The organism is Actinosynnema sp. NPDC091369, assembly GCF_044757065.1.
In the GTDB taxonomy this organism is placed as follows: Bacteria; Actinomycetota; Actinomycetes; order Mycobacteriales; family Pseudonocardiaceae; genus Actinosynnema.
Genome location: NZ_JBIVUG010000001.1, coordinates 1,128,734 through 1,241,206, shown reverse-complemented (window position 1 = coordinate 1,241,206; position 112,473 = coordinate 1,128,734). Strand labels below are relative to the sequence as shown.

Below are 112,473 nucleotides of genomic sequence, written 5' to 3'. Positions count from 1 at the left end.
ACGCTGATCATCGAGCAGCCCTGGGGCGTGCTGCGGCACCTGCTCGGCACCCGGTACCGCACCGACGTCTACGACCAGCGCGGCGCGTTGCTCGCGTCGGTGTCCGAACGCCGGTTCCTCGGGCCGCTGCGGAAGCTGTTGCGCGCCACCGCGTTCTCCGGCCGGACGACGTTCGACCTGGAACTGGCCGACCGCGGCCGGCAGGTGCTGCTGATCCGGAAGGGCTCCGGCAAGCCGCCGACGCGCGTGACGTGGCCGAACGGCGGTGTGGTCGGGTCGGTGCGGCACGAGGGGCACGGCGCGTACGGGCTGCTCGACGCGGCCGGGCAGCGGCTGTGCCTGCTGCACGAGGTGGCGTCGTTCAGCCCGGGTGGGATCGCGAAGCGGGACGGCCGGCGGGTGCGGCGCGACGTGCTGGCCCTGCGGCCGGGCACCCCGGACCCGGTCCGCTCCCTGGCGATCGCCGCCGCCGTGGCCTACGACGTGGTGCGCGGGGTGGGCACGAACCACACCAGCCCGGGCGGGTTCGACTTCCCCACGCTGACCTGAGCCCGACCGCCGCGATCGGGTGGTCGGGCCCCGCGGACGGCTCCGCGGGCCCGACCTCACCACCTACCAGGCGTCCTCGGTGAACTGGTTCGGCTCGTCGTCATCGTCACGACGCCCACCGGCCTTGGGGGTGCCCGCGGAGATCACGTCCTCCGGGTCGTTGCCCTCCTGGATCGCCGTGTACGCACGCTGCAGGTCCGGGACACCGGTTTGCAGAGCGCGCTGCACGCCCTCGTCGTCCACGGCCTTCCCGGTCGCGATGTCCTCCCACGACATCTCGCCCGCGTCGACCCGCCGGGCCAGCTCCTTCAGCTCCTTGGGCGCGCCGGGGCTGTGGGCGAACCGCGAGATCTCGGCGAAGTCGGCCTGCGTCAGCCCGCGGGACCGCAGCTGCACCTGGCTCGCCGCCCGCGCGGTCCGCTCGACGTCCGCCATCCGCTGCTCGACGTCGGCGACCAGCGCGTCCAGCCGCGCCTTGTCGTAGGGGAACGTCACTGCCCGCCACCCCCGCCCGAACCGGAGCCGGAGCCGCCACCGGAACCGCCGCCGCCACCCGAGCTCGCGCCGGCCGGAGCGGGCGCGGGCGCTGTGGGCGGCGGCTGGGTGTAGCGGCCGTGCGCCGCGACACCGGCCTTGCCCAGGCTGTACCCGCCCATCGCGGCCCCGAGCGCGCCGGACTTCGCCGCCGACATGCCGTTGTCGAACTTCTCCTTGCCGTCCTGGTACCCGTCGACCACGTCGAGCAGGTCGCCGACGTCGCGCACGTCCTTCAGCTTGGACAGCGCGGTGCCCATGGCGACGATGCCGTCGATCATGCCCTGGACGCCCTCGATCAGCGTCTGGATGGAGATGATGATCTTGCGGATGGCGTCCACGATCTGGATCGCGTCGTAGACCATCCACACCGCGCGGCCCCAGCCGACGACCGGGATCCACGCCGTCATCGCGGCTTCCATCAGCTTGCCGACCAGCATGTCCAGCAACGTCAGCGCCAAGCCGCAGGCCGTGCGGCAGGTGCTGGCGGTCGAGCGGAACTTGTTGCCGATGATCCGCGCGATCTGCGAGTCCGCCTCGATGGCGATCACCCACATGGTGCCCATGCGCGTCTCGAACGCCTTCGCCGCGTCACCGTCCCAGTGCGACGACAGCTGCTCGGCGCCCGCGTCCACGTTGTGCCGCACGGAGTCCAGCGCCTTCGCGATCCGGTCCCACGCGTTGGCGTTCTCGTCGATCTTCTCGAAGTCGCCGAGCAGCGGCTTGATCAGCGCGTCCAGCAGGTTCTCGCCGGTGACCTTCTCGTAGATCCAGTTGACGCCCTGGATCTTCCAGCCGGCCTTCTCGATGAGCTCCTTGGTCGTCTGCCGACCGGGGCGGTTCTCCGCCGCCGCGCTGAGCGCGACCGACGGGTCCTCGACGTCTGCGTACGCGGTCACCGCCCGCCACCCCCGAGGGACGGGGCCTCGGCGACGGAGTGGAGCTGGGCGAGCACCCGGTCGAGGACGCTCATGACCATCTCTTCGTTCTTCTCGTACATGTCGGCGGCCTTGTTGAGGCCCTCCGCCTCCTTGACCATCATCTGGTTCGCGAAGTCGAGGGTCTCCCCGTACAGGGACGCCACGCCGGTGACGATGGGCTGGAGCAGCGAGAGCAGGCCGGTGAACCCGGAGGTGTCGCCGCCCTTGGAGATCGCGTGGTCCTTGATCGTCATGAAGTGCTGCGCGTTGCGCGTCAGCAACTCGCCGTAGCCGCGGAGCTCCGGCGGCTCCACTCTGAACTGCTCGCCCATCGACGGTTCCTCCCTGTTCCAACTAGTGGAGTGGGACGGACCGGACCGGGTTCAGGTTCCCGGCAGTTCTCAGGTGCGACCCCGTCCGCCCGCGACGCGGGAGGCTATCCGCCTGACCAGCGCGCGCGGAACCAACCGGGCGAACAACGTGATGGCTTTGTACTGCGTGCCCGGCACGGACAGCACCTTGCCCGCGCGCAGGTCGGCGAGGCACTCGTGCACCACCTGGTCGGCGTCGAGGTAGAGCAGGTCGGGTGTCTTGGACATGTCGATCCGCGCCCGCTGGTGGAACTCGGTGCGCACGAAACCCGGGCACAGCGCCAGCACGCGCACGCCCGTGCCCGCCGTGGCCATCGCCATGCCCTCGGAGAACGACGTCACCCACGCCTTGTCCGCGCTGTAGGTCGTGCCGCGGCCGGGCAGGAAGCCCGCGACGCTGGACACGTTGACCACCGCGCCGCGCCCGCGCGCCACCATCCCGGGCAGCGCCGCGCGGGTCAGCCGCAGCACGCTCGTCACGTTCACGTCGAGCTGGGACTGCAGTTCGAGCGGGTCGGCGGTGAAGAACTCGGTCGAGATCGCGAAGCCCGCGTTGTTGACCAGCAGGTCGACCTCGCGCTCGGCGAGGAAGTCGGCGACCTCGGCCCGGCCCGCGTCGGTGGCCAGGTCGGCGGGCAGCACCTCGGCCGTGATGCCGTGGGCGGCGCGCAGCTTGGCCGCCGTCTCCTCCAGGCGCCGCTCGTCGCGGGCGACGAGCACCAGGTCGTGCCCCTCGGCGGCGAGCCTGCGGGCGAACGCGGCGCCGATGCCCGACGACGCGCCCGTCACCAGGGCGGTCGGCGGCGTCACGGCTTGCGCCCGAACTGCGGGCGGTGGACCTCGCCACCGGCGTCGGCCTCGGGGTCGGCCTCGAACGGGTCGATCACGTCGGCGAGCTCGCCGAGGTCGCGCAGCAGCCGTTCCAGCCGGGCGGGGGTCGAGTTGGGCGGCGCGGCGGCGAGCACCCAGTCGTCCTCCAGCCAGACCACGGTGACGTCGCCGCCGATCTCCTCGGCCGCGTCGACCAGGTCGGGGGTGATGAGCTTGCGGGCGGCGGGCAGCTCGCTGACGAACGCGTACCGCGAGCCGACCGGTCCGAGCAGGTCGGGCATCTGGTCGCGCTGGAACGGCACGCTGGGCAGCCACAGCTCGACGACCACCGACAACGCCCGGCGGCAGCGCACGCCGACCAGGACGGAGTTGACCTTGCCGTTGGTCTCGTGGTCGAGCACGTAGACCTGGCGGCGGCCGTCGGCGGTGAAGGTGGAGCCCGCGACGACGTCCTTGGCGACGCCCGCGCCGTAGTAGGCGATCGCGCCGCTCTCCCAGCGGGTGGGCAGCACGTGGTCGGTCTCCTCGAACTGCCAGCCGCGCAACGCCGCCCAGCGGCGACGTTCGCGGTTACGCGCGGTTCGCTGCGCCCGGTCGGTCGCGAGCAGGGCGAACCCCGCGACGCCCGCTACCGCGGCGACGGTGAACCAGACCCACGCCGGTATGCCCACGGTGCGAGAGTAGCGGGCGGCGGTGAACAAACGAAGATCACTTGGGGCGTGGTTCGCGCAAACGGATCAAGCTGTTACCCGGATCGCGGGTCGCACCCGCCGGCGACCGCGACCCGCCGGACGACCACGGGGCCGGACTTATCCACAGGCCACAGCGTTGTCCACAGGCCGGGCCCGGGCACACCCCGGCTGTCGGTCCTCGCCGGCAGAGTAAAAACAGGGGTCCCCCGGTCGGGGACCCCTGCGTAGCCGGTTCGACACGTGGGACTCGACACGCGGGTGCGACACGCGGGGCGTGCCGCCGGCGGCCACCTCCTTGGTCGGACGATGACCGACGGCACCGACGACGACACCGACGACGCGGCGTGCGCCCGGCGAGCCCGGAGGGCCGTCGAGCGCAGGCCGCGCCGCCAGGAGGCCCGTCAGAACCGAGGCCCGTCAGGACCGCGGGCCCGTCAGGACCGGCCGACGATCAGGCCCGAGTGGTCGTCCAGCACCTCGACCTTCACCGTGTCCCCGTCCCGCACCTCGCCCGCCAGCAGCTCCTTCGCCAACTGGTCGCCGATGGACGACTGCACGAGCCGCCGCAGCGGCCGGGCCCCGTACACCGGGTCGAAGCCGTTGAGCGCCAGCCACTCGCGCGCCGCCGGGGTGACCTCCAGGGTCAGCCGCCGCTGCGCCAGCCGCCGCCCGAGCCGGTCCACCTGGATGTCCACGATGGACGTCAGCTCCTCGGTCGCCAGCGAGTGGAACACCACGACGTCGTCCAACCGGTTGAGGAACTCCGGCTTGAAGTGCGTCCGCACGATCGACATCACGGCGTCGTTGCGCTGCGGGTCGTCCAGGGTGGCGTCCGCGATGAAGTGCGACCCGAGGTTCGAGGTCAGCACCAGGATCGTGTTGCGGAAGTCCACCGTGCGGCCCTGACCGTCGGTCAACCGGCCGTCGTCGAGCACCTGGAGCAGCACGTCGAACACGTCCGGGTGAGCCTTCTCGACCTCGTCCAGCAGCACCACCGAGTACGGGCGGCGGCGGACCGACTCGGTGAGCTGGCCGCCCTGGTCGTAGCCGACGTAGCCGGGGGGAGCGCCGACCAGGCGGGCCACCGAGTGCTTCTCGGAGTACTCGCTCATGTCGATGCGGATCATCGCCCGCTCGTCGTCGAACAGGAACTCCGCCAGCGCCTTGGCCAGCTCGGTCTTGCCGACGCCGGTCGGGCCGAGGAACAGGAACGACCCGGTCGGCCGGTCCGGGTCGGCCACGCCCGCGCGGGTGCGCCGGACCGCGTCCGACACGACCCGCACCGCCTCGGCCTGCCCGACCACGCGCCTGGCCAGCTCGTCCTCCATGCGCAGCAGCTTCGCCGTCTCGCCCTCGAGCAGCCGGCCCGCCGGGATGCCCGTCCACGCGGAGACCACGTCGGCCACGTCGTCCGGACCGACCTCCTCCTTCAGCATCACGGCCGCGTCCTGCGTGGTGCGGGTGGCTTCCTCCAGCTCCTTCTCCAACGCCGGGATGCGCCCGTACCGCAGCTCGGCGGCCCGGCCCAGGTCACCGTCCCGCTCGGCCCGCTCCGACTCGCCGCGCAGCTGCTCCAGCTGCTCCTTGAGGTCGCGGACCTTCTCGATCGAGCCCTTCTCGTTCTGCCACCGCGCGGTCAGCCCGGCCAGGTCCTCCCGCTGCTCGGCCAGCTCGGCGCGCAGCGCGGCGAGCCGTTCCACCGAGGCCGGGTCCGACTCCTTGGCCAGCGCCATCTCCTCGATCTCCAGCCGGCGCACCGCGCGCTCGACCTCGTCGATCTCGACCGGGCGCGAGTCGATCTCCATGCGCAGCCGGGACGCGGACTCGTCCACCAGGTCGATGGCCTTGTCCGGGAGGAAGCGGGCGGTGATGTACCGGTCGGACAGGGTGGCGGCGGCGACCAGCGCCGCGTCGGTGATCCGCACGCCGTGGTGCACCTCGTAGCGGTCCTTGAGGCCGCGCAGGATGCCGATCGTGTCCTCGACCGACGGCTCGCCGACGAAGACCTGCTGGAAGCGGCGCTCCAGGGCCGGGTCCTTCTCCACGTGCTCGCGGTACTCGTCCAGGGTGGTCGCGCCGACCATGCGCAGCTCGCCGCGCGCCAGCATCGGCTTGATCATGTTGCCCGCGTCCATGGCGGACTCGCCGGTCGCGCCCGCGCCCACGATCGTGTGCAGCTCGTCGATGAACGTGATGACCTGGCCCGCGGAGTCGGTGATCTCCTTGAGCACGGCCTTGAGCCGCTCCTCGAACTCGCCCCGGTACTTCGCGCCCGCGACCATCGCGCCCAGGTCGAGCGCGACGACCTTCTTGCCGCGCAGGCTCTCGGGCACGTCACCGGCCACGATGCGCTGGGCCAGGCCCTCGACGATGGCGGTCTTGCCGACGCCGGGCTCGCCGATCAGCACCGGGTTGTTCTTCGTGCGGCGCGACAGCACCTGCACCACGCGGCGGATCTCGGTGTTGCGGCCGATGACCGGGTCCAGCTCGCCCTTGCGGGCGCGTTCGGTCAGGTCGACGCCGTACTTCTCCAACGCCTGGTAGGTGCCCTCCGGGTCCGGGCTGGTGACCCGCGCGGAGCCGCGGACCTTGCCGAACGCCTCCTTGAGCCCTTCGGGGTGCGCGCCGTGGCGGCGCAGCAGGTCGGCGACCTGGCCGCCGTGGTGGGCGAGGCCGACCAGCAGGTGCTCGGTCGACACGTACTCGTCACCCATCTCGGTGGCCAGCTCCTGCGCCTTGCCCAGCACGCGGACCGCGTCGCGCGAGAACTGGGGCGCCGACACGGACGACCCGCTGGCCGCGGGCAGCGCCCTGGCCAGCTGCTCCAGCTCCTTGTGCACCTGCTTCGGGTCCGCGCCGACCGCGGACAGCAGGGGCGCGGTGAGGCCGTCGCCCTGGGCCAGGAGCGCGCCGAGGAGGTGGACCGGGCCGACGTCGGGGTTGCCCGCGATGGTCGCCGCCTGCACGGCGGCGGACACGGCCTGTTGCGTCTTCGTGGTCGGGTTGAAAGCGTCCATTCCTCACCTCGGTCGGGTGTTCGTGCGCAGGGGCCGGCGTTCCGCACAGCCATCATCCAGGTCAACGTCAGAAAAGTTGAGCCAGTTCCACTCAACCCAGTGGAAGTCGTGTGGTGTGGGCCACGGTGAGCCCCCCGGAAAAACCCTGGTGCGCCGATCGTCCCCGGCCGAGACGATCAGCGCATGACTTCCCTCGTGCAGCACATCACCGTCGACTGCAAGGACGCCTACGCGCTGGCCGGCTTCTGGAGCCAGGTCACCGGTCAGCCGATCTCCGAGAACGACTTCCCGGGCGACCCCGAAGCGCTGGTCGCGCTGCCCGAAGGGCCGGGGCTGCTGTTCATTCAGGTCCCCGAGCCCAAGTCGGTCAAGAACCGGGTGCACCTCGACCTCAAGCCGGACACCACGCGTGACGCGGAGGTGGAGCGGCTGCTCGGGCTCGGTGCCGCGCTGGTGTCCGACATGCGCCGTCCCGACGGCACGGGGTGGGTCGTGCTGGCCGACCCGGAGGGCAACGAGTTCTGCGTTGAACGCAGCGCAGCGGAGCGCGCCGAGCAGGGCTGACCACCGTCACCCACATGTCGCAGCGGGTTGTCCACACGGGCACCTGAGTTGTCCACAATCCGCAGGTGGGAATCCACAGGCGACTGCGGCCCACCGCACCGGGGCGGTCTGCCGGCCGCCACCAGGGTGAACGTCGGCCGGGAAACCCCGGGCGGGACGCCGCAGTCACGTCGCCGACGTGTCAGGTTGCGCACGTCCGCGGGGGATCGGCCGCCTGACGGTGGGCCGCAAGCGCCGGATTCGGTATATGTGGAAGGGAATGTCCACCCTTTCGCCGCAACTCCGTGCGACCGTACGTAACCGGACTGCACTCGAAGGTGGCATCAAGGAGTCAACCGGCCAGTTGGCGGGTTAGTGTCCCCTCGTCGGGGATGGAAGCTTGACGAGGACGTAGCGCCCTTGCTGGCGCCGCCAGAAACGTGGAGACTGCGCCCGGACCATGACTGCGAACGCCGTGTTGAGCCCCATCCCGAGCCCGCCACACCGCGAACCCCCTCCTGGTGTCACCGCCATGGTGCGGATGATCAGGGAGAGCTTCGCGGTGGTGGAGCCGCGCGCCGAAGAGGTAGCCAAGTTCTTCTACGGCATGCTCTTCAGCCTCGCGCCGGCGACCCGTGAGATGTTCCCCGTGAACATGGAGGTCCAGCGCAGCCGACTGCTGCGCGCCCTGGTCCACGTCGTGCAGATGGTGGACAGACCCGACGACCTCATCCCGTTCCTGCGGCAGCTGGGGCGCGACCACCGCAAGTTCGGCGTGGTGAACGTGCACTACGAGTCCGTCGGCACGGCGCTGCTCGCGGCGGTGAAGAAGTTCGCCGGGCCCGCGTGGACGCCGAAGGTCGAGATGGCCTGGGCCGAGGCGTACACGATCATGGCGCGGGCGATGCAGGAGGCGGCGGCGGCCGACGACGGCCCGGCCTACTGGCACGCGACCGTGCTGGAGCACCAGCGGGTGAGCTGGGACCTGGCGGTCGTGCGGTTGCAGCCGGACCACCCGGTCGGGTACCGGGCGGGGCAGTACGTGAGCGTCGAGACGCCGCAGCGCGCTCGGCTGTGGCGGTACTACTCGCCCGCGAACGCGCCGCGTGACGACGGCATCATCGAGTTCCACATCCGTTCGGTCGAGGGCGGGTGGGTCAGCCGGTCGATCGTCGGGCACACCCAACGGGGTGACGTGTGGCGCATCGGGCCGCCGATGGGGCGGCTGAGCGTCGACCGGAAGTCCGGGCGGGACGTGCTGATGGTCGCCGGCGGGACCGGGGTCGCGCCGATGCACGCGATCATCGACGAGATGGCGCAGTGGGGCGAGAACCCGCGGGTGCACCTGTTCATGGGTGGGCGCAGCCGCGAGGACCTGTACGACCTGGACAACCTGCAGCGGTTCGCGATGACCAACCCGTGGCTGACCGTCGTGCCGGTGCTGGAGTCGGACCCCGGTGCGCGCGGGGTCGAGCAGGGCACGCTGGCCGACGTGGTCACGCGCTACGGGGCGTGGGAGGACCGGGACGTGCTGGTGTGCGGCTCGCCGTCCATGATCCGGGCGACCGTGTCCCGCATGCTGGTCGCCGGCACCCCGCTGGACCGGATCAAGTACGACCCGTTCACCCTGGACTGACCCGCTAACCGAAACTTTCTCACGTTCGCCGATCCCACGTGCGCGTGACGTTCGCCCACGTCACGGCCGCCCGGGCCGCACCGCCCCCAGCACGGCCGCCAGCGTGTCCGGACGGCTGGTCTGCGGGCAGTGGCCGCCGTCGACCTCGATCGCGTCGACCCCGAGCCGTTCGCGCGCCGCCCGCCGCATCCACGACGGCCGCAACGTCCGGTCGTCGCGCGGCAGCACGTAGGTCGACGGCAGGTCCGGCAGCTCGTGCACCTCGCGGTACGTCGCCGCGGGGTAGAACAGGCGCACCGTCCGCAGCCCCGCCCGCACGCCCGCCAGGTCGCAGTCGTGGAACAGGAAGTACGCCGCCACCACCGGGTCCGCGGTGGGCGGCTCGGTGAGGGACCGCCACTCCGGGTTGAACATCTCGCCGGAGTCGACCGCCAGCTCGTCGGCCAGCGACACGGGCCCGGGGATCATCGCGGCCACCCAGACCAGGTGCGACGCGGCGACGGCCCGCGCGATGGCGGGCATTAGCAGGCCCGCGCCGGAGTGGCCCACCAGGACCGGGGCCAGCGCGTCGCCCGCCTGGGCGCGGACGATCGCGGCGTAGTCGACGGCGCGCAGTTCGGGGCGGTCCGTCGGCAGGTCCACGGCGACGGTGCGGTGGCCGCGTTGGCGGAGCAGGTCCTCCACCGGGCGCCACGACGCCGGCGACTGGGTGGTGCCGTGCACGAAGACGTAGTCCACGGCGTCCAGTCTGGCCCGGGTCGGGCCGGACGGCGTGGGCTGTGCGGCGGCAAGGTCGGCCGACCAGTCGAGCCGCGCAGTCGACCGGGGCAGTCAAGCGGTGGCGGACGGGGTGGTGGTCGCGGGGTGCCTCGTTCTAACCGAGGGACGGTAACAGTGTTTCCGTACATTTCCGCGCCATGTTCACCCCATTGGGCGACTCGGTTTCAGCGTCTGGAGTTCGGCTTCCAGACGACCAGCGCGGTCTCGTGGCGCACGGGGACCAGGTCGCGGCGGTACGAGGCGTGCACGGAGGCGGCGGCGTGTTCGGCGGCGGCCATGGCGGAGGCCAGTTGTTCGGTCAGTTCCTGCACCTTGGCGCGCAGGGCGCCGACCTCGTTCTCCAGCTCGATGATCCGCTTGATGCCCGCGAGGTTCACGCCCTCCTCCTGCGAGAGGCGTTGCACCTCGCGCAGCAGCACGATGTCGCGCATCGAGTACCGGCGCCCGCCGCCGGACGTGCGGCCCGGCGACACCAGGCCCAACCGGTCGTAGGCGCGGAGGGTCTGCGCGTGCAGACCCGACAGCTGGGCCGCCACGGAGATGACGAAGAACGGGGTGTCCTCGTCGGTGCCGGGCGGGAACGGGAAGCTCACACCGACCTCTTCTCCAACAGGGCGTTGAGCTCCGCGCGCGGGTCGTGCTTCGCCGTCACCGACGCGTAGTTCTCCAACGCCTCCCTGGCTGCGGCATCCATGTTGTTCGGCACCGCCACGGTCAGCGTGATCAGCAGGTCGCCGACCTGGCCGTCACGCCGGGCGATGCCCTTGCCCTTCGCCCTGAGCACACGGCCGCTGGCCGTGCCCGCGGGCACCTTCAAGGTCACCTTGCCCTCCAGCGTGGGCACGGTCAACGTGGTGCCCAGCGCCAGCTCGGGGAAGGTCACCGGCACGGTCACGGTCAGGTCGTTGCCCGACCGGCCGAAGATCGGGTGCGGGTTGACGTGCACGCGCACGAACAGGTCGCCCGCGGGCCCGTTGTTGCGGCCCGGCTCGCCCTGGCCGGCCAGCCTGATCCGCTGGCCGTCGTCCACGCCCGCCGGGATGCGGATGGTCAGCGTCCGGGTCTTCGTGCTCACGCCGTCGCCCTCGCACTCCGGGCACGGGTCGTCCACGATCCGGCCGGTGCCGCGGCAGTCCGCGCACGGCTCGGAGAACGCGAACGCGCCCTGGCTGCGGGTCACCAGGCCGGCGCCGTTGCAGTTCGGGCAGGTCCGCGGCGACGTGCCGGGACGCGCGCCGGAACCCGCGCACGTGCCGCAGGTCGCCGGGCTGGACAGGCGCATGGGCACGGTCGCGCCCTTGACGGCCTCGGTGAAGTCGATCCGGACGTCGGTCTCGACGTCCTCGCCGCGGCGCGGCCTGGTGGCCGAAGCGGACGTGCCGCCCCGGCGGTTGAACAGGCCGCCGAGCAGGTCGCCGAGCCCGCCCATGCCGCCGGGCTGCGCGCCCTGGCGGCCGAACAGGTCGCCGACGTCGAACCCGCCGCCGCCCGTGCCGAAGCCGCCGGGGAACCCGCCGCCCCCGGAGAAGAGGCGGCGGGCCTCGTCGTACTGCTTGCGCTTCGCGGTGTCCGACAGCACGCCGTACGCCTCGGACACCGCCTTGAACCGCGCCTCGGCCTTGGCGTCACCGGGGTTGGCGTCGGGGTGCAGTTCCCGCGCCAACTTCCGGTACGCCTTCTTGATCTCGTCGGCCGAGGCGTCGGAGGTGACGCCCAGCTCGCGGTAGAAGTCCTTCTCGATCCAGTCGCGAGCGCTCAACGGACGCCGCCCCCTCTCTCAGTCCTGCTGCTCTTCGACCGGCTTGTCGGCGGCCTCGTCGACGACCGGCTGCCCGGCGGCCGGTTCGTGGTCGGTCACGGCGACCAGCGCGGGCCGCAGCACGCGCTCGCCGAACCGGTAGCCGCGGCGGAGCACGGCGGTGACGGTCGGCCCGCTGACGTCCGGCGAGGTGCCGTGCTGCACGGCCTCGTGGACGGACGGGTCGAACTCCTCGCCCTCGTGCCCGAACGGCTCCAGCCCGGTGCCGTGCAGGGCGCCGACCAGCTTGTCGGCCACCGCCTTGAACGCGCCGGTGAGGTCGCCGTGCGCGCCGGCCCGCTCGATGTCGTCGAGCACGCCCAGCAGCTCGCCCGCCACCTGCGCCTTGGCCGTGGTGATCACCAGTTCCCGGTCGCGCTCGACGCGCTTGCGGTAGTTGGCGTACTCCGCGGTCAGCCGCTGGAGGTCGGCGGTCCGCTCGTCGAGCTGGGCCTTCAGCTCGACGGACGGGTCGACGGACACGGCCTGCGCCTCTTCGGGCGCCTCGGGTGCGGCGTGCTTGCCGCCGGTCTCGGGCTCGGCCGGCGCTTCGGCCGACGACGCCTCGGCGTTCTCGTCGGCCGGGGCCTGGCGCACCTCACCCGTCTCCGGGTCGACGCGCCTGCGGTCGCGCACCACCACGTGGGGCTGTTCCTCGGACTGGGTCACTTCTTCTCGTCCTCGTCGACGATCTCCGCGTCCACCACGTCGTCGGCCTTGGGGGCGTCACCGGCGGCCGTGCCACCGGCGGCACCCGCGGCGTCGGCCGTGGGGGCGGAGTTGGCGTACAGGGACTGGCCGATGGCCTGGGACTCCGTGGCGAGCTTCTCCACGGCGGCGCGGATCTTGGCGATGTCCTCGCCCTTGAGCGCCTCGGTGGTCTCGGCGACGGCCGCGGTGACCTTCTCCTTGACCTCGGCCGGGATCTTGTCCTCGTTCTCCTTGAGGACCTTCTCCGTCTGGTAGACCAGCGTCTCGGCCTGGTTGCGGACCTCGGCCTCGTCGCGGCGGCGCTTGTCCTCCTCGGCGTGCGCCTCGGCGTCCTTGATCATCCGCTCGATGTCGTCCTTCGGCAGCGCGGAGCCGCCGGTGATCGTCATCCGCTGCTCCTTGCCCGTGCCCATGTCCTTGGCGGACACGTGCACGATGCCGTTCGCGTCGATGTCGAAGGTGACCTCGATCTGCGGGACGCCGCGCGGGGCCGGGGGCAGGCCGGTCAGCTCGAACATGCCGAGCTTCTTGTTGTCCCGGGCGAACTCGCGCTCGCCCTGGAACACCTGGATCTGCACGGACGGCTGGTTGTCGTCGGCGGTGGTGAAGATCTCGGAGCGCTTGGTCGGGATCGTCGTGTTGCGCTCGATGAGCTTGGTCATCACGCCGCCCTTGGTCTCGATGCCCAAAGACAGCGGGGTGACGTCGAGCAGCAGGACGTCCTTGACCTCGCCCTTCAGCACACCGGCCTGCAGCGCCGCGCCGACCGCGACGACCTCGTCCGGGTTCACGCCCTTGTTCGGCTCACGGCCGCCGGTGAGCTCCTTGACCAGCTCGGCCACCGCGGGCATGCGGGTGGAACCGCCGACCAGCACGACGTGGTCGATGTCGCCGACGCTGATGCCGGCGTCCTTGATCACGTTGTTGAACGGCGCGCGGGTGCGCTCCAGCAGGTCGTTGGTGATGCGCTGGAACTCGGCGCGCGACAGCGTCTCGTCCATGAACAGCGGGTTCTTGTCCGCGTCCACGGTGATGTAGGGCAGGTTGATGGAGGCGTTGTTCGAGCTGGACAGCTCGATCTTGGCCTTCTCGGCGGCCTCGCGGATGCGCTGCAACGCCATCTTGTCCTTGGTCAGGTCGATGCCGTTGCTCTGCTTGAACCGCTCGACCAGCCAGTCCACGATCCGCTGGTCCCAGTCGTCGCCGCCGAGGTGGTTGTCACCGGAGGTCGCCTTGACCTCGACGACGCCCTCGGCGAGCTCCAGCAGCGAGACGTCGAACGTGCCGCCACCGAGGTCGAAGACCAGGATGGTCTGCTCCTTGTCGCCCTTGTCCAGGCCGTAGGCCAGGGCGGCGGAGGTCGGCTCGTTGACGATGCGCAGCACGTTGAGGCCCGCGATCTGGCCGGCCTCCTTGGTGGCCTGCCGCTGGGCGTCCTCGAAGTAGGCGGGGACGGTGATCACCGCGTCGGTGATCTCCTCGCCCAGGTAGGCTTCGGCGTCGCGCTTGAGCTTCATCAGCACGCGCGCGCTGATCTCCTGCGGCGTGTACTGCTTGCCGTCGATGTCGGCGGTCTTCCAGTCCGTGCCGATGTGGCGCTTGACGGACCGGATCGTCCGGTCGACGTTGGTCACCGCCTGGTTCTTGGCGGGCTGACCGGTGAGCACCTCGCCGTTCTTGGCGAAGGCCACGATGGACGGGGTGGTGCGCGACCCCTCGGAGTTGGCGATCACCGTCGGCTCGCCACCCTCGAGAACCGCGACGACGGAGTTGGTCGTCCCCAGGTCGATGCCGACCGCTCGCGCCATTGGATTCCTCCTGGTAGTGCGTCTGTGAGAGCCCCGCGTTGAGCGGTACCGGCTCAAGTTTAGCCGGCCCGGTCGGACTTGAGTCCACCCGGCTCAATCTTTCTGCCTGTCCAACGGACGGGCCGGTCCCGGTGTTCCCGTGAGGGGGTGATCCGGGACACCCGGGCCGCCCCGTGACGCGCGTCGGCCCCGGTCGGGTGACGCACGGGGCGTCACCCGACCGGGGCCGACGAGGGGGGGAGCGCCGCTTGGCTAGGCGGCCGTCCGCACGGTGATGTCGCCGCTGCTCGAGCGCAGGGTGAGCACGTCCGCGGCGTTCGGGTCGCTCTTGACCTTGATGTCCTTGTCGCCGCTGCCGGTGTCCACGTCGATCTTGTAGGCGCCCTCCGGCACGTCCACGGTCACGCTGCCGCTGCCGACCTCGGCCCGCACGGAGTTGACCGCGGTGAGCCGCACGGCGACGTCGCCGGAGGTGCTGTCGATGGTCACCGACCCGCCCATGCCGGTCAGCTTGGAGCTGCCGGAGCCGACCTTGCCGGTGAACTCGCCGCCCACGTCGGACACGGTCAGGTCGCCCGAGCTGTTGTCCACGCGCACCACGCCCGCCACGTCGCGGATCGTCGTGTCGCCGGAGCCGACCTCGACCTCGACGCTCGCGACGCTCTCGAGCCGCACGGAGCCGGACGTGTTCTCGCCGGTGATCCGGACGTCCTTGGACGGGACGGTGACCTCGTAGTCCACCGAGCAGCGGCTGCCGCAGCCGTCCAGGACCAGGGTGGTGCCCTCCACGCGGTGGGACGCGCCGCCGGGCTTCTCGGCGTCCTTGGGGTACTCGACGTGCCGGCGGACCTGGGTCTCGGTGGCGCCTTCCTTGCTGCGCACCACCACGTCGCCCGAGCCGTTCTGCAGCCGCACCTCGGTCACCTGGTCGGTCACCGAGTGCTGGTCGTCGAAGCCGTTCTGCACCAGTCGCACGCACGACGACAGCGCCAGTGCGGCGGCCACCGCCACCCCGGCCACCAACGCGATCCGCTTAACCACCGCTGCCCCCTCGGACGTCAAGGTCTGTCGACGTTCAAGTTAGGCGTACCCGGTGGCCCGTCCCACCAGGAAGACCCCCGACCGGATACGGGGGCTGTCCCTACCCCCGCGGTCAGCGATCCGTCAGCGGGAGTCAGGTCAGGCCAGGGACTCGACGACGGCGCGCAGGGCGGGCGCGGAGCGGGCCGGGTCGACCAGGAAGCGCTGCGAGGCGATGACGTGCGTCTCGGTCATCCGCTCCCACACCAGGCCCTGCACCGGCACCTCGGTGATCACCAGCCGGAACGGCCGCACGTACCGCCCGATCCGGCCCTCGACGCCGCGCACGACCTCGCCGATCGGCAACGCGCCCCGTGACGTCACGTACCGGTGGTCGTACTCGGCCGCCGCCGGGGTCAGCGCCAGCACCGCCGCCCGCAGCGCGGGCCGCACCTGGAGCGACTGGCCGGCCGGGTCAACGGGCGAGCCGCCGGGCAGCTCGGCGCGGGCGTGGTCGAGCACGTCGGCCCACCAGCCGAGCCACTCCTCGGCCGCGCCCGCCCGGTCCACCCCCGGCGGCACGACGACCGGCACCGACGGGTCCAGGCCGGGCAGCTCGGGCACGGTCTCGACCGAGAGCGCGAGCGTGTCCCGGATGAACAGGGCGGTGTTGACCGTCTGATTCGTCCCGTGCGACACCTGCCACGACTCACGACCGGCGAACCTCATGCCACCAGTGTCCCGCGCGAAGGTCATCCGCCGGGCATCAGAAGGGACACGACCGGCTCCAAATCCTCCGCCATTGGGGGGAATTCCGCGATCAGCGCCTGGATCAGCAGCCCGTCGAGGCCCGCGAGGGCCGCCCGGAGCGCCACCGGGTCGCCCGGGCCGGCGACCTCGGCCATGAGCGAGGTCCAGCGCCGCGCGGCCGGGCGCAGCTCCGGGCGGCGTGCCGCCAGCAGGTACAGCTCGTACTCGGCGAGCGTGCGCCCCCGGTGCTCGCCGGCGGCGTCCGCGATGAACCGGGCCACGGCCGCGGGCGTCAGGGGCACCTCGCGGAAGCTCGCGGCCATCCCGTCGGCCGACCAGGTGAGCGTGGCGATCAGCAGGTCGTCCAGGGTCGCGTAGTAGTAAGTGGTCGACGTCGTGGGCACGCCCGCCTCACGGGCCACGGACCGGTGGCTGACGCCCGCCACGCCGTCCCGCTCCACGACCCGCAGCGTGGCTTCCAGGATCGCCCGCCGACGCCGGTCGCCGCGGGCCCGGCGGCCGTCAGGCGGCGGCACCGCTGCCGACCTCGATGGCCACCACGCCCGCGATCACGAGCAGCAGCCCGACCACCATCGTGGCGTTCAGCGGCTCCTCGAAGACCAGCACGCCGATGCTCGCGACCGCAGCGATCCCGAAGGCGCACCAGATCGCGTACGCCACGCCGATCGGCATGCCCAGTTGCAGCACCTTGCTCAGCGCGCCGAACGCGACGAGGTACCCCACGACGACCACGACCGAGGGGATCGGCTTGGAGAAGCCCTCGGACAGCTTGAGGAACACGGTGGCGGTGACCTCGCCGATGATCGCCACGGCCGGCACCAGGTACACGAGCACGGTCCCGCCCTCAGAAAGTTGAACGTTTGTTCCACTAGTCTACCGACCGTATGCGATCTGCCACGTCCAAGTGGTTACCGGCCAGTAATCGGGCGTAGGCTGCCCAGCCAGGAGAACGGACGAGAAAGGCCGCCACCACAATGGGAGCCCTCCAGCTCACCCTCGGCGCCATCGGCGTCGCCGTCAGCGTGTTCGCCTGGGGTCTGTTCGTCGCCGGTGTCATGCGGATGATCAAGATCATCCGCCTCGGCCAGCCCGACGCGACCCGCAACGGGCCGTTCGTGCCACGCCTGCGCACGTTGATCGTGGAGTTCGTCGCGCACACCCGGATGGCCAAGTTCCGCAAGGTCGCGCCCTGGCACTGGATGGTGATGTGGGGCTTCCTGATCGGCTCCGCGGTGCTGTTCGAAGCCTACGGCGAGGTGTTCGACCCCGGCTTCCACTGGCCGGTCATCGGCACCTGGTCGCTGTGGCTGCTGCTGGTCGAGCTGCTCGGCATCGGCACGGTGGTCGGCGGCGTCGCGCTCGCGATCATCCGCCAGCTCAACCACCCGCGCCGCGCCGACCGCGTGTCCCGGTTCGCGGGCTCGGACTTCAAGTCCGCCTACTTCGTCGAAGCGGTCGTGATCATCGAGGGCCTCGGCATCCTCGGCGTGAAGGCGTTCAAGCAGGCATCCGGTCTGGAGGACCCGCCGCTGTGGACGTCGTTCGTCACCGCGCCGCTGGCGAACCTCCTGCCCGCCAGCCCGAACTGGGTCTCGATCATGGCGGTCACCAAGCTGCTGTCCGGCATGGTCTGGCTGATCGTGGTGTCGAAGAACCTCACCATGGGCGTGGCCTGGCACCGGTTCAGCGCGTTCTTCAACATCTACTTCAAGCGCGAGGACGACGGCGGTGTCGCGCTCGGCGCGCTCAAGCCGATGATGAGCGGCGGCAAGGTCCTCGACCTGGAGGAGGCCGACCCCGACAAGGACGTGTTCGGCGTCGGCAAGGTCGAGGACTTCTCCTGGAAGGGCTGGCTGGACTTCAGCACCTGCACCGAGTGCGGCCGCTGCCAGTCCCAGTGCCCCGCGTGGAACACCGGCAAGCCGCTGTCGCCGAAGCTCGTCATCACGCAGCTGCGCGACCACGCGTTCGCCAAGGCCCCGTACCTGCTGGCGGGCGGCTCCCGCGACATGGCGGGCGACGAGGTCGGCCTGGTCGAGGACAAGTACGAGGACTACAAGAAGCGCCTGGAGTCCATCGACGTGCTGGCGATGGCCGAGTCCGAGCGGCCGCTGGTCGGCGGCGCGGACGAGCTGGGCGTGATCGACCCCGAGGTGCTGTGGTCCTGCACCACCTGCGGCGCGTGCGTCGAGCAGTGCCCGGTGGACATCGAGCACGTCGACCACATCGTCGACATGCGCCGCTACCAGGTGCTGATCGAGTCGAACTTCCCGTCCGAGCTCGGCGGCATGTTCAAGAACCTGGAGAACAAGGGCAACCCGTGGGGCCAGAACGCCAAGGACCGCCTGGCGTGGACCGAGGGCCTGGACTTCGAGGTGCCCGTGTTCGACGGCGAGCTGGGTGACGCCGAGTACCTGTTCTGGGTCGGCTGCGCGGGCGCGTTCGAGGACCGGGCCAAGAAGACCACGCGGGCGGTGGCCGAGCTGCTGCACACCGCGGGCGTCAAGTACACCGTGCTCGGGCCGGAGGAGAGCTGCACCGGCGACCCGGCGCGGCGCGCGGGCAACGAGTTCCTGTTCCAGATGCTGGCGCAGCAGAACGTCGAGGTGCTCAACACCGTGTTCGACGGTCGCGAGGCCGGTCAGCGCAAGATCGTCGTGACGTGCGCGCACTGCTTCAACACCCTGGCCAACGAGTACCCGCAGGTCGGCGGCCAGTTCGAGGTCGTGCACCACACGCAGCTGCTCAACCGGCTGGTGCGCGAGCGCAGGCTGGTGCCGGTGGCCGAGGTCGCCGAGGACGTCACCTACCACGACCCGTGCTACCTGGGCCGGCACAACAAGGTCTACGAGGCGCCGCGCGAGCTGGTCGGCGCGTCCGGGGCGACGCTGCGCGAGATGCCGCGCCACGAGGAGCGCTCCATGTGCTGCGGCGCCGGCGGCGCGCGCATGTGGATGGAGGAGCGGATCGGCAAGCGCATCAACCTCGACCGCGTGGACGAGGCGCTGGGCACGGCCCCGTCGAAGATCGCGACGGGCTGCCCGTTCTGCCGCGTGATGCTGACCGACGGCGTGACGGCCCGGCAGAACGAGGGCACGGCGGGCTCGCACGTCGAGGTCGTGGACGTGGCGCAGCTGCTGCTGACGTCCGTGCGCCGGGGCCTGGCCCTGGAACGCGGCGACGTCCCGACGGACGAGACCCCGACCGGCACCCCGCTGCCGGACGAGGACAAGACCGCGTCGAACTAGTCGGGTGTGGACGAACGCCCCCGGTCCTCTTCGGACCGGGGGCGTTCGCCGTGCCGGGGTCAGTCGCGGTCGGTGACGCGGTCGTAGGCGACGTTCAGGGCCCAGCTCGCGAGGGCGACGATGATCGCGCCCCAGAACGCGGGCCAGAAGCCGGTCACGTCGAACGGCAGGCCCAGCTCGCCCGCCAGCCAGCCGGTGAGCCAGAACAGCAGGGCGTTCACCACCAGGCCGATCAAGCCGAGCGTGACCAGGTAGAACAGGCAGCCGAAGAACTTCACCAGCGGCTTGACCACCGCGTTGACCAGACCGAAGAGCAGCGCGACGCCGATCAGCGTGCCGATCTTCGCGGGCGTCGACGCGCCCGCCTCCAGGTCGATGCCCGGGATGAGCGTGGCGACCCAGACCGCCACCGCCGTCAGCAGTACGTGCACCAAAATGCCCATGCCGCAGGCTAACGGCAGCGGTGGTCCGAACGGGTCAGGCGCGACGACGCCTGCGTGCCGCCAAGAAGGTCAGCACGCCGCCGCCGATCAGCAGGCCGCCGACCGCCAGCAGCGGCAGGGGTGCCGCGCCCGTGCGGGCCAACCCGCTGGTGCCGCTGGAAACCTGCACCAGGGCCGGAGCGGTGGTGGTCGTCGTGGCGGTGGTGCTGGTCGGGGGCGTGGTGGTGGTCGGCTGTTCCCCGGTCGTGTACTTCAGCGGCACGATCGCGTGGTTGTCCCCGAGGTTCGTCTCCTTGTGCCCCAAGGCGGAGAACGGCCGGATGAGCAGGTGGAACCGGTCGAACTCCGGCTTGTCCAACCGGTAGGTCAACCGCACGTCCACTGTCTCGCCCACCGCGATCGGGTCGCGCAGGCTGAACTCCTGACCCGGCGTGATCACCCGGACGTGGTCGGCCGCGCCGACGAACTCCGGCGTCGAGCCGAACACCACCATGTCCGGGTTGTCCCGCGCCTCGCCCCGGTTGGTGACCGGCACGACCAGCGTGACGACGTCACCCACCCGGTAGGCGTCCCGCGCGGGCTCCAAGCGCGGCGCGCCGGCCACGAAGTCGGCGTCCAGGTGGGTGTAGCGGACGTCCACGCGCGCCGTCTCACCCGCGCGCACCACGAACGGCTTCTGCCGCGTCTTCGGGTCGATGTCGAACCCGCTCACCGGCTCGGCCAGCTTCAGCTCCGGCGGGAGGTCGGCCACGATCGACATCGGCATCCAGGTGCCCACCGGCACGTCGCGGAACTCGTACTCGCCCTTGACGCCGCGCGTCGCGGGAGCGATGTCGACGATCCCGCCGATCAGCCGCACGGTCGGCGCGCCCGGCACGTCGCCCTCGAAGGTCTGCCGGACGCCGTCGCGGTTGGCGTCGTTGAACGAGAACCCGCGCACCGTCCCGCCGCGCACGCCGAAGTCGAACCTGCCGCCGCCGCTGACGGGGTTGAACGTCGACGGCGTCGTCGCCTCGAAGATGTCGGTGTTGGGTGTCCTGATGGACAGCGGCACGTCGGGCAGGCCCTCGGCCCGGTAACGCCCGTTCGCGTCCGTGCCGTAAGCCTTGATCAAGGACTTGGTGGCGACGTCGAAGACCTCGACACCGCGACCGTCGGCCAGCGGCGGCTCGCCCGCGTCGACCACGCCGTTGGCGTTGCGGTCGAACCACACCAGCCCCTCCAGCGTGACGGTGTTCTCCTCCGCCACCGCGAGCGGGCTCACGAGCGTCGCCACGCCCACGGCCGTGAACAGGGCCGAGAGCCGGCCGATCAGGTTGCGCACCTGGAATTCCCCCCGGAAAAGAAAAACCTCGTCACCTCGACGTCGCAGGAATGATCATGATCGTTTCGTGAGGGCGGCCACAACCGGCGGACCGCGCCCGTCCGGCTTAACGTCGGGGCATGGCAGCCGATCAGTCGAGGGGCGGCGAGAGCACGCTCACCGTCCTGCTCGCCCTGGCCGTGAACTTCGCCATCGCGGTGATGAAGGCGATCGCCGGGGTGATCACCGGGTCGGCGGCGATGCTCGCCGAGGCGGCGCACTCGGTCGCCGACACGATCACCGAGGCCCTGCTGCTGACGGCGCTGCGCCGGTCGGCGCGCCCCGCGGACCGCAGGCACCCGTTCGGGTACGGCAAGGACCGGTACTTCTGGTCGCTGCTCGCCGCCGTGTCGATCTTCGTGTCCGGTGCGGTGTTCGCGTTCTACGAGGGGTTCCGGACCGTGTTCGGCGCGCCGGAGGAGCAGGGCAACCCCGTCGTCGGCTACGTGGTGCTGGCGCTGGCGTTCGCGCTGGAGTCGGTGTCGTGGACGCAGGCCGTGCGGCAGGTGCGGCGGGAGGCGCGGGCCGAGGGGCGGTCGGTGCTCGCGTTCCTGCGCGTGTCGGACGACCCGACGGTGAAGACGGTGTTCCTGGAGGACTCGGCCGCCCTGATCGGGTTGCTGCTCGCGTTCGGCGGGCTGGGGCTGCACCACCTGACCGGGTCGTCGGTGTGGGACGGCGTGGCGTCGTTGGCGATCGGCGTGCTGCTCGCGCTCGCCGCGTACACGTTGGCGTCCACCAACCGGGGGCTGCTGATCGGCAGGCAGGCCGACCCGGTGCTGGTGCGGGCGGTGTGGACGCAGCTGCGGGAGGCGCCCGAGGTCGAGCAGGTGGTGGACCTGCTGACGATGGCCGTCGGCACCGACCGGGTGCTGGTCTGCGCGCGGCTCGACTTCGACGACGCGCTGGGCGCGGCCGACCTGGAACGGGCGTGCGTGCGGATCGACGCCGAGCTGCGCGCCGCGCACGCCGAGCTGGACGAGGTGTTCCTGGAACCCGTGCCGCGGACCGACCCCGAGCTGAGGTCGCGGGTGCTGGCCCGGTACGGGGACCTGAAGCTCTAGCGCTTGGTGTCCGTGCGGTGGAAGTTCAGGTAGGCGCGCGACGGCGTCGGACCGCGCTGGCCCTGGTAGCGGGACCCCGCCTGGGTCGAGCCGTACGGGAACTCGGCCGAGCTGCTCAGCCGGAACAGGCACAGCTGGCCGATCTTCATGCCCGGCCAGAGCGTGATGGGCAGGTTGGCCACGTTGGACAGCTCCAGCGTGATGTGGCCGGAGAACCCGGGGTCGATGAAGCCCGCCGTCGAGTGCGTGAGCAGGCCGAGGCGGCCGAGCGACGACTTGCCCTCCAGCCGTCCCGCCAGGTCGTCGGGCAGGGTGACCAGCTCGAACGTCGAGCCGAGCACGAACTCGCCGGGGTGCAGCACGAACGGCTCGTCGTCGGCCGGCTCGACCAGCGACGTCAGGTCGTCCTGCTGCATCGCGGGGTCGATGTGCGTGTACCGGGTGTTGTTGAAGACGCGGAAGAACCGGTCCAGCCGGACGTCGATGCTGGACGGCTGCACCATGACGTCGTCGAACGGCTCCAGCACCAACCGGCCGGACTCGACCTCTTTGCGCAGATCACGGTCACTCAGCAGCACGGGCACAGCCTAGGTGACGCCCTGCCCACCCCCGCGCCCACCGCCTTTGTGTATGATCGGTGCCGCACCCCGCGGGTGTAGTTCATTGGTAGAACGACAGCTTCCCAAGCTGTAGAGGCGGGTTCGATTCCCGTCACCCGCTCAGCAGCACGAAGGCCCAGGTCAGCGCCGGTTCAGCCGGATGACCTGGGCCTTCGTCGCTTTCAGGCCGAGTGCTCCTCGTGGCCAGGAGGCGCCTTCCGACCCCCATCTGTCATATGGTTGTTCGTGGACTTCCCCGCACGAGCGGGGGCGATCCGTACTGGTGTCCGGCCTCGTCGAGACGTGTCTTCCCCGCGCGAGCGGGGGTGGTCTGCTCGGTAGGCTCGCGACCACAGGTCGACGGATCTTCCTCGCGCGTGGGGACGGGCTCGCCACAGCAGCGCCTCGGAGGCACACCATGACCAGTGCACGCCGCCTGGACGGCTACACGTTGGAGGATTGGGAGCGCCTTGAGCCTGTGGAGGGCCACCGCGTCGAACTGGTCGAAGGGCGGTTCGTGGTGAGCGCCGCTCCTGCAGTGACGCACCAACGCATCGCCGACCGACTTTGCCGTTTGCTGGACGACGTGGTCGCCGACGGCGGCATGGAGGCCGTGACTGCGGTCGGCGTGCGCATCGCACCGGGGTTGGGCTACATCCCGGACGTGGTCGTGTGCACGGAACTGGTGGAGACCACCACGGTCGATGTCGAACTGGTCGCCCTCGCGATCGAGGTGGTCAGCCCGTCCACCGCGCGCCGCGATCGGTTGGAGAAACCCGCCGCGTTCGCCGCAGCAGGAGTCCCCGCCTTCTGGCGAGTCGAGATCGGGCGCGAAGGTGGACCGATCATCTACTGCTACCGGTTGGACCAAGGCGTGTACGCGGAGGTTTCGACGCTCCAAGCCGGCACTCGCGGCACCGTCGACGTCCCCGGCGGCAGGACCGTCACCCTCGATCCCGCCGATCTGATCGGCTCCCGGCGCCCCAGGCCGTGATCGGGACCTGTTACCACCGGGGCGAGTCCCGGGATGACTCCGTGCGACTTCCGTGCAACAAGTATCGGTCAACAGCAGGCCCAGGTCACGTCGACCTGGGCCTACGGCCGTTCCGAGCCCGCGCGGTCAGTGCAGGCGGGTGGTCCAGGTGGCCAGGTTGGTCAGGGACGTGCGCAGATCGGCGAGCAGTTCGAGGGCGTGGGTGTGGGCTGCCGCGCGTTCCGGTGGGGTGACCGGGCGGTGGCCCAGGGCTCGCCAGACCATCCAGGCCGCGCCGCGCAGGTAGACGCGCAGCAGGCCCGCGAACGAGGTCGGTGACGCCGGGGGACGCTTGCCGCCGGCCTCCTCGTAGGACGTGATCACCCGGTCGAAGGCGGCGTGGTCCTCGCCCAGCCGGCTGAAGTAGACGGCGGCACGGGTCAGTTCCCACTCCGCGTACTCCGGTCCCGCGCCGTCCCAGTCCAGCAGCAGCGGGCCGTGCTGGGTCTCCAGGACGTTGTCCGGCTTCACGTCCCGGTGCGTGCGGACCGGGGTGAGGTCGGCCGGGGCGGTGGCGATGGTCCACGCCTCGGCGATGTCCGGCAGGTAGGCGCGGACGGCGGCGGTGAAGTCGCCGGGTGACGCGTCCAGCCACTCGCGCCACTCCTCGACCGGGTGCGGTGGCCAGTCCCGGACCTGGTCGGTGGACAGCAGGTGCAGCGACGCCAGGGTGGCGCCGACCCACGGCGTCACGTCCCCGGTCGGCGGGCGGCCGTCGTGCCACTCGTGCACCAGGTAGCTCTCGAGCTCGTCGCCCGCCCGCACGTCGGCCAGGAGCGGTGCGACGGGGTCGAGCGGGTGGACGGGGCGTGGCATGGGGAAGCCGCGCTCGTACGCCGCGAGCTGGACCTCCGCCGCCTCCAGGTAGTCGCGCAGCCACCAGTCCTCGCGCGACCGGTTCAGGCGCTTGACCGCCCACGTGCCCCGCGACGTGCGCAGCCGCCACACGAGGTGGGAACGCCCGCCGGAGACCGGTGTCCACGGCTCGACCACGTCACCGAGACCGAACGCCGCCGCCACCGCCGCCTGCCACTCCACACCACCGGACGCTAGGGCACCGACCCGTGAAGTCAGGAACCGTTTTCGGGCGATCGCCAGGCCCGCTCGTAGCGCTCCTGGTCGCGCGCCGTCCGCTCCTTGCGCACCGCCGCCGCCGCACCCGCCGGGTAGCCGTACTTCGTCATCCGGTGGTCGGTGCTCTCGATGGCGTACGACACGCCGAAGTACACGCCGACCACCAGCCCCAGCGACCCGCACGCGATCGCCAGCGGCAACGGCGAGCCCAGGCCCAGCACCAGGGCCAGCGTGATGACCACCGTCAACGGCAGGACCTGGAGGAACATCCGCACGCCGAACCACGCCAGCCACGTCGGCTTGGTCGCCTCCCGGAACACCCACTCCCGGTGCCGCATGGGCAGCCGGCCGCCGAGCAGGTACCACACCCGCAGCGGCGCGGACGGCCCCTTCACGACCGCTCCGTCGCGGCGATCACCCTGGTCAGCACGGCGTGCAGGTCGCGGAGCTCGTCCAGCGACATGCCGAGCCGCTCCACCACCGCGGGCGGGATGGCCAGCGCCTGCTCGCGCAGCGCCGCGCCCTCCTCGGTCAGCGTCACGGCGAGCTGGCGCTCGTCGGCCGCGTCCCGCGACCGGGTCACGTACCCGATCGCCTCCAGCCGCTTGAGCAGCGGCGACAACGTCGCGGGCTCCAACGCGAGCAACCGGCTCAGCTCCTTCACCGACAACGGCGCACGACCCCACAGGGCCAGCATCACCAGGTACTGCGGGTGGGTGAGCCCCATGGGCTCCAGCAGCGGCCGGTAGACGGCGACCACGTTCCTGGACGCGATGGACAGCGCGAAGCAGACCTGCCGTTCCAGGGCCAGCGGGTCCTCGACGCTTTGTGCACTAATCATTAGCACCCACACTATCCCGCTCGGGGTGACCGGCGCACCGCGACGACGACCACACCGGACCTCACGGCAGGGCCCGCCGCGCGGCGGTGATCAGGTGGGACGACGCGCCCAGCACCGACTCCTCCTGCTCCACCTCGCGCAACGCCCACATCAGGTAGTCCAGCAGGGCCGGGTCGGCGAAGGCGGCGTCCAGGTCGGCGTTGGACCGCAGCCAGGCCGCGCCCTCCAGCGCGAACGTGCCGACCACGTCCAGCCCGGCCTCCCGCGCCTCCTCGGCCGCCTCCCGCGGGTGGTGCAGGTACGCGGTGGTGAACCACGGCGTTCCGGCCGGCGGCCGGTGCTCCCCGGTTCGCAGCCCGTGCGCCACCAGGTCCCGGTAGCGCGGGTCGAGCACGAAGTCCTCGCGCAGCCCGTCGAGCAGCGCCGCGAAACGCCCGATCACGGCGCCGAGCACGAGCCCGCCCGGCCGCACCACGCGCAGCGCCTCGCGCCACGCCCGCAGCCGGTCGTCCCGGTCGGTCAGGTGGTAGAGCGGCCCGAACAGCAGCACCACGTCGAACGGCCCGTCGACCGGCAGGTCGCGGGCGTCGCCCACGACTGCGGTCACGCCCGGCAGCGCGCCGGCCACCTCGACGTGCGACGGCATGGCGTCCACCAGGACCACCTCGTGCCCGTCCTCCGCGAGCCACCCCGCGTGCACACCGGTCGCCCCGCCGACGTCCAGCACGCGGCTGCGCTCACCGACGAACCGCCGCACGACGTCCTGCGTGCGCAGGAACTCCAGCCGCCCGTTGCCGCCGACGCGCAACCGCTCGTCCTCGAAGCCGAGCGCGTAGAACTCCCTGATCTCCTCGTCCATCTTCCGACGGTATGACCAGGGGCAATCGGTTTACCGGACCCACGACACCACTGTGCGGGCGCACGACGGCGCCCGCACAGTGGAGATGACCCATCGCCCCAGGAGGGTGATCAGGCGCGCGTGGGCACCTTCTCCTCGTCGGGGTCGGTGCGCAGCGACTCGACCAGCGCGTCCCGCTCGGCCGACGGCTCCGGCTTGATCAGCAGGCCGACCACCAGGTACAGCACCAGCGACACCAGCAGCGGCCAGGACACGATCACCGCCTGGGTGACGAACTCGACCTTGTTCTGCTGCATCACGTACAGCACGGCCCACGTGCCGAGCCCGCCGATCACCGAGCTCGTCGCGGCGGTCGGGCCGACCTTCTTGAACCACGGCAGCATGCCGAGCATCAACGGGATCGCGATCGGGCCCATCGTGGCCGCCACCAGGGCGATCACCACCTTGAGCACGAAGCCCTTGGTGTCCGCGGTCAACGCGATCGTCATGCTCAGCCCGATGAACAGGAACGTGGTGACGCGGGCCAGTTGCAGCTGGGCCGCTTCACCCAGCCGCGTCACGCCCTTCCACAGCTTGGGCAGCATGTCCCGGGTGATGACCGCGGAGATCACGTTGGCGTCCGACGACACCATCGCCATGGTGTGCGAGAAGAAGCCCGCCAGCACCAGGCCGACCATGCCCGCGGGCAGCATGGCCTTGCCCATCTCGACGTAAGCCTGCTCGGCGTTGGCCTCCATGCCCGGCACGATCAGCGGCGCGGCCCACATCGGGAAGAACAGGATCAGCGGCCACACCAGCCACAGCACGCTGGACAGCAGCGCCGACCGCTTGGCCGCGGCCCCGGACGGCGCGGCCATGTAGCGCTGCGCCAGGTTCCACATGCCGCCGTTGTACTCGAGCGTCTTGATCAGGAACAGCGCCATGAAGAAGATCAGCGTGTACTGGCCGGACAGCGGGTCGGAGTGCGACTCGGGCAGCTTGTCCCAGATGGTCCACATGAAGTCCAGGCCGCCGAAGTGCGCGGCGACCGCGATGAACATGGCCACGCCCGCCAGGCCCTGGATGATGAACTGGCCGAAGTCGGTCAACGCGTCGGCCCACAGGCCGCCCATCACCGAGTAGACCATGGTGACGACGCCGACCAGCGTGATGCCCAGCCACACCGGCACACCCGCGAAGCCCTGGAGCAGCAGTGCGACCGCGACCCACTTGGCCGCGATGTCCACGACCTTCAGCGCCGCGCCGGCCCACGCCATGATCTGCTGGGTCGGCACGTTGTAGCGCCGGGCCAGGTACTCCAGCGGCGACTTGACGCCGTGCTTGGAGCGCAGCCGGTTCCACGTGCCCGCCCACAGGAACGCGCCGATGCCGACACCGACACCGATCGTCAGCGCCCACCAGATGTAGACGGTCAGCCCGAGGCGGTAAGCCTCGGCGGCGAAGGCCACGAACATGACGGCGCTGTAACCGGACATGTGGTGCGAGATGCCGGACAGCCACCAGGGCATCTTGCCGCCCGCGGTGAAGAAGTCGGCGATGTTCTTGATCCGCCCGCGTGACCAGTAGCCGATCGCCACCATCACGAAGAAGTACCCACCGACGACGACCCAGTCGAGGGTTTCCATGAGGCCTCCACGAGTGTTCGGCCCACGGGTGGCTGCGCGTGTTCGAGCGGCGGCGGTGCGCGGCGTCCCACATGGGTGTGTGACGTACGTCTTACGAGGCTGTTGCGCCGCGCGGAAGGTCGCGAACGGTCATTGAGTCACACTTGTGACTGTTGTTCACATACATGACCGAGAACGAGCGTCGCGCTCTCACGGAAAGTAGTTCGCGGAACCCGCGTCATGGCTGGTCGCGGACGTGGTCGCACTCGTATGCGAACCGGTGTCAACGTGCGTCCGCTCGTGCCAGGCGGGGATCGGCGCACCCCCGCTCCCGTCCCCGGCCCGGGGGTCGCGGTCGTGGACCCCGTGCCCCTGTTCCGCGAAGGACTCGCCGCCGTGGTCCGGCGCACGCCCTCCATGCACTGGCTGGGTGCGACCGGGCACCTGCACACGGCCGTTCGGCTGCACGAGCGGCTGCGGCCCGACGTGCTGCTGGTCGACTCCGCCCTCGACCCGCAGGGCCACCTGGCCACGCTGCTGACGGGCGGCGACCCGTCGCTGGTCGTGGTGGCGTTGGTGCGCGAACCGCACCGGACGGCGAAGTACGTGCGCTCAGCCCTGACCGCGGGCGTGCGCGGGATGGTGCCGAGGGACGGCGGGATCACCGAGGTGCTTCAGGCCATCGCCCGCACGCACGCCGAGCGGACGTACCTGGACCCGACCCTGGCACCCCTGGCCGCCGGCTTCACGCCGACCGCCGAAGCCGGCACCCGCCGCTCCCTGTCCCGCCGCGAGTACGAGGTGCTGCAACTCATCGCGGACGGCATGGAGAACCAGGCGGTGGCGAACGAGCTGTACGTCTCCGTGGAAACCGTCCGCACCCACGTCAAGAACATCCTGCGCAAACTCCGCGCCCGCGACCGGACGCACGCCGTCTCCCTCGCCTACCAGGCCGGCCTGCTCTCGGGCGGCGTTCGCCTGGTGTGACGCGACGGGCACGGCGGGGTTCCGGGACGCGGCGGTACCGAAGGAAGAAGTCGATCACAGGGCCGGAAACCGCAGCTCAGTGACGTCTGGTTCGCCACACCCGACCCCTTGGCCTTGCCGGGGTTACTGACAGGTAATACCCTGTTGTTACCGGTCAGTAGGGGACCGCCCCGACCAGCATGGAGTGAGCGACGAGATGGGTCACTACAAGAGCAACGTCCGGGACCTCGAGTTCAACCTGTTCGAGGTCTTCAACGTGCAGGACCACCTCGGCACGGGGCCGTTCGAGCAGTCCGACGAGGACACCGCGCGCGGCGTGCTTGCCGAGCTCAACAACCTGGCGGTCGGGCCGCTGGCGGAGTCCTTCGCCGACGCCGACCGCAACCCCCCGGTCTTCGACCCGAAGACCCACTCGGCCACGCTGCCGGAGTCGTTCAAGAAGTCCTTCCAGGCCATCTGGGACGGCGAGTGGTACCGGCTGTCGCTGCCGAACGAGCTGGGCGGCTTCGGCATCCCGCCGTCGGTCCAGTGGGCGGCCTCCGAGCTGATCCTCGGTGCGAACCCGGCCATCTACATGTACCTGGCCGGCCCGAACTTCGCCTCGGTCGTCTACCGCAACGGCACCGAGCAGCAGAAGCGCTGGGCCGAGATCATGATCGAGCGCGGCTGGGGCGCCACCATGGTGCTGACCGAGCCGGACGCCGGTTCCGACGTGGGCGCGGGCCGCACCAAGGCCACCCTCCAGGAGGACGGCACCTGGCACATCGACGGCGTGAAGCGGTTCATCACCTCCGCCGACCAGGACATGACCGAGAACATCATGCACCTGGTGCTGGCCCGTCCCGAGGGCCCCGGCATCGAGCCGAAGCCGGGCACCAAGGGCCTGTCGCTGTTCCTCGTGCCGAAGTGGCACTTCGACCCGGAGACCGGTGAGTCGACCGGCGAGCGCAACGGCGCCTTCGTCACCAACGTCGAGCACAAGATGGGCCTCAAGGTCTCGACCACGTGCGAGCTGACGTTCGGCCAGCACGGCGTCCCGGCCAAGGGCTGGCTGCTCGGCGAGGTGCACGACGGCATCGCGCAGATGTTCCAGGTCATCGAGTACGCCCGGATGATGGTCGGCACGAAGGCCATCGGCACCCTGTCGACCGGCTACCTCAACGCCCTGGCCTACGCCAAGGAGCGGGTGCAGAGCGCCGACCTGACCCGGATGACGGACAAGACCGCGCCGCGCGTCACCATCACCAACCACCCGGACGTGCGCCGCCTGCTGATGCTCCAGAAGGCGTACGCCGAGGGCCTGCGCGCCGTCTACCTCTACACCGCCACGCAGCAGGACAAGATCGCCCTGGGCGGGGCGGACAAGGAGCTGGCGGAGAAGGTCAACGACCTGCTGCTGCCGATCGTCAAGGGCGTCGGCTCGGAGCGCGCCTACGAGCAGCTGGCGCAGTCGTTGCAGGTCCTGGGCGGTTCCGGCTTCCTCCAGGAGTACCCGATCGAGCAGTACATCCGGGACTCCAAGATCGACTCGCTGTACGAGGGCACCACCGCGATCCAGTCGCTGGACTTCTTCTTCCGCAAGATCATCCGGGACAAGGGCCAGGCGCTGGGCTTCCTCAACGGCGAGATCCAGCAGTTCCTGGACAACGAGGGCGGCAACGGCCGGCTCAAGGAGGAGCGGGCGCTGCTCAAGCGGGCGCTCGAAGACCTCCAGGGCATGCTCGGCGCGATGATCGGCTTCCTGACCAGCTCGCAGGAGGACGTCCGCAACCTGTACAAGGTCGGCCAGAACACCGTCCGCCTGCTGATGACCGCCGGTGACGTGCTGGTGGGCTGGCTGCTGCTGCGCCAGGCCGACGTGGCGCTGGGCAAGCTCGACGGCCCGGTCTCGGCCAAGGACAAGGCGTTCTACGAGGGCAAGGTCGCGGTGGCGTCGTTCTTCGCCAAGTCCGTGCTGCCCGAGCTGACCGCCCGCCGCAAGATCGCCGAGGCGACCGACAACGCCCTGATGGACGTGGACGAAGCCTCGTTCTGACCTGACGCGAGACGGCAAGGGCGGCACCCCGCGGGGGTGCCGCCCTTCCGCTTGTCGCGGGGCTCAGCCCTTGTGCGCCTTGGCGGCGGCGAAGCAGTACGCGCCGAAGCCCAGGAACCCGACCGCGATCACCGCCAGCGCGATCACGCCGTACGGCTGCGCGGCGAGCGTGTGCAGCGCCTTGTCCATGCCGCCGGACTCCGACGGGTCGGCGTTGATCGCGGCGAACGCGACCAGGACGCCGATCAGCGCGTAGGACGCGCCCTTGCCGATCCAGCCGATCCGGCCCAGCCGCTCGACCCACGAGCGCGTCGCCGGGGGCAGCTCGGACATGTTCAGGTCGTCCTCGAACGACTTCTTCACGCCCTTGCGGGCCACCATGACGCCGAGGCCGATGACGAACAGCGCCACCAAGCCCACCAGGACCTGCCCGAACGGCAGCGCCAGCAGGCGCGCGGTCCACGTCTGGGACTGCTCGGTGCCGCTCTTCTGCGACGTGCCGGTCGCGTAGTTGATCGCGGCGATGCCGATCACCGTGCCGGTGATGGCGCGGCCGACGGAACCGCACCGCCGGTAGATCCGCTTGCGCTTCTTCGTGACCCACCCGTACCCGCCGGCGGCCATGGCGAGCTGCCACAGGGCGAAGGCGAACAGGCCGAGGGCCAGGATCCACAGCAGGACCGGGCCGAGCGACGTCTCGGCGAGGGCGGCGACCGCGCCCTTCTGGTCGGTCTTCTCCCCGGTGTCACCGAGGACGACCTGTGCCGTCAACGCCGCCAAGAGGACGTGGACGAGCCCGTAGCACACCATCCCGGCGCGGCCGAAAGCCTGGACCGCGGGATGTCTCCGCACCTCTTGCACGTTGGTAGCCACGACCGGGTGATACCCAATCGTGGCTACCGTGAACCGTCGTGCCTGCTCAGCCGCCCGGGGGCGGCGGCTCGCACACGATCTTGAACTGCGGGTCGTACCGAACGGTCCGGCTCTCCTGGCGGCTCTGGCCGGTGCGGCGGTCGGTGATGGTGCGCGTGTCGGTCACCGAGAAACCGGGCGAGCCGGGGCTCGGCTGGCAGTCCGGCTTGTTGACCTTGCGCTCCTGCGGCTGCGTGTGGTTGAACTCGGCGCTGGTCGAGCCGGTCACGTCGTAGTTCTTGGTGCCCCACAGCACGATCTTGATCGAGGACGGGGTCCAGATCGTCTGGATCGCCACCCCCGTCTCGTCCGGGTTGGTGAACTTGATGTCGATCAGGCTGTTGCCCGCGCCGTCCATGAACACCGTGGCCTCGCGCCCCTTCGGGTACCGCGAGATCCAGTAGCTGTGCTCCTTGTGGCCCGCGTCCTTCATGCCCGCGTGGTACGCCGCGTTGTAGAGCGTGGTGGCGAACTGCGAGATGCCGCCGCCGACCGCCTTGCCGGGCACGCCGTTCTCGATGATGCCCGCCTCGACGTAGCCCTGCGCGGTGCCGCGCGGACCGGTGTAGCCGTTGAGGCTGAACGTCTCGCCCGGCTTCACGATCGCGCCGTTCACCTTCTCGGCCACGACGCGGATGTTGGTGCCGGACGCGGCCACGAAGCCACCGGTCTGGAACTCGCCGATGACCTCCTTGATGCCCATCTTGTTCGCCTGCTCGGTGGTCACCTTCGCGGGCGTGTGCTTGTACTCGGCCTTGATCGCGCGCTCGTTGTCGCGCTTGAGCACGTCGAGCGCCGTGGCCAGGGACTTGTCCCAGTCGATGCCGAGGCCGTCGACGGACTCCTTGACCACCGGCCGGCCGCCCTCGAACACGATCTGGGCGTCCTTGCCCTCCTTCTCCGTGTCCTTCAGCTGCGGGCCGGCGTGCTCGACGACCTTGCCGTTGTCGACCTTCGCGGTCAGGCTGCCGTCGTCGGCGGGCTCGAACACCAGCACGGTGGCCAGCTGCTCGGGCGTGAGCGTCGCGTCCTTGCCCTCGCCCTGGATGATCAGCGGCGCGGCGGTGGCGGGCTTGGCGACCTCCTCCAGCGCCTTCGCCACGCCTTCCCTGGTCGTCTTGACCGGGGTGGTGGCCACCGGCAGCTCGACCGTGCCGCCGTCGGCCCAGTCGTCCAGCAGCTTGTCCACCGCGCCCGGCACGTCCAGCTTCTGGCCCTGCTTCGGGTCGACCGCGACCGGCGTGGCGCCCTCGAAGCGGATGGTGCCCTCGGCCGGCTCGTGGTCGGTCTCGGCGCGCAGCGCCTCCAGCGCCGCGGACAGCTTGCCCTGGTCGCTGGTGGTGGCGAAGCCGACCTCGCGGGAGGTGAAGAACGAGGTGACGCGGGTGATCGGGGACAGCGGCTGGCTGCCCGCGCGGTCCAGCGTGGAGGTCCAGTCCAGCTCCAGGCCGGCCGCCTTCGGGTCCACCGCGGTCTCCACGTCACCCGCGCGCGCCTTCACCGGCGCGGCCAGGCGGGGGCCGATCTCGTCGCGCAGCTTCTGCTCGGCCTCGGGGCGGCTCAGGCCGCCGACGTCCACGCCCGCCACGGTCACGCCGCGCGGCACGTCCCCGCCGGAGATGACCAGGTCCAGGCCGTAGAGCACGACCAGCACGCCGAGCACGGCGGCGGCGATCAGCCCACCCTTGCGCAACCGCTTGCGCCGGGCGTCCGCGTCGTCGGCCTCCGCGTCGCCGTCGACCATCACCGGGCCGTACACGGTGGCCTCCGGCTCCGGGCCCGGGGGCACGGACACCGGCGCGGCGAAGACCGTGGTGGCCTCCGACGGCGACGGCGGCCGGTCGAAGCCGCCCGGCGGCGTGGCGATCTTCTGGGTCCGCTCGGCGGCGGGCGGCGGTGCGAGGGCGCGCGTCCGGTCGCCGGCCGGCGGGATCGCCTGGGTGGCGTCCGGGCCCCTCGACGGGTTCTGCTGCGCGTTGCGCGGCGGGTGCTGCTGCGTCACGTGAGGAGAGACGCCCGACGGGGCCGTTCCGTTGTCGCCGGCGTTCGACGGCGGCGTCACGTTGCGGACCGTGGCCGAGGCGTCCGCCCCCGTGCCCGGTTCGCCGTCCGGCTCCTCCTGCGGCCACTCGGCCTCGCCGGCCGGGCCGGCGGTCATCTTCGTCGTCCGCTCCGAAGCGGTGCCCGACGGGCGGACCGGCTCCATCGCCTTGGTCCGCTCAGCGTCGTACTCCGGTCGCTGGTTCTCCGGCACCGCTCCCCCTCTTGCCTCTCGCAAGGTCCTGGGACTGCTTACCCGACCGTCGTCACGCGTCGATCACGGTCGGGTGGTTCACAGGTCTCACCGCGAATCTCACAGGTAGAGCCCGGTCCCGTGGTCGGTCCGCTCGGTCGCGGTCGCGTGCACGTCCCGTTCCCTCATGACGAGGTAGGTGTTGCCCTGGACCTCGACCTCGAACTGGTCCTCCGGGTTGAACAGCACCCGGTCGCCGACCTTGACGTGCCGCACGTTCGTACCGACCCCGAGCACGTCCCCCCAGGCCAGGCGCTTCGCCATCTGGGCGGTCGCCGGGATCACGATGCCGCCGCTGCTGCGGCGTTCTCCGTCCTCCGGCGATATCCGCACCATCACGCGGTCGTGCAGCATCTGGATTTCGAGCTTGACATCGGGCACCCGCAGAGTCTAGATGCCTTCGTCGAGGCCACCCATCATGAGGGGTAGCCGCCGGGGCCCGTCCTTTACCACGCGGATCGGGACGCCCCAGTCCTGGCGGGCCAGCTTGCACACCGGGTGCTCGACGCTCGGGTCGTCCGTGCAGCTCGCGGCCTGGGCGACGACGTGCAGGACGCCCTCGGTGAAGCCCTCGGCGACGCGCAGCGCGCGGACCAGGTCCGTGCCGACGCCCGCGCCGGACTCCAGCAGCTCCGGCGGGGAGCTGGTGATCTCCAGGCGGGTGGACGGGCCGAACCGGTCGTCCAGCTTCTGGCCGGTCGGCGGGGTGAACACGACCGCGATCTCGACGTCGCCGGACGCGATCACCGACGGCGGCCGGCGCACCTGGTGGGCCTCGCCGCTGACCAGCTTCGCACCGGGCGCGACCGGGCGTTCCAGGCGGTGCGCGGCGGAGGCGACGACGACCAGCTCACCGTCGACCAGGACCGCGTCGGACGGCTCGGCGACGTCCGTGGCCAGCGTCGACACCTCGCCGGTGGCCGGGTCGTAGCGGCGGATGGCGCCGTTGTAGGTGTCGGCGACGACGACCTGGCCGCCGGGCAGGACGGTGACGCCCAGCGGGTGCTGGAGCAGCGCCTGGTCGGCCTGGCCGTCGCGGTGGCCGAAGTCGAACAGGCCCTTGCCGATCGCGGTGTGCACGGTGCGGTCGGCGTCCAGCCAGCGCAGCGCGGAGGTCTCGGAGTCGACCAGCCACAGCCGGTCGCCGTCGGCGGCCAGGCCCGAGGTCTGGGCGAAGAACGCCTCGGCGGCCGGGCCGTCGTGCAGACCTTCGACGGTGGTGCCGGCGAGCCGCTCGACGCGGCGCTCGCGCGGCCGGAACAGGCCGAGCGTGTGGTTGCCCGCCATGGCGATGGCCACGCCGCCCGCGGGTTCCCACCAGGTGACGTCCCACGGGCTGGTGAGGTCGACGGCCTCGGCGGGGCCGTCGGCGGGGCCGTCGCGCCACTGCTCGCCGGTGCCCGCGACGGTGGTGACCTCGCCGGTGTCGAGGTTCACCCCGCGCAGGAGGTGGTTGACCGTGTCGGCGACGACCGCGTGGTAGCCGACCTCGGCGACGACGTCGGCGGGCAGGAGGGCGATGCCGGCGGGCTCGGAGAAGGTGGGCTCCAGGCCGTCGCGGCGACCGCGCTCACCGGTGCCGATGCGCCGGAGGACGGTCTCGCCGTCGAGGTCGAGCTCGACCAGGCCGTGGTGCGCGGAGTCGCTGACCAGGAGGGTGTTGTTCGTGGTCAGGACGGCCTTGGCGGGGAAGCGCAGCTCGGTCTCGCGGGGCGGCGGCGCGACGTACGGGCCGTCGCCGCGGTGCAGGGTGCCCTTGGCGTCGTGCTCGGCGACGACCTCGGACACGATCTGGCGCAGCGCGTCGAGGTGGCCCTCGCCGGAGGCCACGTGCACGACGTAGCCCTCGGGGTCGACCAGGACGAGCGTGGGCCACGCCTTCACCGCGTAGTCCTGCCACGTGGTCAGCTCGGGGTCGTCCAGCACGGGGTGCTCGACCTCGTACCGCTCGACGGCCGCTTCGAGCGCCGCGGGCTCCGCCTCGTGGGCGAACTTGGGCGAGTGGACGCCGACGGTGACCAGGACGTCGGCGAACTCGGCTTCGAGCGGGCGCAGCTCGTCCAGCACGTGCAGGCAGTTGATGCAGCAGAACGACCAGAAGTCGAGCAGCACCACCTTGCCGCGCAGGTCGGCCAGCTTGATGTCCCGGCCACCCGTGTTGAGCCACCCGCGGCCCACCAGCTCGGGGGCGCGGACACGGGCACGGCGTCGTTGTGCGGTCGTCACGTCCCGATCCAACACGACTCGCACACCAACGTATTTCGGGCGTCCACCATGTGGATGAACGATCTTTCGTTTTGTTCGTTTCGCGCTACTGTGGTCACATGACAGCGACCATGGGAGAACGCACACTGCTGCCGCCTGCGAGTTCGGAAGCGCTGTCGTCCTGGGTCGCGGCGCTGGCCCGCCCAGGTGGCGGAACCGCCGCACTGCTCGCCCCGGACGGCACTCGACTGGAACTGCCGGCTGAGGTGTTCGACGTGCTTCGCAGCGTGGTGGCTGCCATGTCCCAAGGTTTGGCGATCACCGTCGCACCCCAGCACACCGTCCTGACCACGAGCGAGGCCGCGCAACTGCTCGGTGTTTCGCGGCCGACCCTGGTGCGCCTGCTCGAAGCGGGCGAGATCCCGTACGAGCAACCGAACCGCCATCGCCGAGTCCGGCTGGCCGACCTGCTCGCGTACCAGGAACGCGCCCGCCGGGCACGGGCGGCCGGTCTGGACGAGATGGTGCGGGCGGGAGAGGAAGGCGGCTTGTACGACCTGCCTCTGGACACGCCGTTCGAGCGGATGTCGACGGACGAGCACAGGTGATTCCTGTTCCCCGTCTTCTTCGACACATGCGTACTGCTCAAGCCCTACCTGTGCGACACGCTTCTGAGCGTCGCCGAGTGCGGGGTCTACCGACCGCTCTGGTCTGAGGGTGTGCTCACCGAGCTCGACCGCAACATGCGCAAGCGCGGTGCGACCGCGGAACAAGTGGCCCACCGCATCGACCAAATGACACGCCACTTCCCCGATGCGCGGGTTCTGGGCTACGAGCACCTGATCGACTCGATGGAGAACCACCCCAAGGACCGGCACGTCCTCGCCGCAGCCGTTCGAGGAGGAGCCGAGGTCCTGGTGACCGAGAACTTGAAGGACTTCCCGGACCGCGTGCTCCAGGAGTACGACGTCGTAGCCGTGCACCAGGACGACTTCCTGCAGGACCAGCTCGACCTGTTCCCGGACGCTGTCCACTCGGCGTTGCGGCGCCAGGTTTCCCGTTACCGCCGTGCTCCGCGATCAGTGGACGACCTGCTCGACGTGCTGGGCAACGAAGGACACGGTTGTCCCGGGTTCGCGGAGGTTTGTCGGCGACACCGCAGCACGTGGAGAAGTTGACCTACTGGCAGCAGAACGACCAGAAGTCGAGCGGCACCACCTTGCCGCGCAGGTCGGCCGGCTCGATGCCCCGTCCACCGATTGGGACGGGGATTACGGACGGCGGACCGAGCGCGGGCCGAGGACGGTGGCGTTCAGGGCGGTCACCCGGTCGCGGAGGGCGCGATCGGCGGTGACGACGGTGCAGGGGCGGTCGGGCGGGTTGGCGCGGACGACTTCCACGATCGTGTCGTCACCCGAGGCGGGTGCGGGGACGACCCGGACGCCGGGGACCGACTCGACGTGGCGCGCCCTGCCCTCCACCACGAGGACGACCTCCAGCGGGCCGGGCAGGTCCGGCAGGCCGTGCTCGGCCACCTCCACCAGGGCGTCGCGGAGGCGGGCGGTGGCGCCGGCGCGGTCGCGCCACCAGCCGTCCGGGACCGAGCCCACGACGTTGGCCGCGTCGACGACCAGGAGCGGGTGCGTCATCGGGTCATGCTCTCAGCAAACCCTCAAGAAATTGTCGTACCCCGATGGCACCATGGAGTGGTCCATTGGGGGACAGCAATGAACACGCAGGGGGACATAGTGATGATCAGGCGCGCCCGCAGGACGACGGACGACGACTGGAACGGCTCGGCCACGGCCAAGTAGCCGGACATGGGAAACCCCGCGGTGCTGCCAGGTCGGGGGTCCGACAGCACCGCGGGGTCATCTGGAACATCGATACACGATCGGGGTCCGTTACATCCCCTATAGGGTGTGACGGGGATCACGTTTTGACAGAACGAAGCCCTGCCGCGCGGGAGGTGCGGCAGGGCTTCGTCGTTCCCCCTTCGCCGGAGCGCGGACGACGGGGCGCGCACCCGGTGTCGATCGGGTGGTCGTCACGCGCGCCGGAGAGGTCTCCCCTCAGCGCAGGGAGCTGACCTGGGCCTGGGCGATCGCCATCAGCTCGTGCCGCATGGCCGGGGTGGGCGCCATGTCGATCGCACGGGCGACAGCCTTGCGGTTGCGAGCCTCGACACGACGAGCGCGGAGCTTCGCAGTGAAGTTCATCGGGGGTTCATCCCTCTCGAAGGTGTTCCTCGGTGTGTGCTTCAAGTATGCACCTTCGCAGGCGCGGATGCACCCGATTATCCGGTGAGGTGCCGCACATACCGATGAATCATCGGCGTCTACCGGATGAGCCCCGACGATTCGCCTGGAGGACACCTACTGGACCGGACACGGAGGACGCAACTCTCTAGCGTGAGCGCTAGAACACCCGATGCGACCGAAGTAAACGGATAATCGCAGCTCAGCGGGCTGTCAGTCCTCGCGGCCGAGCAGGAAGCGACCGAAGTGGGGCACGGTGAACGCGATCTGCCCGCGCTCGGCCGAGTACACGAGCCCCTTCTTGATCAGGCTGTCCCGGGCGGGCGACAGCGACGACGGCTTGCGCCCCAGGTGGTCGGCCACCTGCGAGGTGTTCACGCCCGCGTCCTTGCCGTCGGTCAGCTCCGCCATCGCCCGCAGGTACTCCCGCTCGGCCGGCGTCGCCCGCTCGTAGCGCGACCCGAAGAACCCGACCGCCAGCTCCGCGTCGGCCTCCGGCGCGGCCACCGCCACGTCCGTCGCGGTGATCGGGTCGGCGGGCGCCGCGTCCCACGCCGCCTTGCCGTAAGCCTGGATGAAGTACGGGTAGCCGCCCGAGGCGTCGAACAGCGCGTCCAACGCCTCCGGTTCGATGCCCGCCTCCTCCCGGTCGACCGGGGCCAGCACGGCGCGGTCGGCGTCCTCCCGCGACAGCCGGTCGATCCGCACGTACCGGAACAGCCGCTCGGAGTACGACTTCGACGCCGACAGCACGGCCGGCAGGTGCGGCAGGCCCGCACCGACCACGACCAGCGGCGCGCCCGACTGCGACAGCTCGTGGCACGCCGCGCACAGCGCCGAGACGTCGTCCGCCGGCACGTCCTGCATCTCGTCGATGAGCAGCGCGACGCCCGTGCCGACGTCCTGCGCCAACTCGGCGACCTCGGTGAACAGCTCCACCAGGTCGATCTCGATGTCACCGGAGTCGGCCCGGCCGACCGCGGCGGGCACGTCGATGCCCGGCTGCCACCGGTCGCGCAGCTTCGCGTCCTCGGGATTGGACCGCAGCGCGAACGCCTTGAGCACGCCGAGCACGGACTCCACCCGGTCCGGCGCGCGGTGCCGCACGGCCAGGTCGCGGATCGCCCGGTGCAGCGCGGCCGACAGCGGGCGGCGCAACCCCGCGTCGGGCCGCGCCTCGATCTTCCCGGCGCCCCAGCCGCGCTTCACCGCCATCGACCGCAGCTCGCCCAGCAGCACGGTCTTGCCCACGCCGCGCAGCCCGGTGAGCACGAGGCTGCGTTCCGGCCGACCGCGGGCGACCCGTTCCAGCACGACCTCGAACGCGCCCAGCTCCTTGTCGCGCCCGGCCAGCTCGGGTGGCCGTTGGCCCGCGCCGGGGGCGAACGGGTTGCGCACCGGGTCCATCCTCGGACGGTATCGAGGTGTCTACGGCCGATCCAATACTCACGCCGTGTCGTGCCGTATTCGTCAATCTAGCTTCAGAGCTATATAGAGCTATCGAATGACATCACCGGTAGCGTCGTGCCATGGCTGAGGTGGTGACGAAGGGCGTCGGCAAGGTCGAGCGGACCGCCGACCGCGCCGAGGTGCAGGCGAGCTTCGAGACGCTGGGCTCCACGCGCAACGAGGCGGTGGAACGGCTGACCGCGCGGATCGCCGCGGTGGAGCCCGCGCTGGAGCGGCCGGGCGTCGAGGTGCGGTCGCGGCAGCTGAACGTGCACGACAACTGGGACGGCAAGCGCCGTTCGGGCAGCCGGGCCGTGCAGAACTACGTGCTGCGGGTCGAAGACCTGGCGCAGCTCGACGGGCTGCTGGGCGCGCTCGTGACCGCCGAGCCGACCTGGCTGAACGGGCCGACGTGGCAGCTCAAGGAGGACGCGGAGGCCGTGCGCGAGGCGCAGCGGGAGGCCGTGCGGGACGCGCGTCGACGTGCCGAGGGGTACGCCCAGGCGCTCGGCGTGCGACTGGGGCCGTTGCTGCGGCTGACCGACGGCGACGCCGAGGGGTGGGCGGTCGAGTCGTCGCACCGGATGCGGGCGGCCGGGTACGGCGGCTCGCCCGGCGTGCCGCCGGAGATGGACCAGCTCAACCTGGAGGCGCAGCAGATCACGGTCACGGTCCGCTGCACGGCCTCGTGGACGCTGCTGGACTGACGCCCCGCGTGTCCCGAACGTTCAACTCAGGGGTCCTGAACGTAGGACTCTCGGGTCCTGAACGTAGGACTCTCGGGTCCTGAACGTAGGACTCACGCGTTCCGAACGTAGGACTCGCGCGTTCGTTGGACACGCGGGGCTCGTGGTCAGCCGCTGGTGCGCGGGTCGGCCAGGTCGACCACGACCGAGCGGTTGCGGGCGGCGGCGTCGGGGATCAGGTCGCCGGAGCCGTCCAGGTCGGGCGCGAGCGGCGAGGCGAAGCCCGCGCCGACGACCTCGGTGAACGCCGCCCGGCTCACGCCCAGCTCCACCAGCGCCGACACCACCCGCTGGCTGCGCCGCTGGGTCAGGTTCACCGCGGCCGGCGCCGAGGACGAACTGGCCGTGCGGGCGACCACGCGCGCGGTGGTGCGGTTGTCGAACTTCTTCGCCACCTCGGCCAGCACCTCGCGCGCGCCCGGCGCCAGCTCGTCGCTGCCCGCCTTGAACAGCACCGAGTTCGGCAGGTGCACCGACTCGCCCTCGTGCACGACCTCGCCGACGTCCACGACCGGCACCTCCGCGCGGCTGATCGACGCGCCGCCGGGCACCGGCTCCGCGTCGTTCGTGCAGCTCTTCGCGTGGAACCGGGCGCAGATGCCCAGCCAGACCCCGACCAGCGCGTCCCGCGCGGCGGGCGGCAGCGGCGGCTGGTCGCCGAACACCTGGCCCAGCCCGGAGAAGATCACGTCCTTGTCGGTCAGCTCGGGCACCGCGTCGTCGGGCACCGACGCCACCACGGCCGGGATGTCGAGGTCAAGCCCGAGCCGGGTCAGGTCGAGCGGGTCGGTGGTCTGCAACCCGCTGGTCTGCAGCACGAGCACCGCCGGTCCCGGCGTGGAGGCCATGTCACCCAGCACCGTGAGCGGGTCGAGGTCGTCGTCGTCCCCGGCGAGGCCGCTGAGCTGACCGGTCAGCCGGTTCAGGTTCTGCTCGAAGCCGAGCTCGCGCAGCGCACCGTCGCTCTCCACGTCGTTGCCGTCCCGGACGGTGAAGTCCTGGTCCGAGTACGCGCCGCCGGAGTCCTCGCCCTGGCGGTACACGACGACCCGGGTCACGCCCTGCTCGACCGCCTCCGACAGCCGGTCGACGACGGTCCTGGTGAGCGTGACCCGAGGCTCGTTGGCCGACGCGGTCACCCCTATGCGCACGGTGGTGGTTTCGCGGGACGCTTCCCCGCAGGCAGCACAAGAGGCCGCCACCAGCACGACTGCGGCGAAGAGCCGTGAGTGGTTCATGCCTTGGAAACGGAACGAGAACGCGTTGTGTTACCAATAACACCCGTTTGGCCTAATTCAGGCGTTATCGCTCCACGATCGCCGTAACCCCCTGACCACCCGCCGCACAGATGGAGATCAGCCCGCGACCCGAGCCGCGCTCGGCGAGCAGCTTCGCCAGCGTGGCCACGATCCGCGCGCCGGTCGCCGCGAACGGGTGCCCGGCGGCCAGCGACGAGCCGTTGACGTTGAGCTTGGCCCGGTCGATCGCGCCCAGCGGCGCGTCCAGCCCGAGCCTGCCCTTGCAGAAGTCCGCGTCCTCCCACGCCTTCAACGTGGCCAGCACCTGGGACGCGAACGCCTCGTGGATCTCGTAGAAGTCGAAGTCCTGCAACGACAGGCCCGCGCGCGCCAGCATCCGCGGCACCGCGTACGCGGGCGCCATCAGCAGGCCCTCGCCGCCGTGGACGTAGTCGACCGCCGCCGTCTCGGTGAACGTCAGGTACGCCAGCACGGGCAGGTTGCGCGCCGCGGCCCACTCCTCCGACGCCAGCAGCACGGCCGACGCGCCGTCGCTGAGCGGCGTGGAGTTGCCCGCGGTCATCGTCGCGCCCTCACCGCGCCCGAACACCGGCTTGAGCTTGGCGAGCTTGTCCACCGACGAGTCCGGCCGCAGGTTCTGGTCCCGGGTCAGGCCCAGGTACGGCGTGACCAGGTCGTCGAAGAAGCCGCGCTCGTACGCGGCGGCGAGGTTGTGGTGGCTGGCGGCGGCCAGCTCGTCCTGGTCCTCGCGCGCGATGCCCCACTCGCGGGCGGTGATCGCCGCGTGCTCGCCCATGGACAGACCGGTGCGCGGCTCGCCGTTGCGCGGCACGTCCGGCACCACGTGCTTGGGCCGCAGCTTCAGCGCCGCCTTGAGCTTCGCGCCCGCGCTCCGGGCCCGGTTGAACTCCAGCAGCACGCCGCGCAGGTCCTCGTTCACGCCGATCGGCGCGTCGCTGGTGGTGTCCACGCCGCCGGCCACGCCCACCTCGATCTGGCCGAGCGCGATCTTGTTGGCCACCGCGATCACCGCCTGGAGGCCAGTGCCGCACGCCTGCTGCACGTCGTAGGCGGGCGTCTCGGCGGACAGCCTGCTGCCCAGCACGGCCTCGCGGACCAGGTTGAAGTCGCGGCTGTGCTTGAGCACCGCGCCCGCGACGACCTCGCCGAGCCGTTCGCCCTGCAAGCCGAACCGGCTGACCAGGCCGTCCAGGGTGGCGGTGAGCATGTCCTGGTTGGACGCCGTGGCGTAGGGGCCGTTCGAGCGGGCGAACGGGATGCGGTTGCCGCCGAGGATGGCTACTCGGGCCATGTCGTCCTCCAGGGTGGTGGGCACGGTGATGACCAATGTTACCTACTCATCAGTAGACTTACTAGCGAGTAGGGAGTGTGATGGTGCGCATGGATCGTTACCAGTCGTTCGCGAGGTCCGGCCTCGGGCGGTTCGTCGTGGGCAAGCTCGGCCTGCCCGACCCGTACCCGCTGCGCCGCCACTCACCCGGAAGACCCCCGCTGGACGGGCCCGTGCTGATCGGCGGCGGCGGGCGGCTGGCCGACCCGCTCCGGGCGGCCGTGACGTCGACGGGACTGACCCTCGCCACCGGCGCGGCCGACGGCGAGCGGTACGGCGCGCTGGTGTTCGACGCGTCCGGCATCGACTCGGTCGAGCGGCTGCGCGAGCTGCACGCGTTCTTCCAGCCGGTGATCCGGTCCCTCGGGCCGTGCGGCCGGGTGGTCGTCTTCGGCACCCCGCCCGAGCAGGCCGAGTCGCACATCGCGCAGCGCGCGCTGGAGGGGTTCACGCGCAGCGTCGGCAAGGAGCTCAAGCGCGGCGGCACGGCCCAGCTGGTGTACGTCGCGCCCGGCGCCGAGGACGCGATCGGGTCGACGGCGCGGTTCCTGCTGTCGGGCCGGTCGGCGTACGTGTCCGGGCAGGTGGTGCGCATCGGGCCGGCCGACGTCGAGTCACCGGCGGACCGGGACCGGCCGCTGGCCGGGAAGGTCGCGCTGGTCACCGGCGCGTCCCGCGGCATCGGCGCGGCGATCGCCGAGGTGCTGGGCCGGGACGGGGCGAGCGTCGTGTGCCTGGACGTGCCCGCGCAGGGCGACGAGCTGTCCGCGGTGGCCAACCGGGTCGGCGGCACGGCGATCCAGCTCGACATCACCGCGGCCGACGCGCCCGCGCGGATCGTCGAGCACCTCGCGCAGCGGCACGGCGGCGTGGACGTGGTCGTGCACAACGCGGGCATCACCCGCGACCGCACGCTCGGCAAGATGGACGCGGGCCGGTGGGACGCGGTGGTCGCGGTCAACCTGGCGTCGCAGGAACGGGTCAACGAGGCGCTGCTCGCCGCCGACGCGCTGCGGCCCAACGGGCGGATCGTCGGCGTGTCGTCCATCGCGGGCATCGCCGGGAACGTCGGCCAGACCAACTACGCCACCACCAAGGCGGGCGTGATCGGCATGGTCGACTCCCTGTCGCGGCGGCTCGCGGGCCGCGCCACGGTGAACGCGGTCGCGCCGGGGTTCATCGAGACCAGGATGACGGCTGCCGTGCCGTTGGTCATCCGGGAGGCCGGGCGGCGGATGAACAGCATGTCGCAGGGCGGCCTGCCGGTGGACGTCGCCGAGACCATCGCGTGGTTCGCGCACCCGGCGTCGGCCGGGGTGAACGGCAACGTCGTGCGGGTGTGCGGGCAGAGCCTGCTGGGGGCGTGATGGCGAACCTGACCCTGCTCTACGCCAAGGCCGCGCTGACCGGCTTCACCCGGCGCGGCGACGAGCTGCCGCGGTCCTCGCTGGACGCGGAGGTGACCGTCGACCCCGGGCACCTGGCGCGCTACACCAAGGTCTGCGGGTTCGGCGTGCGCGACGAGCTGCCGATCACCTACCCGCACGTGCTCGGGTTCGGCTTGCAGATCCGGCTGATGACCGGGCCCGGCTTCCCGTTCCCGCTGCCCGGCCTGGTGCACGTGGCCAACCGGATCAGGCAGCACCGGCCGCTGCGCGCGGACGAGCCGCTGTCGCTGCACGTGGCGCCGGCCGACCTGCGGCCGCACGAGCGCGGGCGGCAGTTCGACATGGTCACGACGGTGTCCGTGCACGGCGAGGAGGTGTGGGTCGGCGTGTCGACCTACCTCCGCCGGGAGGGCGCCGCTTCGAAGGAGTCGTCGCCGCGGGCCGAACCACCCGCGCCGTCGGCCCGCTGGCGGCTGCCGGGCGACCTCGGCCGCCGGTACGCGGACGCGTCCGGCGACCGCAACCCCATCCACCTGCACCCGTTGACCGCCAAGGCGTTCGGCTTCCCGCGGGCCATCGCGCACGGGATGTGGTCGAAAGCCCGGTGCGTGGCGGCGTTCGAGGGCCGGCTGCCCGACGCCTACGAGGTCGACGTGCGGTTCAAGGCCCCGATCCTGCTGCCCGGCGAGGTCGGCTTCTCGTCCGCGCCCACCGGCACCGGGTGGCGGTTCGCGCTGTGGTCGAACCGGCCGCACCTGGAGGGCGTGATCAGCGGCTGACGTTGTCGGCCAACGTGCGCAGGAGGGCACGCAGCCGGGCCGTGTCCTCCTCGTCCAGGTTCATCGCCTCGCCCATCGCGGGCGGCACGTCCTTGGCGCGCTCTTGCAGCTCCTGACCCTGTTCGGTGAGCACGAGGCGGACCGAGCGCTCGTCGTCGGGACGGCGCTCGCGGCGGATCAGGCCGCCCGCCTCCAGCCGCTTGAGCAGCGGGGAGAGCGTGCCGTAGTCCAGCTGGAGCGCGGCGGCGACGTCCTTCACCGGGACCGCGCCGCGTTCCCACAGCACCAGCATCACCAGGTACTGCGGGTAGGTCAGCCCGAGGCCGTCCAGCAGCGGCCGGTACCGCGCGGTGACGGCCCGGGAGGCCGCGTAGAGCGCGAAGCAGAGCTGGTCGTCCAGTTCCAGGCTGAAGTCCCGCATGTCCGCCTTCCCCTCCGGTGGTGACGGCGTGCTCCCGCTTGTGACGGAACCCACGATACACCTGCGGACATTTAGATTGTGCACGATGTAATCGCGGGCTAGGTTTCTGGTGTCAGGTTCGACCGCAACACCGAGGAGCCCGAGATGACCGTCCTGGAACCGGCCGCCGCCGAGTTCGCCGCCGCGACCGCCAACCCGCCCTACCTGTTCGACCTCGGCCCGGTCGAAGGACGGCGGGCCGTGGAGGACGTGCAGGCGGGCGAGGTGGCCAAGCCCGAGGTGGACGAGGAGTGGGTGACCGTCGGCGAGGTGCCCGTCCGGGTCGTCCGCCCGGCCGGCGCGACCGGCACGCTGCCCGTCGTCCTCTACGTCCACGGCGCCGGATGGGTGTTCGGCAACGCCAAGACGCACGACCGGCTGGTGCGCGAACTGGCCGTCGGCGCGGGCGCGGCCGTGGTGTTCCCCGACTACAGCCTCTCGCCCGAGGCGCACTACCCCGTGGCGCTGGAGGAGACCTACGCCGTGGCGCGGTGGATCGTCGCCGAGGGCGCCGCCCGCGGGCTCGACGCGGCGCGGCTGGCGGTGGCGGGCGACTCGGTCGGCGGCAACCTGGCGATCGCGCTGACGCTGCTGGCCAAGGCGCGCGGCGACGTGGCGTTCAAGCAGCAGGTGCTGTTCTACCCGGTGACCGACGCGTCGTTCGACACGCCGTCGTACCACGAGTTCGCCGAGGGCTACTTCCTGCGGCGTGACGCGATGGAGTGGTTCTGGGACCAGTACACGACTTTGGAGGCGGAGCGCGCGGAGATCACCGCTTCGCCGCTGCGGGCGAGCACCGAGGAGCTGACCGGGCTGCCGCCCGCGCTGGTGATCACCGCCGAGGCCGACGTGCTGCGCGACGAGGGCGAGGCTTACGCGAACAAGCTGCGCGAAGCGGGGGTGCCGGTGACCGCCGTGCGCTACCAGGGCGTGATCCACGACTTCGTCATGCTCAACGCGCTGCGCGAGACCCACGCCGCCGAAGCCGCGATCAGCCAGGCGGTGGCCGTGCTCAAGGGCGCGTTGGCCTAGGAGCCCTCCTCGATGCCGGACCGCCGCGACGGCGGGTGCCACACGTCGCCCGCCACGAGGTCCCCGAACCCCATCCAGACCAGGTTCATGAGCCGGGCGGCGACGACGCCGGCCGGCTCCTGGGGGTTGTCGAGCCACCAGTCGGCCAGCGACTCGCCCGCCCCGACCAGGGCGGCGGCCAGCGACTCGGCCTCCTTGTCGCCCGCCCGCGGCACGTCGCCGAAGTCCGACGAGTGCACCAGCAGCGCCGCCACCAGGCTGATCACCCGGCCGCGCATGTCGGCCAGCTCCTCGGCGAACGGCCCGCCCTGCGAGGACGCCTGCCGGTGCAGCACCTGCCAGCTCGCGCGGTTCTCGCCGACGAACCCGAAGAACGCCCGCAACCCGCTCCACAGCTGGACGTCCGGCGGCTCCTCGGCCTCGACGCCGTTCGCGATCGCCTCCATCATCCGGGTCGCCTCACGGCGGATGCAGGTGGCGAACAGCTCCTCCTTCGAGCCCAGGTAGGCGTACAGCATGGGTTTGGAGATGCCCGCGACCTCGGAGATCTCGTCCATGGACGCGGCGTGGAAACCCAAGCGCGAGAAGACGTCCACCGCGGCGTCCATGATCTGCCGCTCGCGCACCGCGCGTGGCAGTCTCTTGGCCCGACCGGAGCGAACCGGTTGCTCTGCGTGCATCGCACCCCCTGGATGGCTGCGACAAGATTACTCTGCGCCCCTTGCCGCCTTACCTACTGGCCAGTAGGCTTACCTGCCAGTAGGTAGCGGAGGTGCCACACATGACCATCGACCTCACCACCGAGGCGATCGCGAAGCTCAGCCCCCAGGAGCTGATCTCAACGCTCAGGCAGGTCGACCCGGGCGACCCGGCGCTCAAGGACGTCGACATCGACGTCATCGCGCGCGGCATCGACCCGAAGAAGCTCGGCCGGGACGAGTTCGCCGACCTGCTGGACGCGTTGGGCGCGCTGGCCGACGGCGGCGCCGACCTCGACCTGGCCAAGATGGACCCGCAGAACTTCGCGCGGATCATCTCGCGCGCGTCCAAGGACCAGATCGAGGCCGTGACCTCGCGGCCCGGCCTGCGCGAACGCGTGCTGGACGAGGTGTTCCGGCGCATGGAGGTGCACTTCCGCAGCGAACGCGCGGGCGCCACGCGCGCCGTCGTGCACTTCCGGCTGACCGGCGGGTTCGACGGCGACGACGTGTACGAGGCGATCATCGAGAACGCCGGGTGCACGATCAACAAGGGCGAGACCCGTGACCCCAGGGCTGTTGTCACGTTGGGACCGGTGGAGTTCCTGAAGCTCGCGACCGGCAACGCCTCGGCCCCGGTGCTGTTCATGACCGGCAAGCTGAAGGTCAAGGGCGACCTGGGCTTCGCGGCCGGGTTCATGAGCTTGTTCAACATTCCGAAGGCGTGAGGGGACCATGGGCGGCTTTTCGCTGGAGCTCAACGAGGACCAGCTTGACCTGCGCGAGTGGGTGCACGGCTTCGCGAAGGACGTGATCCGGCCCGCGGCGTCGGAGTGGGACGAGCGCGAGGAGACGCCGTGGCCGGTGATCCAGGAAGCGGCGAAGATCGGCCTGTACGGGTTCGAGTCGCTCGCCACCTGGTTCGCCGACCCCATCGGCCTGTCGCTGCCGATCGCCACCGAGGAGCTGTTCTGGGGTGACGCCGGGATCGCGCTGGCCCTGATGGGCACGGGCCTGGCGGCGGCGGGCATCTTCGCGTCGGGCGAGCCCGAGCAGCTGGCCGAGTGGGTGCCCGAGTGCTTCGGCACCGAGGACGACCCGAAGCTGGCCGCCTTCTGCGCGTCCGAGCCGCAGGCCGGTTCGGACGTGGCCGGCTACCGGACGCGGGCGGTGTACGACGAGGCCACCGACGAGTGGGTGCTCAACGGGCAGAAGGCGTGGGCCACCAACGGCGGCATCGCCAACGTGCACGTCGTGACGGCGGTCGTCGACCCGTCGCTGGGCGCGCGCGGCCAGGCGGGCTTCGTCGTGCCGCCGGGGACGCGCGGCCTGTCGTCGCCGGGGAAGATCCGCAAGCACGGCATGCGGGCGTCGCACACGGCGGACGTGTTCCTGGACGACGTGCGCGTGCCCGGCCGGTGCCTGCTGGGCGGCAAGGAGAAGCTGGACGCCCGGCTGGCGCGCGCCCGTGAGGGCCAGAGGGCCGGCGGGCAGGCGGCCATGGCGACGTTCGAGACCACCCGCCCGACCGTGGGCGCGATGGCCGTGGGCGTGGCGCGTGCGGCTTACGAGTACTCGCTGGAGTACGCCAAGGACCGCGAGGCGTTCGGCCGCAAGATCATCGAGAACCAGTCGATCGCGTTCGACCTGGCGAACATGAAGATGGAGATCGACGCGGCCCGGCTGCTGGTGTGGCGGGCCGCGTGGATGGGCCGCAACAACGTCCCGTTCACCGCGGGCGAGGGCTCGATGTCCAAGCTCAAGGCCGGCGAGGTCTCGGTGTGGGCGACCGAGCGCGCGATCCACATCCTGGGCGGGGCGGGCTACACGCGCGAGCACCCGGTGGAGCGCATGCACCGCGACGCGAAGATCTTCACCATCTTCGAGGGGACGAGCGAGATCCAGCGGTTGGTGGTGGCCAGGGCCATTTCCGGGATGCACATTCGCTGACTTGATCTTCCCAGGCCGTCATCAGGCCGTCTGGGAAGCGGACGGGGTCTTCGGGACGCGGAAGACCCCGTCCACTGCTTTCCCACCGGGTTGGGCTCGGGCCGTGGTGGGGGTGTTGCAGTGCGTCGTGCTCGACTGTCCCGAGCCGAAGGCGCTGGCCGAGTTCTACCGGGGACTCCTCGGCGGTGAGGTCGACCGGCCCGATCGGCGGTGGCGGTTGGACGAGCACTGGTCGACGCTGCACACCGCATCGATGGTGCTCGGCTTCCAGCGCGCCACCGACCACGTGGCGCCGGAGTGGCCCGACCCACGCAAGCCGCAGCAGTTCCACCTGGACGTCGGCGTGGCGGACCTCGGCGTGGCCAAGGCCGAGGTCCTCCGGCTCGGTGCGACGTTGCTGGACGACTCGCACGACGTGTGGTGGGTGTTCGCCGATCCCGCCGGGCACCCGTTCTGCCTGGTGTGGGAGTGAGCGTCAGCCCGTTGCCCCGATCAACCACGCACGTTCGGCGGTCGTGTCGGGGATCTGCGTCTCCCAGCCGTTGACCTTGGCGATCAGCTGCCAGTAGCGCTCGGCCCTCGGGTCGCCGAACTCCGCCAACCGCTGCGACAGTTCCGGGCCCGCCGGGACGCCCACCACCGACGCCCACTTGTCGTTGATCGCGGCGACGATGGTGGCCGCTTCCGGTGAACGCGGGTCGACGCCCGCGTCCAACGCCTCGCGCGCCCGCGTGAACGCGTACTGGAACGCCTCCGCCTGCGCCGGTGAGCTCGGGCCCATGTCGGCCCCTTCGGCCCGCATCTCCTGGTGCCGCTCCGACATCCGCCGGATCGACGCCCGGAAGTCCGGGTCGCGCACCAGGTTCGCCAGCTCGACCCACGCCTCCAGCTGCTCCGCCGACGGGTCGTCCGGCAGCTCCACCCGCACCGACCGCATCCGCTGCTCGAAGGTCGGCTCCAGGTCGAGGCCGCCGAACACCTCCTCGAAGAAGTCGTCCAGGATCGCCTGCCGCTCCTCCTCCGACAGCCGCGCCAACTCGTGCACCATCTCCACCTCCCCGTTCCGCGCCACGACCCGCAGCACGGCCCGGCGCAGCCGGAGCGTGCGCATCTGCGCGTCGATGGCTTCCGCGTGCGTCCGCGCCACCTCGGCGACGGACAACTCCCGTGCCAGCACCCGCTGCGCGGTGGGCAGGTCGACGCCCAGGGCGCGCAGGGTCCGCACGAGCTTCAGCCGCGCCAACCCGTCGACGTCGTAGGTGCGGAACCCGCCCGCCGTGCGCCCCGCCACGGGGATCACGCCGGAGTCGGAGTAGAACCGGATAGTCCGCGTGGACAGCCCGGTCATCCGCGCCAGTTCGCCGATCGAGTAGTGCGTCACGGGGACCACCCTGAACTCTCCAGTCACTGGAACTTCAACCGATTAACGCACGGCCGCGTGGAGAGCGGGCAAACACGCCGAACCGCGACCGCCGCCCCACCCGATCCGGCACGATGACTGCTCGTGCCTTCCGCCGTCACCCCCTACCTGCCCGCCGCGGTGGCGTCGGCCGTCCTGCTGCTGGTGTGGTGGGTGGTCAAACGCAGGCCGAAGTTCCGCCTCGCCGCCCGGCGGCGACGCCCCGGCGACGGGCACCAGGGCCCGGTGTGGCACTCGGTGCTGGCGTGGTTCGCGGTCGCGCTGGTGGTCGGTGGCGGGGCGGGCGCGGGGCTGCTGTGGCTGCTCGGCTGGCCGAAGCTGCCGCGGGGCGTCGCCTTCAGCACCACCGAGGCGCTCGACGTGCTCAAGATCGGGCTCGCGGTGGTCGCGGGCTTCGGCGGTGTCGTGGCGCTCGCGGTCAACTACCGCAGGCAGCGGGTCACCGAAGCGGCGCACGTGCTGACGATCGGCCAGGAGGAGCGGGAGCGGACCAAGCTCTTCAACGAGCGCTTCGCCACCACGACCGCCCAGCTCGGCCACGACCAGGCGGCCGTGCGGATCGCGGGCGCGTACGCGCTGGCCGGCCTGGCCGACGACTGGGCCGCGCAGCGGCAGACCTGCGTGGACGTCCTGTGCGCGTACCTGCGGCTGCCCCGTGAGCGCGACGAGGGCGAGAAGGAGGTCGTCGCCACCATCTTCCGGGTGCTGCGGGCCCACCTCGGCAGCCCGCACGAGGCGGGTCCGTGGTCCGGCCTGGACTTCGACTTCACCGGTGTCGAGTTCCACGAGGCCGACTTCAGCGAGATCACCTTCGAGGGCAGGGTGGTGTTCGACGGCGCGGTGTTCCGCGGTCCGCACACGTCGTTCGAGCGGACCGTCTTCCGGGACATGACGCTGAGCTGCCACGGCACCACGTTCACGTCCGACCAGGTCAGCTTCCGGGACACCCTGTTCGAGCACGTGACCGCGGAGTTCGTCGGCGCCGACTTCACCCGGACCTCGGTCGACTTCACCGCCGGCGAGATCCGGCGCGGGAAGGTGTACTTCTACCGCGCGACCCTGACCGACGCCGGGATCGCCTTCCGCAGCAGCGAGGTGACGGGCACGAGCATCCGCTTCGAGCGGTGCGTCGTGACCGACAGCGCTCTCGACTTCTCCTTCGCGTACTCCGACGTGGAGGAGAAGCGGGCGTTCGGCGTGATCGTGGTGGACGGGTGCGAGGTGCACCGGTCGAGGATCGACCTGCGCGGCATGTCCTTCGACGACACCGGGGTCTGGTTCTTGGACAGCAGCTTCCGGGAGGTGGAGGTGGCCGTCGACGAGCAGTCCGACCGCCGGGGCCTGCGGGTCCGCAGGGTCCAGCTGGTCGACACCGTCCTGCCGGTGGCCGAGGCGACCGAGCCGGAGCGGCCCTCCGCGTGACGGAACGGGCCGGCGTCCGCGGTGGACGCCGGCCCGTTCGAGTCCGACTGGTCGGTGCTCCGACCGGTCAGTACGTCATCGCCACGCCGGGGTCGGCCAGCAGCGCGCCGACGTCGGCCAGGAACTGCGAGCCCTGCTGGCCGTCGACCACGCGGTGGTCGAAGCTCAAGGCCAGTTGGCACACCTTGCGCGGGACGACCTGGCCGTCCACCACCCAGGGCATGTCGCGGATCGCGCCGAGGGCCAGGATCGCGGACTCGCCCGGGTTGATGATCGGGGTGCCCGTGTCCACGCCGAAGACGCCCACGTTGGTGATGGTGATCGTGCCGCCCATCATGTCCGCGGGGGACGTCTTGCCGTCGCGGGCGGTCGTGGCCAGCTCGTCCAGGGCGACGGCCAGCTCGCGCAGCGACATGCGGTCGGCGTCGCGGACCTTCGGCACCACCAGGCCGCGCGGGGTGGCGGCGGCGATGCCCAGGTGCACGTAGTCCTTGTAGACGATCTCCTGCGCCGCCTCGTCCCACGTCGCGTTGACGTCGGGCGTGCGGCGGACGGCCAGGGTGACCGCCTTCGCGGCGAACGCCAGCGGCGTGAGCTTCACGTCGCGGAACTGCGGCGCGGACTTCAGCCGGGCCCGCAGCTCCATCATCGGCGTCACGTCCACGGTCAGGAACTCCGTGACGTGCGGGGCGGTGAACGCGCTGTCCACCATCGCCTGCGCGGTCGCCTTGCGGACGCCCTTGATCGGCACCCGGCGTTCCCGCGACCCGCTGTCGACCGCGGCGGGCGCGGTCGACGTGGCCCGGGTCGGGGACGTCACGGCCTGCTCGACGTCCTCCCGCGTGATCACGCCGCCCGGGCCGGAGCCCGCCAGCGCGTACAGGTCGACGCCCAGGTCCTTGGCCAGCTTCCGCACCGGCGGCTTGGCCAGCGGCACGTAACCGCCCGCCGGCCGCGCGACCGGTTCGGCGACCACCGGAGCCGGAGCGGGCGCAGGCGCCGCAACGGGAACCGGAGCCGGAGCGGACACCGGAGCCGGAGCGGCGGCGACCGGGACCGGGGCGTCCTTGCGCGGACGGCGCTTCGCCGCGCCGGCCCGCGGCCCGTAGCCGACCAGCGTGGCGATCCGGCCGCCCGGCATCTCCTCGCCGATCTTGCCGTTCGACGCCGCCGGGGCGGGCGCGGGCGCCGGCGCCGAGCCGGACGGGTCCACGTCGATCGTGATGATCGGGACGCCGACCTCGACCGTCTGCCCGACCTCGACCAGCAGCTCGGTCACCACGCCGTCCCACGGGCACGGCAGCTCGACGGCGGCCTTGGCGGTCTCGATCTCGACGATGACCTGGTTGACCTTCACCGCGTCACCCGGCTTGACGTGCCAGGTGAGGATCTCGGCCTCGGTCAGCCCCTCTGCCGTGTCGGGCAGGGGGAACTGCTTGAACTGCGGCACAGCTATCCCCCTACCAGGCCAGTGAGCGGTCGACGGCGTGCAGCACCCGGTCGAGGTCGGGGAGGAACTCCTCCTCCAACTTCGAGGGCGGGTACGGGGTGTCGAACCCGGTCACCCGCAGCACCGGCGCTTGCAGGGAGTAGAAGCACTCCTGCTGCACCTTCGCGGCGATCTCGCTGGAGATGGAGGACTCGCTGGGCGCCTCGGTCACCACGACCAGCCGGCCGGTGCGCCGCACCGACTCGTACACGGGCGCGAGGTCGAGCGGGGACAGCGTGCGCAGGTCGATGACCTCCAGCGAACGCCCCTCCTCCTCGGCCGCCGCGGCGGCGTCCAGCGACGTGCGCACCATCGGCCCGTACGTCACGAGCGTGACGTCCGTGCCGGTGCGCAGCGTGCGCGACTCGAACAGCGGCGCGGGCGCGGCGGTGGTGTCGACCTCGCCCTTCTCGTAGTAGCGCCGCTTCGGCTCGAAGAACAGCACCGGGTCGTCGCAGTCGATGGCCTGCTGGATCATCCAGTAGGCGTCGGCCGGGTTCGAGCACGAGACGACCTTGAGGCCGGCGGTGTGCGCGAAGTACGACTCGGGCGACTCGGAGTGGTGCTCGACCGCGCCGATGCCGCCGCCGAACGGCACCCGGATCACCATGGGCACCTTGAGCCGGCCCTGGGTGCGGAAGTGCAGCTTGGCGACCTGCGACACGATCTGGTCGAAGCCGGGGAAGATGAACCCGTCGAACTGGATCTCGCACACCGGCCGGTAGCCGCGGATGGCCAGGCCCACGGCGGTGCCGATGATGCCCGACTCGGCCAGCGGGGTGTCCAGCACGCGCTGCTCGCCGAAGTCCTTCTGCAGGCCGTCGGTGATGCGGAAGACGCCGCCGAGCTTGCCGACGTCCTCACCCATCACGATGACCTTGGGGTTGGCCTCCATCGACGCGCGCAGGCCGTTGTTCAACGCCTTCGCGATGGTCAGCGTCTGCACCGCGGCCGGCGCGGCGGACGTGGAGCGGTCCATGGTCGGAGCGGCCATCAGTGCTCACCTCCGGCGAACCCGGCGTGGTAGGCCAGGAACTCGTCGCGTTGCGCCTCCAGGACGGGGTTGCCCTCGGCGTAGACCTCGCTGAAGATCCGCCCGGCCGGCGGGTCGGGGAGGCTGACGCAGTACTCCCGCAGCTCGATCGCGATCTGCTCGGCCTCGGCCTCGATCGACTCGAAGAACGCCTGGTCGGCCCACTGCTGCTTGACCAGGTGCACCTTGACCCGCTCGATCGGGTCCTTGAGCTTCCACAGCTCCAGCTCGTCGGACAGCCGGTAGCGCGACGGGTCGTCGGAGGTGGTGTGGGCGTCCATCCGGTAGGTGAACGCCTCGATCAGGATCGGGCCGTTGCCCTGGCGGCACTCCTCCAGCGCCCAGCGGGTGACCGCGAGGGTGGCCAGCACGTCGTTGCCGTCGACCCGGATGCCGGGGAAGCCGTAGCCGCGGGCCCGCTGGTAGAGCGGGAGGCGGGACTGGCGCTCGGTCGGCTCGGAGATCGCCCACTGGTTGTTCTGGCAGAAGAACACCAGCGGCGCGTCGTAGACCGCGGCCCAGACGAAGCCCTCGTGCACGTCACCCTGGCTGGTCGCGCCGTCGCCGAAGAAGCAGATCGTGGCCTCGCCGTCGGCGTCGCCGACCTTGCCGTCGAACTTCTGCCCCATGGCGTACCCGGCGGCGTTGAGCACCTGGTTGCCGATGACGATCGTGTAGGGGTGGAAGCGGTGCGCCACCGGGTCCCACGTGCCGTTGTCGGTCCCGCGGAAGATGCCGAGCAGCTCGGTCGGCTTGACACCGCGCGTCCACGCGATGCCGTGCTCGCGGTAGCTGGGGAACGCCATGTCCTCCGGCCGCATCGCCCGGCCCGCGCCGATCTGCGCGGCCTCCTGGCCGAGCAGCGGCACCCAGATGCCGAGCTCGCCCTTGCGCTGGAGCGCGTTGGCCTCGCGGTCGACCCGGCGGACCAGGACCATGTCGCGGTACAGCCCGCGCAGCTCCTCGGCCGTGATGTCGATGTCGAAGTCCGGGTGCTGGACGCGCTCACCCTCCGGGGTGAGCAGCTGCACCAGGTCGGCGCCGCCCTCGTCTGTCGCTCGCAAGCCTGCGATCACCTGTTCCGCTGTCGGTTTGGCAGCAGTGGCCGGCGCGGCATCCGGCCCTGGGTGCGTCCATTTCTCGGGGGACGACATGCGCCTTGTCTCCTCGTCTACGAGGCCGCCCGGTCGCTTGTGGCGACCCGTGCGCGGCTGCACCGCCAGTCGCCGTCGCCCCCGGGGTGTGGGGGTCGGGCAACCGTCGGCGCTGACGGTGGTTCTCATCCACATCCTGACATGGCGTCACCCGTCATGGTGAGCCCCATCCCACTTCGTAATCTCCGACGCAACGGCCTGACGTGCGGTAACGGTTGGACGGCCAATCTTCGGCAGTCCGAGTAGCGCGTTCGCCCACCGGACGGCCGCGTCCCGGTTACCGATCGTTAACTACCTTCCGTGGGGAATCGCGCACGCCGGGTCGACCGGAATCGCCCACGTCGGCCGGTCCCCGTTGGATGGACTACCGACCATCGGCCGCCCAGCCCATTTCCACCACGCGAAACCCGCGCGCGGACCGTTCCGCCGGGTGCCGGCGTGACAGGATCGGGGCGTGGACCGTTCAGCGCTGACCCGTACCGTTCGCGGGCTCTGGGACGACGACATCCTCCCGAGCCTGTCCGCCTTGGTCGCGGTACCCGCGATCTCCCCGATCTTCGACCCCGCGTGGGCCGCGCACGGCCACCTGGCCGCCGCGGTGGAGCACGTGCGCGCCTGGCTCGCCGACCGCGACCTGCCCGGCACGACCGTCGAGGTCGTCCAGCTGCCCGACCGCACGCCGCTGCTGCTGGTCGACGTGCCCGGCACCGCGCCGACGTCCGACACGGTGCTCATGTACGGCCACCTGGACAAGCAGCCGCCGGTCGGCGGCTGGGGCGAGGGGCTCGGGCCGTGGACCCCGGTCGTGCGCGACGGGCGGCTCTACGGGCGCGGCGCGGCCGACGACGGCTACTCCGGGTACGCGGCGATCGCCGCGATCGAGGGCGTCCGGCGGGCGGGCGGCGCGCACTCGCGCTGCGTCGTGCTGCTGGAGACCGGCGAGGAGTCCGGCAGCCCCGACCTGCCCGCCTACCTGGAGCACCTGCGGCCGCGGCTGGGCGAGGTGTCGCTGGTGGTGTGCCTGGACTCGGGCGGCAACGACTACGACCGGATGTGGCTGACCACGTCGCTGCGCGGGTTGGCGCAGGCCACCCTGACGGTGCGGGTGCTGGAGAGCGGGCTGCACTCGGGCATGGCGAGCGGGATCGTGCCGTCGTCGTTCCGGATCGCCCGGCAGCTGCTGGACCGGCTGGAGGACTCCGCGACCGGCGAGGTGCTGGTCCGCGAGATGCACGTGGACATCCCGGAGCACCGGGTGGCGGAGGTGCGCGACGCGGTGGCCAGCACGCCCGGCGTGCTGGTGGGCAGCGTGCCGTGGGCGGCGGGGACGCAGCCGATGGGCGAGGACGAGGTGGAGCTCGCGCTCAACGCCGGGTGGCGGCCGACGCTGTCGGTCACCGGCGCGTCCGGCCTGCCCGAGCCGGACGACGCGGGCAACGTGCTGCGGCCGTTCACCACGCTGGTGCTGAGCTTCCGGCTGCCGCCGACGGCCGACTCGCGGGCGGCGATCGAGGCGGTGCGCCGGGCGTTGACGACCGACGTGCCGTACGGCGCTTCGGTGGAGCTGTCGCGCGTCGAGTTCGCCGACGGCTGGAACGCCCCCGAGTTGGCACCGTGGCTGCGCGAGACGCTGGACCGGGTCGGCAAGGAGGTGTTCGACTCGCCGTGGCGGACGGTGGCGCTGGGCGGCTCGATCCCGTTCATGGGCCTGCTGCACGAGGCGTACCCGCAGGCGCAGTTCCTGGTCACGGGCGCGGTCGGACCGGACTCGAACTGCCACGTGCCGGACGAGTGGCTGCACCTGGCGCACGCCGCGCGGATCACCGAGGCCGTGGCCGTGGTGCTGGACGCGCACGCCCGGCGCTGACGGGTCCGCAGGAGGTGGGGGGCATCGTCTACGCAGCGTGACGGCACCCCCACCTGACGGGGTTTGCAAACACCGGTCAGGACTGTGACCTAACTCGCCGGTAACCGGTTTACTGAACCGATGCCGCACACTGGCCGAGTGAACGAGCACAGCCGGCAAGCCGAGCGGACGCGGTTGGCGGAGTCCGACTCCCCGACCGCACCCTGGCGTCTCTGGGGCCCCTACCTGGCCGGACGGCAGTGGGGGACGGTCCGCGAGGACTACTCGGCAGGCGGCGACGCGTGGACGTCCTTCCCGTTCGACCACGCCCGCTCGCGGGCCTACCGGTGGGGCGAGGACGGCATCGCGGGCATCTGCGACGTGCACGGCTTCCTCAACCTCGGCGTCGCTCTCTGGAACGGCCGCGACCCGATCCTCAAGGAGCGCTACTTCGGGCTCACCAACAACGAGGGCAACCACGGCGAGGACGTCAAAGAGCACTGGTGGGTGACCGACGGCACGCCGACGCACTCGTGGATGCAGGTCGTCTACCGGTACCCGCAGCGCGAGTTCCCCTACGCCGAGCTGCGCGAGATGGCCGGGCGCGCCGGCCGCAACGAGCGCGAGCCGGAGCTGTCCGACACCGGCGCGCTGGACGGGAACCGGTTCTTCGACGTCCGGGTGAGCTACGCCAAGGCGGGCCCGCGGGACGTCTGCGTCGAGCTGACCGCCACCAACCACGGCCCGGACCCGGCCCCGCTGCACCTGCTGCCCCAGTTCTGGTTCCGCAACACGTGGGCGTGGGGCCGTGACGACCGCAAGCCGAGCCTGCGCGCCTGCACGCGGGACGGCTGGCGCCGCATCACCGCCGAGCACGGCGCGCTGGGCCGCTACACGCTGCACGTCGAGGGCACCCCGACGCTGCTGGTCACCGACAACGAGACCAACGAGGTCGAGCTGTTCGGCACCCAGCGCAACCCGACCCGCTACACCAAGGACGGCATCGACCGGTACGTGGTGGGCAAGGACGCCGCGGCGTGCCAGGTCGTCGGGCCGGACGACACCAGCGAGCCGGGCACGAAGGTCGCCGCCTGGTACTCGTTCGACCCGGTCGAGCCGGGCGAGGAGGTGACCGTGCGGCTGCGGCTGGTGGAGGGCGACGGGCACCTCGACGCGTTCGGGCCGTCCTTCCAGGACACGCTCGACCAGCGCAAGGCCGAGGCCGACGAGTTCCACCACACCGACCTCGACCCCAAGCGCGCCGCCGTGGTGCGGCGGGCGCTGGCCGGCCTGATGTGGACCAAGCAGCACTACCGGTTCCGCACCGCCGAGTGGCTGGACGGCGACCCGGCGCAGCCCGCCGCGCCCACCTCGCGCAAGAACATGCACGCCCGCAACGCGCACTGGCGGCACTTCGACGTGGCCGACGTCATCTCCATGCCGGACGAGTGGGAGTACCCCTGGTTCGCCGCGTGGGACCTCGCGTTCCACACCGTGCCGTTCGCCAAGGTCGACCCGGCGTTCGCCAAGGAGCAGCTCCTCCTGCTGTGCCGCGAGTGGCTGATGCACCCCAACGGCCAGCTCCCGGCCTACGAGTGGGAGTTCGGCGACGTCAACCCGCCGGTGCACGCGTGGGCGGCGTTGCAGGTCTACCGGTCCGAGGAGGTCAAGGACCGCAAGTTCCTGGCCAAGGTCTTCCACAAGCTGCTGCTGAACTTCTCCTGGTGGGTCAACCGCAAGGACGCCGATGGCAGCTACCTGTTCGAGGGCGGCTTCCTCGGCATGGACAACATCGGTCCGGTGAACCGGTCGGAGCCGATGCTGGGCCAGTGGCGGCTGGAGCAGTCCGACGCCACGTCGTGGATGGCGGCCTACAGCCTGCACCTGATGCAGATCGCGCTGGAGCTGGCGCGGCACGACGAGTCGTACGAGGACGTGGCCACGAAGTTCGTGGAGCACTTCCTGAGCATCGCCGAGGCGTCCACCCAGTTCGGTTCCGGCGGGCGCGGCATCTGGGACGAGACCGACGGCTTCTGCTACGACGTGGTGTCGCGGCGCCTGCCGGACGGGCACGTCGAGTCGAAGCCGGTGCGGGTGCGGTCGATGGTGGGCCTGATCCCGGTGCTGGCGTGCGCGGTGCTGGAGCCGTGGGTGTTCGAGGAGCTGCCCGACTTCGCCCGGCGGCTGGAGCACCTGCTGGCCAAGCGGCCGGAGTTGCAGCAGTTCCTGAGCCGCAGCGGCGGCGGCGCCCTGCTCAGCCTGCTGGACGAGCGCAAGCTGCGGCGGGTGCTGAGCCGGATGCTGGACGAGGGCGAGTTCCTCTCGCCGCACGGCATCCGCAGCCTGTCCGCGGCGCACCGCGAGGGCCTGGAGGTGCAGGTCGCCGACCAGGAGCACCGGATGGGCTACGAGCCGGGCGAGTCGCGCACGCCGATGTTCGGCGGCAACTCGAACTGGCGCGGCCCGGTGTGGTTCCCGACCAACGCGCTGCTCGTGGAGGCGCTGCGCACGGTCGAGGAGTTCCACGGCGGGAGGTTCCACGTGGAACTTCCCACGCGCAGCACGCGGCACGTGACGGCGGGCCAGGCGGCGGACGAGCTGGTCAGACGCCTGGTGTCGTTGTTCCTGCCCGACCACGACGGTCGCCGGCCCGCGGACGGCAAGCGGATCGAGTCGACCGATTCACCCTTGTGGCGGGAGCACGTCACCTTCAGCGAGTACTTCGACGGTGACACCGGCGAGGGACTGGGCGCGACTCACCAGACCGGGTGGACGGCGCTGGTCGCGAGCCTGTTGACGGATCGTCGTCACACCGGCGCTCAGGGTGAATCAACTGTGTGATTAAGGCCAAACGGCTGAACGATTTGCGCCCGCTTGGCCCCTGTGACGCAAGATTGATGCACACCGAAGTTCTGTAACACGCACGTGCTGTGCACCCAGTCACCCAAGTGGCAGTATGCCGAACACTCGACCGACACAGTTACGAGGAGTGACGCCGTGGCCCGTCGTACCAGGCACGCTGCGCTCGCCCTGTTCCCCGTGCTCGCCCTGGCGGCCACGATGACGGCGTGCGCGACCAAGGTCAACACCGGCTCGCAGGACAACGGGTCGGGCATCTCCCTGGTCCAGAGCGGCAAGCTGATCACCTGCACCCACCTGTCCTACAAGCCCTTCCAGTACAGCGAGGGCGACAAGACCGTCGGCTTCGACGTCGACCTGGTCGATCTGGTGGCCAAGGAGCTGAACGTCACTCAGGAAATCTTCGACACGCCGTTCGAGACCATCACCTCCGGTGAGGTCTTCAACACCGGCAAGTGCGACCTGGCCGCGGCCGGCATGACCATCAAGCCGGACCGCGCCGAGGTCATCGACTTCTCCGAGCCCTACTTCGACGCGTCGCAGGCGCTGCTGGTCAAGAAGGACTCGCCGGTCAAGACCCTCGACGACCTCAAGGGCAAGAAGATCGGCGTCCAGCTCGAGACCACCGGCGAGATCTACGCCAACGAGAACGCCGCGAAGTACGGCTACACGGTCGTGCAGTTCGAGGACCTGCCGCTGATGGAGACCGCCGTGCGCACCGGCGCGGTGGACGCGGCCATCAACGACAACGGCGTGCTCCTCGACTACGTCAAGGAGTTCCCGGACACCGCCGTGGTCGCGGAGTTCGACACGCAGGAGAAGTACGGCATCGGCATGAAGAAGGGCAACACCGCCCTCAAGGCCAAGGTCGACGAGGTCCTGAAGAAGGCCAAGGACAGCGGCAAGTACGACGAGATCTACGAGAAGTGGTTCGGCAAGAAGCCGGAGTCGAAGTAACCGGCTGACCCGGGGCCGGTGCTCACGAAGCACCGGCCCCGCGCCTTGTCCACCCCACCCACGAGGTAATCCACATGGCACTCTCCAAGCGACAACGGGCCAAGGCGTTCCGCATCAGCCAGTACGCGCTGCTGGTCGTGGTGGCCGCCGTCCTGGCGGTCGTCGCCGACTGGAGCGAGATCCAGCGCAGCTTCTTCAACCTCGAGATCGCCGCGGAGATGTTCCCCAACGCCATCACCGTGGCGTTGAAGAACACGCTCGTCTACACCGCCCTCGGCTTCGCGTTCGGCCTGGCGCTGGGCCTGGTGCTGGCGCTGATGAAGCTGTCGCCGGTCGCGCCGTACCGCTGGCTGGCCACCATCTACATCGAGTTCTTCCGCGGCGTGCCCGCGCTGCTGGTATTCATCGCGCTGAGCTTCGGCGTGCCGCTGGCGTTCGGCCTGCAGTTCGACATCTACTCGACGGTGATGCTGGCGCTGGGCATCGTCGGCGCCGCGTACATGGCCGAGACGATCCGCGCGGGCATCCAGGCGGTGCCCAAGGGCCAGATCGAGGCGGCCCGCTCGCTGGGCATGTCGCAGGGCCGCACGCTGCTGACCGTGGTGATCCCGCAGGCGTTCCGGATCATCCTGCCGCCGCTGACCAACGAGCTGATCCTGCTCACCAAGGACTCGTCGCTGATCTACATCATCGGCCTGGCCCGCGACCAGTACGAGCTGACCAAGTTCGGCCGCGAGACGCTGAGCCGGTCGCCGTCGCTGACCCCGATCCTGGTGGTCGGCCTGTGCTACCTGCTCATCACGCTGCCGCTGGGCCACCTGTCGCGGTACCTGGAGCGGCGCACGGGCGGCAAGAAGATCAGCACGCCGGAATCGACCGGGTTGGGGGTGTCCGCGTGAGCGAGCCGGCAGTCGAGATCACCGGGCTGAAGAAGTCGTTCGGCACGCTGGACGTGCTCAAGGGCATCGACGTGCGGGTGGACCGCGGTGACGTCGTGTGCGTCATCGGGCCGTCCGGCTCGGGCAAGTCCACGCTGCTGCGCTGCGTGAACCTGCTGGAGGAGCCGACCGGCGGGAAGATCGTGGTCAACGGGGTCGAGCTGACCGACCCGGACGTGGACATCGACGCCGCGCGCACCAAGATCGGCATGGTGTTCCAGTCGTTCAACCTGTTCTCGCACCTGAGCGTGCTGAACAACCTGACCGTGGCGCAGCGCAAGGTGCTCAAGCGCGACGCCAAGCAGGCGCAGGAGGTCGCGCTGCGCAACCTGGAGCGGGTCGGGCTGTCCGAGAAGGTCAACGCCATGCCGGCCCAGCTGTCCGGCGGCCAGCAGCAGCGCGTGGCCATCGCGCGGGCGCTGTCGATGGACCCGGACGTGATGCTGTTCGACGAGCCGACCTCGGCGCTGGACCCCGAGCTGGTCGGCGACGTGCTCGGCGTGATGCGGCAGCTCGCCGACGAGGGCATGACGATGCTCGTGGTCACCCACGAGATGCAGTTCGCGCGCGAGGTGGCCGACCGGGTGCTGTTCATGGACGGCGGGTACGTCGTCGAGGAGGGCCCGGCCGAGCAGGTCATCGGCGCGCCGCAGCACGAGCGCACGCAGTCGTTCCTGGCCCGCGTGCTCGACCCGACGCACCAGGGGCCGCGCGGGGCCTGATCCGCGAACTCGCCACGGGGGCCGACCCGGTCCCCCTATTGTCGATCGCATGGCTGAGGTGGGGGCGCGGGGGCTGGACGTGTTCGACCCCAGCCCGCCGCGCTCCGCCCGGATGCCGGCCGCCGAGGTGCTGCGCGGTGTCGGCGAGCCGGACGGGACGTGGCGGTTGCCGCGGCGGCGGGCCGGGATGCCGCCCGTGGTGCGGGTGGCGGACAAGTTCCTGACCGGCGTGCTGGACCTGCGGGCGGTGGAGTTCCCGTACCTGCTGGAGTTCGTGCGCTGCCGGTTCGAGGAGCCGCCGGACCTGCGGCAGGGCAAGCTGGCCGGCATCGAGTTCGCCGAGTGTTGGCTGCCCGGCCTCGCGGCGCGCAACCTCAGCTGCGCCAACGAGGTCTCGCTGGCGGGCAGCACGGTCGAGGGCCTGGTCGACCTGGTCGACGCGGACGTGGCCGGGTCGCTGTCGTTGCGCGACAGCACGCTGGTCGTGCCGGACGGGATCGCGCTGCACGCCGACCGGTTGAAGCTCGCGGGCGGGTTGCTGGCGCAGCGGGTGCGCGTCACCGGCGAGCTGCGGATGGCGGGCGCGCACGTCGGCGGGTACTGCAACCTCAGCGGCGGCTCGCTCACCAACCCGCTGGGCCACTCGGTCAACGGCACGGGGCTGCACGTGGGCGGCAACCTGCTGATGAACGACTGCGTGCTGCGCGGCACCGTGCTGCTCGCCGCCGCGCGGGTGGACTCGGCGCTGACGTTGCGCGGCACGTCCGCCGCCGACGGCCGCGCCGACGACGACGCGCTGGACCCGCACTCCGACCCGGACGCCACGCTCGTGTTCGACCGCATCGCGGTGAGCGGCGACGTGCAGCTCGACCGGGGCTTCACCAGCGCGGGCGCCGTGCGCATGGTCAACGCCACGCTCGGCGGCACGCTGTCGCTGTCCGGCGGGACGTTCGACGCGATGGGCGAGGCGGACAGCGAGCCGACCGGCTACGGCCGCGCGCTGGCCACCGACACCGCCGAGCCCACCGGCTACGGGCGCGCGCTGCACCTGGACGGCACGACGGTCGGCGGCGACATCATCGGCAGGCAGGCCACCGTGCGGGGTCAGCTGCGGATGGTCGACCTCCAGGCCAAGGGCAGCATGATCCTGGACGGGTCCACGCTGGACAACCCGCGCGCGGACGCCGTGCTGGGCAACCGGTCCCGCATCGGCAGCAACTTCGCCGCCCGCGAGGTCGAGGTGGCCGGCGGGCTGGAGCTGCGCGGCGTGCACGTGGGCGCGAACCTCGACCTGCGCGGCAGCCGGATCACCCGACCCGGCCGGTACCGGCACCAGCCGGCGGGCAAGCCGTCGCTCGACGTCGGCGGCGCGGTCATCGGCCGCGACCTGATCTGCGCGCGCGGCGCGAAGGAGTTCGTCGCGCACGGCGGCGTGCGGGCCAGGCGGGCGCAGGTGGGCCGGATGGCCACGTTCGCGGGCGCGGTGCTCGGCGACAAGCTGGACGCGCACGCGTTGAACCTGCTCGGCATGCAGGTGCAGGAGCTGGAGCTGAAACCGATCGGCCCGCCGCGCGGCGACGTGACGCTGCGGCAGGTGCGCTGCACGGTGCTGGACGACAACGAGCACTTCTGGGGCGCGACCGGGTGGATCGACCTGGAGGAGTTCCGCTACGACTCGCTGCGGCACCCGATCGACCTGCGTGACGACGGCGAGGTGGAACGGCGGCTGCGCTGGCTGCGGCAGGCCATGCGGCGCACCTACCGGCCGGGGCCCTACGACCAGTTCGCCGAGATGCTGCGGGCGGGCGGCAACGACGAGCACGCGTCGATCGTGCTGGTGGAGAAGCAGCGCCTGCGGTACCGGGCGGTCGCCGAGGGCCGCCGCTGGCTGCGACCGCTGGTGCTGCTGTGGAGCTGGCTGCAACGCGCCATGGTCGGCTACGGCTACCGCCCGGCCCGCGCGTTGGCGTGGCTGGTGGTGGCGTGGCTGCTGGGCAGCACCTGGTTCGCCACCGGGCCGGAGCTGAACGAGATCAACGCCGACGACGAGCTGTCGTGGAACGCGTGGCTCTACACCATCGACCTGGTGGTGCCGATCGTCGACTTCGGCAACAAGAACCGGTGGAACCCGCCCGGTGTGTCGCAGTGGATCGCGTCCGGGTTGATCGTGACGGGGTGGGTCCTGGCCACGACGGTCGCGGCGGGCGTCACGCGGCTGTTGAAGCGCTGACCCGCACTGGTCGGCGGGTGCCGGCGCGGCGGGTTCTGGGGTTGACGGCATGACGGACTTGGTGCCGGCACTGGACGTCGGCGGCACCAAGATCGCCGGCGCGCTGGTGGACCGGGGGGCGCGGTGCGGTGGGCGGTGCGGGTGGGGACGCCGGTCGGGGCGGCGGAGGACACCTGGGGTGCGGTGGTGTCGGTCGTCGACGAGGTCTTGCGCGGCGAGGAGGTGGCCGGGGTCGGCATCGCTTCGGCCGGGCCCGTGGACGCCGACGCGGGCACGGTCAGCCCCATCAACGTGGGCGGGTGGCAGGGGTTCCCCGCTGCGGGAGCGGGTGTCGGCGCTGGTGCCGGGGGTGCAGGCGCCGGACCGCGCGGACGCGGCGCTGCTGGCGGCGGCGGCCAACGCGGGTGAGGAGATCCCGCGGGCGGCGTTCGAGCGGGCCGGGCGGGCGGTCGGGCTGGCGATCGCGGCGACGGCCGCGGTGGTCGACCTGGACCTGGCCGTGGTCGGCGGCGGGGTGGCGCAGGCGGGCGAGCTGCTGTTCGACCCGGTCCGCCGGACCGTCGCCGACCACTGCGGACTGTCCTACCTGGACGCGTTGCGCGTCGAGCCCGCCCGGCTCGGTGGCCGGGCGGGACTCGTCGGCGCCGCGCGGTTGGTGCTCGGCTAGCCGGTGAGGCCGGCTAGTGGACCGCGACGGGCTTGACCCGGTCGCTGTCCTCGTCCACGTGGTAGTCGTCGTCCTGCGTCTCGTCGGTCCCGTTGAACAGCCGGGTCCGCTTCGCGATCAGCGTGACGATGACGGCGACCAGGAGGTTCGCCACGACGGCCACCGCGCCGACGTAGATCTGCACGGTGGAGCCGTCGAACGGGTGCCAGCCGAACAGCGACAGCTTGCCCAGCGGCAGCGCGGAGCCCGCGAAGTGGGCCTTGCCGACGGCCGGGTTGCCGATGTTGTAGAGCAGCCACATGCCGTAGCCCATGCCCACGATCCAGCCGGCGATGAGGCCCCACAGGTGGAACCAGCGGGTGTAGAGCGCGATCGCGACGGCGGGCAGCGTCTGGAGGATCATCACACCGCCGATGAGCTGGAGGTCGATGGAGAACTGCGGGTCGACGAACACGATGAACGCGACCGCGCCGAACTTCACCACCAGCGACGCCAGCTTGGCCTGCTTGGCCTCCTGGGCGGGCGTGGCGTCCTTCTTCAGGTACTCCTTGTAGATGTTGCGGGTCCACAGGTTCGCCGCCGCGATCGACATGATCGCCGCGGGCACCAGCGCGCCGATCGCGATGGCCGCGAACGCCACGCCCGCGAACCAGGCCGGGAACTCCTGGCCGAACAGCACCGGGACGATGGTGTTCGTGTCCGGGCGGCCGGTGGCCTGGTTGGTGATCGGCTTGGCGCCCGCGCTGATGGCCACGAAGCCGAGCATCGCGAGCAGGCCCAGCAGCAGCGAGTACGCGGGCAGCGCGACCATGTTCCGCTTGATCACGTTGCGGCCGCGCGAGGCGAGGATGCCGGTCAGCGAGTGCGGGTACAGGAACAGCGCCAGCGCCGAGCCCAGCGCCAGCGTGGCGTACTGGAGCTGGTTGTTGGCGGTGAGCAGGACGCCGTCGGCCTTGTTCTCCGTCGCGGCGAACTTCGCCTGGGCGGTGTCGAAGATCGCGCTCCAGCCGCCGAACTTCGACGGCAGGTAGATCACCGCGACGAGGATCACGATGTAGATCAGCGTGTCCTTGACGAACGCGATCAGCGCGGGCGCGCGCAGGCCCGACTGGTAGGTGTAGAGCGCCAGGATCACGAACGCGATGAACAGCGGCAGGTGGCCCATGATGCCGGAGCCGTTGAGGCCCATCGTGCGCAGCACGGCCTCCAGGCCGACGAGCTGCAACGCGATGTACGGCATGGTGGCCACGATGCCGGTGATGGCGATCAGCAGGGCCAGCCAGTGCGAGCCGTAGCGACCGCGGACGAAGTCCGCCGGCGTCACGTAGCCGTGCACGCGGGACACCGACCACATGCGGACCAGCGGCAGGAACACGATCGGGTAGAGCACGATCGTGTAGGGCAGGGCGTAGAAGCCCAGCGCGCCCGCGCCGAAGACCAGGGCGGGCACGGCGACGAACGTGTAAGCGGTGTAGAGGTCACCGCCGACCAGGAACCAGGTGATCCAGGAGCCGAACTTGCGGCCGCCCAGGCCCCACTCGTCCAGGTGGTCGAGGGTGTCGCCTGCCTTCCACTTCGCCGCGACGAAGCCCAGGACGGTGACCAGCAGGAACAGCGCGCTGAACACCACCAACTCGGTCCACTGCATTACTTGGCCCCCTCGTCCAGGTCGTCCACGCCGAGCAGGTCGGGCTTGCCCTTGACCACGGGTTGGTCCTTGGTCTTGACGTAGACCAGGCCCACGCAGAGGACGCCCACCGGCACCCAGGCGAACTGGTACCAGTAGAAGAACGGCAGCCCCAGGACCCTCGGCTCATCGGAGTTGAACCAGGGCGTGACGAGCATGAGCAGCGGAATCAGCAGCAGCAGGTTCCAGTTGCTCCAGCGGAGGCTGGATTTTCGAGCAGACGGCATGTGCCCCTCCGTACGGCGGCCCGGTGACGCGGTGTCGCGCATGGTAGGTCGGACGGGGGACAGTAGTCACCATGTCGGGTGGGTTACCGACCGATGACGTAGTTGGATCGTGACCAACTACCGCTCGGACCGCAGGCCGGTGACCAAGTGCTGCTCCGCCCGGTCGAAGTAGGTGAGCAACGCTTCTTCGGCCTGCCGAACCTCCCCGGCGTCGAGCCGGTCCACGATGGACTGGTTCAACGGCAGGTAGTCGCGGTGGAACTCCTCGGGGTCGCCCATGACGTGGAACGCCAGCCGCACCTCGGCGAGCAGCCGCTTCATCTCCTCGTCCAGCCGGGCGCTGCCGGCCAGCGCGGTGACGGCCTGGTGGAACTTCACGTTCGCGGTGCCGACGCCGGTCCAGTCGTCCTGCTCGCGGCGGGCCAGGCCGAGGGCGACGGCGTCGCGGACGGCCCGCCGGGCGTCCTCGTCCACGTCCGGCCAGCGGCGGACCGCGCCGCACTCGATCACCCGGCGGGCTGCGTAGAGGTCCACGATGTCGGCCACGTCGGGGCGGCGGACGAACACGCCCTTGCTGTACTCGTGCACGAGCAGGCGTTCGTGGGTGAGCAGGCGGAACGCCTCGCGCAGCGTGTTGCGGGAGACCCGGAGGGCTTCGCCGAGCGCCTTCTCGTTGAGCTGCTGACCGGGCGTGATGTGGCCGTCGAGGACCCTCGTGCGCAGCTTGTCCGCCACGCGCTCGGCGGTGCTGGAGCGGTCGAGGTCGTCGCGGTCCTTCGCGAGGGCGTTCAGCCAGCCGTCCGCCTGAGCTGTGGTCATGGGTGAAGTCTAGGTGTCGCACGAGTCAAATGGAGTATTGAAGGATCGTTGAACAATCCTTACATTGAACCAGGGTGAGGGGAGGGCGCATGGACCTCAACGCTGATCTGGGTGAAGGCTTCGGCCGCTGGGAGCTGGGCGACGACCGGGCCCTGCTCGACATCGTGACCAGCGCGAACGTCGCCTGCGGCTTCCACGCGGGCGACCCGCGGACGATGCGGCGGACGTGCGAGCTGGCGGCGGAGCGCGGCGTGGCGGTCGGCGCGCACGTCGGGTACCGCGACTTGAACGGCTTCGGCCGGAGGTTCGTCGACGTGCCGCCCGAGACCCTGACCGCCGAGGTGCTCTACCAGGTGGGCGGGCTGGACGCCTGCGCCCGGTCCGCCGGGACGCGCGTCGGGTACGTCAAGCCGCACGGCGCTCTCTACAACGCGCTGGTAGCGCACGAGGCGCAGGCCGACGCGGTGGTGGACGCCGTGCGCGCGTACGACCCGACCCTGCCGGTGCTCGGGCTGCCGGGCGCGGTGTGGCTGAAGCGGGCGGAGGTGGCCGGCCTGCCGGTCCGGTACGAGGCGTTCGCCGACCGGGCGTACACGGCCGCGGGGACGCTGGTGGACCGGCGCCGGCCGGGTGCCGTGCTGCACGACGTGGGTGCCATCGCGGCGCGGTGCGTGGCGCTGGCGACGGAAGGGCGCGTGCGCGCGGTGGACGGGCAGGTGCTGCGGATGCCCGTGGACTCGATCTGCGTGCACGGCGACACGCCCGGCGCGGTGGCGGTCGCGCGGGCGGTGCGGTCGGCGTTGACCGACGCGGGTGTGGCGCTCGCGCCGTTCCCGGGCGGGCTGGACCGGCTGAGCGCCTGACGCCGGACCGTCAGCGCGGCGGGTGCCCCGGCGCGACGCCCATCCGGTCGAGCAGGCCCAGGATCGCGTCGACCGCGGCCAGGACGTGGTCGGGGTTGATCCGGTCGCGCCGCGTGCCGAAGACCAACCCCGCTTCGAAGTGCAGCGGGGACGGCAGGCCGTGGGCCTGGGCCAGCAGGTACTCCACGACCTCCGGTGTGAAGGCGCGGGCCACGGCCGCCGGGTCGCTGGTGAACACGGCGAACTGGGTGTCGAACGGCCCGGGCGGGAACGCGACCCGGTGCCACTGACCTCCGACCGCCGCCACCGTCACCGGGATCTCGCGGACCAGTTCGCCGCCTTGGGCGGAGACGTGGTCCGGGCCCAGCGGTCGCCCGAACAGGTTCGTGCCGCCGTGGACGCGACGGCTGATCTTCATCGGGGGCAGGGGCGCGGACGCCACCTCGATCCGGTGCTCGTACTCGGTGCGCGTGCCGTTCTGGACCGACTTCTCCACCGAAGCCTCGCCTACGCGCACCGCCCACCTGCCCCTGTGGAAGTCGAGGGTGGTGCCGAAGCTGCGCGGCGACGCCATGCTCAACCGGTTGACCAAGCCGTCGGTCTCCTCCCGCATCGGCTCCAGCAGCTCGGCCGACCAGGGGCGTGCCTCGGCGGGGTCGAGAACCCTCCCGCCGAGGCCGGTCGCGAGTGCGGCCACCGCGTCGGCGTGCGCGTTCTCCTCTTTCCGGCGGTTGCGCCATTGCCACCAGAACCCGAGGCCGAACAGGGCCGCGATGATGGCGAAGAGCGGTGCTAGTTCGAGCCAGACGTTGACCATGTCAGATGTCCAGGTACCCCTCAGTGCGCTGCTTCGACTGGTCCTCGCCGGTGGCGGCGTACTCGTCGGCCTTCTGCTGGGACGCCTGGTTGCGCAGCGGCTTGTCGATGCCCGCGTTCGCGCCGGTACCGATGCCGAGCTGCGACGCCGCCGCGTCCTTGGTCGCGGTCCACATGGACTTGCTGAACCCGTCGTGCAGTCGACTGCCGACCATGCCCTTGTCGGCCCAGAGCTTGTCCACCATCGACTTGTCCGCCTTCGCCTGGGCGGTGACGTTTTTGGCGTGCTTGGCCGCCATGGAGCGCTGGAAGGCGGTCTTGACGTTGCCGACCCGCTTGGCCAGGTTGCGCAGGAAGTCGAGGATCTTGGTGAGGAACTGCTTCAGCCTGGCCACGATCCGGGCCACCCGGCTGCCGGTGGTGGCGACCCGCACGCCGGTCGCCGCCCCCGCCGCCGCGGTCGACGCGCCGAAGCTGGGCACGGCCGCGGCCAGCGCCGGGACCCAGATCATGACCAGCCAGGTGATCAGCTCGGTCAGGATCGCCTTGATGAAGTCCTCGACGATGGTCATGATCATGCTGGACGTCTGGAGCATCTGCGCCAGCTCGCCCGCCTGGCCGGCGACGCCGTCGATGCCGTTGGCGAACTCGCCCAGCTTCGTGCCGGCCGCCTCGGACGCGGGACCGCCCCAGCTCGTCACCGAGTTCGCCAGGTCGGTGTCGAACTGCTCGCGCAGCTTGGCCACGCCCTGGCCGATCGCGTTGAAGTTCTCCGCCGCCTGGGCCAGCGCCGGGCCGTCGCCGCTGACGAAGTGGATCGCGTCCTCCAGCGGCTGGACCACGCTGATCAGGAAGTTCAGCCCCTGCCCGACCAACCAGCCGATCGGGTCGGTGGCGATGCCCAGCGCGGACGTGCCGAGCGAGCCGATCAGCGCCGAGCCCTCGGAGACCAGGTTGGTGACCTCCGAGCCGCCGTTCTCGCCGGCCTTGCCCGCCGCCTCCTTGATCTTGAGGTAGTTGCCGTAGAAGGGGGCGGCCTCCGCCATCTTCTGGCTGGTGTCCTTCTCACCGACGGTGATCTCGACGCCGCCGGCCTCGGTCTTCACTTCAGCCATCTCCGGTGCCCCCGCCCCTACTGGTTGTCGAGCTCTACTTGCAGGCCGTTCAGCAGCTGCTTCACGGCCTCTTCCTGGGCGTCGTAGTCCTGCGCCGCGCCGGTGAACTTGTCCGCGCCCGACCGCAGGCCGTCCTGGAGCGCCTGGAACAGGTCGTTCAGGTCGCCGAGCATCCGCGTGTAGTCGTCCTTCACGAACAGGCCGACCACGCCCCACGACTTGTCGCCCACGTCCGCCTTGGCCACCAGGCCCGCGATCCCGGCGGCGGTGGCGCGGTGGCCGTCGAGCTTGCCGGCGAAGGTGCGCAGTTCCTCGGGGTTGACGTCGAAGCCGCCGCTCATCGGGTGATCACCGGTCCTCGTCGTCGTACAGGTTCAGGAAGCGGCCGTCGTGCTGGGCGGGACCGGGGCGCGGGGGTGGCGGCGGCTGACCGTCGTCGCGCAGGAACCGGCGCTGCGAGAAGTCGTCCGGTTCCTCCACCGGCTCCGGCCGGCGCGGCGGCGCGGGTCGGGTCGGCGGGGCCGGGGGCACTCGGATCGGCGCCGGTCCGGCCACCGACGGCGGTGGCGGCGGGGCAGTCGGGGGGCGGCCGGCGTACGGCGGCGCGGCGGGCGGCGGGTCCTGCGCCGCCCGCTCGGTCATCGTGCGCAGCTCCTGCGGCGAGACGCCGAACAACTGGGCCTGCGTCTCCAGCACCTGGTCGGTGAGGCGCATGTCGTCGCCGAGCGCGTGCTCCACGATCCCGGCCTGGCGGCGGGCGGCCTCCGCGACGGCCTGCCGCAGCGTCCCCATGATCGCGCCGGCCAGGGCGGGCGCCGGTCGGCGCAGGGCGTGGTCGCTCAGCCGGATGTCCTTGATCGCGCCGGACGGCCCCGCCACGACGGTCACCGCCCGGTCCGGCGAGACCGCGACGACCTCCAGCGCCGCCAGTTCCTCCTGCATCCGGTCGAGGCCCGCGACCTGCTGGTCGACCCGGTGCAGCTTGGCCTGGAACTGCTCGAACTGGGCGACGAGCTGGTCGAACTCGGCCGACACGACGAAGACCTCCGGAGGGCTGCTGGACTGCGAGCGGCACTCATGGTGGCAAGCGCGCGGCCCGTTTCGTGCCCGAACGAGTGAAAAGGGTGGACGTACGACCCGAGGGCCGTTCGGCGGATTCCTTGACCCGGCCGTGGTTGGGGAGCATCTGCGGGTGACCAGACGACTCCGCGCAGTGATGACACTCACACTCGGTCTGACCCTCCTCACCCTCCCCGCCGTGGCGCACGCGCAACCCGCGCCGTGCTTCGACCCGAACGCCCCCCTCACCGTCGAGGAGCAGCGGCTGGACGACCGGCTGACCCCCACCGGGCCGGAAGTCGGCCCCGAGCTGGTGCGGCTGGCCGGCTTCGACGACGACATCAGCCGGTTCACCGCCCGGCTGTGCGAACCGATCTCCCGCGCGCAGGCCCTCTACCACGTGGTCGGGCGGGGCGCGGAGCTGTGGCGCGCCGCGGTGCAGCGGGCGCAGTCGGCCCAGACCTGGGACTCCTACGACGACCGGCCGCTGTACTGGGCCCGGTTGCAGGCGACGAAGGCGCTGCGGCAGTGGCAGCCTCGCGACTGGCGGCCCGACGCCGCCGAGCGGGCGCGGCTGGTCGAGCTGTTCGACCGGACGTCGCGCGGCGTGGAGGACGTGCGGTTCGCCGACGGCGTGCGGCGGATCGCCGTCACCGGGTTCGACCCGTTCCAGCTCAGCGGCACGTCCGTGCGGCGCAGCAACCCGGCGGGCGCGGCGGCGCTGCGGCTGGACGGGAAGGTGGTCGACACGCCGTCCGGGCCGGCCGTGGTGGAAGCGGCCGTGCTGCCGGTGCTGTGGGGCGCGTTCGACCACGGCGTGGTGGAGCGGTTCTACGGCACGGCGCTCAACTCGCGGGCGAACGCGCTGGTCACGGTCAGCCAGGGGCGGCCGGGCCAGTTCGACGTCGAGCGGTGGGCCGGCCGGTGGCGCGGCGGGTTCCCGGACAACGACGACGTGTCGTCGCGCGGCGTCGTGCCGGACGCGGCCGGGTGGCCGCAGCCCGCGCTGGAGTTCATCGAGACGACGTTGCCGCACGAGCGCCTGGTCGCCGCGACCACCGGGCCGTTCCCGGTCCGCTACAACCGCGAGTTCTGCGAGTGGCCGCTCGGCACGGTCCCCGGCACGGGCACGCCCAGCTGCCGCACCGACGAGCCGACGCCGGGTGCGGCGGCGGCGAGCGGCAGCGGCGGCGACTACCTGTCCAACGAGTCGATGTACCGGGCCAACCGGCTGCGGCTGGGCCTGTCGGCCACCGCGGTCCTCGGCGGTCACCTGCACACACCGGTGCTGGGCCAGCCCGCCGACCCGGCCGCGCTCACCGACGCGGCCTTCGAGCGGGACCGCCGGGCGATCGCCGACCAGGTCGCCGCACTGGTGTCAGTAATCTGACCGCGTGACGGGCTGGCGGGCGGCGGTGGTGGCGGTGGCCGCGCTGTCGCTCGCCGCCTGCACCGCGCCGGTCCCGGGCGTGCCGGACGCCGAGGTCGTCCGCCCGTCGCTCACGCCGTCGCCCGAGCAGCTGCCCCGGGCCGGTCAGTGCACCGACACCGGCCTGGAGGTGCTCGACTGCGCCACCGAGCACGAGGCCGAGGTGACCGGGGTCGGCGTGCTGGAGGGCCTGGGCGCGGCGTATCCGAACGACCGCGACCTGCGCCGTGCCGCCCTGCCCGCGTGCCGCGCCGCCCTCACCGCCTACCTGGGCAGTCCCGACCACGACGCGACCCGGTTGCAGGCGCACGCGTTGTGGCCGAGCCGGGACGGGTGGGCGAAGGGCGACCGCTGGCGCGTGTGCACGGTGGTGGAGCTGAAGCCGGACGGCAGCCGGGTGCGGCGCAAGACCAGCGCCAAGGACCTCCTCAAGGCGGCCGGGTTCGGCACGGTGCAGTTGTGCGCCGCCGCCTCACCGGGTGAGGCGAAGGACGCCGCGATCACTGCCTGCGACCAACCGCACAAGGCCGAAGCCGTGCCCGGGGTGCTCGCGCTCGGTGGTCCCCAGGACCCCGCGCCGTCCGTCGACCAGGTGAACGCCAGGGCGGCGGAGCACTGCGCGAGAGCCGTCACGAACTACGTCGGCGCGGCCCGGGACGACGTCTTCGCGTCCTGGCGGGCGTTCGGCAGCCAGGCGTGGTCCGAGGGCTACACGTCCGCCGTCTGCTACGCCGAGGCGACGCGCCCGTTCACCGGCCGGCTGTGGGGCCTGGGCCGCAACCCCCTGCCCGCCTGAGGACAACCGACCCACAGGCTGTGCACAGCTCTGTCCACAACCTGTGGACAACTAGCGCCGTCGCCAGGACAACACCACCAGGAGCACGCCGACCAGAACCGGGCCGCCGCTCTCGAACACCGGCCTGAGCACGGGCAAGAAGGGGAAAGTACCCAGTTCGAACAGCACCGAACCCCCCAGTGCGGCGAGACCGGCGGTCAGGGGCGCGGCTGGGGACAGCTTCCCCAGCGACACCAGCCCCACCAGCAGTCCCGCGAGTCCCAGCGCCACCAGCCCGCGCAGCCGCACCTCGTCGAACTGGTCCAGCGCGTAGCCCCACGCGAGGGCCCCGAGCGCCGCGGCGACCGCGCCGAGCACGAAGCCGGCCACGTGCCACCACGCCGACACCCGCGGGCGCACCGGCCCCGTCCCGACCCCGGCCGGGTGGTACCGCACGACGCCGGGAGCCGGTCCGACCTCCGCCTCCGGCACGCGGTCGTAGTGCAGGCCGCCCAGGAAATCGTCCTGCTGGGTCACTCCTCCTTGGTACCTCCGGACGAGCCGGAAATCACCCGGAGCAACCAAAAAGAGACCCGGTGGACGCCGTTGGCCACCGGGTCTCACGCCGAGAACGTCTCGGGGGGCGGGCTCAGCCGAGGCGGAGCTTCAGCGCCTCCAGCTCGTCGCGCAGCGACGTCGGCACCTTCTCGCCGATCTTGGCGAACCACTCCTCGATCATCGGGATCTCGGCCCGCCACTCGTCGGCGTCGAACCGCAGCGCCGCCTCGATGTCCTCGCGGGGCGCGTCCAGGCCCTCCAGGTCCAGCTCGGAAGCGGTCGGCACGTGCCCGATCGGCGTCTCCACCGCGGCGGCCTTGCCCTCGATGCGCTCGACGGCCCACTTCAGCACGCGCGAGTTCTCGCCGAACCCGGGCCACAGGAACCGCTTGTCCTCGCCGCGGCGGAACCAGTTCACGTAGAAGATCTTCGGCAGCTTGTCCGCGTCGGCCGACTTGCCGGTGTCGATCCAGTGCTGGAAGTAGTCACCGGCGTGGTAGCCGATGAACGGCAGCATGGCCATCGGGTCGCGGCGCACGACACCGGTCTTGCCGACGGCCGCGGCGGTCGTCTCGCTGGACAGCGTCGCGCCCATGAACACGCCGTGCTGCCAGTCGCGCGACTCGGTGATCAGCGGGATCGTGGTGGCGCGGCGACCGCCGAAGAAGATCGCCGAGATCGGCACGCCCTTCGGGTCCTCCCACTCCGGCGCCTTGATGTCGCACTGGGCGATCGGCGTGCAGTAGCGGGAGTTCGGGTGCGACGACAGCTCGTCGCCGCCGGGCGTCCAGTCCTGCTTCTTCCACGAGGTCAGGTGCGCGGGCGGCTCGCCCATGCCCTCCCACCACACGTCGCCGTCGTCGGTCAGCGCGACGTTGGTGAACAGCGAGTTCCCCTTCGCGATGGTGCGCATCGCGTTCGGGTTGGTGTGGTAGTCGGTGCCGGGCGCGACGCCGAAGAAGCCGTTCTCCGGGTTGACCGCGTACAGCCGGCCGTCGTCGCCGAACCGCATCCAGGCGATGTCGTCGCCCAGGGTTTCGACCTTCCAGCCCGGGATGGTCGGCTCCAGCATGGCGAGGTTGGTCTTGCCGCACGCGCTCGGGAACGCGGCTGCGATGTAGTACGCCTTCTGCTCCGGCGAGGTGAGCTTGAGGATCAGCATGTGCTCGGCCAGCCAGCCCTCGTCGCGCGCCATCACCGAGGCGATGCGCAGCGAGTAGCACTTCTTGCCCAGCAGCGCGTTGCCGCCGTAGCCCGAGCCGAACGACCAGATCATCCGCTCTTCGGGGAACTGCGTGATGTACTTCGTCTCGTTGCACGGCCACGGGACGTCGGCCTGGCCCGGCTCCAGCGGCGCGCCGATCGAGTGCAGCGCCTGGACGAAGTCGGCGTCGTCGCCGAATCGCGCCAGCGCCTTCGTGCCCATGCGGGTCATGATGTGCATGGAGACGACGACGTACTCGGAGTCGGTGATCTCCACGCCCAGCATCGGCTTCTCGGCGTCGAGCGGGCCCATGCAGAACGGGATCACGTACATCGTCCGACCGCGCATGCACCCGCGGTACAGCTCGGTCATGATCCCCTTCATCTCGGCGGGATCCATCCAGTTGTTCGTCGGGCCCGCGTCCTGCGGGTCCACCGAACAGATGAAGGTGCGCTCCTCGACCCGCGCCACGTCGGTCGGGTCCGAGGCCGCCCAGAAGGAGTTGGGTTTCTTCTTCAGCGGAACGAAGGTGCCCGCGTCCACGAGCTTGGCGGTGAGCCGGTCCCACTCGTCCTGGGAGCCGTCGGCCCACACCACTTCATCGGGGCAGGTCAGCTCGGCGACCTCGCGCACCCAGGACACCAGGCGCGCGTGGTTGGTCGGTGCGTGGTCGAGACCGGGAATGGTCACTGCCGTCATCTCGTCTCGTCTCCTAGCTGAGCGCCAGCCCACGGTGGACGCCGTTGTCCGGGTGGGACGTCCTCGGGAATGGCTCCGCCCGCCCGGTGGAGGGCGTGCCGGTTAAGGGGATAGACGGAGGTTAGCCGGGTTAATCCCGGGTAACGCACATCTGACCTGTCGGCTGGCTCACAAAACCGATTCTGGAATCGATTCAGCACCCGATCACCACAAATCGGCCTGTGACCTGGGCTTTAGTCCACGGAATGCAAGGGCACCCCAGTGCGTCGATCGCCACACCGACGGGTGACCTGTTGGCGACTGGTGAGAGCGCTCCCACGGACCGGCGAAAGAATTGCTGCCCCCGAATTGCCCGTATTCCTCAACCGTTTCAGGAACGTCGGACGGGCAACCCGAGCAACTCGGTCAACCGCCGTTCCACTTGCGCCACAAGGGATTCACCGAAGACGCAGCGCGCGTGTTCCCAGGGATGGCCGAACGTGCCGAGGCGGAGATCGCGGGTGACGTACAGGTGGTAGTCGCCGTCCGGGTACGCGTGACCGGGCCACGGCGGTTGCCCCGACCGGCCGACGCGGTCGGGGTCGAAGCGGAAGCCCACGTGCTGCCGGTCGAGCCGGTACAGCGCCTCGTCGGTCGCGGCGCGCAGCCCGGCGGTGATCACGCTCTGCAGTTCGTCCAGCCCGTCCTCTCCGACGTTCAGGTGCCAGGTCACCGAACCGGGTGGTGCGGTGATGCCCGGGAAGGCGCTCGTGCTCGGCCGGAAGTCGAGCCGGCCGCGAACCGGGTCCCGGATTTCGTCGTCCTCCGGCTGGTCGAACAGCGGGACCACCGGGCGGGTCGCGGCGGGTGGGTGCGGCGGCGTCCAGTGGTGAGAGCGGGCGGTGGGCGGTGGCGACGTCGTGGAAGCCCGCCCCCAGCAGCACGTCGCGCAGCTCGCCGTCCGCTTCGGCGAAGAACGTCGTCCCCGGCTCCGCCCACCCCGCGCCCACGACCCGGCCGCCGTCGAGCACGACCTGGACGTTCGCGTCGTGGAACCGGCCCGGGTCGTCGACCTCCAGGTCGGTGAACGGCGTGCGGTGCCGGCCCCGGACCAGCCCGGCGCACCTCCGCAGGCAGGTCCTCATCCCGCAGCGGGCGGACGGCGGGGCCCGGGAGCGCGGTGATCTCGCGCGCGACCGGGACCGAACGCTCCCAACCCGGCGTGAACCCGCGGGTGAGCAGGTGCGCGGGGAGGTCGGGCGACTCGTGCGCGCAGGTCTTCCACTCGACCGGCTCGCTGCGCTCGGCGAAGTGCCGCCGTTGGCGGTTCACCATCCTTCACGCACTGCCGTCACGCCCTTGCACACGGAGGCGCGGCAGGCGAACACCGGAGCTGCCGGCTTGTCCTCCCGGGCCCTCACTGCCGAGCTGACCGGACGCGTTGTCCCCCACGCGATCACCTCACCGCCCGTCACCGCAAAAACCGGGGCATCAGCACTTCAGGCGAATGCCGCGCACCGGCGAAAGTCGGTGATGGCGATTATTTGGCACCAATCAGCGAGGAAATCCGGGACAGTATCCCGCAGGGGTGGTCACCGACCGGCGGGTCGGCACACTCGGTTCAGTGGTGGTGAGCACCCGGTCGGGTCGGCCGCGCGAGGCCGGGCACGGGCAGTGACCACCTGCGGGGGCGGTGGGTCAGTTCGGGCTGATCCACTGGCCGGTGACGGAGTCGATGCGGACCACGCCCGAGACGGTGACCTTCTCCTCCGACCACGCCTCGTCGCCGTCCGGCGCGTACTTGCCGTCCTCGCCGATGCGGCCGTGCTCGACCTGGGTCCACTCGTCGTCGCCGGTGTGCTTGGACACCGTGACCTCGCCGTCCTGGGTGATCTCGGTGGCCAGGTCGGCGCGGCCGTCGCCGTCGGCGTCGGTGAACAGCCAGGTGTCGCCGTCCTCGTCCTTGACCACGGCGGTGTCGGCGCGGCCGTCGCCGTCGGTGTCCTCGGTCGCGGGGCCGACGTTCTGGTCCGCGCCGTCCTCCATGTCGACGACGATGGCCTTGCCGGCGTTCGTGTTGGTCTGCTCGCCGCGGTCGTCCTGCGGGTCCACGGCGATCCACTCGCCGGAGTCCTCGTCGAACTCGGCCTGGCCCGTGAGCTCGCCGTCCGCGTCGAACGTGCTCATCAGGTCGGCTTCGCCGTCGCCGTCGGTGTCGCTGAACGCGAGGTGCCCGCCGTCGTCGGTCTCCACGACCGCGCTCTCGTCGACACCGTCCTGGTCGAGGTCGTAGGTCGCCTCGGCGGTGTACTCCTCGTCGCCGACCGTGACCTTCAGCTCGCCGTCGGCCGCGCCTGTCTCGTCGATGTACACCGTTCCCACCCTCCTGCGTCCTGTACGGGTAGGACTCACGTTATGCCCGATCGGTTCCGCCGGGGAAGTTCCGGTCCGGCCCGTGTCGCCGGGCGACCGCACGACCGAGGTCACGCACGGTCGCGCAGGGCCCTGATCCGGGCCAGCAGCTCGTCCACCTTCGTGCGACCGGCGGTCAGCTCGGCCAGGCGGCGCGTCACGGCCTGCAACGCCTTCGCCCGTTCGCCCGCCTCCATCCGCAGCGCCTTGTCCACCTCGCGCAGCTCCGCCTCGATCGCCTCGACCCGCTTGCCCAGCGCGTCGTCCAGCGCCAGCGAGAGCTGCTGCTCGGCCTCGATCAGCTGCTCGGCCACCAGCTGGTCCACAGTGGACCGGGCGTCCGCGATGGCGTCCGACAGCCACTGCTTGAGGTGCTGCTTGTCGGCCGAGTGCTTCCTGGTCCGGGCCATCCACCAGCCCGCGCCGAGGCCCAGGGCGATGGTCACCGGCAGCACGATCGGGTTCAGCGCCGCCACCCCGAGCCCGGCCAGCGGCAACGCGGCCAGCCGGCCCGCGCCCAGGCCGCCGGACACGCCCATGAACACCAGCAGCTTGTCCTCGGCGGTCGGCGCGCGCTTCTCCGGCGGGCGCAGCACCACCGGCGGCGTCACGCCGCGCGCGAACTGGCCCCGGATCACGGCCAGCTCCTCGGGCGAGAACAGGTCGGCCAGCGCCGAGTCGGCCACCCGGGACAGCCGCACCGCCAGCCCGGCGCTGATCCGGCCCGACACCAGCTGCAACGCCGTGTCGACCTCCTGCGGCAACGCCGCCAGCCGCTCGCGGTCGGCCGAGTCGATGGCCGTGCGGAACCACGTCTGCACGTCCCGCATCTGCCTGCTGACCTCGTGCGCGCCCTCCACCCGGGCCCGCTGCACCTCCCCGCGCAGCCGCACCTGCCAGCTGCGCGTCGACGAGCGGCGCTGCGAGTTCAGCTCGTCGCGCCGTCCCCGCAGCGTCTCGGCTTCCTCCTCGCCCGACGACAGCGCGCGCTTGTCGGCCTCGTTGCGCGCGATCAGCTCGTCCAGCACGGTCGCCAGCGCGCGCAGCCCGTTGGCCTCGCCGAGCATCGCCGCCCGGCCGACCACCAGCTCCTGCAACGCCTCCTGCAACGCCCCGATCCCGGACCGGTCGCGCAGCATCGCCGCCGCGTCCGGGTTCGGCGCCTTGGCCGCCAGCTCGAACATCCGCGACGACACCGGGTGGAACGTCGCACCGCGGAAGCGGGGCGCGTGCTCGGCCAGCAGCGCCTGGTCGGCCTCCAGCACCTGCCGCCAGCCCCGGTACTGGTCGACCTTGGTCAGCGCGAACACCACGGTCTCCACGCGCTCGCCGACCGTGCGCAGGAACTCCAGCTCACCGCGCGTGAACGGGGCCGAGGCGTCGACCACGAACAGCAGCGCGGTCGCGGTCGCGGCGGCCTCGGCGGCCAGCTCGCCGTGCGCGGAGTCGAGGCCGCCGACGCCGGGCGTGTCCACCACCGACAGCCGCTCCAGCAGCGGGATCGGGGCCTCGACCTCGACGTAGCGGGGCGGCAGCATGCCCTCGGGCAGCTCGTGCGCCGCGGACACCCAGTTCACGATCTCCGACCGCTCGAACGGCACCGGCGACATCGACCCGGCGTAGCAGGCCCGCGCCGACCACTGCTCGCCGTGCCGGAACACCAGGTAGGTCGCGGTGGCCACCTCGGCGTCCACCGGCGACAGGTTCGGCGTCGCCAGCAGGGCGTTGACCAGCGAGCTCTTGCCCCGGTTCGTCTCGCCGACCACCACCACCGACGCCGGACCGGCCTTGCGGGTCTCCACGAACGACGCGGCCGACGGGTCGAGCGAGCGGACCAGGGCGGTCAGCTTCTCCCTGGTCTGCCGGACGGTCTGCGGCAGGCTGCTCATCGCGCGGTGTAGACGGTGACGACGGGCGCGCGCAGCGTCCGGCCGCGATCGGCGAAGCCGACCACCTCGGTCTCGGCGACCACGCCGTCCAGCGACGCGTCGGGCGTCGGCACGGTGCCGCCCGCCTCGTGCCGCGACGGGTCGAACCGCTCGCCGTCGGGCCGCAACGCGGTCACGCCGATCGCCGCCAGGCCCTCTTCGAGCCGTTCCACCACCCCCGCGCTGCGGGCGCGGTCCAGCGCGTACAGGCAGAGCTGCACGAGGGCGCGCCGCTCGGCCAGCGCCTGGTCGAGCAGCTCGTCGGCGATGGTGGTCTCCAGCGTCGTCTCCACAGCGTGCTCGGACGCCGCGCCGCCCTGTTCCGTTCCGCTCATCGCCGTCCCCGCAGTTGTTGCCAGATCAGGAAATACGCCCGGTGCACCACGTGGGCCACGCGGCTCTGCGCGGGCGTCGCGCCGAACGACGCGAAGGAGCGCCACCAGCCGGCGCGCTCCAGCGCGTACGCCATGAGCTCGTGCGGCGGTCTGCCGCGCAAGCCGAGCTGCTCGGACACGTCCGGCGAGCTGCCGAACCGCAGCACCTCTTCCACCAGGTCGGTAGGCATCGCCACGGCCCCCGACGCGACCAGCGTCAACGCCTCCAGCAACCGCAACTGGTGCGCTTCCGGCTTGGCCAGCAGCACCTCGATCGCGTCGTGCACGCGCTGCCGCTCGTTCGGGTCGCCGGAGGCGGCGGCCAGCGACGTCACCGACGCCAGCGCCGCGGCGGCCTTGATGCCGTCGGCCCGCGACCGGAACACCGCGTTCAGCTTGGTCCGCACCCCGTCCAGCCCGGAGGCGTCGAGCAGCTTGCGGCGCAGCGCGCCCGCGGTGATGTTCGGCTCGGCGTCCAGGGCTTCGAGCGCCTTGCGGACGCCGTAAAGGTCCAGCTTCTCCAGCAGGCGGGTGCGGGTGCCGACGGGCACGTCGCACTCCCAGCCCACGAACAGGTCGGCCGAGATGAGCATGGTCTCGCGGGTCGCGTCGTCCAGCTCGGCCAGCTTGCGCAGCGCGTCGGCGTCGGCCGAGGTGAAGCCGCCGGTCTCGGTCGACTCGGCGACCAGGCCGATCACCGGCAGCACGTCCGCGACGCGCGGCTTGAGGGTGAGCGCCTGCCGCTCGGCCAGCAGCACGGCCGCCTGCCACGTGTCGCCGTTCGAGCCCTCGACGGTCTCCGCGGCGATCGTGTCGGCCTTGTTCAGCACCGCGATCGCGTTCACCGGGCCCGCTTCGCGGCTCGCGGTGGCGGCGGTGAACGCGGCCAGCGCCTGCTGGTCGTCCGCCCGCACGCCCTGCGTGACGACGTACAGCACGGCTTCGGCGCCGGCCACCGCGTTGCGCGACACCGGGTCCAGCTCACCGCCCAGCAGCGCCTCGGTGCGCGCCACCGACGCCGCGTCGAGCGAGCCCAGGCCGGGGGTGTCGATCACGGTCAGGTCCCGCAGCACCGCGTTGGTCAGGTACGCCTCGATGTGCGACACCCGCTCGACGTCCACGCCGAGGTCCGGCGGGATCGAGCCGTTCGCCTCGAACGGCAGCACCTGCTTGCGGCCGTCGGTGAACACCACCTCGATCCGGTCCACCGTGCCGTACTGGAAGCGGGTGACCAGCCGGGTGCACTCGCCCACGTCCGTGGGCGCGACGCGACGCCCGATCAGCGCGTTGACCAGCGTCGACTTGCCGGACTTGATCCGGCCCGCGACGGCGACCTGCAACGGCGCGGACAGCCGCCGCAGCACCTCGCGGAAGCCGGCCGCGGTGGCGGGCGAGACCTGGGGTTGCAGGCCGACGCAGAGGTTCGCGACCGCCGCCGAGAGCGGACCGGCGAGCTGCTTGGCCTGCGTCGTCACGCCGGAGATCGTGCCACGTGCGGGTGGCGCCCGGTTTGCGAACACGGCGACCGGGGTATTTCCGCGACCGACGAGGGAGGTCCGCCATGGAACAGGGATATGCGGTGTTCCTGCTGCTCGGCGTGGTGCTGGTGCTGATCGACGGTCAGATGATCTATCGCAGCGGCAAGGGCTACATGAGCCGGGCGTACGGGGACCCGGAGGCGGCCAGGTCGATGACCCGCCTGGCGACCGTGCTGTTCCACCTCGTGGTGCTCGGGCTGCTCGCCATCGTGTCGATCATCACGGTCCAGACCGGCGACCCGGTCAAGGACGTCGTGGTCAAGCTCGGCGTGATGCTGCTGGTCCTGGCGCTCGTGCACGCGGTGACCATGATGATCCTGGGCCGCATCCGCGACCGGCAGCTCCAGCAGCAGCTGGCCGACGAGATGGCCGAGGAGCACCGCCAGTACGAGCAGCAGCGGTCGGTGCCGCCGCAGACCCGGGTCGAGGCGGTGCGCGGGGCCCCCGCGCCGCGCGTGGAGACCGCCGAGCAGAAGATCGACCCGACGCAGATCAAGACCACCAGGTAGGACGGGGGCGGCGGACGTCCGCTCATCCGCCTGGAGGATTAGGCGAGGTCAGCCCGTGGCGCGACGCGCGGCTCCCCGACCGGTACCTAACCTGGTCACGTGCGGCGGCTGAGCCTGTGGATGCGAGCTCACCCGGTCTTCGGGGACTCCCTGATGGCCGGGTTGCTGCTCGTGTTCGACCTGGGCGTGCTGGGCGCCAACCAGTCCACCGTGCCGGGGTCCACGCTGCTGTTCGTCGGCGCGATGTTGATCGTGCCGGTGGTGTTCCGCCGCAAGTACCCGCTGGGCTCGTCCTACGTGATCCTGTTCGGCGGGGCGGTCCAGCTGCTCACCCACGGCGACCTGCAGATCGGGATGCCGATCCGGTTGGCGGACTTCGCGCTGGCCATCGCGCTGTACACGATGGTCGCCTACGTCGGCAGGCGGCAGGGCCTGCTCTACGCGATCTGGCTCGCGGTCGGCACGTTCGTGTGGGCCCTGTGGCCCATGGGCGCGGGTGTCGAGGCCGCGTTCATCGTGTTCGTGATCGCGGTGATCTTCGGGTTCAGCTGGGCGATGGGCGAGTTCGTCGGCGCTCGCCGCGCCTACAACCGGGAGCTGGAGCAGCGGCTCAAGCTGCTGGAGACCGAACGCGACCAGCAGGCCCGCATCGCGGTGGGCGAGGAGCGGTCGCGGATCGCGCGGGAGCTGCACGACGTGGTCGCGCACGCGGTGAGCGTGATGGTGGTGCAGGCCGACGGCGCGAGCTACGCGATCAGGACCAACCCGGACCTCGCCGAGGCCGCGGTGCGGACCATCGCCGACACCGGGCGGCAGGCGTTGACCGAGCTGCGGCGGCTGCTGGGCGTGCTGCGGTCGGAGGACCAGTCCGGCACGCAGTGGGTGCCCCAGCCGGACGCGGGCGACCTGCACGAGCTGGCCGAGAACTGCCGGGCCGCCGGGCTGCCGGTGCGGCTGGAGACCGCGGGCGAGCTGTCCGCGCTGCCCGCGGGCCTCGGGCTCGGCGTCTACCGGATCGTGCAGGAGGCGTTGACCAACACCCTCAAGCACGCGGGTTCCGGCGCCACCGCGACCGTCCGCGTCACGCAGGCGGCCGACCAGGTGGAGGTGGAGGTGGCCGACGACGGGTTCGGCACGCCCCACGACCTGGTCGCGGTGTCCGGCGGCAACGGGCTGATCGGCATGCGGGAACGCGCGGGCGTGCTCGGCGGCACGCTGGAGGCGGGCCCCAACCCCGGCGGCGGCTGGCGGGTCCGCGCCGTGCTGCCGCTGGTCCCGTCATAGGGTGCGGGTGTCTTACGGAAGGGACGGCGTGATCCGCGTACTGCTAGTGGACGACCAGGAGCTCATGCGGATGGGCTTCCGCATGGTGCTCGGCGCGCAAGAGGACGTCGACGTGGTCGGCGAGGCCGCCAACGGGCTCGACGCCGTGCAGCTCGCCGACCGGCTGCGGCCCGACGTGGTGCTGATGGACGTGCGCATGCCCGTGCTCGACGGGGTCGAGGCGACCAAGCGGATCGCCGAGGCGGGCACCGCGAAGGTGCTCGTGATGACCACGTTCGACCTGGACGAGTACGCGTTGTCGGCGTTGCGCAACGGCGCGTCCGGGTTCCTGCTCAAGGACACCCCGCCCGGTGACCTGGTGTCCGCGTTGCGCGCGGTGGCCAGCGGCGACGCGGTGGTGTCGCCGTCGGTGACCAAGCGGCTGCTGAGCCGGTTCCTCGGCGAGGGCGGCGGCGAGCTGCGGGACGCGGCGGTGCTGGAGGCGCTGACCGAGCGGGAGCGCGAGGTGCTGGTGCTGATCGCCAAGGGGCTGTCGAACACCGAGATCGCGCGCAAGCTGTTCCTGTCGGAGGCCACGGTGAAGACGCACGTGGGGCGCATCCTGGCCAAGCTCGACCTGCGCGACCGCGTGCAGGCCGTGGTGCTGGCGTACGAGACGGGGTTGGTCCGGCCCGGCGACGTCTGACCGGGCGGCTCGTGGCCGGGCCGGACGCCGGATCGGGGCGGGTTCACGGCAGGATCGGCTCGGTGTGGTGCGCCGGGTCCTGGGGGCAGGTCCACGACGCGACGCCGTCCAGCGGGCGCGCGGACAGCGGGTGCCGGTGCCCCGGGCAGGGCGGCGCCACCGGCATGCCCGACGTTGGGCTGGGCGGCACCGTTGCGCCACCAGCGCAGGCCGTCCTCGGCGCGCACGGCGGGCTGCGCCGCCAGTTCCTCCCGGTAGCGCTCGGCTTCGGCCCTGGCGACCGGCTCGTCGAAGGTGAGGGTGAGCACCGAGTTCGCGTTCACCTCCGCCGACGACCGGGATCTCCCGGACGGTGTCCGCGACCGGCGCCGGGGTGGCACCCGCCAGAGCAGGTGCCACCAACAGCGAACCGATACCGAGCACGATGACGCCGAATTTCGCGCGCATGCCGAGCAAAACCTTGCTGGACATTGTTCACCACCCCCTGTACGACACCCACCGATTCGGTGTCGCGCACACGAGGATTCCAGCGGAATTTCCGGTTGACGCGGGCCGTCGGCGGAACTGCTCGTCAGCGGTACTTCGACGCGTCCGCGGTCGCCGGGTCCACGCCCGCCTTGAAGACCTCCTCGAACCAGCGGCCCCAGTCCGGCCGCGACCCGTCCAGGTCGGTGAACCCGTACTCCCGCATCAGGGTCCACGACGCCAGCGCCTTGCCGGTGAACCGGTGGCGGTCCGGGTCGGCGGCCAGCGCCACCACGCCGCGACCGACGTAGTGCGGCGTCTCGGACATCGCGTAGTGCGGCTCCTTGGCGATCGCGTCGCGCCAGTTCTCCTCGGTGACGCCGAAGTGCTCCAGCATCTGCTCCGACCGCAGGAACCCGGGCGTGACGGCGACCGACGTGCCGCCGAACGCCTCCAGCTCCTTCGCCAGCACGGTGCCCAGCCGCCGGATCGCGACCTTCACCGAGTCGTAGGCCAGCGACCCGCTGTAGAACTCGTCGCTGTCGCCGTCGGTCACCTCGACCAGCAGGCCGCCGGGCCTGGCTACCAGCAGCGGCAGCAACCGGTGCAGCGCGACGAAGTGCGCCTCCAGGCTGTTGCGCCACATCCGCAGCTGGCGGTCCAGGTCCTGCTCCCAGAACACCTTGAACTCGGTGTCCGCCTCACCGCCCCACACGTCGTCCACCAGGACGTCCAGCCGCCCGTCCACTTCGGACTCGATGCGGGCGCGGAACGCGTCCACGTCCGACGGCACGGTGAAGTCGCACCGCACCGGGATGCCCCGGCCGCCCGCCGCCGTGACGAGCTCCGCGGTCTCCTCGATCGTCTCGTCCCGGTTGATCGGCGACCTCTGCTCGCGCGTCGACCGCCCACCGACGAACACCGTCGCACCCGCCGCGCCCAGCTCGACCGCGATGGCGCGCCCCGCACCCCGCGTCGCCCCCGTGACCGCCGCGACCTTGCCCTCCAACGACGCCATCATCTCCCCTTCCAAGCGTCCAACACCGCGTCCACGTCCTGCGCCAACCGGTCGGCCAGCTCGCCGCGCGGCCGGACCGACCAGTCCATCGACACGCCGTAGAGCAACCCGGTGAGCACCCGCGCCGCGCGTTCCGGCTCGGGACCGCGCGGGAGGTCCACCCGGCGGGTGAGCTCCAGCACGGTCCGCTCGGTCACCTCGTAGAGGTCGGCGAGCAGCGCGCGCAGCTCCGGGTCGATCAGGTCGACACCGAGCTGGGCCAGGTGGTTCTGCGCCTCGGCCGGGTCCGTCATGCCCTCGAACCAGGTCAGCAGCGCGGCCCGCAGGCCGTCGGCCGGGTCCGCTTCCGAGGCCGCCGCCGCGCGCATCCGCTGCACGTTCTCCGCGCTGGTCTGCCGCGTCAGGGCCTGGAGCAACCCGCTCTTCGAGCCGAACCGGCCGGCCACCGTGCCCACCGAGACGGCCGCCCGCTCGGCGACGTCCGCGACGGTGAACCCCGGTCCCTTGCGCGCGATCACCTCGGCCGCCGCGGCCAGCAACCGCTCGTCCGTGATCGTCTTCGGTCGTGCCACGGCATTATTGAATCACAGTTCAATAATGCTCGCCCAGTAGGGTGACGCCAGTGACCTGGAGACCACGCCTCATCGCCCTGGACATCGACGGCACCATCACCCCGGTCGGCCGCGAGGACGTCGCCCCGGCCGTGCGCGCGGCCATCGGGCGAGCCGTCGACCACGGCGCCCACGTCGTCCTCTCCACCGGCCGCAGCCTCGTCGGCACCCGGCCGATCGTCGACGACCTCGGCCTGCGCGGCACCACCGCGATCTGCTCCAACGGCGCGGTCTGGTGGGACACGACCACCCGCGAGGTGGTCCGCAAGGTCGAGTTCGACCCCGGGCCGTCGGTCGAGCGGCTGCGCGCCCTGCTGCCCGACGCGGTGTTCGCGGTCGAGCTGACCGGCGTGGGCAACCTCGCGTTCGGCCGGTTCCCGGACGGCGACCTGTGGGGCGAGGTGCGGCAGGTGTCCTGCGAGGAGCTGACCGCCACGCCGACGTCCCGGCTGGTCATGCGCTGGGTCGGCCGCACGCCCGAGGAGCTGGCGCTGCGCATGCTGGACATCGAGCTGCCGGGCGTGACGGCGTCGTGCGACCACAACGAGCCGTGGCTGACGTTGACGCCTCCCGGCGTGACCAAGGGCGCGGCGTTGGAGGACCTGCGGGCCAAGCTCGGCGTGCCCGAAGAGGACACCCTGGCCATCGGTGACGGCTCCAACGACGTGGCGATGCTGCGGTGGGCGGCGCACGGCGTGGCCATGGGTCAGGCCCCGGTCGCCGTGCAGGAGGTCGCCGACGCGGTCACCGGCACGGTCCTCGACGACGGCGCGGCCACCGTGCTGGACCGGTACTTCGGGGCCTAGGAGGCCCGCGGTCGATCCGTCGGCGCGGGCGTCCGCGTTCTGAGCGTTGAACTCGGGTGTTCCGAACGTGGGACACACGCGTTCTGGACGTAGGACTCGCGTGGTTTGTCCGGTTGTGGCCCTGAGGCGGGGGCGTGACGGCCTAGGGGACAACTCAGGGTGAACACGGATTACTACAACCGAGGTAGCGACCACGATAAGACTGAAGTCGCACGGACGAGTCAACTACAGACCGATGTGCGAGACCCGGCGGATCGGGCAGGGTTCAACCCGGTCCGGGGGATGTGTCGTCCAGGGGAGAAACCATGATCGAGGCTATCGGCCTCACCAAGCGCTACGGGAAGACGGTGGCGGTGGACGACTTGTCGTTCACCGTCGAGCCCGGTCGGGTCACCGGCTTCCTCGGCCCGAACGGGGCGGGCAAGTCCACCACCATGCGCATGATCCTCGGCCTCGACCGGCCGAGCGCGGGCAGGGTGCTGATCGAGGGCAAGCCGTACGCGCAGCTCGACCGCCCGCTGCGCACCGTCGGCGCGCTGCTCGACGCCAAGTGGGTGCACCCGAACCGGTCCGCCCGCGCGCACCTGCAGTGGCTGGCCAAGTCCAACGGCCTGCCCGACCGCCGGGTGGACGAGGTGCTCGACATGGTCGGCCTGGCCAAGGTCGCCAAGCGCCGCGCCGGCGGCTTCTCCCTGGGCATGTCCCAGCGGCTCGGCATCGCGGGCGCCCTGCTGGGCGACCCGAAGGTGCTGCTGTTCGACGAGCCGGTCAACGGCCTGGACCCCGAGGGCATCCTCTGGATCCGCCAGTTCATGCAGGGCCTGGCCGCCGAGGGCCGCACCGTGCTGGTGTCGAGCCACCTGCTGTCGGAGATGGCGCTGACCGCGCAGGACCTCGTGGTGATCGGCCGCGGCAAGCTCATCTCGCAGTCCAGCACCACCGAGTTCGTCGAGCGGTCCACCGAGAACACCGTGCGGGTGCGCAGCCCGCACGCGGACAAGCTGGGCGCGATGCTCGTCGACAAGGGCTTCACCGTCCGTGAGGACGCCGACGGTTCGCTCACCGTGTCGGGTGCGCTCAGTGACGAGATCGGGGACATCGCGGCGAGCGGCGGCGTGGTGCTGCACGAGCTGAGCCCGCAACGCGGTTCGCTCGAAGAGGCATTCATGCAGCTCACCGGCGATTCCGTCGAGTACCACGCCGAACTCGCCGAGACGGGGAAGTGACCACCGATGACTCTGCTCGCCGTTGAACGGATCAAGCTCTTCTCCACCCGCTCGCCGTGGTGGTGCATGCTGCTGGCGCTCGGGTTGACCGTCGGCATCACCGCGATCATCGCGGCGAACTGGTCGGGCTCGCCGATGCCCGTGCTGGGCGCGGTGTTCACCCACACGTTCGGGCTCTACGTGGTCATGGTGATGGCCGCGCTCGCGGTCACCACCGAGTACCGCTTCGGCACGATCAAGTCGACGTTCCAGGCGGTGCCGGACCGCGTGTCGCCGATGATCGCCAAGGCGGTCGTCGTGGTGCTGCTGTCGGGCCTGGTCGGCCTCGCCTCCGCGTTCGGCTCCTGGGGCCTGAGCTGGCTGCTCGCCGAGGACAACTCCGACCTGGCGCTGACCACCGCCAACGACTGGCGGCACGTCGCGGGCGTCGGCCTGGTGTTCGCGGCGGGCGCGCTGCTCGCCCTCGGCGTCGGCGCGCTGGTGCGGCAGACCGCGGGCGCGGTGTCGATCATCCTGGTGTTCGCGCTGGTGGTCGAGAGCGTGGTCGGGTTCATCCCGAACATCGGCGACGACATCCAGAAGTGGATGCCGTTCACCGTGGCCAGCAAGTTCATCTTCGGCGACCCGGACCCGGGCGCGATCCCGGAGGGCGCCGGGCCGCCCGCGATCGGCGAGCTGAGCCCGTGGGGTTCGTTCGGGTACTTCGCCGCCATCGCGCTGGTCGTCTACGTCATCTCGCTCGTCGTGGTGAAGCGACGGGACGCGTAGCGGGGAAGCCCACACCGCCGGCGTTCGGGCGCCGGCCGCGGGCACGGGGGAAAGGGGGAGCTCGGGTCACCTTCGGGGGGTGGCCCGAGCTCTTCTGCTCTAGGTTTCGCCACAAGCGTTAGATCGGACGGGAGATGTCATGATCGAAGCGACCGGCCTCACCAAGCACTACGGCAAGACCGTGGCCGTGGACGACCTGTCGTTCCGCGTGGAGCCGGGCCGGGTCACCGGTTTCCTCGGGCCCAACGGCGCGGGCAAGTCCACCACCATGCGGATGATCCTGGGCCTGGACAGCCCCACCCGCGGTCGCGTCACGGTGAAGGGGCAGGACTACCGGTCGCTGCGGGAGCCGCTGCGGGTGGTCGGGGCGCTGCTGGACGCGAAGTGGGTGCACCCGAACCGGTCGGCCCGCGCGCACCTGCTGTGGCTGGCCCGGTCCAACCGCATCCCGGCCGCGCGCGTGGACGAGGTGCTCGACATGGTCGGGCTGACGCAGGTCGCCAAGCGCCGCGCGGGCGGGTTCTCCCTGGGCATGTCGCAGCGCCTGGGCATCGCGGGCGCGTTGCTGGGCGACCCCGAGGTGCTGCTGTTCGACGAGCCGGTCAACGGCCTGGACCCCGAGGGCATCCTCTGGATCCGCCAGTTCATGCACCGGCTCGCCGACGAGGGCCGCACCGTCTTCGTCTCCAGCCACCTGCTGTCGGAGATGGCGCAGACCGCGCAGGAACTGATCGTGATCGGGCGCGGCAGGCTCATCGCGCAGACCAGCACCGAGCGGTTCATCGCCGACGCCACCGAGGACACCGTCCGCGTCCGCTCGCCGCAGCTGGACCGGCTGCGGGAGCTGCTGGACGGGCGGGCCCGGGTCGCCGAGGCCGCCGGGTCGGACGGCGCGCTCGTCGTGCACGGCGTCGAGCCCGCGTTCATCGGCGAGCTGGCCGCGTCCCACGGCATCACGCTGCACGAGTTGAGCCCGCAACTCGGTTCCCTGGAAGAAGCCTTCATGCAACTCACGAAGGAATCCGTGGAATACCACGCGGCCGACTGACCGATCGCCGCGACGGCGTTCGGGGTGAACGCATTCACCGTTCCGCGCCGAACGTCAGAACCGCTCGCCGCGCCAGAAGTCGTCGGTCGGCGGCGGGATTTCGGTGATGACCGGCACCGGCACGCGCCGGATTCGACTGCGCCGGGCCAGCAGCAGGCTCACCACCGCCACCACGGCACCCACCGCGGTCAACCCGCCGAACGCCACCAACAACCTCGTGCCGCCGTCCGCACCGGTCGGCGGCGCGGCCGATCGGCCTTCCACCGCTGTCGTCGGCGGCGGTTCGGCCGACGACGTGCGCGGTGGCGGCGCGAGCGGGTTGCGCTCCACCGGCGGCACCTCGGCGGTCAGCGCGGCCACCGGGTTGACCTGGCCGAACCCGGTCGCGTTGTCCCGGCCCGGGGCGAGCAGGTCGGTCGCGGTGGCGATGAGCCGGTTCACCACGTTGCCCGCGTCCAGGTCGGGGTAGCGGGCGCGCACCAGCGCCGCCGCGCCGGAGACCAGCGCCGTCGCCGCGCTCGTGCCGTCCACCTCCGCGTAGCCGGTGTCCACCACCTTCACCGGCACCGCGGTGACGATCCGCTTCGCGGGCGCGGCCAGCACCGTCTCCGGGCCGGTGTTGGACTCCGGCCACGGCCCGTTGCCCTCGACCGTGCCGGAGACCGCGATGACGCCCTTGATGTTGGCGGGCGCGCCCACGTGCTCGTCGCCGTCGTTGCCGGTGCCCGCGACCACCACGGCGTCGTGGTCGAACGCGTAGTTGACCGCCCGCAGCAGGTCCGGGGTGAGCGTGGCGAGCGAGGTGAGCGACAGGTTGATCACGTCGGCGCCGTGGTCGACGGCCCAGGTCACGCCCTCGGCGACGGACGCGGTGGTGAACTTGTCGCCGTCCGCGCCGACCGAGACCGGCAGGACCATCGCGCCCGGCGCCACGCCCAGCGCGCCGCCGTCCACCGCCCGGCCGGCGATCAGCGTCGCCATCGCGGTGCCGTGGCCGTCGTTGTCCTCGGTGCCGTCCGTGCCGGCGGCCGAGCCGAACCCGGCGCCCGGCAGCAGCGCCCCCGCGAGGTCGGGCCGGGTGTCGTCCACCCCCGAGTCGACCACCGCGACGACCACCCCGTCACCGCGCGTGGTGGCGTGCGCGGCCGGGATGCCGAGGGCGGCCAGGTGCCACTGCTGCTCCTCGATCGTCTGCGCGCGGGCCACCCCCGGGAACACCAGCGCGATCACCACGGCGACGACCGCCGCTCTCCCCGTCACCCAATTCCCCCTGTGCTCGGGATCACAGATATTCCATGTCGATGATGTTTCACAGTTCCGGATTCGGGCAACCGGAGTAAGCCTTTCGTTAAGACGTCGTGAACTCGGGCACAGCCCCATGACAAGCGCATCTGAACCGGGTCAGATGGAAAGCGCGAATCGTGAGGCAGGCACCTGCCCGCACGCGAATTCGGATACCCCCCGTCAAGGAACCCCCCGGAGGTGAACCCGTGACGGTGCTTGATCCGGACCTGAACGCCGACCACTCGGCGACCCGGTCCAAGGAGCCGCCCAGGTACAACATGCCCAGCCAACGCGACCACGCCCTCCGCGTCGAACCGATGTTGGCGTTGGAATGGTCGCACGCCATCGAAGCCGCGGGCGTGGTCGGTGTCGCCGACTCACCCGCGCAGACCCGTCGGGCTTGGATCCACAAGGCCGACGAGCAGCAAGTGCTCGCCATGTTCCGCGCGGTGGGCCCGGACGCACCCGCACCGTGGTGGTTGCGGGCCCTGGACCGGGGCCGGATCGCCTCGCGCGCGGCGGCGTTCGCCCTGGAGGACGAGGTGACCCGGTTGCTGGGCAGCCGACCGGGTTGGGTGTTCGTCCCCTGGACGACCGAGGGCGAGGTCGGCTACTGGGAGTTCGTGCCGTCCGAGAGCGGCGTGTACGGCCCCGCCGAGCCGACCACCGTGCAGTTCACCGACCGGCACCCCGGTTTCGTGGACCTGCTCCCCGCGCACCGGGGCCCCGGTCAGCGCCACCCCATCGAGTTCACCCCCGCCGAGCTGCGCGAGCAGATCGAGGACCTGGAGAACATCGCTTAGCGCACCACCTAGGCTGTACGCCCGTGACGTCCAGCCACCAGCGACCGCCGCACCACCGATCCGTCGTCAGCTACGTCCAACGCGGCGAACGGATGACCGTGGGGCAGCAGCGCGCATGGGACCGCCACTGGGAGCGCTTGGGCCGCGAGGTCAAGGCGCTCCCGGCCGGTCCCGTGCACTTCGACGAGTGGTTCGGGCGCGAGGCCCCGGTCGTCCTCGAGATCGGGTCCGGCATGGGGGAGACCACCTCTCAGCTCGTCGCCGCCGCGCCCGACGTCAACTACGTGGCCGTCGAGGTCTACAAGCCCGGCCTGGCGCAGCTGCTGCTGCGCGCCGAGGCGCTCGACGTGACCAACCTGCGGGTCCTGCGCGGTGACGCGGTCGACCTGCTCACCGAGCACGTGGAACCCGGCGCGCTCGCCGAGGTGCGGATCTACTTCCCCGACCCGTGGCCGAAGAAGAAGCACCACAAGCGCCGGCTCGTGCAGCCCGAGTTCGTGCACCTGGTCGCGACCCGCCTGCGCGCGGGCGGCACGCTGCACCTGGCGACGGACTGGGAGGAGTACGCCGAGCAGATGCTCGCGGTGTGCTCGGCCGAGCCGCTGCTGCGCAACCGGCACGACGGCTGGGCGCCCCGCCCGGACTGGCGGCCGGTGACGAAGTTCGAGCAGCGGGCCGTCGAAGAGGACCGGGTCAGCCACGACCTGATGTTCGAGCGGGTGGAACTCACCTGACCGTGTCATAAAGTCACGGCCCCGGCCGGACGATGCGGCGACTGCGCGTGGATTCGTCACCGGATCGAGTGGGATTTGTCGATCACCCGATGTGCCCCGTCTGGCAGTGACGTGTGACACCGATCCGCAACTACGGTTGCCGCCCGTGACCGTAGTAGACAACGAACCGATAACGTTCGACGTGGACGCGGCGGAGGGCTTCCTCCGCATGTTCCACATCGCCCACCCCGGAGCCGGACCCGTCGGACCGCGCCTCGCCGAGGTCCGCGCGGAGATCGCCGAGACCGGCACGTACCGGCACACCACCCACGAGCTGGCCTACGGCGCGCGGATCGCGCTGCGCGACTCCGGCTGGTGCACCAGCGGCGTGCCGTGGCGCCGGCTCAAGGTCCGCGACCTGCGCGGGTTCCGCAACGCCGGCGCGGTGGCCGCCGAGTGCGTCGAGCACCTGCGCCTGGCCACCAACGGCGGCGAGATCCGCCCGCTCGTCACCGTGTTCGCGCCGGACACCCCGACCGCGCCCGGCCCGTGCATCTGGAACGAGCAGCTGGTCCGGTACGCGGGCCACGGCGACGGCTCCGGCGACCGCCGCTACCGCGAGTTCACCGACGCCGTCGGGGGGATGGGCTGGCGACCGCCGAGCCCGCCCGGCCGCTTCGACCTGCTGCCGCTGGTGGTGGAGACCGCGCACGAGGGCGTGCGGCTGTTCGACGTGCCGCCCGACGTGGTGCACGAGGTGCTGCTGGAGCACCCCGACCTGCCCTGGTTCGGCCGGCTCGGCCTGCGCTGGCACGCGGTGCCCGTGATCACCAACATGCGGCTGGTCATCGGCGGCGTCACCTACCCCGCCGCGCCGTTCAACTCGTGGTTCGTCGGCTCCGAGATCGGCGCCCGGAGCCTGGCCGACGAGCACGCCTACGGCGCGGCCAGGCCCGTCGCCGAGGCGCTGGGCCTCGACACGTCCACCGAGCGCTCCCTGTGGCGCGACCGCGCCGTGGTGGAGCTGAACCGGGCCGTGCTGCACTCGTTCGACCTCGCCGCGGTGACCATCACCGACCACCACGCCGAGTCCCTGCACCGGCTGTCCTGGCTGCGCTCCCGGCAGCGCCAGCCCGGCAACCGGCCCGCGTTCCGGCTCGACCCGGCGGCGGCCCGCCGCGCCCGCGCCGGCGGACCCGCCCGCTTCTCCCCCGCCCCCGAGGAGACGACCCAGCCGCAGTCGCCCGGACGCCTCGCCGAACTGCTCCGACGGCGCGTCGAGGGCGTCGGCGGCTGAACCCCGACCCCCGCTCAGCGCTCCGAGTCGACCAGCACGCCCGACAACGCCATCAGCACCAGCACCAGCAGGCCCAGCACCGCGCCCGCCCAGGTTGCGACCACTCCGAACATGGTGTTCCTCCCGTTCCCCGACTCGCCACTCAAGAGTCACCCCGGGATTCGTCATCCGACATCGGCCACTGGTGTGTTTCGGCAGGCGTTCGGGTCAGCCTCACGGCTGACGGCCCACCCGACCGGGGTCGGACGCGCCCCGCGGCCCGACCACCTACCGTGAGGTCCCGTGGAGAGCACTCACCTCGGGTGGCGAACCCTGCTGCGCCGCCAGTGGCCGTTGGCGTGCGCCCTGCTCTTCTTCCTCGGCGGTGAGGTGCTCGGCGAGGCGGGCTGGTGGCAGCTGCCCGGCACGCTCGTGGTGTGCGCGCTGGCCGTGCTCGCGCCGCGCCGCCCGTTCGACGCCGCGCTGGCCGCCGCCACGGCGCTGGCCGCGAACTCGGTCGTGCTGCGGGTGCTCGACGTCGCGCCGATGGTGCCCGCGATCAGCGGCCTGGTGGTCTCCGAGACCGCGGCGGTGATGGCGATCACCGCGGTCGTGGTGCGGCAGGCGCCGCTGCCGCGCGCCGCCGCCGCGGTGGTCGTGCTCGTCGCGGTGGCCGCGGCCTCGCAGGCCGTGCGACCGGACTACTGGTCGCGGTACTGGCCGGACGCCTACAGCGGGCCCGGAGCGTGGCAGCAGGTGGTCGGCGGCGTGGTGCTGCTGGCGCTGTCGCTGGGCACCGGGCTGTACTTCCGGGCCCGCGACCGGGAGCGCGCGACCGCCGTGCGAGCCGAGGTGGCGGCGGCGCAGCACGCCGAGCGGATGGCGCTGGCCCGCGAGCTGCACGACGTGATCGCGCACTACGTGACCGGGATGGTGGTGCACGCGCAGGCGGCGCAGGCCGTGCCGTCGGCGGCGGGCGAGGCGCTGCCGATCATCGTGCGCAGCGGCAACGAGGCGTTGACCGAGATGCGCCGCCTGGTCGGCACGCTGCGCGGCACCGACGCCGACGCGCCCACCGCGTCCAGCGACCTCGCCGACGACGTGCGCGGCGTGGTGGAGCGGTCCGGCCAGCCCGTGCGGCTGCACCTCGACCTGCCGGTGTCCGTGCCGCCCTCGTTGGGCCGCTCGGTGCTGCGGCTGGTGCAGGAGTCGCTGACCAACGCGCGCAAGCACGCCGAGGGTGTGTCCGCTGTGGACGTCTCGGTGTCCGTTTCGGACGGTGTGGTGCACGTGCTGGTGGCCGACGACGGGCGGTCGCGCAAGGCGGCGCCGGTCGGCGGGTCCGGTGGCTACGGGCTCGTGGGCATGCGGGAGCGGGTCGAGCTGCTGGGCGGGCGGTTCAGCGCGGGCGCGCGCACCGGTGGGGGCTGGGAAGTGCGCGCCGCCCTGCCCGTGACGGGGTGAGCGCTAACCCGCCGTGGGACGTGACACGGGCAGCTCCGCGGGCAGCGGGTAGGTGAAGGTCTGCGCCGGGTCCTCCACCCCGAGGTGCCGGTCGGTGACCGGACGGCGGCTGCGCGGGCCGCGGTCCTGGTCGGGGATCGTCGGCCGGTAGTCGCCGAGCCAGGTGGTGACGTCGCCGGAGAGCCGGGCGTTCTCCGCGTGCAGCAGCCGCACCTGGTGCTCCAGCTCGGCGATGCGCGCCTCGGCGTCGCGGTGCACCCGCACCACCGTCCACAGCAGCTCGTACGCCATCGACCCCGGGTCGCGCGCCTCGACCGGCTGCGGCTCGGCAGATCCGGGCACGGGCAGGCCGTGCTTGCGGGCCCACTCCGGGCCGCCGATCATCGCCGTCGTGACGTTGTCGACCTCCGGGTCCAGCCAGCGCGGGCGCGGTTCGTCGGTCGGCTCACCGGTCACCAGGGCGTGCAGGTAGCGGGCGGTCGACAGCACCCCCGGCACGTCCTCCGGGTGCACGGCGGCGTGCACCAGGCTCGCCACCCGCTCCCACGGCGGCACGCTGTCCGGCCGCGCCTGCGCGCCGAACCAGCGCGTCACCTCGGCCCGGACCGCGCCCAGGGACCGGCCGTGCGCCCAGTGCCCGGGTGTTCGCGCCGCGCGCCGGAGCACCCGCCGGTACGCGGTGCTCATCCGACCCTGGTCGTCCACCAGGTGCACCAGCAGGAACAACGCGAGCCAGCGGCGTTCCCGGGACAGGTCCGGTTCGGAGAAGTCAGCCTCCGATCGCAGGACCGCCGCCGCGGGCTCACCCCTCCCGCGCCGCTCGCCGGGTTGACCACTTCCACCGTTACGAGCCACTGTCACTCCTTCGCCGGATCAGCGGGACCACCACCTCTCCCAACGTTTCGGAGATTACGTCCACCTGGCGGGTGAACACCGCCCCAGAAGGTCAAACCCACTGTTCGGGTTACGGCGCGAGGCGTGCACCGCCACGTTGTGTGTAGCTCGATCGAGTGCGGCAGGATCGGGGCATGTCGCTGCGCCTGCACGCCCCCGTGGTCCTGCCCTGCGATCCCGCCTGCACCGTCCTGCGCGACGCCGTGGTCGACGTCGTCGACGGCCGCGTCTCGTACGTCGGGGCGGAGGCCGACGCGCCGGAGTTCACCGGCGAGGTCCGCCGGCTGACCGGGATCCTGCTGCCCGGCCTGGTGAACACCCACGCGCACAGCCCGATGGTGCTGCTGCGCGGCATGGGCGGCGACCTGCCCCTGCTGCGCTGGCTGCGCGAGGCGATGTGGCCTGCGGAGGCGCGGATGAAGCCGGAGGACATCCGGGTCGGCATGCTGCTCGGCGCGGTGGAGATGCTGCGCAACGGCGTGACCACGAGCGCGGAGATGTACTTCCACGGCGAGCAGCTCGCGGACGCGGTGCTGGCCGCCGGGTCGCGGGTGCTGTTCGGCGCGGCGATCATGGACCTGCCGGGGATGCCGTGGCGGCCGATGACCGACGCGATCACCCGGTGGATCGACGCCGACGGGCTGCGGTTCGGGCCGGACGAGCGGGTCGAGCTGAGCTACGGGCCGCACTCGGCGTACATCCTCTCGCCCGAGGCGCTGGGCGAGATCGCGGGCGAGGCGCGTGATCGCGGCGCGCTGGTGCAGGTGCACGTGGCCGAGTCGCCCGAGGAGGACGTCGAGCAGCGGGCGTCGCACGGCTCCGTGCCGCGGTTGCTGGAGCAGGCGGGCGTGCTGGGCGGGCGGGTGCTGTCGGCGCACTCCGTGCACCTGTCGCCGGAGGACGTGGCGATCTACGCCCGGCACGGGGTCGGGATCGCGCACTGCCCCGGGTCGAACACCAAGCTCGCGTCCGGCATCGCGCCGCTGCGGTCCTACCTGGACGCCGGGGTCGCGGTCGGGCTGGGCACGGACGGGCCGGCGTCGAACGACGACCTGGACCTGTTCGAGGAGGCCAGGCTGGCGGCCCTGCTGGCGCGGGTGACCACCGGTGACGCGACGGCGATGCGCGCGGCGGACGCGTTGCTGCTGGCCACGCGCGGCGGTGCGGCGGCGTTGGGGCGTGACGACCTCGGGGCGCTGGAGCCGGGCCGGTGGGGCGACGTGGTGCACGTGGACGTGGACGACCCGGCGTTCGCCACCGGGTTGGACGCGCCGGACGAGCAGGTGCTGGCGAACCTCGTGTGGGCGTCGGGCACGCGCCGGGTCAAGGACGTGTGGGTGGCGGGCAAGCAGGTCGTGGCCGACGGCGAGACGACGCGAGTGGACCGGCGAGAGGCGCAGGCGGGCGTGCGGGAGGTCGCCGCCCGACTGCGGTAGGTCAGCGGGGGCGCGGGCGGACGACGAGCTCGGTGAAGTGGGCGTCGTCGCCCGCGTGGACGGCGGTGGCGACGGCCCGGGCGACGGAGTCCGCGGTCAGGTAGAGGTTCGGCTGGTAGTCGCCGCTCTCCTGCTCGCGGACGCCGCGCTGCATGTCGGTGTCGACGCGTCCGGGGTGGACGGACGTGACGCGCAGGTCGTCCTCTTCGGCGCGCAGGGCGTCGGCGAAGGCCCGGAGGGCGAACTTGGAGGCCGCGTAGACGCCCCAGCCGGGGTTGGCGCGCAGGCCCGCGCCGGAGTTGATCAGCACGACGTGGCCGCGGGCGGCGCGCAGCAGGGGCAGCGCCAGCCGGGTCAGCTCGGCCACCGCGACCACGTTCACGTCGAGGGTGCGGCGCCACACGTCGGCGTCCGCCTCGGCGAGCGGGCCGAGCTCGGCGATGCCCGCGCTGTGCACGAGGACGTCCAGGCGGGTGAGGTTCGCGGTGGCGGCGGCCAGGGCTTCCGGGTCGGTCAGCTCGACGGGCCAGGGCCGTGCGCCGTCCAGCGTCCCGGCCAGTTCCGCCAGCGCGCCCTCGTCCCGACCGCCGAGCAGCAGGTCGTGCGTGGGCGCGAGGACCCGTGCGACCGCCGCACCGATCCCCCTCGACGCACCGGTCACCAACGCCACGGGTCGACTCATACCCGCACCCTAAACCGCGCGAGTCGAACGCTCAGCGCCCGAGTGTCGAACGCTCAGGCCCCCCGAGTTCTACGTTCAGGTCAGCGCTGATCGGTCCTGAGCGTTGAATTCAGGGGTCCTGAGCGTTCGACACGCGGGACCTGAAGGTTCGACTCGCGCGGGGGTGGGTGGAGGGCTCGGGGTGAGCGAGCCCCCCACCGCGGGGTCAGCCGCAGATGCGGCCCTTGTCCTTCTTCCACACGGCGACGACGGACGGGCGGGGCTGGGAGGTGCCGCCGTCCGGCCAGTGCGACAGCGGGGTGGCGGCCGACGCGCCGTCGACCTCGCCCGGGTGCTGCACGGACACCAGCACGAAGTCGTCCTCGATGACCGGCCCGCACGTCTCCGCGCCCTTCGGCACGGTCAGGAACTGCTTCACCCGACCGCGGTACGGCCCCTCGACCGGCACGGCGAACAGGCCGTCGTTGGACTTCAGGGCGTTGCCGTCGGTGGAGATCCACAGGTTGCCCTGCGCGTCGAACGCCACGTTGTCGGGGCACGAGATCGGCGACACCTGGGTCTTGTCGTACCCGCCGAAGTACGTGTCGGGCGAGGTCGGGTCGCCGCAGACCAGCAGCAGCTTCCACGAGAACGACGTGGCGGTGTTGTCGCCGCGCCGCTCCTCCAGCTCCAGCACGTGCCCGTGCCGGTTGTTCAGCCGCGGGTTCGGCTCGGTCGCGCCTTCCTTGCCCGCCTTGCCGCGGTCGGTGTTGTTGGTCAGCGCCGCGTACACCCGGCGGTTGCGCGGGTTAGGCTCGACGTCCTCGGGGCGGTCCATCTTGGTCGCGCCCATGGTGTCCGCCGCGAGCCGCGTGTAGACGTAGACCTCCTCGGCGGTGAAGCCGGGCACGAACGACCGGGTGCCGCTCGCCAGCGGGATCCACTCGCCGGAGCCGTCGAACTCGCCGTCGGCCGGCAGCCTGCCCGAGCCGTCGATCTCGGCGACCGGGCTGTCACCGGTGAACCGGGCGACGTACAGCGTGCCCTGGTCGAGCAGCTTCTTGTTGTGCTCGCGGGCGTGCTTGCTGTTGCCCGGCTTGTACTTCTCGTCGGACACGAACTTGTACATGTAGTCGAAGCGCTCGTCGTCACCCATGTACGCGACCGCGCGGCCGTCGCGGGCGATGATCACGTTCGCGCCCTCGTGCTTGAAGCGGCCGAGCGCGGTGTGCTTGACCGGCGTCGAGTCCGGGTCGAGCGGGTCGATCTCGACGACCCAGCCGAACCGGTTGACCTCGTTGGGCTCCTGCGCCACGTCGAACCGCTTGTCGAACCGCTCCCACTTGCGGGTGGACGCCGCGCCGGACAGGCCGTACCGGGCCAGCCGCGCCTTGGTGGCGGGGTCGGTGACCGAGCCCGCGTTGGCGAAGTACTGGTTGAAGTTCTCCTCGCCGGACAGGATCGTGCCCCACGGCGTGACGCCGCCCGCGCAGTTGTTCAACGTGCCCAGCACCTTCGTGCCGGTCGGGTCGGCCGAGGTCTTGAGCAGCTTCGACCCCGCGGCGGGGCCGGTGACCTTGAACGGCGTGGTGGCGGTGATGCGGCGGTTGTAGCGCCGGTCCGGCTTGGGTTCGAGCCTGCCGCTGCGCCGGTCGCGCTCGACCCGCACCACGGACAGGCCGTGCGCGGCCCACGCGATCTCGGTCTGCTCGCGGGTGGGGTTGTCCGCGTCCCAGTCCTTGAACAGGAACTCCTCGGAGGTGTACTCGTGGTTGGCCACCAGCACCCACTCGTCGTGCCGGCCGACCGGCACCAGGCCGAGGAAGTCGCAGTTGTAGCCGAACTGCCGGGCCTGCGCCGCCGCCGTCTGGTGGTCGAAGTCGAACGCGGGCGCGCCGGGCACCACCGGGTCGCCCCAGCGCAGCACGACGCCCTGGTCGTAGCCCTCGGGCGTGACGACGCGGTCCTCGGTGTTGGGCGCGACGGCGGCGAAGTTCAGGCCGTCGCGGCGACGACCGCCGCCGAGGTCGGCGTCGACCTCGACCTCGGGCTTGGCGGCGGCGCTGCCGGCACCGACCAGCCCGACACCCGCGCCCGCGACGGCGAGCACCGCGCCGGCCTTCAGCAGGCCGCGGCGGCGCACGACTTCGCCGACGACGTCACCGAAGTAGGCGTTGCCGGACGTGTTGGGCGCTTCGTGCGCGCACGCGTCGCCGCAGCGGTACTTGCAGGTGACCGCCGAACGCCCGAGGGGGTGGTTGGGCAGCAGGGGCAGCAGGCGCCGCCCCCGATCGGTGGATGAGGACACGCGGACCTCCGAGATCGCTCAGTGGGAACCGGGCGACCGTAAGAGGGCAAGTCCTCCACCAGCGGACTTCGAGGTGAACGCGAGGCGAACACCTCGATCGTCACCGAACCGGAACGGCCAGGTCACACGCGGTGTGGTCGCCCGGTCGCACCGGGCGACCACACCGGTGGCCTCACTCGCCGACGCGACGTCCGTCCCGCCACACCACGACCACCGACGGCCGCGGTTGCGAGTCACCGCCGTCCGGCCAGTGCGAGGCCGGGTTGTCCGCGCTCGCGCCGTCGACCTCGCCGGGGTGCTGCACGCACACCGTGACGACGCGTTCGCCGATCACCGGGCCGCACGTCTCCGCGCCGCGCGGCACGGTGAGGAACGCCTTGAGGTGACCGCGCTGCGACCCGGAGACGGGCACCGCGTAGAGCCCGTCGTTGTAGCCGTGGAGCGCGCCGCCCGAGTCGCTGGAGATCCACAGGTTGCCGTGCCGGTCGAACGCCACGTTGTCCGGGCTGGAGATCGGCGACACCCGGCTCTTGTCGTAGCCCGCGAAGTAGGTGTCCGGCGACGCCGGGTCGCCGCACACCAGCATGAGGTTCCAGGAGAACGCGAGCGCGAGGGCGTCGCCGCCGCGCTCGGTCAGCTCCAGCACCTGGCCGTGCTTGTTGTTCACCCGCGGGTTCGGCTCGGTCGCGCCTTCCTTGCCCGCCTTGCCCCGGTCGACGTTGTTGCTCAGGGCGCAGTAGACGACACCGGTGTGCGGGTGGGTTTGGATGTCCTCGGGGCGGTCCATCCTGGTCGCGCCGACCTTGTCGGCCGCGAGCCGGGTGAAGACGTAGACCTCCTCGGCGGTCATGCCCGGCACGAACGAGCGGTTGCCGGACGCGAGCGGCACCCACTCGCCGCGGCCGTCGAACCTGCCGTCGGACGGCAGGCGGCCCGTGCCGTCGATCTCGGCGGGCGGGCTGTCGCCGGTGAAGCGGGCGACGTAGAGGGTGCCGTCGTCCAGCAGGGTCATGTTGTGCCTGCGGGCGGCCTTGCCGTTGCCCTTGCGGACCTTGCCGGTGGAGATGAACTTGTAGATGTACTCGAACCGCTCGTCGTCACCGGAGTAGGCGACCACTCGTCCGTCGGCGGCGAGGCGGACGTTGGCGCACTCGTGCTTGAAGCGGCCCAGCGCGGTGTGCTTGACGGGGGTGGAGTCGGGGTCGTCCGGGTCGAGCTCGACGACGTAGCCGAACCGGTTGACCTCGTTCGGCTCGCGGGTGAGGTCGAACCGCGCGTCGAACCGCTCCCACTTGCGGGTGGTGGCCGTGCCGGTGACGCCGTAGCGGGTCAGGCGCGGGTCGGCGAGCGCCTCGGCGTTGGCGAAGTACTGGTTGAAGTTCTCCTCGCCGGACAGGATCGTGCCCCAGGGCGTGACGCCGCCCGCGCAGTTGTTCAACGTGCCCAGCACCTTCGTGCCGGTCGGGTCGGCCGAGGTCTTGAGCAGGTCCGAGCCCGCCGCCGGGCCGGTGAGCTTGAACGGCGTGGTGGCGGTGATGCGGCGGTTGTAGCGGGAGAACCGGGGGGTGAGGCGGCCGTCGCGGGCCTGCTCGACCTGCACCACGGACAGGCCGTGCGCGGCCCACGCGATCTCGACCTGCTCGCGGGTGGGGTTGGCCTCGTCGTAGCCGCGGAACATGAACGGCTCGCCGGTGTACTCGTGGTTGGTGACGAGCAGGTTCGTCCGGCCCGTCGCGTCCTGCGGCAGCAGCGCGGCGAAGTCGCAGTTGTAGCCGAACTGCCTGGCCTGGGCGGCGGCGGTCTGGTGGTCGAAGTCGAACTCGGGCGCGTCCGGGAACAGGGGGTCGCCCCAGCGGATCACGACCTCGTGGCGGTAGCCCTCGGGGACGACGACGGCGTCGAGCGTGTTCGGCGCGACGGGGGTGAAGTCCAGGCCGAGGGGGTGCCGCCCCGCCGCCTCGGGCTCGGCGGCTGCGGCGGTGGCGGTCGTGGCGGCTGCGCTCATCGCGCCGCCGAGGGCTCCGACGACCACGGCCGCCTTGATGGCGGTGCGCCGGTCGACCAGGTCGCCGAAGTACGGGTTGCCCGAGGTGTTGGGCACGTCGTGGAAGCACGCGTCACCGCAGCGGTACTGGCAGGTGACGGCCGCGCGTCCGGGGGAGTGGTTGGCCAGCAGTGGAAGGTGTCTCACCACTAGAACGCCTCCTATGGTCAGTTGGGACCAACGGACCGTAAGCCGGCGTTCACTTCTTGTTAACCCACCAGGTCCTCTCCGACCAGGATCGCTTCGGTCGGCACGACGTGCCGGGACGTGCGGCCGACGGCCGGCAGGCAGGCCGCGAGCACGCAGCAGCCGGCGGCCACGACGAACGGCTGGGCGAGGTGGCCGACGAACGTCGCGGCCAGCGCGCCGCCGAGCCAGCGCAGGAAGTTGTAGCCCGCGCTGGCCACCGGGCGCGGCGCCGGGCTGACGCTCATCGCGGCGCTGGTGAACAGCGTGTTGAGCAGGCCGGACACCACGCCGCTGACGATCACCGCGACGACGGTCGTGCGGCGGTCGCCGAAGCGGTCGGCCAGGCGTGGCGCGAGCCAGACGCTGGAGACCGCGACGCACGCGCCCCAGCCGAAGAAGACCAGCCCGATCCGCACCGCGCCCCAGCCCAGCACGAACGGCGACCAGGCCAGCACGGCGAAGAACGCGGCGGTGTAGAGCGCGGAGCCGATCGCGGTGCGCAGCAGGCCGGGGTGGCGCAGCGCGCGCAGCGGGTCGAGGAGCCGGATCGAGTGCTGCGGCTCGTCGTTGGCGAGGAAGACCGAGCACAGCACGAACGCGACGGCCATCAGCACCGCCGTGCCGATGAACGGGCCGCGCCACGAGAAGCTGCCGAGCAGCGCGCCGAGCAGTGGACCGACGGACAGCCCCAGGCCGAGCGCGGCTTCGTAGAGCAGGATCGCGCCCTTCTGCCCACCGGTGGCCGCGCCGACGATGACCGACAGCGCGGTGGCGATGAAGAAGGCGTTGCCCAGGCCCCAGACGGCGCGCAGGCCGACGAGCTGGCCGATGTCGCCGGCGAGGGCGCAGAGGGCCGTGGCGACCACGATCAGCGCCAGGCCGCCGACGAGCGTGCGCTTCGGGCCGAAGCGGGCCGACGCGACGCCGGTGAACAGCATGGCCACGACCTGGACGCCCAGGTACGAGGAGAACAGCAGGGTGACCTGCGACGGCGTGGCGTGCAGACCTTCGGCGATGGACAGCAGGATGGGGTCGACGAGCCCGATGCCCATGAACGCGATGACCGCGGCGAACGCCGTGACCCACACCTGCCGGGGTTGGTCGAGGAATTTCACTTAGCCAGGCTAACTGATTTCGCTTAGCATGGCGAAGTAAGTGCGCTCACACTACGGTCTGGGGTGTGGATGCGGTGGTGTTCGACCTCGACGGCGTGCTGGTGGACTCCGAGCGGATGTGGGACGAGGTGCGCCAAGCCTTCGCCGCCCGGCACGGCGGCACGTGGACACCCGCCGCGACCAGGGCGATGCAGGGCATGAGCACACCGGAGTGGGCGACGTACCTGGTGACCGAGGTGGGCGTGCGCCTGACCCCGGCCGAGGCGGCGTCCGGCGTGATCGGCGAGATGGCCGAGCGCTACGCCGAGGGACCGCCCGTGCTGCCGGGCGCGGTGGACGTCGTGCGCGAGGTGGCGTCCCGCTACCCGGTGGCCATCGCCAGCTCGTCCCCGCCGGTGCTGATCAAGTCCTTCCTGGCCGCCACCGACCTGACCGACGTGGTGCCGGTGGCGATCTCCAGCGAGCAGGCGGGCGCGGGCAAGCCGGCGCCGGACGTCTACCTCCTGGCCACCTCGAAGCTGGGCGCCGACCCCACCCGCAGCGCCGCCGTGGAGGACTCGACCAACGGCCTGCGCGCCGCCCTGTCCGCCGGCATGACCGTCTACGCCGTCCCCAACCCCCACTTCCCCCCGGACCCGGCCGTGCTGGCCCACGTCACGGTCCTGCCCACCCTCTCCGCCCTGCCCGCGGCGCTGCCCAGGCCCTAGCGTTCAGGCCATGGAGCGACGAGTTGCGGTGGTCACCGGGGCGGCGCAGGGGATCGGGGCGCGGGTGGCCGAGGTGTTGCGGGGGGACGGGTACGAGGTGGTCGGGTTCGACCTCGTCGAGACCGAGGGCGGGGTGGTGGGGGACGTGTCGTCGCCCGCCGACGTGGCCAGGGCGGTGGAACGGGTCGGCGAGCGGGTCGACGTGCTGGTCAACAACGCCGGCATCGCGGGGATCGTGCCGTTCGAGGACACGTCGTTGGAGCAGTGGGAGCGGATGCTGGCGGTCAACCTGACCGGGCCGTTCCTGCTGACGCAGGCGCTGGGCCGGGTGATGCTGGCGCGCGGGCGGGGTTCGGTGGTCAACATCGCGTCCGTGGCCGGGTTGCGCGGCGTGGCGGACCGGGCCGCCTACAACACCACCAAGCACGGGCTGATCGGGATGACGCGCACGCTCGCGGTGGAGTGGGGCGGGCGCGGGGTGCGGGTCAACGCGGTGTGCCCCGGCTGGGTGAAGACCGAGATGGACGTCGAGTCGCAGGCGGGCGGGCACTACGGCGACGACGACATCACCGACCACGTGCCGATGGGCCGGTTCGCGGTCCCGGACGACATCGCGCAGGCGGTCGCCTTCCTGGCCGACCCGGACCGCAGCGGGTTCGTCAACGGCGTGGCGCTGCCCGTGGACGGCGGCTGGACGGCCGACGGGTCGTGGCAGTCGTTGCGGCTGTCCAAGCGCTGACGTGCGCAAAGACCCCCTGCACCCGGTGCAGGGGGTCCGTCGCGAAAGGGCTCAGCGCTCCACGTCGCCGCGGATGAACGCCTCGACCGCCTCGTGCGCCTCGGAGTCCGAGTACTGCACGGGCGGGGACTTCATGAAGTAGGACGACGCCGACAGGATCGGGCCGCCGATGCCCCGGTCCAGCGCGATCTTCGCGGCGCGCACCGCGTCGATGATGATGCCCGCCGAGTTCGGCGAGTCCCACACCTCGAGCTTGTACTCCAGGTTCAGCGGCACGTCGCCGAACGCACGGCCCTCCAGCCGCACGTACGCCCACTTGCGGTCGTCCAGCCACGCCACGTAGTCGGACGGGCCGATGTGCACGTTGCGCTTGCCCAGGTCGCGGTCGACCTGCGAGGTCACGGCCTGCGTCTTGGAGACCTTCTTGGACTCCAGCCGCTCCAGCTCCTTCATGTTCAGGAAGTCCATGTTCCCGCCCACGTTGAGCTGCATCGTGCGGTCCAGCTGCACGCCGCGGTCCTCGAACAGCTTGGCCAGCACGCGGTGCGTGATGGTGGCGCCGACCTGCGACTTGATGTCGTCGCCGACGATCGGCACGCCCGCCGCGCGGAACTTCTCCGCCCACTCCGGGTCGGAGGCGATGAACACCGGCAGCGCGTTGACGAACGCCACACCGGCGTCGATGGCGGCCTGCGCGTAGAAGCGGTCCGCCTCCTCCGAGCCGACCGGCAGGTACGACACCAGCACGTCCACCTCGGCGTCGCGCAGCGCCTGCGCCACGTCCACCGGCTGCTCGTCGGACTCCTCGATGGTCTCCCGGTAGAACCGGCCGAGGCCGTCGAGCGTGTGCCCGCGCTGCACGGTGACGCCGAGCGGCGGCACGTCGGCGATCTTGATCGTGTTGTTCTCGCTCGCCCCGATGGCCTCGGACAGGTCCGTGCCGACCTTCTTGGCGTCCACGTCGAACGCGGCGACGAACTCGATGTCGCTCACGTGGTAGTCGCCGAACCGGACGTGCATCAGGCCGGGCACGCGGGTGCCCGGGTCGGCATCGCGGTAGTAGTGGACACCCTGCACCAGCGACGCCGCGCAGTTGCCGACCCCGACAATGGCCACTCGAACGGTGCGGCGGTTGTCGCCCATGCCGAGTCCTCCTTAGTTCTTCCGTGCTCGTATTCGGGGGGTTATTGGTCCCGCTCGCGCTGTTCGGCCTGCTCATGGGCGATCAGCTCGTTCAACCACCGCACTTCGCGCTCGGTGCTCTCCAGCCCGAGCCGGTGCAGCTCCCGGGTGTACCGGTCGATGCGCTCGCTGGTGGCCGATAACGAGGTGCGCAGCCCTTCCCGGCGCTCCTCGACGCGGCGCCGGCGGCCTTCCAGGATGCGCATCCTGATCTCGGCCGGGGTCCGGGAGAAGAACGCCAGGTGGACGCCGAACGAGTCGTCGTCCCACGTCTGGGGTCCGGCGTTGGCCAGCAGTTCGGCGAACCTCTCCTTGCCCTCCGCGGTGAGCTTGTAGACCTTGCGCGCCCGTCGGCCCCACCGGGCCGAGTCGTCCTGGGGCACTTCCTCGACGATGAGGCCGCCGCGTTGCAACTTCCGCAACGTGGGGTACAGCGTCCCGTAGGAGAACGCGCGGAACGCCCCCAACAACTCGTGCAAGCGCTTGCGCAGCTCGTAGCCGTGCATGGGCGCTTCGTGCAGCAGGCCGAGGACCGCGAACTCCAGCACGTAGCACCTCCTCGCTCAGATGAGCCGATGGGTGCGGTCAGTATATCGGGGCGATACATCCACGCACGCTGCCGACGTGTCGCGTCGCACACAGCCACCCCTGCTTTCGGGGTACTGCCCTGAACGGCCCATCAGCGCGGTCGGGGCGGCACGTACTCTGGTCGTCGTGTCGACCCAACGCCAGGTCGTGGACTACGCCTTGCAGCGCCGTGCGCTGCTGGCGGAGGTCTACGCGGGCCGAGTGGGCACGATGGAGGTCTGCGACGCCAGCCCGTACCTGCTGCGAGCTGCGAAGTTCCACGGCCGACCGAGCGATGTGACCTGCCCGGTGTGCCGGAAGGAACCGCTCACCCTCGTGTCCTGGGTCTACGGCGACGAGCTCAAGCACGCGGCCGGATCGGCCCGCACCGTCGACGAGCTGGCCCGCATGGCGACCCTCTTCGAGGAGTTCACCGTGTACGTGGTCGAAGTTTGCCGCACATGTAGTTGGAACCACCTGGTGCAGTCATACGTCCTGGGAACGCGTGGCCTGAACTCTCGCAAGCCGCGCAGGAGGACCGCGGCGGAGTGAACCTGCTCCGGCCACGGGCGCCGCTCCGGCGAGGAGCAGCGGCGTACGACCACCGAACCGCGTGCAACGGCACGCCGGTCTGGGAGGCCATTTCGTGAACGACCAGCATGACGACAGGCATCGTGGCGCGGAGCCGCAGTGGCCGACCGGGGAGGACCCGGACGGCGGCGGTCACCCACCGCGCCGCGGCGCCGGGGATCAGCCGGAGCGTCCGAACACCCCACCAGGTGGTTTCGCGCGCTCCCCGGCGGACGGCCCCGGCCCTAGGCACGGCACCCCGCCGGGCGGGTTCGCCCGTCCGGGCACGCCACCCGGCGGCATCCCGCAGGCGGGCGGCACGCCACCCGGCGGCATCCCCCGCGGCGGTCCCCCGCCGCGCAGGCCGGCCGGTCCCGGCGGTCCCGTCCCGGGCGGCAGGCCCGGTGGCCCGCCGCCGCCACCCGGCGCGCGTCCCGACGGCTCGGCCGCCGCGGGCAGCGTGCCCGGCCGGCCGAGCACGCCCCCCGGTGGTCTGCGTCGACCCGGCGGCCCCGGCGGCCCCGTGCCGCCCGGCGGTCGTCCCCCGGTCGGCGGCCCCGGCGGTCCGCGCAGGCCCGCGGGCCCCGGTGGGCCCCAGCGGCGCCCCGGCGAGGAGCCGACGGACCTGCTGCCGCCCGTCTACCAGACCACGCCCCGCGAGCCCGAGCTCCTCACGCACCGCGAGGACGAGGTCGAGCTGGAGCCGTTCTACGACGACGAGTACGACGAGGAGCTGACCGAGGAGGAGGCCCGCGTCGTGCGCCGCAAGAAGGTCTGGCGCCGCGTGCGCCGCACCAGCTACGTGACCTTCGGCCTGATGCTGCTGGCCCCGGTCGTCGCGTTCGCCGTCGCCTACCAGGTCGTCGAGGTGCCGAACCCGGAGGCCGTGGCGGCCACGCAGGGCAAGGCGATCACGGTCCTCTACGCCGACGGCACGGAGATGACCAAGATCGCCCCCGGCGACGCGAACCGCAGCATGGTCAAGTACGAGGACCTCCCGGAGACGCTCAAGCAGGCCGTCTTCGCGGCGGAGGACCCGACGTTCGAGACGAACGTCGGCTTCGACCTGACCGCCATCGCCCGCGCCGGCTGGTACCAGCTCAAGGGCGAGAACAGCGGTGGGTCCGGCCTGACGCAGCAGTACGTCAAGGAGGCCACCGACCAGGACGACATGACGCTGTCCAGGAAGTTCACCGAGGCCGTCACCGCGTACAAGATGTCCCAGCAGCAGGACAAGAAGGACATCCTTACCGCGTACATGAACACGATCTACTTCGGTCGTGGCGGTTACGGCATCAAGACCGCGGTGAAGGCTTACTTCGGCGACGTCCAGCTCAAGGACCTCACCCACTCGCAGGCCGCCCTGCTGGCGGGGCTGATCCAGAACCCGGGCCGGTCGGAGCAGCAGGCGTACCGCGAAGAGCGCTGGAACTACGTCATGGACCAGCTGCTCAAGCACGGCTGGATCGAGCAGTCGTACCGGACGACCGAGCCGATGCCGGTCCCGGTGGAGCTGACCGACCAGTCCGGCCTGAGCGGGCCGCGCCTGCACATCCGCGAGCAGGTCATCCAGGAGATGGCCAAGGTCGAGTGGGACGTGGAGAAGGCGCAGAAGGTCGGCGTCACCGTCCACACCACCATCGAGCCGCCGAAGCAGGCCGCGGCCGAGCAGGCGGTGGCCGACATCATGGGTCCGCAGCCCAAGGAGCTGAGGTCGTCGCTCACCGCGATCGACCCGCAGACGGGCGCGGTGCGGGCGTACTACGCCGGCGCGGACGGCACGGGCCTGGACTACGCGACCAACACGCTCCAGGAAGCGGGCTCGTCGTTCAAGCCGTTCGACCTGGTCGCCGCGCTGAAGGCGGGCAAGGGCCTCGGCTCGACCTACGACGGCCGGTCGCCGAAGACGTTCGAGCTCGGCGGCACGAGCATCACGATCCGCAACGCGTCGGACCCGACCAACAAGTGCGG

General features: G+C 71.5%; 107 protein-coding genes and 1 tRNA gene (2 of these 108 only partly in view). 45 read left to right on the top strand and 63 right to left on the bottom strand.

Annotated features, from left to right (window positions below):
• Positions 1 to 549: the 3' portion of a hypothetical protein gene (locus ACIQMJ_RS06095; RefSeq protein ID WP_499759858.1), read on the top strand. It extends 21 nt beyond the left edge of the window; the window shows 549 of its 570 coding nt (coding positions 22-570); its start codon lies beyond the left edge, outside the window; it ends in the stop codon at positions 547 to 549.
• 63 nt (positions 550 to 612) lie between these two features.
• On the opposite strand, the gene ACIQMJ_RS06090 is transcribed toward ACIQMJ_RS06095, so the two are convergent.
• The 6 genes from ACIQMJ_RS06090 to clpB all read right to left on the bottom strand — a co-directional run bounded on the left by ACIQMJ_RS06090 (position 613) and on the right by clpB (position 6,914).
• Positions 613 to 1,044: a hypothetical protein gene (locus ACIQMJ_RS06090; RefSeq protein ID WP_499759857.1), complete on the bottom strand. Its 432-nt coding sequence runs from the start codon at positions 1,042 to 1,044 to the stop codon at positions 613 to 615.
• Positions 1,041 to 1,982, bottom strand: coding sequence for a WXG100 family type VII secretion target (locus ACIQMJ_RS06085; protein ID WP_499759856.1), 942 nt, complete (start codon positions 1,980 to 1,982; stop codon positions 1,041 to 1,043). Before ACIQMJ_RS06085 ends, ACIQMJ_RS06090 begins: the two co-directional genes overlap by 4 nt.
• The gene (locus ACIQMJ_RS06080) at positions 1,979 to 2,335 is read right to left on the bottom strand and encodes a hypothetical protein (protein WP_499759855.1); all 357 of its coding nucleotides are present in this window, start codon (positions 2,333 to 2,335) and stop codon (positions 1,979 to 1,981) included. The genes ACIQMJ_RS06085 and ACIQMJ_RS06080 overlap by 4 nt, the downstream gene beginning before the upstream one ends.
• Positions 2,336 to 2,404: 69 nt before the next feature.
• Positions 2,405 to 3,184, bottom strand: coding sequence for an SDR family NAD(P)-dependent oxidoreductase (locus ACIQMJ_RS06075; RefSeq protein ID WP_499759854.1), 780 nt, complete (start codon positions 3,182 to 3,184; stop codon positions 2,405 to 2,407).
• Positions 3,181 to 3,876 (bottom strand): TtfA family protein, encoded by a 696-nt coding sequence (locus ACIQMJ_RS06070; protein ID WP_499759853.1) that lies wholly within the window; start codon positions 3,874 to 3,876, stop codon positions 3,181 to 3,183. The genes ACIQMJ_RS06075 and ACIQMJ_RS06070 overlap by 4 nt, the downstream gene beginning before the upstream one ends.
• Before the next feature lie 455 nt (positions 3,877 to 4,331).
• A complete protein-coding gene (gene clpB, locus ACIQMJ_RS06065; RefSeq protein WP_499759852.1) occupies positions 4,332 to 6,914 on the bottom strand; it encodes an ATP-dependent chaperone ClpB in 2,583 nt (860 codons plus the stop codon).
• A gap of 183 nt (positions 6,915 to 7,097) precedes the next feature.
• Here clpB and ACIQMJ_RS06060 point away from each other — a divergent pair, with 183 nt between their 5' ends.
• Both ACIQMJ_RS06060 and ACIQMJ_RS06055 read left to right on the top strand, forming a co-directional pair.
• Complete coding sequence (locus ACIQMJ_RS06060; protein WP_499759851.1) at positions 7,098 to 7,478, top strand: VOC family protein; 381 nt, start codon at positions 7,098 to 7,100, stop codon at positions 7,476 to 7,478.
• A 511-nt stretch (positions 7,479 to 7,989) separates the two neighbouring features.
• A complete protein-coding gene (locus tag ACIQMJ_RS06055; protein WP_499760259.1) occupies positions 7,990 to 9,093 on the top strand; it encodes an FAD-binding oxidoreductase in 1,104 nt (367 codons plus the stop codon).
• A gap of 60 nt (positions 9,094 to 9,153) precedes the next feature.
• Here the strand turns inward: ACIQMJ_RS06055 and ACIQMJ_RS06050 are convergent, their stop codons facing one another.
• From ACIQMJ_RS06050 to ACIQMJ_RS06010, 9 genes are all read right to left on the bottom strand, one after another.
• The gene (locus ACIQMJ_RS06050) at positions 9,154 to 9,831 is read right to left on the bottom strand and encodes an alpha/beta fold hydrolase (RefSeq protein ID WP_499759850.1); all 678 of its coding nucleotides are present in this window, start codon (positions 9,829 to 9,831) and stop codon (positions 9,154 to 9,156) included.
• 206 nt (positions 9,832 to 10,037) lie between these two features.
• Positions 10,038 to 10,466, bottom strand: a complete 429-nt coding sequence (locus tag ACIQMJ_RS06045) for a heat shock protein transcriptional repressor HspR (RefSeq protein ID WP_499759849.1) — start codon at positions 10,464 to 10,466, stop codon at positions 10,038 to 10,040.
• Positions 10,463 to 11,632, bottom strand: coding sequence for a molecular chaperone DnaJ (dnaJ, locus tag ACIQMJ_RS06040; protein WP_499759848.1), 1,170 nt, complete (start codon positions 11,630 to 11,632; stop codon positions 10,463 to 10,465). The genes ACIQMJ_RS06045 and dnaJ overlap by 4 nt, the downstream gene beginning before the upstream one ends.
• An 18-nt stretch (positions 11,633 to 11,650) precedes the next feature.
• Entirely contained in the window at positions 11,651 to 12,340 is a 690-nt protein-coding gene (gene grpE / locus ACIQMJ_RS06035) for a nucleotide exchange factor GrpE (RefSeq protein ID WP_499759847.1), read from the bottom strand.
• Entirely contained in the window at positions 12,337 to 14,190 is a 1,854-nt protein-coding gene (dnaK, locus tag ACIQMJ_RS06030) for a molecular chaperone DnaK (RefSeq protein ID WP_499759846.1), read from the bottom strand. The genes grpE (ACIQMJ_RS06035) and dnaK overlap by 4 nt, the downstream gene beginning before the upstream one ends.
• 252 nt (positions 14,191 to 14,442) lie before the next feature.
• Positions 14,443 to 15,231, bottom strand: a complete 789-nt coding sequence (locus tag ACIQMJ_RS06025) for a DUF4097 family beta strand repeat-containing protein (RefSeq protein ID WP_499759845.1) — start codon at positions 15,229 to 15,231, stop codon at positions 14,443 to 14,445.
• A 138-nt stretch (positions 15,232 to 15,369) separates the two neighbouring features.
• On the bottom strand, positions 15,370 to 15,939 hold the full coding sequence (locus ACIQMJ_RS06020) for a hypothetical protein (RefSeq protein ID WP_499759844.1): 570 nt from the start codon (positions 15,937 to 15,939) through the stop codon (positions 15,370 to 15,372).
• 23 nt (positions 15,940 to 15,962) lie between these two features.
• Positions 15,963 to 16,496, bottom strand: a complete 534-nt coding sequence (locus ACIQMJ_RS06015) for a TetR/AcrR family transcriptional regulator (RefSeq protein WP_499759843.1) — start codon at positions 16,494 to 16,496, stop codon at positions 15,963 to 15,965.
• Positions 16,483 to 16,815: a DMT family transporter gene (locus tag ACIQMJ_RS06010; RefSeq protein WP_499759842.1), complete on the bottom strand. Its 333-nt coding sequence runs from the start codon at positions 16,813 to 16,815 to the stop codon at positions 16,483 to 16,485. The genes ACIQMJ_RS06015 and ACIQMJ_RS06010 overlap by 14 nt, the downstream gene beginning before the upstream one ends.
• Before the next feature lie 140 nt (positions 16,816 to 16,955).
• Here ACIQMJ_RS06010 and ACIQMJ_RS06005 point away from each other — a divergent pair, with 140 nt between their 5' ends.
• Complete coding sequence (locus ACIQMJ_RS06005) at positions 16,956 to 19,229, top strand: (Fe-S)-binding protein (protein ID WP_499759841.1); 2,274 nt, start codon at positions 16,956 to 16,958, stop codon at positions 19,227 to 19,229.
• Between the two features lie 59 nt (positions 19,230 to 19,288).
• Here ACIQMJ_RS06005 and ACIQMJ_RS06000 read toward each other — a convergent pair whose 3' ends face one another.
• Together ACIQMJ_RS06000 and ACIQMJ_RS05995 are read right to left on the bottom strand one after the other, a co-directional pair.
• Positions 19,289 to 19,672 carry a phage holin family protein gene (locus ACIQMJ_RS06000; protein WP_499759840.1) on the bottom strand — a complete coding sequence of 128 codons (384 nt, stop codon included), beginning with the start codon at positions 19,670 to 19,672 and terminating at the stop codon, positions 19,289 to 19,291.
• A 34-nt stretch (positions 19,673 to 19,706) separates the two neighbouring features.
• Positions 19,707 to 20,996, bottom strand: coding sequence for a hypothetical protein (locus ACIQMJ_RS05995; RefSeq protein WP_499759839.1), 1,290 nt, complete (start codon positions 20,994 to 20,996; stop codon positions 19,707 to 19,709).
• Positions 20,997 to 21,115: 119 nt separating this feature from the next.
• Here ACIQMJ_RS05995 and ACIQMJ_RS05990 point away from each other — a divergent pair, with 119 nt between their 5' ends.
• The gene (locus ACIQMJ_RS05990; protein ID WP_499759838.1) at positions 21,116 to 22,099 is read left to right on the top strand and encodes a cation diffusion facilitator family transporter; all 984 of its coding nucleotides are present in this window, start codon (positions 21,116 to 21,118) and stop codon (positions 22,097 to 22,099) included.
• On the opposite strand, the gene dcd is transcribed toward ACIQMJ_RS05990, so the two are convergent.
• On the bottom strand, positions 22,096 to 22,677 hold the full coding sequence (dcd, locus tag ACIQMJ_RS05985; RefSeq protein ID WP_499759837.1) for a dCTP deaminase: 582 nt from the start codon (positions 22,675 to 22,677) through the stop codon (positions 22,096 to 22,098). The two genes, ACIQMJ_RS05990 and dcd, sit on opposite strands and share 4 nt — an antisense overlap.
• Positions 22,678 to 22,748: 71 nt before the next feature.
• Here dcd and ACIQMJ_RS05980 point away from each other — a divergent pair.
• Together ACIQMJ_RS05980 and ACIQMJ_RS05975 are read left to right on the top strand one after the other, a co-directional pair.
• A tRNA-Gly gene (locus ACIQMJ_RS05980) sits at positions 22,749 to 22,819 on the top strand.
• Positions 22,820 to 23,116: 297 nt separating this feature from the next.
• Entirely contained in the window at positions 23,117 to 23,692 is a 576-nt protein-coding gene (locus ACIQMJ_RS05975; protein WP_499759836.1) for a Uma2 family endonuclease, read from the top strand.
• A 126-nt stretch (positions 23,693 to 23,818) separates the two neighbouring features.
• Here the strand turns inward: ACIQMJ_RS05975 and ACIQMJ_RS05970 are convergent, their stop codons facing one another.
• From ACIQMJ_RS05970 to ACIQMJ_RS05950, 5 genes are all read right to left on the bottom strand, one after another.
• Positions 23,819 to 24,769 carry a phosphotransferase enzyme family protein gene (locus ACIQMJ_RS05970; protein ID WP_499759835.1) on the bottom strand — a complete coding sequence of 317 codons (951 nt, stop codon included), beginning with the start codon at positions 24,767 to 24,769 and terminating at the stop codon, positions 23,819 to 23,821.
• A gap of 32 nt (positions 24,770 to 24,801) precedes the next feature.
• Positions 24,802 to 25,200, bottom strand: coding sequence for a DUF5313 family protein (locus tag ACIQMJ_RS05965; RefSeq protein ID WP_499759834.1), 399 nt, complete (start codon positions 25,198 to 25,200; stop codon positions 24,802 to 24,804).
• Entirely contained in the window at positions 25,197 to 25,646 is a 450-nt protein-coding gene (locus ACIQMJ_RS05960) for a MarR family winged helix-turn-helix transcriptional regulator (RefSeq protein WP_499759833.1), read from the bottom strand. Before ACIQMJ_RS05960 ends, ACIQMJ_RS05965 begins: the two co-directional genes overlap by 4 nt.
• Before the next feature lie 61 nt (positions 25,647 to 25,707).
• Positions 25,708 to 26,505: a class I SAM-dependent methyltransferase gene (locus ACIQMJ_RS05955; RefSeq protein ID WP_499759832.1), complete on the bottom strand. Its 798-nt coding sequence runs from the start codon at positions 26,503 to 26,505 to the stop codon at positions 25,708 to 25,710.
• A 110-nt stretch (positions 26,506 to 26,615) separates the two neighbouring features.
• Complete coding sequence (locus ACIQMJ_RS05950) at positions 26,616 to 28,130, bottom strand: sodium:solute symporter family protein (RefSeq protein WP_387485182.1); 1,515 nt, start codon at positions 28,128 to 28,130, stop codon at positions 26,616 to 26,618.
• Between the two features lie 336 nt (positions 28,131 to 28,466).
• Between ACIQMJ_RS05950 and ACIQMJ_RS05945 the strand changes: the two genes are divergently transcribed.
• Both ACIQMJ_RS05945 and ACIQMJ_RS05940 read left to right on the top strand, forming a co-directional pair.
• Positions 28,467 to 29,096, top strand: a complete 630-nt coding sequence (locus tag ACIQMJ_RS05945; RefSeq protein ID WP_499759831.1) for a response regulator transcription factor — start codon at positions 28,467 to 28,469, stop codon at positions 29,094 to 29,096.
• A 196-nt stretch (positions 29,097 to 29,292) separates the two neighbouring features.
• Complete coding sequence (locus tag ACIQMJ_RS05940; protein WP_499760258.1) at positions 29,293 to 31,131, top strand: acyl-CoA dehydrogenase; 1,839 nt, start codon at positions 29,293 to 29,295, stop codon at positions 31,129 to 31,131.
• Between the two features lie 63 nt (positions 31,132 to 31,194).
• On the opposite strand, the gene ACIQMJ_RS05935 is transcribed toward ACIQMJ_RS05940, so the two are convergent.
• The 4 genes from ACIQMJ_RS05935 to ACIQMJ_RS05920 form a co-directional block, all read right to left on the bottom strand.
• Entirely contained in the window at positions 31,195 to 32,004 is an 810-nt protein-coding gene (locus tag ACIQMJ_RS05935) for a DUF1206 domain-containing protein (protein WP_499759830.1), read from the bottom strand.
• Positions 32,005 to 32,050: 46 nt separating this feature from the next.
• A complete protein-coding gene (locus tag ACIQMJ_RS05930; protein WP_499759829.1) occupies positions 32,051 to 34,297 on the bottom strand; it encodes a VanW family protein in 2,247 nt (748 codons plus the stop codon).
• A 99-nt stretch (positions 34,298 to 34,396) separates the two neighbouring features.
• Positions 34,397 to 34,690 carry a GroES family chaperonin gene (locus ACIQMJ_RS05925; protein WP_141984069.1) on the bottom strand — a complete coding sequence of 98 codons (294 nt, stop codon included), beginning with the start codon at positions 34,688 to 34,690 and terminating at the stop codon, positions 34,397 to 34,399.
• 36 nt (positions 34,691 to 34,726) lie between these two features.
• The gene (locus ACIQMJ_RS05920) at positions 34,727 to 36,562 is read right to left on the bottom strand and encodes an NHL domain-containing thioredoxin family protein (RefSeq protein WP_499759828.1); all 1,836 of its coding nucleotides are present in this window, start codon (positions 36,560 to 36,562) and stop codon (positions 34,727 to 34,729) included.
• Between the two features lie 98 nt (positions 36,563 to 36,660).
• Here ACIQMJ_RS05920 and ACIQMJ_RS05915 point away from each other — a divergent pair, with 98 nt between their 5' ends.
• Positions 36,661 to 37,149, top strand: a complete 489-nt coding sequence (locus ACIQMJ_RS05915) for a helix-turn-helix domain-containing protein (RefSeq protein WP_499759827.1) — start codon at positions 36,661 to 36,663, stop codon at positions 37,147 to 37,149.
• A gap of 3 nt (positions 37,150 to 37,152) precedes the next feature.
• Positions 37,153 to 37,719, top strand: a complete 567-nt coding sequence (locus ACIQMJ_RS05910; protein ID WP_499760257.1) for a PIN domain-containing protein — start codon at positions 37,153 to 37,155, stop codon at positions 37,717 to 37,719.
• Between the two features lie 93 nt (positions 37,720 to 37,812).
• Here the strand turns inward: ACIQMJ_RS05910 and ACIQMJ_RS05905 are convergent, their stop codons facing one another.
• The 3 genes from ACIQMJ_RS05905 to ACIQMJ_RS05895 all read right to left on the bottom strand — a co-directional run bounded on the left by ACIQMJ_RS05905 (position 37,813) and on the right by ACIQMJ_RS05895 (position 40,206).
• Complete coding sequence (locus ACIQMJ_RS05905) at positions 37,813 to 38,190, bottom strand: PIN domain-containing protein (RefSeq protein WP_499759826.1); 378 nt, start codon at positions 38,188 to 38,190, stop codon at positions 37,813 to 37,815.
• Positions 38,191 to 38,613: 423 nt separating this feature from the next.
• Positions 38,614 to 38,760 (bottom strand): hypothetical protein, encoded by a 147-nt coding sequence (locus ACIQMJ_RS05900; protein ID WP_170191759.1) that lies wholly within the window; start codon positions 38,758 to 38,760, stop codon positions 38,614 to 38,616.
• Between the two features lie 252 nt (positions 38,761 to 39,012).
• The gene (locus ACIQMJ_RS05895) at positions 39,013 to 40,206 is read right to left on the bottom strand and encodes a DUF8462 domain-containing protein (RefSeq protein WP_499759825.1); all 1,194 of its coding nucleotides are present in this window, start codon (positions 40,204 to 40,206) and stop codon (positions 39,013 to 39,015) included.
• Positions 40,207 to 40,328: 122 nt separating this feature from the next.
• Between ACIQMJ_RS05895 and ACIQMJ_RS05890 the strand changes: the two genes are divergently transcribed.
• The gene (locus ACIQMJ_RS05890; protein WP_499759824.1) at positions 40,329 to 40,955 is read left to right on the top strand and encodes an SIMPL domain-containing protein; all 627 of its coding nucleotides are present in this window, start codon (positions 40,329 to 40,331) and stop codon (positions 40,953 to 40,955) included.
• A 146-nt stretch (positions 40,956 to 41,101) separates the two neighbouring features.
• On the opposite strand, the gene ACIQMJ_RS05885 is transcribed toward ACIQMJ_RS05890, so the two are convergent.
• Together ACIQMJ_RS05885 and ACIQMJ_RS05880 are read right to left on the bottom strand one after the other, a co-directional pair.
• A complete protein-coding gene (locus ACIQMJ_RS05885; protein ID WP_499759823.1) occupies positions 41,102 to 42,145 on the bottom strand; it encodes an OmpA family protein in 1,044 nt (347 codons plus the stop codon).
• Positions 42,146 to 42,296: 151 nt separating this feature from the next.
• Positions 42,297 to 43,565 (bottom strand): acetyl-CoA C-acetyltransferase, encoded by a 1,269-nt coding sequence (locus ACIQMJ_RS05880; RefSeq protein ID WP_499760256.1) that lies wholly within the window; start codon positions 43,563 to 43,565, stop codon positions 42,297 to 42,299.
• An 89-nt stretch (positions 43,566 to 43,654) separates the two neighbouring features.
• Between ACIQMJ_RS05880 and ACIQMJ_RS05875 the strand changes: the two genes are divergently transcribed.
• Both ACIQMJ_RS05875 and ACIQMJ_RS05870 read left to right on the top strand, forming a co-directional pair.
• Positions 43,655 to 44,971 (top strand): 3-oxoacyl-ACP reductase, encoded by a 1,317-nt coding sequence (locus ACIQMJ_RS05875; protein WP_499759822.1) that lies wholly within the window; start codon positions 43,655 to 43,657, stop codon positions 44,969 to 44,971.
• The gene (locus ACIQMJ_RS05870) at positions 44,971 to 45,771 is read left to right on the top strand and encodes a MaoC/PaaZ C-terminal domain-containing protein (RefSeq protein WP_499759821.1); all 801 of its coding nucleotides are present in this window, start codon (positions 44,971 to 44,973) and stop codon (positions 45,769 to 45,771) included. The genes ACIQMJ_RS05875 and ACIQMJ_RS05870 overlap by 1 nt, the downstream gene beginning before the upstream one ends.
• Here ACIQMJ_RS05870 and ACIQMJ_RS05865 read toward each other — a convergent pair.
• Positions 45,761 to 46,192 carry a MarR family winged helix-turn-helix transcriptional regulator gene (locus ACIQMJ_RS05865; RefSeq protein WP_499759820.1) on the bottom strand — a complete coding sequence of 144 codons (432 nt, stop codon included), beginning with the start codon at positions 46,190 to 46,192 and terminating at the stop codon, positions 45,761 to 45,763. The two genes, ACIQMJ_RS05870 and ACIQMJ_RS05865, sit on opposite strands and share 11 nt — an antisense overlap.
• A 144-nt stretch (positions 46,193 to 46,336) precedes the next feature.
• On the opposite strand from ACIQMJ_RS05865, the gene ACIQMJ_RS05860 reads away from it, so the two are divergent.
• Positions 46,337 to 47,263, top strand: coding sequence for an alpha/beta hydrolase (locus ACIQMJ_RS05860; RefSeq protein ID WP_499759819.1), 927 nt, complete (start codon positions 46,337 to 46,339; stop codon positions 47,261 to 47,263).
• Here the strand turns inward: ACIQMJ_RS05860 and ACIQMJ_RS05855 are convergent.
• Positions 47,260 to 47,943 (bottom strand): TetR/AcrR family transcriptional regulator, encoded by a 684-nt coding sequence (locus ACIQMJ_RS05855; RefSeq protein ID WP_499759818.1) that lies wholly within the window; start codon positions 47,941 to 47,943, stop codon positions 47,260 to 47,262. The two genes, ACIQMJ_RS05860 and ACIQMJ_RS05855, sit on opposite strands and share 4 nt — an antisense overlap.
• A gap of 101 nt (positions 47,944 to 48,044) precedes the next feature.
• Between ACIQMJ_RS05855 and ACIQMJ_RS05850 the strand changes: the two genes are divergently transcribed.
• The 3 genes from ACIQMJ_RS05850 (at position 48,045) to ACIQMJ_RS05840 (ending at position 50,383) form a co-directional block, all read left to right on the top strand.
• Positions 48,045 to 48,689 (top strand): SCP2 sterol-binding domain-containing protein, encoded by a 645-nt coding sequence (locus ACIQMJ_RS05850; protein ID WP_499759817.1) that lies wholly within the window; start codon positions 48,045 to 48,047, stop codon positions 48,687 to 48,689.
• A gap of 7 nt (positions 48,690 to 48,696) precedes the next feature.
• Positions 48,697 to 49,911 carry an acyl-CoA dehydrogenase family protein gene (locus ACIQMJ_RS05845; protein WP_499759816.1) on the top strand — a complete coding sequence of 405 codons (1,215 nt, stop codon included), beginning with the start codon at positions 48,697 to 48,699 and terminating at the stop codon, positions 49,909 to 49,911.
• A 103-nt stretch (positions 49,912 to 50,014) separates the two neighbouring features.
• Positions 50,015 to 50,383 carry a VOC family protein gene (locus tag ACIQMJ_RS05840; RefSeq protein WP_499759815.1) on the top strand — a complete coding sequence of 123 codons (369 nt, stop codon included), beginning with the start codon at positions 50,015 to 50,017 and terminating at the stop codon, positions 50,381 to 50,383.
• A gap of 3 nt (positions 50,384 to 50,386) precedes the next feature.
• On the opposite strand, the gene ACIQMJ_RS05835 is transcribed toward ACIQMJ_RS05840, so the two are convergent.
• The gene (locus tag ACIQMJ_RS05835; RefSeq protein ID WP_499759814.1) at positions 50,387 to 51,292 is read right to left on the bottom strand and encodes a helix-turn-helix domain-containing protein; all 906 of its coding nucleotides are present in this window, start codon (positions 51,290 to 51,292) and stop codon (positions 50,387 to 50,389) included.
• A gap of 123 nt (positions 51,293 to 51,415) precedes the next feature.
• Between ACIQMJ_RS05835 and ACIQMJ_RS05830 the strand changes: the two genes are divergently transcribed.
• Positions 51,416 to 52,753 carry a pentapeptide repeat-containing protein gene (locus ACIQMJ_RS05830; protein ID WP_499759813.1) on the top strand — a complete coding sequence of 446 codons (1,338 nt, stop codon included), beginning with the start codon at positions 51,416 to 51,418 and terminating at the stop codon, positions 52,751 to 52,753.
• A 67-nt stretch (positions 52,754 to 52,820) separates the two neighbouring features.
• Here ACIQMJ_RS05830 and ACIQMJ_RS05825 read toward each other — a convergent pair whose 3' ends face one another.
• The 3 genes from ACIQMJ_RS05825 to pdhA are packed head-to-tail and all read right to left on the bottom strand — an operon-like array spanning position 52,821 to position 56,429.
• Entirely contained in the window at positions 52,821 to 54,203 is a 1,383-nt protein-coding gene (locus ACIQMJ_RS05825; RefSeq protein ID WP_499759812.1) for a dihydrolipoamide acetyltransferase family protein, read from the bottom strand.
• 10 nt (positions 54,204 to 54,213) lie between these two features.
• Positions 54,214 to 55,236: an alpha-ketoacid dehydrogenase subunit beta gene (locus ACIQMJ_RS05820; RefSeq protein ID WP_499759811.1), complete on the bottom strand. Its 1,023-nt coding sequence runs from the start codon at positions 55,234 to 55,236 to the stop codon at positions 54,214 to 54,216.
• A complete protein-coding gene (pdhA, locus tag ACIQMJ_RS05815; RefSeq protein WP_499759810.1) occupies positions 55,236 to 56,429 on the bottom strand; it encodes a pyruvate dehydrogenase (acetyl-transferring) E1 component subunit alpha in 1,194 nt (397 codons plus the stop codon). Before pdhA ends, ACIQMJ_RS05820 begins: the two co-directional genes overlap by 1 nt.
• A 454-nt stretch (positions 56,430 to 56,883) precedes the next feature.
• On the opposite strand from pdhA, the gene ACIQMJ_RS05810 reads away from it, so the two are divergent.
• From ACIQMJ_RS05810 to ACIQMJ_RS05780, 7 genes are all read left to right on the top strand, one after another.
• Positions 56,884 to 58,296, top strand: coding sequence for a M20/M25/M40 family metallo-hydrolase (locus tag ACIQMJ_RS05810; protein WP_499759809.1), 1,413 nt, complete (start codon positions 56,884 to 56,886; stop codon positions 58,294 to 58,296).
• Positions 58,297 to 58,434: 138 nt separating this feature from the next.
• On the top strand, positions 58,435 to 61,116 hold the full coding sequence (locus tag ACIQMJ_RS05805; RefSeq protein WP_499759808.1) for an MGH1-like glycoside hydrolase domain-containing protein: 2,682 nt from the start codon (positions 58,435 to 58,437) through the stop codon (positions 61,114 to 61,116).
• Positions 61,117 to 61,272: 156 nt separating this feature from the next.
• Positions 61,273 to 62,091 carry a transporter substrate-binding domain-containing protein gene (locus ACIQMJ_RS05800; RefSeq protein ID WP_499759807.1) on the top strand — a complete coding sequence of 273 codons (819 nt, stop codon included), beginning with the start codon at positions 61,273 to 61,275 and terminating at the stop codon, positions 62,089 to 62,091.
• A 74-nt stretch (positions 62,092 to 62,165) separates the two neighbouring features.
• Positions 62,166 to 62,990 (top strand): amino acid ABC transporter permease, encoded by an 825-nt coding sequence (locus ACIQMJ_RS05795; protein ID WP_499759806.1) that lies wholly within the window; start codon positions 62,166 to 62,168, stop codon positions 62,988 to 62,990.
• Complete coding sequence (locus ACIQMJ_RS05790) at positions 62,987 to 63,751, top strand: amino acid ABC transporter ATP-binding protein (RefSeq protein ID WP_499759805.1); 765 nt, start codon at positions 62,987 to 62,989, stop codon at positions 63,749 to 63,751. Before ACIQMJ_RS05795 ends, ACIQMJ_RS05790 begins: the two co-directional genes overlap by 4 nt.
• 49 nt (positions 63,752 to 63,800) lie before the next feature.
• Entirely contained in the window at positions 63,801 to 65,981 is a 2,181-nt protein-coding gene (locus ACIQMJ_RS05785; protein ID WP_499759804.1) for a hypothetical protein, read from the top strand.
• A 328-nt stretch (positions 65,982 to 66,309) separates the two neighbouring features.
• Positions 66,310 to 66,648, top strand: a complete 339-nt coding sequence (locus ACIQMJ_RS05780) for an ROK family protein (protein ID WP_499759803.1) — start codon at positions 66,310 to 66,312, stop codon at positions 66,646 to 66,648.
• Positions 66,649 to 66,661: 13 nt separating this feature from the next.
• On the opposite strand, the gene mctP is transcribed toward ACIQMJ_RS05780, so the two are convergent.
• The 3 genes from mctP to ACIQMJ_RS05765 all read right to left on the bottom strand — a co-directional run bounded on the left by mctP (position 66,662) and on the right by ACIQMJ_RS05765 (position 69,381).
• The gene (mctP, locus tag ACIQMJ_RS05775; RefSeq protein WP_499759802.1) at positions 66,662 to 68,296 is read right to left on the bottom strand and encodes a monocarboxylate uptake permease MctP; all 1,635 of its coding nucleotides are present in this window, start codon (positions 68,294 to 68,296) and stop codon (positions 66,662 to 66,664) included.
• A complete protein-coding gene (locus ACIQMJ_RS05770; protein ID WP_499759801.1) occupies positions 68,296 to 68,562 on the bottom strand; it encodes a DUF3311 domain-containing protein in 267 nt (88 codons plus the stop codon). The genes mctP and ACIQMJ_RS05770 overlap by 1 nt, the downstream gene beginning before the upstream one ends.
• A 117-nt stretch (positions 68,563 to 68,679) precedes the next feature.
• Entirely contained in the window at positions 68,680 to 69,381 is a 702-nt protein-coding gene (locus tag ACIQMJ_RS05765; RefSeq protein WP_499759800.1) for a GntR family transcriptional regulator, read from the bottom strand.
• A gap of 89 nt (positions 69,382 to 69,470) precedes the next feature.
• Here ACIQMJ_RS05765 and ACIQMJ_RS05760 point away from each other — a divergent pair, with 89 nt between their 5' ends.
• Positions 69,471 to 70,244 carry a LamB/YcsF family protein gene (locus ACIQMJ_RS05760; protein ID WP_499759799.1) on the top strand — a complete coding sequence of 258 codons (774 nt, stop codon included), beginning with the start codon at positions 69,471 to 69,473 and terminating at the stop codon, positions 70,242 to 70,244.
• Between the two features lie 10 nt (positions 70,245 to 70,254).
• Here ACIQMJ_RS05760 and ACIQMJ_RS05755 read toward each other — a convergent pair whose 3' ends face one another.
• From ACIQMJ_RS05755 to ACIQMJ_RS05740, 4 genes are read right to left on the bottom strand one after another with little or no spacing between them, the layout of a single operon-like run.
• Positions 70,255 to 71,061 (bottom strand): hypothetical protein, encoded by an 807-nt coding sequence (locus ACIQMJ_RS05755; RefSeq protein WP_499759798.1) that lies wholly within the window; start codon positions 71,059 to 71,061, stop codon positions 70,255 to 70,257.
• Between the two features lies 1 nt (position 71,062).
• Positions 71,063 to 72,175 carry a hypothetical protein gene (locus tag ACIQMJ_RS05750; RefSeq protein ID WP_499759797.1) on the bottom strand — a complete coding sequence of 371 codons (1,113 nt, stop codon included), beginning with the start codon at positions 72,173 to 72,175 and terminating at the stop codon, positions 71,063 to 71,065.
• A 17-nt stretch (positions 72,176 to 72,192) separates the two neighbouring features.
• Positions 72,193 to 72,516, bottom strand: coding sequence for an ESX-1 secretion-associated protein (locus ACIQMJ_RS05745; RefSeq protein ID WP_499759796.1), 324 nt, complete (start codon positions 72,514 to 72,516; stop codon positions 72,193 to 72,195).
• A 7-nt stretch (positions 72,517 to 72,523) separates the two neighbouring features.
• Positions 72,524 to 73,210: a YbaB/EbfC family nucleoid-associated protein gene (locus ACIQMJ_RS05740; protein ID WP_499759795.1), complete on the bottom strand. Its 687-nt coding sequence runs from the start codon at positions 73,208 to 73,210 to the stop codon at positions 72,524 to 72,526.
• A gap of 223 nt (positions 73,211 to 73,433) precedes the next feature.
• Between ACIQMJ_RS05740 and ACIQMJ_RS05735 the strand changes: the two genes are divergently transcribed.
• Together ACIQMJ_RS05735 and ACIQMJ_RS05730 are read left to right on the top strand one after the other, a co-directional pair.
• Entirely contained in the window at positions 73,434 to 74,624 is a 1,191-nt protein-coding gene (locus tag ACIQMJ_RS05735; protein ID WP_499759794.1) for a PA0049 family protein, read from the top strand.
• Positions 74,625 to 74,628: 4 nt separating this feature from the next.
• Entirely contained in the window at positions 74,629 to 75,459 is an 831-nt protein-coding gene (locus ACIQMJ_RS05730; protein WP_499759793.1) for a septum formation family protein, read from the top strand.
• Between the two features lie 51 nt (positions 75,460 to 75,510).
• Here ACIQMJ_RS05730 and ACIQMJ_RS05725 read toward each other — a convergent pair whose 3' ends face one another.
• From ACIQMJ_RS05725 to ACIQMJ_RS05695, 7 genes are all read right to left on the bottom strand, one after another.
• Entirely contained in the window at positions 75,511 to 75,975 is a 465-nt protein-coding gene (locus tag ACIQMJ_RS05725; protein WP_499759792.1) for a hypothetical protein, read from the bottom strand.
• Between the two features lie 112 nt (positions 75,976 to 76,087).
• A complete protein-coding gene (locus ACIQMJ_RS05720) occupies positions 76,088 to 77,899 on the bottom strand; it encodes a phosphoenolpyruvate carboxykinase (GTP) (protein WP_499759791.1) in 1,812 nt (603 codons plus the stop codon).
• Between the two features lie 370 nt (positions 77,900 to 78,269).
• A complete protein-coding gene (locus ACIQMJ_RS05715) occupies positions 78,270 to 78,728 on the bottom strand; it encodes a DUF2716 domain-containing protein (RefSeq protein WP_499759790.1) in 459 nt (152 codons plus the stop codon).
• 848 nt (positions 78,729 to 79,576) lie between these two features.
• Positions 79,577 to 80,251 (bottom strand): hypothetical protein, encoded by a 675-nt coding sequence (locus ACIQMJ_RS05710; protein ID WP_499759789.1) that lies wholly within the window; start codon positions 80,249 to 80,251, stop codon positions 79,577 to 79,579.
• 110 nt (positions 80,252 to 80,361) lie between these two features.
• Positions 80,362 to 82,179, bottom strand: coding sequence for a dynamin family protein (locus ACIQMJ_RS05705; RefSeq protein ID WP_499759788.1), 1,818 nt, complete (start codon positions 82,177 to 82,179; stop codon positions 80,362 to 80,364).
• Positions 82,176 to 82,553: a nucleotide exchange factor GrpE gene (gene grpE / locus ACIQMJ_RS05700; protein WP_499759787.1), complete on the bottom strand. Its 378-nt coding sequence runs from the start codon at positions 82,551 to 82,553 to the stop codon at positions 82,176 to 82,178. Before grpE (ACIQMJ_RS05700) ends, ACIQMJ_RS05705 begins: the two co-directional genes overlap by 4 nt.
• Positions 82,550 to 84,067 carry a dynamin family protein gene (locus tag ACIQMJ_RS05695; RefSeq protein ID WP_499759786.1) on the bottom strand — a complete coding sequence of 506 codons (1,518 nt, stop codon included), beginning with the start codon at positions 84,065 to 84,067 and terminating at the stop codon, positions 82,550 to 82,552. Before ACIQMJ_RS05695 ends, grpE (ACIQMJ_RS05700) begins: the two co-directional genes overlap by 4 nt.
• An 86-nt stretch (positions 84,068 to 84,153) precedes the next feature.
• Here ACIQMJ_RS05695 and ACIQMJ_RS05690 point away from each other — a divergent pair, with 86 nt between their 5' ends.
• The 3 genes from ACIQMJ_RS05690 to ACIQMJ_RS05680 all read left to right on the top strand — a co-directional run bounded on the left by ACIQMJ_RS05690 (position 84,154) and on the right by ACIQMJ_RS05680 (position 86,608).
• The gene (locus ACIQMJ_RS05690) at positions 84,154 to 84,639 is read left to right on the top strand and encodes a hypothetical protein (RefSeq protein WP_499759785.1); all 486 of its coding nucleotides are present in this window, start codon (positions 84,154 to 84,156) and stop codon (positions 84,637 to 84,639) included.
• A 120-nt stretch (positions 84,640 to 84,759) separates the two neighbouring features.
• Positions 84,760 to 85,923, top strand: coding sequence for a sensor histidine kinase (locus tag ACIQMJ_RS05685; protein WP_499760255.1), 1,164 nt, complete (start codon positions 84,760 to 84,762; stop codon positions 85,921 to 85,923).
• A 28-nt stretch (positions 85,924 to 85,951) separates the two neighbouring features.
• On the top strand, positions 85,952 to 86,608 hold the full coding sequence (locus ACIQMJ_RS05680) for a response regulator (protein WP_141979920.1): 657 nt from the start codon (positions 85,952 to 85,954) through the stop codon (positions 86,606 to 86,608).
• Between the two features lie 43 nt (positions 86,609 to 86,651).
• Here the strand turns inward: ACIQMJ_RS05680 and ACIQMJ_RS05675 are convergent, their stop codons facing one another.
• From ACIQMJ_RS05675 to ACIQMJ_RS05665, 3 genes are all read right to left on the bottom strand, one after another.
• Positions 86,652 to 86,798: a hypothetical protein gene (locus ACIQMJ_RS05675; protein WP_499759784.1), complete on the bottom strand. Its 147-nt coding sequence runs from the start codon at positions 86,796 to 86,798 to the stop codon at positions 86,652 to 86,654.
• A 381-nt stretch (positions 86,799 to 87,179) separates the two neighbouring features.
• Entirely contained in the window at positions 87,180 to 88,091 is a 912-nt protein-coding gene (locus ACIQMJ_RS05670) for an SDR family oxidoreductase (RefSeq protein WP_499759783.1), read from the bottom strand.
• The gene (locus ACIQMJ_RS05665; RefSeq protein WP_499759782.1) at positions 88,091 to 88,663 is read right to left on the bottom strand and encodes a TetR/AcrR family transcriptional regulator; all 573 of its coding nucleotides are present in this window, start codon (positions 88,661 to 88,663) and stop codon (positions 88,091 to 88,093) included. Before ACIQMJ_RS05665 ends, ACIQMJ_RS05670 begins: the two co-directional genes overlap by 1 nt.
• A gap of 50 nt (positions 88,664 to 88,713) precedes the next feature.
• Between ACIQMJ_RS05665 and ACIQMJ_RS05660 the strand changes: the two genes are divergently transcribed.
• From ACIQMJ_RS05660 to ACIQMJ_RS05645, 4 genes are all read left to right on the top strand, one after another.
• A complete protein-coding gene (locus ACIQMJ_RS05660; RefSeq protein ID WP_499759781.1) occupies positions 88,714 to 89,508 on the top strand; it encodes an HAD family hydrolase in 795 nt (264 codons plus the stop codon).
• A gap of 305 nt (positions 89,509 to 89,813) precedes the next feature.
• Positions 89,814 to 90,734 (top strand): ABC transporter ATP-binding protein, encoded by a 921-nt coding sequence (locus ACIQMJ_RS05655; RefSeq protein ID WP_499759780.1) that lies wholly within the window; start codon positions 89,814 to 89,816, stop codon positions 90,732 to 90,734.
• Positions 90,735 to 90,740: 6 nt separating this feature from the next.
• Positions 90,741 to 91,502, top strand: a complete 762-nt coding sequence (locus ACIQMJ_RS05650; RefSeq protein WP_499759779.1) for a hypothetical protein — start codon at positions 90,741 to 90,743, stop codon at positions 91,500 to 91,502.
• 139 nt (positions 91,503 to 91,641) lie between these two features.
• Positions 91,642 to 92,550, top strand: a complete 909-nt coding sequence (locus tag ACIQMJ_RS05645; RefSeq protein WP_499759778.1) for an ABC transporter ATP-binding protein — start codon at positions 91,642 to 91,644, stop codon at positions 92,548 to 92,550.
• Positions 92,551 to 92,604: 54 nt separating this feature from the next.
• On the opposite strand, the gene ACIQMJ_RS05640 is transcribed toward ACIQMJ_RS05645, so the two are convergent.
• Positions 92,605 to 93,810: a S8 family serine peptidase gene (locus tag ACIQMJ_RS05640; RefSeq protein WP_499759777.1), complete on the bottom strand. Its 1,206-nt coding sequence runs from the start codon at positions 93,808 to 93,810 to the stop codon at positions 92,605 to 92,607.
• A 230-nt stretch (positions 93,811 to 94,040) separates the two neighbouring features.
• Here ACIQMJ_RS05640 and ACIQMJ_RS05635 point away from each other — a divergent pair, with 230 nt between their 5' ends.
• From ACIQMJ_RS05635 to ACIQMJ_RS05620, 4 genes are all read left to right on the top strand, one after another.
• Positions 94,041 to 94,637, top strand: a complete 597-nt coding sequence (locus ACIQMJ_RS05635) for a hypothetical protein (protein WP_499759776.1) — start codon at positions 94,041 to 94,043, stop codon at positions 94,635 to 94,637.
• Between the two features lie 92 nt (positions 94,638 to 94,729).
• Positions 94,730 to 95,371: a tRNA (guanosine(46)-N7)-methyltransferase TrmB gene (gene trmB / locus ACIQMJ_RS05630; protein ID WP_499760254.1), complete on the top strand. Its 642-nt coding sequence runs from the start codon at positions 94,730 to 94,732 to the stop codon at positions 95,369 to 95,371.
• 145 nt (positions 95,372 to 95,516) lie between these two features.
• Positions 95,517 to 96,647, top strand: coding sequence for a nitric oxide synthase oxygenase (locus ACIQMJ_RS05625; RefSeq protein WP_499759775.1), 1,131 nt, complete (start codon positions 95,517 to 95,519; stop codon positions 96,645 to 96,647).
• 282 nt (positions 96,648 to 96,929) lie between these two features.
• On the top strand, positions 96,930 to 98,090 hold the full coding sequence (locus ACIQMJ_RS05620) for a sensor histidine kinase (RefSeq protein WP_499759774.1): 1,161 nt from the start codon (positions 96,930 to 96,932) through the stop codon (positions 98,088 to 98,090).
• A gap of 3 nt (positions 98,091 to 98,093) precedes the next feature.
• Here the strand turns inward: ACIQMJ_RS05620 and ACIQMJ_RS05615 are convergent, their stop codons facing one another.
• The gene (locus ACIQMJ_RS05615) at positions 98,094 to 98,945 is read right to left on the bottom strand and encodes a hypothetical protein (protein WP_499759773.1); all 852 of its coding nucleotides are present in this window, start codon (positions 98,943 to 98,945) and stop codon (positions 98,094 to 98,096) included.
• Between the two features lie 173 nt (positions 98,946 to 99,118).
• Between ACIQMJ_RS05615 and ACIQMJ_RS05610 the strand changes: the two genes are divergently transcribed.
• Positions 99,119 to 100,420 carry an amidohydrolase family protein gene (locus tag ACIQMJ_RS05610; protein WP_499759772.1) on the top strand — a complete coding sequence of 434 codons (1,302 nt, stop codon included), beginning with the start codon at positions 99,119 to 99,121 and terminating at the stop codon, positions 100,418 to 100,420.
• A gap of 1 nt (position 100,421) precedes the next feature.
• Here the strand turns inward: ACIQMJ_RS05610 and ACIQMJ_RS05605 are convergent, their stop codons facing one another.
• From ACIQMJ_RS05605 to ACIQMJ_RS05590, 4 genes are all read right to left on the bottom strand, one after another.
• Positions 100,422 to 101,102: an SDR family oxidoreductase gene (locus ACIQMJ_RS05605; RefSeq protein WP_499759771.1), complete on the bottom strand. Its 681-nt coding sequence runs from the start codon at positions 101,100 to 101,102 to the stop codon at positions 100,422 to 100,424.
• A gap of 205 nt (positions 101,103 to 101,307) precedes the next feature.
• Positions 101,308 to 103,389, bottom strand: coding sequence for a PhoX family protein (locus ACIQMJ_RS05600; protein ID WP_499759770.1), 2,082 nt, complete (start codon positions 103,387 to 103,389; stop codon positions 101,308 to 101,310).
• Between the two features lie 172 nt (positions 103,390 to 103,561).
• Positions 103,562 to 105,580, bottom strand: coding sequence for a PhoX family protein (locus ACIQMJ_RS05595; protein ID WP_499759769.1), 2,019 nt, complete (start codon positions 105,578 to 105,580; stop codon positions 103,562 to 103,564).
• A 62-nt stretch (positions 105,581 to 105,642) separates the two neighbouring features.
• A complete protein-coding gene (locus ACIQMJ_RS05590; RefSeq protein ID WP_499759768.1) occupies positions 105,643 to 106,737 on the bottom strand; it encodes an MFS transporter in 1,095 nt (364 codons plus the stop codon).
• Positions 106,738 to 106,802: 65 nt separating this feature from the next.
• Between ACIQMJ_RS05590 and ACIQMJ_RS05585 the strand changes: the two genes are divergently transcribed.
• The gene (locus ACIQMJ_RS05585; protein WP_499759767.1) at positions 106,803 to 107,444 is read left to right on the top strand and encodes an HAD family hydrolase; all 642 of its coding nucleotides are present in this window, start codon (positions 106,803 to 106,805) and stop codon (positions 107,442 to 107,444) included.
• Between the two features lie 10 nt (positions 107,445 to 107,454).
• Positions 107,455 to 108,183: an SDR family NAD(P)-dependent oxidoreductase gene (locus ACIQMJ_RS05580; protein WP_499759766.1), complete on the top strand. Its 729-nt coding sequence runs from the start codon at positions 107,455 to 107,457 to the stop codon at positions 108,181 to 108,183.
• A 51-nt stretch (positions 108,184 to 108,234) separates the two neighbouring features.
• Here the strand turns inward: ACIQMJ_RS05580 and ACIQMJ_RS05575 are convergent, their stop codons facing one another.
• Complete coding sequence (locus ACIQMJ_RS05575) at positions 108,235 to 109,326, bottom strand: inositol-3-phosphate synthase (RefSeq protein ID WP_499759765.1); 1,092 nt, start codon at positions 109,324 to 109,326, stop codon at positions 108,235 to 108,237.
• A 41-nt stretch (positions 109,327 to 109,367) separates the two neighbouring features.
• Entirely contained in the window at positions 109,368 to 109,913 is a 546-nt protein-coding gene (locus ACIQMJ_RS05570; RefSeq protein WP_499759764.1) for a PadR family transcriptional regulator, read from the bottom strand.
• 166 nt (positions 109,914 to 110,079) lie between these two features.
• On the opposite strand from ACIQMJ_RS05570, the gene ACIQMJ_RS05565 reads away from it, so the two are divergent.
• Together ACIQMJ_RS05565 and ACIQMJ_RS05560 are read left to right on the top strand one after the other, a co-directional pair.
• Entirely contained in the window at positions 110,080 to 110,484 is a 405-nt protein-coding gene (locus ACIQMJ_RS05565) for a DUF5318 domain-containing protein (protein ID WP_499759763.1), read from the top strand.
• Positions 110,485 to 110,578: 94 nt separating this feature from the next.
• Positions 110,579 to 112,473 carry the 5' portion of a transglycosylase domain-containing protein gene (locus ACIQMJ_RS05560; protein WP_499759762.1) on the top strand. Its footprint extends 949 nt past the window's final position, so 1,895 of the gene's 2,844 nt are visible here — the first part of the coding sequence; the start codon lies at positions 110,579 to 110,581; its stop codon lies off the right edge, out of view.

Excerpts from the sequence above, each read along its gene's own strand:
- ACIQMJ_RS06080 (WP_499759855.1), bottom strand. The coding sequence starts at position 2,335 with ATGGGCGAGCAGTTCAGAGTGGAGCCGCCGGAGCTCCGCGGCTACGGC.
- clpB (WP_499759852.1), bottom strand. The coding sequence starts at position 6,914 with ATGGACGCTTTCAACCCGACCACGAAGACGCAACAGGCCGTGTCCGCC.
- ACIQMJ_RS06060 (WP_499759851.1), top strand. The coding sequence starts at position 7,098 with ATGACTTCCCTCGTGCAGCACATCACCGTCGACTGCAAGGACGCCTAC.
- ACIQMJ_RS06055 (WP_499760259.1), top strand. The coding sequence starts at position 7,990 with ATGGTGCGGATGATCAGGGAGAGCTTCGCGGTGGTGGAGCCGCGCGCC.
- dnaK (WP_499759846.1), bottom strand. The coding sequence starts at position 14,190 with ATGGCGCGAGCGGTCGGCATCGACCTGGGGACGACCAACTCCGTCGTC.
- ACIQMJ_RS06020 (WP_499759844.1), bottom strand. The coding sequence starts at position 15,939 with ATGAGGTTCGCCGGTCGTGAGTCGTGGCAGGTGTCGCACGGGACGAAT.
- ACIQMJ_RS06005 (WP_499759841.1), top strand. The coding sequence starts at position 16,956 with ATGGGAGCCCTCCAGCTCACCCTCGGCGCCATCGGCGTCGCCGTCAGC.
- ACIQMJ_RS06000 (WP_499759840.1), bottom strand. The coding sequence starts at position 19,672 with ATGGGCATTTTGGTGCACGTACTGCTGACGGCGGTGGCGGTCTGGGTC.
- ACIQMJ_RS05990 (WP_499759838.1), top strand. The coding sequence starts at position 21,116 with ATGGCAGCCGATCAGTCGAGGGGCGGCGAGAGCACGCTCACCGTCCTG.
- ACIQMJ_RS05975 (WP_499759836.1), top strand. The coding sequence starts at position 23,117 with ATGACCAGTGCACGCCGCCTGGACGGCTACACGTTGGAGGATTGGGAG.
- ACIQMJ_RS05960 (WP_499759833.1), bottom strand. The coding sequence starts at position 25,646 with ATGATTAGTGCACAAAGCGTCGAGGACCCGCTGGCCCTGGAACGGCAG.
- ACIQMJ_RS05955 (WP_499759832.1), bottom strand. The coding sequence starts at position 26,505 with ATGGACGAGGAGATCAGGGAGTTCTACGCGCTCGGCTTCGAGGACGAG.
- ACIQMJ_RS05950 (WP_387485182.1), bottom strand. The coding sequence starts at position 28,130 with ATGGAAACCCTCGACTGGGTCGTCGTCGGTGGGTACTTCTTCGTGATG.
- ACIQMJ_RS05940 (WP_499760258.1), top strand. The coding sequence starts at position 29,293 with ATGGGTCACTACAAGAGCAACGTCCGGGACCTCGAGTTCAACCTGTTC.
- ACIQMJ_RS05925 (WP_141984069.1), bottom strand. The coding sequence starts at position 34,690 with ATGCTGCACGACCGCGTGATGGTGCGGATATCGCCGGAGGACGGAGAA.
- ACIQMJ_RS05915 (WP_499759827.1), top strand. The coding sequence starts at position 36,661 with ATGACAGCGACCATGGGAGAACGCACACTGCTGCCGCCTGCGAGTTCG.
- ACIQMJ_RS05905 (WP_499759826.1), bottom strand. The coding sequence starts at position 38,190 with ATGACGCACCCGCTCCTGGTCGTCGACGCGGCCAACGTCGTGGGCTCG.
- ACIQMJ_RS05900 (WP_170191759.1), bottom strand. The coding sequence starts at position 38,760 with ATGAACTTCACTGCGAAGCTCCGCGCTCGTCGTGTCGAGGCTCGCAAC.
- ACIQMJ_RS05895 (WP_499759825.1), bottom strand. The coding sequence starts at position 40,206 with ATGGACCCGGTGCGCAACCCGTTCGCCCCCGGCGCGGGCCAACGGCCA.
- ACIQMJ_RS05890 (WP_499759824.1), top strand. The coding sequence starts at position 40,329 with ATGGCTGAGGTGGTGACGAAGGGCGTCGGCAAGGTCGAGCGGACCGCC.
- ACIQMJ_RS05880 (WP_499760256.1), bottom strand. The coding sequence starts at position 43,565 with ATGGCCCGAGTAGCCATCCTCGGCGGCAACCGCATCCCGTTCGCCCGC.
- ACIQMJ_RS05875 (WP_499759822.1), top strand. The coding sequence starts at position 43,655 with ATGGATCGTTACCAGTCGTTCGCGAGGTCCGGCCTCGGGCGGTTCGTC.
- ACIQMJ_RS05870 (WP_499759821.1), top strand. The coding sequence starts at position 44,971 with ATGGCGAACCTGACCCTGCTCTACGCCAAGGCCGCGCTGACCGGCTTC.
- ACIQMJ_RS05865 (WP_499759820.1), bottom strand. The coding sequence starts at position 46,192 with ATGCGGGACTTCAGCCTGGAACTGGACGACCAGCTCTGCTTCGCGCTC.
- ACIQMJ_RS05860 (WP_499759819.1), top strand. The coding sequence starts at position 46,337 with ATGACCGTCCTGGAACCGGCCGCCGCCGAGTTCGCCGCCGCGACCGCC.
- ACIQMJ_RS05855 (WP_499759818.1), bottom strand. The coding sequence starts at position 47,943 with ATGCACGCAGAGCAACCGGTTCGCTCCGGTCGGGCCAAGAGACTGCCA.
- ACIQMJ_RS05850 (WP_499759817.1), top strand. The coding sequence starts at position 48,045 with ATGACCATCGACCTCACCACCGAGGCGATCGCGAAGCTCAGCCCCCAG.
- ACIQMJ_RS05845 (WP_499759816.1), top strand. The coding sequence starts at position 48,697 with ATGGGCGGCTTTTCGCTGGAGCTCAACGAGGACCAGCTTGACCTGCGC.
- ACIQMJ_RS05820 (WP_499759811.1), bottom strand. The coding sequence starts at position 55,236 with ATGGCCGCTCCGACCATGGACCGCTCCACGTCCGCCGCGCCGGCCGCG.
- pdhA (WP_499759810.1), bottom strand. The coding sequence starts at position 56,429 with ATGTCGTCCCCCGAGAAATGGACGCACCCAGGGCCGGATGCCGCGCCG.
- ACIQMJ_RS05795 (WP_499759806.1), top strand. The coding sequence starts at position 62,166 with ATGGCACTCTCCAAGCGACAACGGGCCAAGGCGTTCCGCATCAGCCAG.
- ACIQMJ_RS05785 (WP_499759804.1), top strand. The coding sequence starts at position 63,801 with ATGGCTGAGGTGGGGGCGCGGGGGCTGGACGTGTTCGACCCCAGCCCG.
- mctP (WP_499759802.1), bottom strand. The coding sequence starts at position 68,296 with ATGCAGTGGACCGAGTTGGTGGTGTTCAGCGCGCTGTTCCTGCTGGTC.
- ACIQMJ_RS05770 (WP_499759801.1), bottom strand. The coding sequence starts at position 68,562 with ATGCCGTCTGCTCGAAAATCCAGCCTCCGCTGGAGCAACTGGAACCTG.
- ACIQMJ_RS05765 (WP_499759800.1), bottom strand. The coding sequence starts at position 69,381 with ATGACCACAGCTCAGGCGGACGGCTGGCTGAACGCCCTCGCGAAGGAC.
- ACIQMJ_RS05760 (WP_499759799.1), top strand. The coding sequence starts at position 69,471 with ATGGACCTCAACGCTGATCTGGGTGAAGGCTTCGGCCGCTGGGAGCTG.
- ACIQMJ_RS05755 (WP_499759798.1), bottom strand. The coding sequence starts at position 71,061 with ATGGTCAACGTCTGGCTCGAACTAGCACCGCTCTTCGCCATCATCGCG.
- ACIQMJ_RS05750 (WP_499759797.1), bottom strand. The coding sequence starts at position 72,175 with ATGGCTGAAGTGAAGACCGAGGCCGGCGGCGTCGAGATCACCGTCGGT.
- ACIQMJ_RS05745 (WP_499759796.1), bottom strand. The coding sequence starts at position 72,516 with ATGAGCGGCGGCTTCGACGTCAACCCCGAGGAACTGCGCACCTTCGCC.
- ACIQMJ_RS05720 (WP_499759791.1), bottom strand. The coding sequence starts at position 77,899 with ATGACGGCAGTGACCATTCCCGGTCTCGACCACGCACCGACCAACCAC.
- ACIQMJ_RS05705 (WP_499759788.1), bottom strand. The coding sequence starts at position 82,179 with ATGAGCAGCCTGCCGCAGACCGTCCGGCAGACCAGGGAGAAGCTGACC.
- grpE (WP_499759787.1), bottom strand. The coding sequence starts at position 82,553 with ATGAGCGGAACGGAACAGGGCGGCGCGGCGTCCGAGCACGCTGTGGAG.
- ACIQMJ_RS05690 (WP_499759785.1), top strand. The coding sequence starts at position 84,154 with ATGGAACAGGGATATGCGGTGTTCCTGCTGCTCGGCGTGGTGCTGGTG.
- ACIQMJ_RS05685 (WP_499760255.1), top strand. The coding sequence starts at position 84,760 with ATGCGAGCTCACCCGGTCTTCGGGGACTCCCTGATGGCCGGGTTGCTG.
- ACIQMJ_RS05670 (WP_499759783.1), bottom strand. The coding sequence starts at position 88,091 with ATGGCGTCGTTGGAGGGCAAGGTCGCGGCGGTCACGGGGGCGACGCGG.
- ACIQMJ_RS05655 (WP_499759780.1), top strand. The coding sequence starts at position 89,814 with ATGATCGAGGCTATCGGCCTCACCAAGCGCTACGGGAAGACGGTGGCG.
- ACIQMJ_RS05650 (WP_499759779.1), top strand. The coding sequence starts at position 90,741 with ATGACTCTGCTCGCCGTTGAACGGATCAAGCTCTTCTCCACCCGCTCG.
- ACIQMJ_RS05645 (WP_499759778.1), top strand. The coding sequence starts at position 91,642 with ATGATCGAAGCGACCGGCCTCACCAAGCACTACGGCAAGACCGTGGCC.
- trmB (WP_499760254.1), top strand. The coding sequence starts at position 94,730 with ATGACCGTGGGGCAGCAGCGCGCATGGGACCGCCACTGGGAGCGCTTG.
- ACIQMJ_RS05610 (WP_499759772.1), top strand. The coding sequence starts at position 99,119 with ATGTCGCTGCGCCTGCACGCCCCCGTGGTCCTGCCCTGCGATCCCGCC.
- ACIQMJ_RS05605 (WP_499759771.1), bottom strand. The coding sequence starts at position 101,102 with ATGAGTCGACCCGTGGCGTTGGTGACCGGTGCGTCGAGGGGGATCGGT.
- ACIQMJ_RS05580 (WP_499759766.1), top strand. The coding sequence starts at position 107,455 with ATGGAGCGACGAGTTGCGGTGGTCACCGGGGCGGCGCAGGGGATCGGG.
- ACIQMJ_RS05575 (WP_499759765.1), bottom strand. The coding sequence starts at position 109,326 with ATGGGCGACAACCGCCGCACCGTTCGAGTGGCCATTGTCGGGGTCGGC.